This is a genomic window from Flagellimonas algarum, from assembly GCF_040513375.1.
Classification (GTDB): domain Bacteria; phylum Bacteroidota; class Bacteroidia; order Flavobacteriales; family Flavobacteriaceae; genus Flagellimonas_B; species Flagellimonas_B algarum.
The window spans coordinates 115,343-229,639 of record NZ_JBEVTG010000002.1 but is presented as its reverse complement, the minus strand read 5'-3'; the positions used below and the strand labels follow the sequence as shown (position 1 = coordinate 229,639).

Here is a 114,297-nt window from a genome sequence, read left to right as displayed (position 1 = left end):
ATTGGCGGTAAAAACGAATTGGACATCAAGGGGCAAGCGCAATTTAAAACCACGGATCTGGATATCCCCTTCTTGAAGGATATTGAACAAAGCCACCTGGATCCTAGCTTGTAAATCCGGAAGTTCATTGATAACGAAAATACATCGGTTTGCCCGGGGGATCATCCCGAAATGGATGACCCGGTCATCGGCATAGCTCAATTTCAGGTTCGCCGCTTTGATCGGATCCACATCGCCGATCAAATCGGCAACGGTTACATCCGGTGTGGCCAACTTTTCGTAGAAACGTTCATCGCGATGTAGCCAGGAAATCGGGGTTTTATCGCCCATTTCGGCCAGACGTTCTTTGGCAAAGCGACTCATAGGCGCGAAGGGATCATCGTGGATTTCGGAACCTTCAACATATGGAATGTACTCGTCCAACAAATTGACCATCAGGCGGGCCAAACGGGTTTTCGCCTGTCCGCGCAACCCGAGTAGATTGATGTTATGGCGTGAGAGTATCGCGCGTTCCAATTCAGGGATTACGGAATCTTCATAGCCCCATATTCCTGTGAATACCGTTTCCTTTGCCTTGATTTTTTCAATCAGGTTGTCGCGCAATTCATCTTTGATGCTTTTCGAACGATAGCCCGTTTCCTTGAGTGCTCCTAGGGTCGTTATTTTTTTTATTTCCAAAGTCATAGTGGTTTTATCGACCGGATTCATTGGAAGGGAATCATGCCTTCGCTTTCCGGGTTATTTGATGCGTTTTTTTCTATTGTTCTCGTAATCTTCGAATATCATTTCACCCAACCCCTTCAAGCCGGTATAAAAGGCTTTACCGCGGTTCGCCTGGGTAAACTCCCTAACGAACTGCATCAAATACGGATCTTGGGCGATCATGAAGGTAGTGATGGGTATATGCAACTTACGGGCCTGGGCCGCCATGTTGTAGCACTTTTCCACAATGTAATCGTCAAGACCGACACTGTTCTTGTAATAATCACCATTCGGTAAGCGTAAACAACTCGGTTTGCCATCGGTGATCATGAAAATCTGTTTGTTCGTATTCCTTTTTCTCCGTAGCATATCCATAGCCAATTGCAGTCCGGCGACCGTATTGGTATGGTAAGGCCCTACTTTAAGATAGGGCAGTTCCTTTATGGCAATGGGCCAGGCATCGTTGCCGAATACCAGAATATCAAGGGTGTCTTTCGGATAGCGGGTCGTGATCAATTCGGCCAAGGCCATGGCCACTTTTTTAGCGGGTGTGATCCGGTCTTCACCGTAGAGGATCATACTATGACTGATGTCGATCATCAATACGGTACTCATCTGGGCCTTGAATTCGGTGTCTTCTACGACCAAATCCGATTCATTGAGTGAAAACTCCCCTACTCCATGGTTGATTTGGGCGTTTTTCAAACTCTCGGTCATCGAAATACGGTCTAGCGTATCACCGAATCGGTATTCCCGGAATTCGCCGGAATGTTCATCACCTTGGCCTAATTTACCCGTCTTGTGGTTTCCTGAACCACTGCGCTTTATTTTTCCAAAAATCTGATCCAGGGCCCGCTTGCGCAATAGTTGCTCTAACTTGGCGGTGATGCTTATCTTGCCTCCATTTCCATCGCCCTCTTCCCCTTCGTCTTCCGCTTCGCCCGGTTCACCTCCCCCATCTTCGAATTCTTCACGAACGTATCCTTTGCGTTTGAGGTCTTCGATAAAATCATCGATGGTGTACGCGTCATCGGTCAGTTCATATTCCACGTCCAATTGTCGCAACCAATCAATCGCTTCGTCGAAATCCCCCGAAGTATGGGTAATCAGTTCTTGAAAGATCTCAAAAAGTTTCTCAAACGGGGATTGATCGGGAGCTTCGTAAGGGGTAAAACGAAATCCTTTTTTCAGTTCCATAGCCATTTGTTAAAATTACGGCATTCCTGACAGTGAAAAAATCTTTTAAGAAAAGTTAACGTTGGCTACTTTTGAACCATGCATCCGCTCCTACAAGGCTTTTATGAAACCCCGCCACTTTGGACGAACTCCCAATTCGGACTGGAGCAATTCGATTTCCCGGAAATCCAGTTAGAACAAGAAGACGGGTTCGAGCCAAAAGAAGGGCTCCGATTGGGGCACCAAATGGAAGGGGTCTTCGAGTGGTTGCTTGAAAAAAGCGGTCGATATGGGCTCTTGGCATCGAACCTATTGGTCGAAGAAGGGAAAATCAGGGTCGGGGAACTCGATTTTATCGTTAAGGAACAGGCTACGGAAGCCGTTTTCCATGTTGAACTGGCTTTTAAGTTCTATCTGATCGATTCCAGCATTTCGGAACCGATTTACCGATTGGTCGGGCCGAACAAAAAAGACATGTTCTTTACGAAATTGGAAAAACTGAAGTCCAAACAGTTTCCACTGCGTTCCCATCCTAGTCTGACCGACCTTTGGCCGCGTCTTGATGTGGCTTTGGAGGATGTCGTCTCGCGTTGTTGTTTTAAGGCCCAGCTTTTTGAGCCCTATTCGGGGCCGGTTTCCATACGACCGCTCAACACTTCATGCATCCTTGGGCAATGGATTACTTTTGAGGATTTTGAGACCAATTCATTTCGATCTGCCAAGTACTACATCCCGTATAAGAGCGAATGGCCACTTCGACCCCATTCAGCAGTAGTTTGGATGACCCATTTCGAAGCTTTGATGGAGGTCAATATCCGGATGGTCAAAAAGCAATCGCCGCTACTTTGGGTCAAGGATTCCGATGGCGGATTGTCCAAACTCTTCGTGGTTTGGTGGTAGGGCCCACAACGTATTCCATATAGCGACCTGTCGCATGCGACAAAAAAAGCCTCCCTTTCGGAAGGCTTTAGCAATCAATCTACAATCAACCTAACGCTTAAAAATGTAGCGTGTTATGAAAATTCCGTTAGCGTCTCCCTTTCCAGCGGCACTTTCGACCGCACTGGTAACGAAGACCAATTCCCAACCATCAGCGACCATGGCATTGATCTTTGATGTAATCAAAGCGTCGTTCGCCGCAATGTTCTGAAAGCGGATTCCGCCCAGATTAAAAAAGTTCAGCAGTTTGGTTTCTTCAAAATTCTTGACCCGTATCTCACTTCTACTTGATTTGTTCCGGGTGTTGTCTTCTTCGGTCTGCACACTGGTATAGGCTTGGTAATCCTTTTCCTCGTTTGCCGAAATGATCCGTGAACGTCCCAATCCACTGGGAATTATCGATTCGACACTAGTGATCACCTTGAATTCTTGAGCCATGCTGGGTACCGTGGCGGTTATGGCCAAAACCGCTGTTAAGAAGATTCGTTTCATTTGCATTTTCGTTTTGTTTTTATCAAAGACAGTAGTACTTGCTGTCGGGTTGCACCATGATTTATAATGGTTGCGATTTTGAGAATATTTTAACATCAATGTGGTAAAATGTCGGGCGCTAGCAACCCGACACCTTCACACATCGATCCTAATACCAATGAAGTTCAATCAGCAACAAAGGTGTAACTGGCCTTGTCGACTTCGGTTACCCGAAAATACCCGAACGCATACCGATCAGGGTCGGTTTCATTGACGCAGTTTCCTCGCACGGCTACTGGGGTGGTCTCGAATATTCCCACGCCACCCAATTGCTCAGCGATGATCTTAATATAATCATAGTAGTCCCTTGAAATCCCGATCATTTCGATATCCACGATATCACCGGCTTCGAATGGAGGAACGTCGTCTTCGTCTTCGATCTCATACCACCAGTCGATTTCATTGCCGTTCACGAATTCGTCTTCAGCAACTTCGATATCAGGGAGCAAATCGCCACGCCTTTGAAAGCGGAACAGATAGTTGTCGCCTTCGGTAATCGGATCGGTAAACAACACATGCACTTCGAGGATCTCTTCATCGAAACCATCGGCCCGGTCTTGAAAAACATCGGTAATCTCGGTAACCGGCGTCATGGTTTCCGTTGCCGAGTACACCTCGCCGGCATAGGTGACACGTAAGGTATAGGAGTCACCGATGACCGGGTTGAAACTGTTGGTCCTATAGGTGCCGTTTTGCATATCGGCAAAGAGGAACAATTCCCCACTATCGTTGTTCGTGACTTGGACGGTCGCCCCGACCACATCTGTAAAACCATCCTCATCGAAAAAGGGAGAGGAGGTCCGTAATGCAATGGTCTGAACAGTACCACTGGTGCCCTTTTCCCAATCCAGCGAGGCTTCGATAACCAGTCGTTCCGGTCCGGTTTGGACTTCGACATCGACTACGTCGGTACAGGAATAGATGGTCAACAAGAGTATCGGGAGTATGCGAATTATCTTTTTCATCGGATTAAAATTTGAAGTTATACGTCAATGAGGGTACAATACCGAAAATGGCGGTGCGTGTGGCTTCGTTCGCCCCTGTTTCAGTGTTTTGACCGAATGAGATCGAAGCGGCGTTCTTTCTGTGGTACAGATTATAGATGCTGAGTACCCATTCGCCTTTAAAGCGTTTGTTCTGGTATTTCTTGGGTTTGTAGGTGGCCGATACATCGACCCTATGATAAGCGGGCAAGCGATCCGAATTACGCGGGGCATAGCTTGCAATGGAGAGTCCTTCATATTGGTATTGCCCGTTTGGATAGGTCACGGGACGGCCGGTCTGAAAGACCATATTGGCACCGAACGACCATTGTTCGTTGTACCGATAGGCCGTAGTCAAAGAAATATCATGGGTGCGGTCAAAAAAGGTGTTGTACCAGTCCCCATTGTTGATTCCCGGGCCACCGGCGGCACCACCCAAGGTACGTTGTTCGGATTTTGAAAGGGTGTAGGCCAACCAACCTGTTAGATCACCTTCGTTTTTCCGCAACAAAAATTCCAGTCCATAGGCCCGCATTTCCCCATTCAATATTTCGGTCTCAATGGTGTTTTGCCCAATCAACTCGGAACCATCGATGTAGTCGATACGATTGTCGACGGTTTTGTAATAGGCTTCAAGTTCCAACGAATACTCCTTGTCCTTAAAGTTTCGAAAATAGCCGATGGCATATTGGTTCGAGAGTTGGGGTTCGATAAATGGGCCACTTGGGGTCCACACATCCAAGGGGGTTACCGAAGAAGTATTGGACAACAAATGGATGTATTGGGCCGCCCTTGAAAATCCGGCTTTGATCGAGGCATTTTCGTTCAATAGGTAGGCCAGCGAAATCCGGGGTTCGAAATTTCCAAAATCGGTTATGGTGGCGCTTCTGGCAAATTCGGTTTCACCGATGGCCTCCCCCCTTTGGTAAATGCCGAGTTCCTCATTGTAGACTACAGGCAATCCATTGGCGTAATCGGTAATGGGTTGGCCTCCCAAACGGGTAAACGTACTGTATCGCAAGCCGTATTGGGCCGTTAAACGATCGGTCAATTTATGTTCCGCATTGAGGTAGGCCCCGCTCTCGAAGGCCCGCTTTTGGTCTAAGGACAAAGGATTGATCGGCGAGGAATCCGAAGTGGGACGTATCTGCCCGGGATCGAAATCGTAATAAATACCATTCAAGCCGAAATCAAGACTAAACCGATCGTTCACATAATATTTCAAATCGTATTTCAAGTTGTAATTGGTGATCGAAGAGATCCATTCAAAATCGTCTTGATCGAAATTCAGGTCATAGTCGTAGCGACTTACGATGGCCGATAGGTTTGAAAACAATCGATCGTTGAAAATGTGGTTCCATCGTAGGTTGCCCGACCCGTTGCCATAGCTGTTCTCGAAGATACCGGCGAAGTCAAAAGCATCGCGACCGAAATATCCACTTAGATACAGTTTGTTATTCCGGTTGATGCTGTAATTGGTCTTTAAATTCAAATCGTAAAAGGAAACCCGATTGTCTTCACCCGCGGCAGCCAATATCAGGTCGACATAAGAGCGACGGCCCGCAATCAAAAACGACCCCTTATCACCAAAAAGTGGCCCTTCGGCCGTCAGTCGGCTAGATATCAATCCAATGCCACCGGTCATTGCGAATCGCTTCCGATTCCCATCTTTTTGACGAATATCAAGCACCGAGGAAACCCGTCCTCCAAAACGTGCAGGAATCCCGCCTTTATATAACTTGACGTCTTTGATGGCATCCGCATTGAAAACCGAGAAGAAACCGAACATGTGGGAGGTATTGTAGATAATGGCCTCGTCGAGTAACACCAAGTTCTGGTCTTGGGCCCCACCTCGTACATGGAAACCACCGGTACCTTCCCCATTGTTGGTGACCCCTGGTAAGAGCTGTAGCGATTTCAACACATCGACCTCACCCAACACCACCGGGGTTTGCTTGATGGTACCGACATTCAATTTGACCACGCTCATCTCGGGTTTTCGCAGAATGGCCCTTTCCGGTTCTTCGGCGGTGACGACCACTTCTTCCAAGGCGGTTGAAAATTCGATGACTTCAATGTCTTTTTTTAAATCTTGATCAAGGGTAATGGTAAGGTTCACATCGTTATACCCCATGTACGAAATGTTCAGCACATACTCCCCTTCAGGTGCGGTAATGGAATAAAACCCGTATTCGTTGGTCACCCCGCCGATCGTGGTACCTGTTAAGAACACCGTGGCCCCAAAAAGACTTTCCCCATTGCTTTTGTCGGTAATCGTGCCACTAATGGTGTGGTTTTGCTGCGCATAGGCTTGGGAAGCCATGATACATAGCAGCAATCCGGTCATCCACTTGCTGAACCACAAGGGAATTTTCGTTCGTTTGTTGTCCATTTTTTGATTTTAGATGGTTGTAAAAAAGTTTCACCACCATAGACAGCTTCGAAATTCGAAGGTTGCATCTTCAGCATTTTTTTGTCATTTCCGATGAAAAATCAAATTTCCATGCAACCCCTTACTTTTGTGGCTGTCTTTAGCAATAGCAACGCAAACCATTTCCGTTGGAAACCGACATTCGCTTCACACATCAACATCTGGTCGAGCAGTGCAAGACCGGCAATAGTAGCGCACAGTATGAACTGTATTCGCGTTATGTCGATGCTATGTACAATGTCGGAATGCGGTTTTTGGGAAATAAGGAAGATGCAGAGGATATCGTTCAAGAAAGTTTTATCGATGCCTTTAAAAAACTGCACAGTTTCAAGTATGAAAGCAGTTTCGGGGCCTGGTTGAAACGAATCGTTATCAATAAGAGCATCAACCACTTGCGTTTGAAAAAAGTACCGTTAGTCCCAATGGAAAAGCATGAGTTCCATTTGGAGGAGGAAACCCCGGTCGAAGCCGAGGCGGTTACCATCGAGAAGGTACGGCAGGGCATTGCCAAATTGCCGGAGGGGTACCAACAGATCATCAACCTCTATTTGATTGAGGGTTACGACCATGTGGAAATTAGCGAGGTTTTAGGAATTACGACCAGTACTTCCAAATCGCAATACCACAGGGCGAAGAAAAAATTATTGGAAATCTTACAACGCTTGTAATGGACAATTTTGAAAAACACATTCGGGAGCAAGCAGGGCAATTTGACACCCATAAGGCCGACAAGGAGAAAATGTGGGCTGCGATTTCACAAGCCATAGAACGACCTGAACCCAGAGTCATCCCGCTTTGGAAACGCCCCATGGCCCAGATTGCAGCCGGTATCGCCATTCTCTTTGGAATCGGGGCCTTTACGGCTTTATCGATATATAACGAAAGTCCTGCCCAAACGCAATTCGTTTCAAAGGAACTTTTGGAAATCGACATGCATTATCAGGGTTTGGTGTCGTACCAGGTACGATTGGTACAAAACAGTCCGCATTTATCAGCGTCGGACAAAACGGAATTCTTGGCATTTATGGATGAGCTGGATGCCGAGTACGCCTTGTTGCGTGAAGAGATGCGTAACAATTTGGATAATGAGCGCGTATTGGAAGCCATCGTGGCCAACTACAAACAGCGCATAGCACTAATTGAGAATTTATTGCAACAGATCAACGCAACAAAAAATAACGAAGGGAATTATGGATACACTTTATAAACCAATCCTGTGGACGGCCTTTGTACTCTTTTCGGTACAACTTGGTTGGGCACAGGAGCGCGTGTCTAAGACGATCGAAAAGGAATACCCCTTGGATATGGACGGTGAATTGATGGTCGAGAACAAATACGGTTCGCTGACTTTGACCGGATGGGAACAAAACCGAGTTGCCATTAAGATCGATGTTAAGGTCAACCATAGAAAATATGATACGGCCAAATCATTACTTTCTCGAATCGAAGCCGAAATCAAGACCAGCAGTGGCTATGTTTCGGTGGTCTCCAAGATCGAAAACAAAAATACGGGCTGGTTGGCTGATTTTTTCAATCGCAACAACCCCATCGATGTGGACCGGAGCCGTGTACAGATCGACTACGAGATTTTCTTGCCGAAAAAGGCCAAGTTGCGGGTCACCAATCGTTTCGGCGATGTGTTCCTTGAAGATTGGAGTGGCGAATTACGTGCCTTGGTCGAACATGGGGATCTTTGGATCAACGATGACCTGGGCAAGGCGGATGTGATTTTGAAATTTGGCAAAGTAAAGGCGAGGAACCTGGATTATGCCAGCCTGAACCTTAAGAATGGTGAGTTGGATATGGCCGATTCAAAAAGTCTTCGATTGAACAGTAGCGGTACCGAGATCAGCTTGGGTGAAATCGGTGCCCTTGAAATCTATTCGAACAAGGATGGTATCGGTGTGGACGCGGTAGGAAGCATTTATGGAAATTTAAAATTCACCACCTTGGCGATAGAACGACTTGATAAGGAGGTAGATCTCGAACTGAAAATCGCGGATTTGATGGTGCGCAACATTTCAGGACCGGATACCGAGATCGCCATCAATCAAGAATCTTCGGATATTGATTTGAACGTAACCGGTTTTTCGCATCGATTCGACGCTACCCTAGAACAAGGGGTCGTGCGGTTACCGCGAAGTTTCGAGAATGTTGAATCACAACTCTTGGATAAAAGCAAGAAGCTTCGCGAAATCAAAGCGACCTTCGGCGCCATGAAAACAGGACGCGTTTCGATCAAAGGGGTCAAGGGCATCGTAACCTTGAACGATTAAAATCGGCGGCTATGCAACCTTTACCCTCCTGTGTTGTCTTTAAAAGTAATCAATCAAAACAGAGCTTAAACATGTACCATTTCAAAACGCAATTCCTTTTTCTAACCTTGTTGACCAGTTTGATAATGCAAGCCCAAGATGATGATGACTACATCACCTTCAATGACCGTAGTAACGTCGTACATGGGGTATATGTGGGCATCGGATTAGGCTATGGTGAAATCGAAGGGGAAGACACCTACATCGGAACGTTCAAAGTGGCCTATGTGGCCAACCAACAATTCGAAGTCGGTTTTTTAGCTAGAGGACTCTATTCGCGACAGGATGTCTTCAACCCACAATCAGGACAGAATGACGATCTGTTCGCAGGGTATGCAGGGTTTCATCTCGAACCCATTCTTTTCGGAAAATCATTGGTCAGTCTCTCTTTTCCGCTCTTCATCGGTGGTGGTGCCGTTGGGTATGCCGATCGCGAAACGATCGAAAGTGACGAATTCGATCCGGATGAGGATGACCTCGATGCCATCTTCGTCGTCGAACCTGGTGTCAGTGCCTTGTTCAACATATCGCGATATGCCCAACTTGAAGCAGGGGTCAGGTATCGGTTTTCCAGTAAGATCGAATTGACCGATAGCCCTATCGATCGCATTAATGGGTTTTCGGCCGGGATTGGTATCAAACTCGGAATTTTCAATATGGGACGAAACCGATACAAAAAACAGCTGGATTGATGGATAAGCAACCCTTCGAAGAACGACAACCGATTTTGACCCGCCGTGTGTACTGTGATTCAAATCTTGTTTTCGCTAAAGACGATGATGAAAACTGGATGCCAATAGCCATTAATTGGGTCACCGTCGGCGACATCCAACACCTTTGAAGTACCCATGCTTATACATCCCATACCAATGAAGCCATAGGGCACTTGAATCACGGAAACGGGTTCATTGGGGTATTGGGCTGCTATTGTATATCACCTTCTTGATTTTCAAATGCCCCCCTACCCTTTCAAACACAAAGAGGTTCTTGGTTTTGAACCGCATTGCCGCACCCCCATCATTGGGATAAAAATGCCCTGAGACGCCCCCGCGCATGAGCACCAGTCCCCCCAAATTTTCCACTTCATCGATGTGATGTTCCATAACTACCTTTCCGTAGGATCTTTGCGTCTGCAAATACGTACCAAGTGCCTTTTTGCCTAAGATTACTTCAGCATCAGGGGCCATATGAACGACCTGTTCATGGTATACTTCCAATTGCTGGGCAATCGGAACGGTATGATCGTCAAGAACTGCCAAAACCCTTTCGATCTCTGTGCGTGTGCTGCTATCGCTTTGTGATATGCGAATGAAGTTTCCTTCATAAAATAGTCCGGTGGGGCTATCGTTTTGATCATACTGTACGGACTTCATATGATACTCATCGGCAGACAGCCATCTGTAGTGGTAAACCCTATAGGTGCCTTTTGGTTCCCCTTCGAAGGTGATTCTTAAGGTGACATCCCCATCTTTGGAAATACTTCCATGACCTACACCTGCCCGAACGGTTCCGAAACTTGACAAATGATCGACCGCCCCGGTGATGGGATTGTAGGACCAATAAATCTGCCCGTTGGGGGCCGGACCATCGATGATCGACAGCAAGCTGTTAGCCGTATTCAAGGCGGTTGTTACCGTATGATGCCCTTTAATTTGGATCGTATCGGTCGTACCGCCCCAATTATGGATCCAACGATTTTTTTTGAGGGTCCACTCGCCTACGAATTTCCGGAACGGGTTTTCGGAAAGGAGGGTGTCCGTACGATGTTGTTCGTATTGAATGTGCTTCATTTGTCCTTGACTTAAATAGCAACACAAACAGCAAAGTGTTATCAAGAAATTTTTCATGGATTTTTAGATTTTGGTGGCATGCTGTGATTGATCATTTGTCGGTATATTTCGACTTGTCCGTCTGCCCTTTTACGGAATACGGATAGCCCTTTTCCACGGATATAGTAAGCCTCGTTTTCATAGGTCCATTCTACATAATATTCCCCGAATTTTAGGGCGTGACTATCCAGTTCGATGATGCGCACGGCCTTGGTCATTAACGAATCCCTTGTCACCGAAGGATCGTAGTGGTCTCGGTAGTAGTCTAAAATACGGGTCTTACCGATATATGGTGGGTCATAATAGGTCATATAGACGGCATCGTCGGCATAGGGCTCGGTTTGCTTATTGGCATTCCCTTTGAGTACGGCATCATAGGCTTTGAGACGGATGTATTCTATGGCCCTAGACCATTCCGTTGGTTTGATTTCAAAACTTGGCGATTCCGAAACGGGTTTTTCAAATACCAATTGCGTGGCCTCCATATACTTGGAAGCGCCCCAAATGTGTGCGATGATAATCGGTGTGTCGCCTTCCATCCTCCAAAAAGTCAAGTACTTACCATCGTAATCAATAGGAGTTTCATTTACTGTTTTGTAACGATGCTTGTAGGTCCCCAATTCAACAACATAAGTATCATATTGCTGTATTTCAAAAGGATGCTTTTCAAAGTGGACGGTTTCAGTAGCTAAAAACAAATCTTCAAAATAACCACGAATCCTGGCTTGACCTTGCAGCATAGGCGCGTATTCAGGCAAAAGGATCGATTCTTCGATGAACATGGAGACCAAAGCCTGGGTATCTTTACCCTCCATGGCCAAAGCAAAGCATTCACTTTGGGCCTGAACGGCGGGGACATTTCCTCGTATTCCACTGAAAAAGAACAGACATATGCTAAGAATCGTTACATGTTTCATAGCCATTACTCTTGATAGGGTTGGATGATTTCATGCAGCGTGGCCCAACCGGTCGGGCTGGCTTCAAAACGTTTTAGTACGAGTAAGGTCCGGCCTCGGAAAACGAAGGGCGGATCCCCGTTTTTGGGTATCAGGCGTAGGGCAAACTTCATTTGTTTGATGACCAGATCACCTTCATAAACAAATGCTTCCTCCAATTTTTCATCAAGGAACTCTAGGTTGAAGGAGGCTAAGGTTTCTTCGAGGCCTTGCATGACCGCTTCACGCCCTACCCTAACATTGTCATAGCCCAATGCCTTGATCACCTCAGGATGGTGGTATTTCGCAATGGTCTGCACATCCCCTTTTTTGAAGGCTTCGCGAACGGCTTCACCCGTTGCCGTTATTTGGGCCCTAGCTTCTGCTTCGTCTGACTGCTCTTGTGCCCTTAACCCGAATAAGGGAACAAGGCAGATGATAAAAAAAGCGCATACGTTCTTCTTGATTCTTTTCATGATCGACTCGTTTATTGAGTAAAGGAAATTAAGGTTGCCTACGCCACAAAAAGAGAATGTCGACCGGGCTTGGAAATTTGACAAGGTGTAACTTGAACTTGATTAACGGTATGCCATGCCGCAAGGGAACCAAAATGCAATTTCGTCAATGATTCACTGTCGTTCATCAATAGCCAATACAAGACTTGATCTCGGACGATTCTTTTTGATTACATTTAATTTATAGGGAAGTTCAGCGCATGCAGAAAAGGATTTTATCGTTTATCATTACGTACAAATTGTACCACTTGTTGTTTTGGTTTTTCTACCACTATTTTTGGTGGTCATTGACCAGTGGCAGTGTCGTTGAAGCCACCCAGAACATCTTATATTCCGATTATACCACCAAATTCCTTTTTTATGTCGGCATGCAAGCCTTAGGGGTCTATTTCAATCTGTATTATTTAATACCGAAATTTTTACAACAAGGTAAGGTGTGGGCATATATTCCTTTGCTTCTTGCTACGGTGATTTTCACTTCAGCCGGTATTATCGGTGGGTATTTCGTCAATGCTTGGATCGTCGAACAGCCATTCGAGACCCTGTTTTACCTTCCTCCTTCCGATTTTTTCGAACTGTTCAAGAACAATGCCTTACCATCGACTTTGGCCAGTATGACCTTGGCGATGAGTATCAAATTGACGAAGAATTGGATCGCCTCCGAAAAACATCGCAATACGATGGAAAAGGAAAAATTACAAACCGAACTCAAGTTCTTGCGTTCACAGTTCAACCCCCATTTCCTTTTCAATACCATCAATTCCATTTTTGTGCTCATCCATAAAGACCAGGATAAGGCATCGGAGTCCCTAGCGAAGTTTTCGGAGCTCCTTCGCTATCAGCTGTACGAGTGCAATGCCCCTTTTATCAATTTAGGGCATGAGTTGGATTATTTGGAAAACTTCATAGAATTGCAGCACCTGCGTCAAGAGCGGGCGAATTCCGAACTACAGGTAGAAATCGACAAAAACGCTACTGCTGACCTCGTCATTGCCCCCTTTCTTTTAATGCCGTTTATTGAGAATGCCTTTAAACATATTTCCCATCATGCTGATCGGAAAAATTGGATATCCATCCTTTTACGGGTCATTGATGGTAAGGTTCTATTCGAGGTGGCCAACAGCAAAGATAGCCTTGCGGTGAGCCGCGAAGTGGAATACAGTGGCATTGGCTTGGAAAATGTCAAACGCCGATTGGAATTGATCTATCCGAACGCCCACGACTTGACGATTATCAAGGATCATGAAAAACACGAAGTCCGACTAAACATCAATGTAAAAACAGCCGATACACCTAGCACCTTAACCGCCTGATGCGACCGATGAATTGTGTACTTATCGATGATGAACCTTTAGCCCGAGAGGGCTTGGCACACTATATTTCCAAAATTGATTTTTTGAATTTGATAGGAGAAGGAGGAAATCCCACCGATCTTTCGAAATTGGGGCAATCCCAGCCCATTGACCTGATTTTTTTGGACATCCAAATGCCCATTTTGACCGGTATCGAATACCTGAAGTCAACCAAGAACAGGCCAATGATAATCATCACTACGGCCTACCCCAGTTATGCGTTGGAAGGATTTGAACTGGATGTTTTGGACTATATGGTCAAACCAGTTACGTTCGAACGTTTTTTTAAAGGGGTCACCAAAGCTCGGGAGTATTTTGAATTGGGGCAGCAAACGATCCCAACATTCAACAAAGCCGATGCAGCCTATTTTTTTGTCAAATGCGATTCGATTTACGAAAAAATCAGTTTTGACGCGATCGAATACGTGCAAGCCATGCAAAATTATGTGGTCATCCACACCAAGGATCGAAAATATATGCCCTTATTGACCATGAAACGCATCGAGGCCTTGCTTGCCCCTAAGGGCTTTCTACGGGTTCATAAATCGTATTTGGTGGCGATCGACAAAATTACATCCGTCGAAAAAGCGAAACTGAAATTGGGTTCGGTTGAAATCCCCATCAGTCGTAACTATAGGGACAAGCTGCATCAAACCGTTCTCAATCGATCGCTCTTTAAGAAATGAGTTCCGTTATTCGTGTCTGGATTTCAATACATCGACCACGGTGTCAAGACGGTAGCCTTTGGCCTGTAATAAAATCAGATAATGGAACAATAAATCGGCACTTTCGTTCAAGAAAAGCTCCTCATTATCGTCTTTGGCTTCGATAACGGTCTCTACCGCTTCTTCGCCGACCTTTTGGGCGATTTTATTGATCCCTTTTCGGAACAGGGAAGCCACATAGCTTTTTTCATCTTCCGAATTGGCTTTGCGTGAGGCGATAACCGACTCCAATTCAGTTAAGAATCCATAAGAAGCTTCGTTGGGTTCTCCCCAACAGGTTCCTGTGCCCAAATGGCATGTCGGTCCTTTCGGGTGGGCCAAAACCAATACGGCATCTTGGTCACAATCGACTTTGATGTCGACCAACTCCAAGAAATTACCACTGGTCTCCCCTTTGGTCCATAAGCGTTGCTTGCTTCTGCTAAAAAAGGTAACCTGCTTGGTTTCCATCGTTTTGGCGTAGGCGGCTTCATCCATATAGCCGAGCATAAGCACCTTCATGGTCGTTGCATCCTGAACGATGGTGGCCACCAATCCATTGCCGTTTTTGTCAAAATCTATTGTCATATGCGCATAGGAATCCCTTCCGAGTTTAATTGTTGTTTCAATACGTTTATTTCGATCTCTTTAAAGTGGAAAACACTGGCCGCCAAGGCAGCATCGGCCCCTCCTGCTTTAAAGGTATCACTGAAGTGGCTTATTTTTCCTGCTCCACCGGATGCAATCACCGGAATCCGGAGTGTTTTCGAAAGTTGAGCCAAAGCCGTATTGGCAAAACCGTTTTTGGTGCCGTCATGATCCATGCTGGTGAACAAGATCTCCCCTGCCCCGCGATCTTGCACCTCTTTCGCCCAATCGAACAAATCGATGTCGGTAGCTACCTTTCCGCCCACCAAATGCACCTTCCAGTTCCCGTTGACTTGTTTGGCATCGATAGCCACGACGATACATTGTGAACCGAATTTGGCGACCAGTTCATCAATCAGTTGCGGTCGTTTTACCGCAGCGGAATTGATAGAAACCTTATCCGCTCCATTCTTGAGAAGGATATCCACATCGGCGACCGAAGCGATACCACCCCCGACGGTAAACGGAATATTCAATTTTTCGGCAACCCGGTAGACCAGATCCGCCAAGGTTTTCCTGCGTTGTTCCGTAGCCGAAATGTCTAGGAATACCAGTTCGTCGGCCCCCTCATCGGCATAGCGTTGCGCTAATTCGACCGGGTCACCTGCGTCTCTAAGGGCAACGAAATTGACCCCTTTCACGGTTCGGCCGTCTTTGATATCGAGACAGGGTATGATTCTCTTTGTCAGCATGATTATAGTGTCCTTAAAAGCTGTTCAGGACCGTATTTTAGTTATTCGTTTTTCGTATTCAAATCATGGCCGTCGTAAAAGCCAAGTGGGGTGTCTTTCAACTGTTTGATCCAAAACGCAATTTGACCGGTATGGTAGGAAAAATGTTCTACCACATGGATTATATTCCCGATTCCTGAAAAGTCGAATCCTTGCACTTTGCGATGGGCCAACAAGCGTTCCGTATCGGTGTTCGAAAACGTGGCTTTGACTTCAGCGACCGTTTCCCGCAACTGTTGCAACAGTTCGGCTTTGGTCATACCATCTTCTTGATGAAACTCCGCGTCACGGTCCCGTCTATCGGCTTGATCCTTTAACGAATCGATCCCATATTGGGTCATATTTCCGCAAAGGTGCAAAATCAAATTCCCCAAACTATTCAGCGAACTATTGGGGCGCTGCCAAACCTGGGTCTCATCGATTTTTTCCATGGCAATTTCGATCATTCGTACACTTTCATCCATTCTGTAACAACAGTTGGTGATGAATTCCTTTTGAAATTCGGTCAGCTTATCCATGGTTTATGATATAGGTTTCCAGTGCTTTCAGACTGATGCGTTCTTCGTATATGGCTTTACCGATAATCACCCCTTCGCATCCGGTTTGGGCTAGTTTTGGCAGCTCGTCAATGGAAGAAATGCCCCCGCTTGCAATCAGGTTGATCCCATTTTCAACGTGATCGACAACACCGCTACCCCCAATTTCGGTTCGGGTCACTTGGGTTTCCCTTAAAATCTCACCGTAAAGCTCGAATGCAGGTCCGGCCAGCATCCCATCCTTTGAAATATCGGTACAAATGACATTCTTAATGCCCTTTTTTTGGAACTTTTTGATGAACGGAATCAATTTCATTTCGGAAGCTTCCTGCCATCCCGAAACTGCGATGAAGCCATTGTCGGCATCGGCACCAAGAATGATCTTTTCGGGACCGAAACGTTCGAGCCATCCCAAAAAGGTAGCCTCGTCCTTTACGGCTATGCTTCCACCGGTCACTTGTTGGGCCCCGCTTTCAAAAGCTATGCGCAGGTCTTCATCGCTTTTCAAGCCCCCTCCAAAATCAATTTTTAAATTGGTTTTGCCCACCAAGGTTTCCAAAATACGGTGATTGACGATATGCTTGGATTTTGCCCCATCCAAATCGACAAGATGTAAATGGGAGATTCCGTGACCTTCAAATCGTTTGGCCATCTCCAACGGATCGTCACTGTACACTTTTTTAGAATCGTAATCGCCTTTTGTTAAACGAACACACTTCCCATCGATGATATCAATTGCGGGTATGATTCTCATTTCATATTGTCTTTAAACATCCATGTATCAGGGTCTTCAATCGTTTCAAAGCCAAATTTGCGATAGAGTGCTTGGGCATCCTTGGTTCGAAGACCAAAACCGTTGACTTGCTGTAGATCGGGGTGCTCCATCACATGACGGATTAGGGTCTTGCCAAGGCCCTGATCGGTATACCCTGGTGAAATGAAGACGTCCATCAACCAGGCGAACACCACAAAGTCCGTAGCTACCCTTGCGAATCCTATTTGGGATCCATCGGGTGTATACATTCCAAAACATAGGGAATGGGCCATGGCCGTTTCTACTTGAGTCTTCGTTCTCCCCTTTGACCAATAGGCAGTTTGACTCAGATACCGATATACGAAATCGATATCCAATTTATCGGGGTCGGTCGATATTTGGTAGCCGGCTTCCTTCATAACTTCAAGAAATTCGTTAAGATCTCGGCACCATAGGTGCTGGACTTCTCCGGGTGGAATTGTACCCCGTAAAAATTGTCTTTTTGCAAAGCGGCACTATAGGCGAACCCATAGGTGCTTTGGGCTATGGTGTTCTCGGTCAATGGGGCATAATAGCTGTGTACCAAATAAATGTAATCATCCTCTAGCCCTGAGAACAAGGGGGAGCGAAGTTGCTGTATTTTGTTCCATCCGATTTGTGGCACCTTTAAACCGTTGGTAAAACGGACCACATCCGTATCGAAAATACCAAGTCCTTGTGTGGCGCCTTCTTCCGAAGAACGGCACATCAGTTGCATGCCAAGGCAAATGCCCAATACGGGTTGTCGCAGGGTCGGGATGAGGGTATGCAAACCACTTTCATTAAGCTTGCCCATCGCGCTACTGGCTTCGCCAACCCCAGGAAAAATCACCTTGTCGGCTGCTTCGATAGTATGGCGATCGTTGCTCAGTATGGCATGCACGCCCAAACGTTGAAAGGCAAACTTGATGCTTTGAATGTTGCCTGCACCATAGTCGATGATCACTACCTTCATAACATCCCTTTTGTTGACGGTAATACCATTTTTTCAATATCTTGTTTGACCGCCATTTTAATGGCTTTGGCGAAGGCCTTGAAGATGCTCTCTATTTTGTGGTGTTCGTTGTTTCCTTCCACTTTGATGTTCAGATTCGCTTTCGCCCCATCGGTAAAGGATTTAAAGAAGTGGTGAAACATCTCGGTGGGCATGTCGCCGATTTTCTCCCTTTTGAAGTCCGCTTCCCATACCAACCAATTGCGCCCCCCGAAATCTATGGCAACCTGCGCCAGGCAATCGTCCATGGGAAGGCAAAACCCATAGCGTTCAATGCCCAATTTGGTGCCCAGGGCTTCATGGAATACCTCCCCAAGCGCAATTCCGGTATCTTCAATGGTATGGTGTTCATCCACCTCAAGATCCCCCTTGACCGTGATTTCCAAATCCATTTGGCCATGTCGCGCCAATTGATCCAGCATATGATCGAAGAATTTTAAGCCCGTATCGATCTTCGACACCCCCGTGCCGTCGAGATCTAGGGTAATGTCAATATCGGTCTCATGGGTCGTTCTTTTTATTTTTCCTTCACGCTTTGTGCGTTTTAAAAAACTATAAATAGCTTTCCAATCATTGGTTTCCAGCGCGATGTAGGCAGAAAGGTCAGTCTTTGAAGTTGTTATTTCATCGACACCAAAGTGCGTTTCGTCGTTAATAAAGATGCCTTTCGCCCCTAAGTTCTTGGCTAGCTCCATATCGGTCAAGCGATCCCCAATGACGAAGGAGCTTTCCATGTCATATTCCGCTGTCAGAAAATGTGTAAGCAAGCCTGTATTCGGTTTCCGGGTTGGGGCATTGTCTTTGGCAAAGGTTCGATCGATACATATTTCAGAAAACACAACACCTTCACTTTCAAAGCTCTGTACCAAGAAATTTTGTACTGGCCAAAAATCCGCTTCCGGAAAAGAAGGTGTTCCCAAACCATCTTGGTTGGTCACCATGACCAATTCGAAATCCAATTCCTTGGCAATTTTACCCAAGTATGTAAACACTTTAGGATAAAAGACCAACTTTTCGAAGGCATCCAGCTGTTCGTCTTGTGGTTCTTGGGCAAGGGTGCCGTCCCTATCGATGAATAATACCTTTTTAGCCATTGTCCAATTGTTTTAATGCTTCCAATAACAACTTGTTCTCTTCTTTTGTTCCGATGGTAAACCGTAAGGTGTTCTCACATCGGGCATGTGATGACCGATTTCTAACTACAATGCCCAACTTCAACAGTTCATCATAGCGGCGATCGGCATCGTCGACCCGGGCTAGTATGAAATTGGCTTCGGTCGGGAAGGTCTTTTTAACGAACCGCACGGTCTCCAAAGCTTTTGCAAGTTGCTCACGTTCTTCCAAAATGTGTAGCACTTCAGAAGACCTTCGCTGGCTTCGCAACCCTTGCAAGGCCTTGCTTTGTGTTAAAGCGTTGACATTATATGGCGGTTTGATCTTGTTAAGTACTTCGATGATGGCTTTCGATGCAATACAGATACCCAAACGTATGCCTGCCATACCATAGGCTTTCGATAAGGTTTGGGTAACGATCAGATTCGGGTAGTTGTCCAGCTCCATGGTCCATGACGGTTGCTGTGTAAAATCGATGTAAGCCTCATCGATGACCACCAAACCTTGAAATTTTTGAAGCAATTCGGCAACCGTATCCCTATTGAAAACATTACCTGTCGGATTGTTCGGGGAACATAGGAAGAGGATTTTCGTATTGGGGTCTACCCTATTCAATATCGCCTTGACATCGGGTTCAAAGCGTTCATTCAATAAAACTTCCCTGTTCGCTATCGCATTGATGCCCGAAAGCACTTTGTACATGCCATAGGTGGGTGGTAAAGTGATGATATTATCTACATTCGGTTCACAAAACGCCCGAAAAATCAAGTCCAAGACTTCGTCACTTCCATTGCCCAATAACAATTGCCCACTACGGAGGCCACGTTGTTCGGCCAAATACCTTTTCAAATCACGCTGTTGTGGATCTGGGTATCGATTCACACCATTTTCAAAGGGATTTTCGTTAGCATCCAAAAACACCATTTCGGTATCCGCCCCTTTGAATTCATCCCTGGCGGAAGAATACGGTTGCAATCCTTGAACGGAGGGTCTTACCCAAGTATTGATGTCAAATGCCTTCATCCAACTGTTTTAATCGTATACTGACCGCATTCTTATGGGCCTGAAGCCCTTCGGCCGCAGCCATCAATTCAACGCTGTTCCCTATAGCCTTTAGGCCTTCACCGCTGATTTTCTGAAAAGTCATATTCTTCATGAAACTATCCAAATTGACCCCGCTGTATTGTTTGGCGTATCCGTTGGTCGGCAGGGTGTGGTTGGTGCCGGAGGCATAGTCCCCAGCACTTTCAGGGGTATAGTCACCAACAAAGACGGAACCGGCATGCTTGATCCCGTCGAGATAGGTCGATTCGTTTTCAACACAGACGATCAGGTGTTCAGGTCCATAGGCGTTCATCATCGCAATAGCTTCCGAATCGGTCTCCACATAAATAAGCCGGCTATTGCCAATAGCCTGCTTTGCAATTTCCTTGCGTGGTAAGGCTTCGATTTGAACGGCCAATTCTTGGGTAACGGCATCTAGGATCGCTACATCCGTGGTCACTAAAATCACTTGGCTATCGGTGCCGTGTTCGGCCTGACTCAACAGATCGGAAGCAACGAAAGCCGGATTGGCAGTGCGATCCGCCACTACCATCAATTCACTGGGTCCGGCAGGCATATCGATGGCCACCCCGAATCGTGTCGCCCATTGTTTCGCTACGGTCACATATTGGTTGCCCGGGCCAAAGATCTTATCGACCTTCGGTACCGATTCCGTTCCAAGGGTCATGGCGGCAATTGCCTGAATTCCGCCAATCTTGAAAATTCGGGTCACCCCACATTGGATGGCCGTGTATAGTATGGTTGGGTCCAATTCCCCATTCACATTGGGGGGACTACATAACACGATCTCTTCACAACCGGCCAAATTCGCCGGTACGGCCAACATCAGTATGGTTGAGAACAAAGGGGCGGTACCCCCTGGTATGTATAGCCCTACACGTTGTATCGGTCGTTTTTCCTGCCAACACTGAACGCCCGGCATGGTTTCCACTTTCACGGCTTCGGTACGTTGGGCCGCATGGAATTTTTTGATATTCGCTTGCGCCAAGGCGATCGCTTCCTTTAATTCTTGGGATACCTGCTTTTGAGCTGCCTGAACCTCTTCATCACTGACTTCAAACCGTTCCAACGCCACCTTGTCGAATCGCTCCGTATATTTTTTAAGGGTAGCGTCCCCGTTTAAGGCAACCTCATTGAAAATAGTACTGACTACCGGTTCGATATCCGTAAAGGTCTGGGTCGGCCGTTCCAACAAACCAGGCCAATCCGTTCTATTCGGCTTAAGGATCTTTTTCATTACAGTACCATTTTTTCGATAGGACAAACCAAAATCCCTTCCGCTCCTGCCAATTTTAAGGCATCGATGACCTCCCAAAAGGTATCCTTGTTGATCACGGTATGAACCGAACTCCACCCGTCCTGCGCCAAAGGCAAAACGGTCGGGCTGCGCATGCCCGGCAACAATTCAATGACCTTATCGAGACTGGCATCCGGCACGTTCATCAAAACATAGCGGTTTTGGCGTGCTTGCAAAACGGACTGTATGCGAAAGCGGAGTTTGTCAAGGATCGCTTTTCGATCGTCGTCGATTTTGGGTGACACGGCAAGTACGGCTTCGCTTTTCAGCAGTACCGCTACTTCTTTCAAATTGTTCTTGAACAGGGTACTACCACTGGATACGATATCACAAATGGCATCAGAAAGGCCGATGTTCGGAGCGATTTCAACCGATCCATTGATCAAATGGATGTCGGCGTTTACACCCCAGGATTTCAAAAACTTTCGCACCGTATTCGGGTAGGAAGTCGCGATACGTCTGCCTTCGAAATCTTGATGCCCCTCATAAGAGGTCCCTTTCGGAACAGCCATGGAAACCCGGCACTTGGAGAAGCCCAAACGTTCGACGGTCTCGATGTCTTCACCCTTTTCAACCAAAACGTTCTCTCCGATAACCGCGATATCCACTACCCCATCACGGAGGTATTGTGGGATATCACCGTTTCGGAGGTACAACACTTCCATTGGAAAATTTCGGGCTTCAGCCTTCAATTGGTCTTTTCCATTGTCTATGGAAATACCGCAATCCTTGAGGATCCTCAATGAATCTTCGTTAAGTCTTCCACTTTTTTGGACAGCAATCCTAATCTTGCTCATAACACTTGGTACAATCAAAAAACCCGTTTGATTGCTCAAACGGGTTCGGTTATTTTGACATACAAAATATCGTTACCTCGCCTGAGCGATAGTTACGATATGGTGATGTGTCGATACGTTTTTCATTTCGTTGACGAAGTTAAAACATATTTTTTATACAAAAAAGGTTCCTTTAGTTATTTCCTAAAATCAAGGGCAATCCACTATCGCCCGATCCTACCACGACGATTTTGGAGTTTGGTGACTGAGAGAGCTGTAAAGTAGCTTCAATACCTTTGTCTTGAAGGATCTTGTCTGTCAAGGAGGCACTTAAAATACGGTTCGCATCGGCCTTACCTTGGGCTTCGATCCGTTGCCTTTCCGCTTCCTTTTCAGCTTTGGCCAGCCTGAATTCGTACTCTAGACTTTCCTGTTCTTGTTTTAGCTTACGTTCAATGGCCTCCTTGATGGTCGGGGGCAACTTCACATCCTCGACCAAAATCCGTTTTACGTTCAAATATTGGCCTTGGAGTTCCTTGCGGACTTCTTCCAATATCTCTTGCTCGATCACATCCCTTTTGCTCGAATAAAGCTGCTCGGGTGTGTATCGACCTACTACGCTCCTTGCGGCGGAGTTGATGGCGGGATCCAATAATTCATCGATAAAATCCTCCCCCTTGGTTTTGATCAGATTCCCGAGGTTTTCGTATTCGGGTTCGAACCATATGGTTCCGTTAACCGAAACCTGCAGGCCGTCGACCGATAGCACGTTCATCTCATCGGTTATCGATTGCTGGCGCACCTTATGGATCAACATGTCGTTCCAGGGTGCGACGATTTGCCATCCTTCACCATAGGTCTTGTCGGTTACGACACCCCCTCCGGCCGGTTTGAACAATACACCGCCTTCACCAGGACCGATGCGAACGATCGTTTTGGAAACAAAAACGATAAGTAAGATCGCAATGAAAACGATCGGTAGGGCTATTCTTGGTAATCTATCCATTTTCGTGTGTTTTATAATAATCCGTTATACTTTCTTATTAACCATTCCGCACCCAAAAAAAGAACGATGAGGAACATCATGATGCGAAAATCTATTAAAGATACTACATTCTTAGTGCTTTTTTGAACCGGAAGGTATTTGTCGTCCGAATGGAGGGTGTCGACCAAGTCCCCAACCGCATCGCTATAATAGAGCTGTCCATTGTTGCGACCTGCAAAACGGGCCAATTTTCCGTCATCCGCCGAAAGGAATTGTTGCTCCAAATCAAAATCGAGTATGCTGAACTTGCCTGACCGCTTTCGGTTGTCATTGGTTTCCGTAACGGTAAAACCATACTCCCCCGCCGGTAAATCGGCCAAATCGATTTCATATTGATAGCCTTTCAAAAGCATTGGACGCTGGGTGTTAAACCCATTTGGCCCTGAAATTTCAATTTCCAGACTGGCATTTCTTTTAAACGTAAAGGTTTCATCGAAATAGGACGCATTGATCCTCGCAAGGCCATCACCTTGAAAGACATTCTCATAATCCAATTCCAGTCTATTTCGTGTACCGGCATCGCCTAGATAGCGCATTAACTGGTCCATGAAACCATCGAACATTTCGAAACTCCGATTGGAACGATAGTCCTGCAACCGCCATTTCCATAAGTTCTCACCTAACAAAAGCACTTCTTTCGTTCGATCTTCCCCCAGGGTCAACAAAAGGGGATCGGTCAATCGCACTCCTTGTATGATCTGGGTGGCCACGGCCTCGTAGGGTACGGTAATCAACAATTCTCCCAATGTGGTCTCCAAAGGTGGAAAATCGATCATTTCGAAACCGCTGATATCAAAACTCGAAAAGGCCTCGTTTTTATCGGCCAAGACATTCTCGGATTGGGTGTAACTTTCCTTCGTATACGCGGACTGTATCCGATTTAGAAATTGCCAATCCGTTCTTGGTCCGGTAATGGTGAACTTCCCGACACCTTTGTTACTTATCGCCTCATATAAGGGGCCGAAGGAGTTGTCAGGTTGGTACAAAATGACCAGATCAGCGCCATCCATCCTTTCGAGGGCGCTCTTTGGCGAAAGTAAACTGACCGTGCGCTGTTCATTGGATTCAATGGACTTTGTAAGCGCACCTAGATCGGGATGCATAAAGGAGGTGACCAAGAGGATATCGGTTTTTTCATCGATGACCTCAATGAATTCAGACCGGGTGTTATTGGCCAAATACTGTTCATCAGGTATCCCGGTGGCCAACAGTCGTACTTCTTGTAGTCCAACACGATCGGCACGCAAAGTGGTCGAAACCGTACGAGCTCGATTTGATGGTGAGAACGTAACCGTTTCCTTGAAAGCGGTCCGCCCGTTCCAAACTATGGAAAGTTGTGTTTCTACCGCCTTGGCACCGGAATAAACCAAACCGATCTCAACAGGAAAAGAATTCCCTAAAAAGGAATACTTGTTCATCGTGACTTGATCGATCCGAAGGTCTTGGTATCGGGTAGTATCGCCTATGACAACCGGAAGGGTCGTGACAGATGCCGGCATATTCACATACTCATAATCGTTACCCAAGTTTTGGTTGCCATCGGTCAAGACCACCATTGCCGTTGTTTTGGAGTCGTATAAGTCGGACAAGTTTTCAAGGGCAGCTGCCAGGTCGGTCGTTCGTCCGGAAAAATCGGAACTGTCGTTTTCCTCGATCCGCTCGTCGAATCGATAAAAGTGTTGGTTGAATCGATCTTCAAGTGTGGGATCTGATTTGATCCGATCCAAAACATCGACCAAAACCGAATCACCCCCAAGTGCGGAAATGGATGAAGAATTATCAACCAAAACCACTAGTTCCGGTTTTTCTAGATAATACTCCGATTTTTCGAGTTTTGGATCAATGAACAATACTAGTGCCGCAAAAACGGCCAAGCCCCTGAGCAAGGCAAGCACAAAGCTGTACGGACGTTTTGGTACTTTATGGTAATATTGGAAATATGCAAGGGTACATGCAACCAGAACGGCGAGTACGATCAATAAAACGGTACCATATTGCATGCTTGTATATCGCTAATTTAGGTCAACATCCCCCCGTCGACGTTCAATACCTGCCCGGTAACATAGGCAGATAAGTCACTGGCCAAATAAAGACAGGCATTAGCCACATCTTCCGGGGTTCCGCCACGTTTCAACGGAATCGCATCACGCCAACCCTGTACGGTCTTTTCGTCCAACTTATCGGTCATTTCGGTTTCGATAAAGCCAGGGGCAATGGCATTGCATCGTATGTTTCGAGAACCCAGTTCGAGGGCGACCGATTTGGTAAATCCGATCATACCCGCCTTTGAAGCGGCGTAGTTCGTTTGACCGGCATTGCCTTTGACCCCAACGACACTGCTCATGTTGATGATCGACCCCTTACGCTGCTTTAGAAAAGTACGTTGGATGGCCTTGGTCATGTTGAATACCGATTTCAAGTTGATTTCAATGACTTGGTCAAAGTCCTCCTCACCCATACGCATGAGAAGGTTGTCTTTGGTGATTCCGGCGTTGTTGATCAATACATCAACCGTTCCGAAATCGGACAAAACATCGGCTACCAGTTGTTCCGATTCTTCGAAACTACCTGCATTGCTCTTATATGCCTTGGCCTGTACCCCCAATGCCTTCAATTCATTTTCTAAGGCAATGGCCGGACCTTCGCTAGAACTGTAAGTGAACGCCACATTCGCCCCGTTTGCCGCGAATACCTCTGCGATTCCTTTTCCGATTCCCCTACTGGCTCCGGTAATGATGGCCGTCTTTCCTTCTAAAAGTTTCATATGTCTTATTGTTTGGTCGGTATGCTATCAAATATACGTGATGTGGGCGATGTTTGCCCATAAAAAAATCCCGATAAAATCGGGATTTATCAAAGTTTTAACGAAACTACGCCATCACCGACTTCACCTTTACACCGATTTCGGCAGGTGAGTCGACTACGTGTATGCCGCATTCTTTCATGATTCTTTTCTTGGCCTGTGCGGTATCATCGCTACCACCGACGATTGCCCCAGCGTGACCCATGGTCCTTCCTGCCGGAGCTGTTTCCCCTGCGATGAATCCGACAATCGGCTTGTTGCTGCCACTTGCTTTATACCATTTGGCAGCATCGGCTTCTAGCTGTCCACCGATTTCACCGATCATGACCACGCATTCCGTTTCCGGATCATTGATCAATAGCTCAACGGCTTCTTTGGTCGTGGTTCCGATAATCGGGTCACCACCGATACCAATAGCGGTCGTAATTCCCAATCCTTGACGAACGACCTGATCGGCCGCTTCGTAAGTCAACGTCCCTGATTTCGAAACGATACCAACATTCCCTTTCTTAAACACGAAACCGGGCATAATACCCACCTTTGCTTCTCCAGGGGTAATGACACCCGGACAATTAGGTCCGACTAAGGTGCAATCCAGGTTTTTAATGTAATCGTTGGCCTTAACCATGTCCGCCACTGGAATACCTTCCGTGATGGTGATGATTACCTTGATTCCGGCGTTAGCCGATTCCATGATCGCATCGGCAGCAAAGGCCGGTGGCACGAAAATAATCGCCGTATCGGCTCCGACTTTTTCGACAGCCTCGGCCACGGTATTGAATACCGGTCTGCCCAAGTGTTCTTGCCCTCCTTTGCCAGGCGTTACACCGCCTACGATATTGGTACCGTATTCGATCATTTGCTCAGCATGGAAGGTGCCTTCGCTTCCGGTGAACCCTTGTACGATTATTTTGGAATCTTTATTTACTAATACGCTCATTGTGTCATTTGTTTTGCCGGCACAAAAATACAGTTTTGTGCAGTTCAAAAAAGCTATTTGTCTTGTAATTTTTTAAGGATCTCGGGCATGCTCTTTAACGTGGCGAGTTCTTTCATTTTCTTTCGTGCTTCTTCAGCCGGACTGCCGAAATAGGTCTTGCCCCCTTCCAAAGTACGTCCTACACCCGATTGGGCATAGACCACTGCACCTTTACCGATTGTGATACCACTGATAACCCCTACTTGGCCCCATAAGGTAACTTCGTCTTCAACCACAACGCATCCCGCTATGCCGGTATGGGAGGCGATCAAACACCTTTCACCTACAACGGTATCGTGACCGATTTGGATCTGATTGTCCAATTTCGTGCCTTTTTTTATCGTAGTATCCCCGCTTACTCCCCTATCAATGGTGCAGTTCGCACCGATATCGACATGGTCTTCAATGATGACCCGGCCACCGGATTTCAGTTTATCGAATCCTTCCGGTCGTTTTTTGTAATAGAAGGCATCCGCCCCTAGAATGGTGCCGGAATGGATGGTTACATGATCACCGATTATGGCATGGTCATAAATCGCTACATTGGCATGGATGACACAGTGCTTACCAATTTGGACATGATTACCGATGAATGCATTGGGTTGGATGATCGTGCCTTCACCGATTCGAGCCGTTGCTGAAATATTCGAAGCACAAGGTTCGAAAGGTTTGAAATGCTGCGTCAAGGTATTGAAATCGCGAAATGGATCGTCTGAAAGCAAAAGGGCCTTTCCTTGCGGGCAATCGACCTTTTTATTGATCAAAACAATGGTCGCTTTCGATGCCAATGCCTTGTCATAGTACTTGGGATGGTCTACAAATACGATGTCACCTGGTTCGACGACGTGGATTTCGTTCATTCCCTGCACAGCAAAATCAGCTGGGCCCACATAGTCACAGTCGATAAGGGCAGCGATTTCCTGAAGCTCATATGTGCGTGGAAATTTCATGGTCGGGATTATTCCTTCGCGCGTTCCATGTACGCCCCTTTTTCAGTATCGATCTTTATCTTATCACCTTCGTTGATAAAAAGAGGAACATTGATCCGCGCCCCGGTCTCGACCGTTGCGGGTTTGGTGGCGTTGGTCGCGGTATTGCCTTTGACCCCCGGTTCGGTATGGGTGACCTCTAAAACGACACTTGCCGGCATATCGACCGATAAGGGCATGCTGTCTTCCGTATTGAATAATATCGTTACCACCTCTCCTTCTTTGAGAAGGTCGGGGGCGTCCAAACTTGATTTTTGGAGTGAAATCTGATTGTAATCATCGGTATTCATAAAATGAAAGGTGTCCCCTTCATTGTAGAGGTATTGGTAAGAGCGGGTCTCCACGCGTACATCCTCGATCTTGTGTCCCGCCGAGAAGGTATTGTCGATGACCTTACCAGTCGTTACACTTTTAAGTTTGGTTCGTACGAAAGCTGGTCCTTTACCCGGCTTTACATGTAAAAACTCCACGATTTTGTAGATATCGTGATTGTATTTGATGCATAATCCTTTGCGGATGTCGGAAGTGTTTGCCATAATCAGTTGCTGCTAAAATATCCTTTCATGATACCACGTTGCGAATCCCTGATGAACTGTAAGATCTCATCACGTTCGGGGGTGGCTTCCATTTCGGCCTCGATGATCGAAGCGGCCTGGGAGTTGTTATAATTTTTTTGGTATAGAATACGGTAAATGTTCTGTATTTCACGGATTTTTTCCGAGGCGAACCCCCTACGGCGAAGTCCGACCGAATTGATCCCCACATACGAAAGGGGCTCCCTCGCCGCCTTGACGAACGGGGGCACATCCTTACGTACCAAGGAACCTCCGGTTACAAAGGCATGCTTGCCGATCGAGACGAATTGGTGTACGGCGACCATGCCTGCCAAAACCACATTGCTTCCGATGGTCACATGACCTGCCAAAGTCGAATTATTACTGAATATACAGCCGTCATTGACCAAACAATCGTGGGCGATATGGCAATATGCCATGATCAGGCAATTGTTACCGATAACCGTTTTCATACGATCTGAAGTACCCTTATTGATCGTTGCGCATTCTCGTATCGTGGTATTGTTTCCGATGTGGACCGTGGTTTCCTCACCTTGGTATTTAAGGTCCTGTGGGGTCGCCGAAATGACGGCACCGGGAAAAATATTGCAATTTTTTCCGATCCGAGCTCCTTCCATAATGGTCACGTTCGAACCGATCCATGTGCCCTCACCGATTGTGACATTATTATGGATGGTGGTAAAGGGTTCGATCACGACGTTTTTGGCGATTTTGGCCCCTGGGTGGACGTATGCTAAGGGTTGATTCATCTCAATTTCCTTTTACTTTGGTTATTTGGGCCATGATTTCAGCTTCTGAAACCACTCTTCCATTCGCATAGGCCCTAGCTTGCATTTGACAAATCCCCCTTCGTATCGGGGTCATCAAATCCAACTTGAATATCAAGGTATCGCCTGGAACGACTTGGTGCTTGTAACGTACATTATCGATTTTAAGCAAATAGGTCAGATAGTTTTCCGGATCCGGAACGGTACTGAGTACCAAAATGCCTCCTGTCTGGGCCATCGCTTCAATCTGCAATACTCCCGGCATGACCGGTGCTCCCGGAAAATGCCCAACGAAGAACGGTTCGTTCATGGTCACGTTCTTCACACCGATGACATGTTCTTCGGAAAGTTCCATAATCTTATCGACCAATAAAAAAGGCGGTCTATGGGGTAACATTTCCATGATCTGGTTGATGTCCTTCACAGGAGTGGCATGCAAATCAACCTCAGGCACGTAATTGCGACGTTCTTGCTTGATGATCTTTTGCAGTTTCTTGGCAAATTGGGTATTGACATAATGACCCGGTTTGTTGGCGATCACCTTACCCCGAATCCTAGTGCCTGCCAAGGCCAAATCGCCAATGACATCCAATAATTTATGCCTTGCTGCCTCATTGGGCTGGTGCAAGGTCAAATTGTCTAAGATGCCGTTGGGTTTTACCGATAGTTTCTTTTTGTTGAAGGCCTTTTCGAGCTTTTTCATAGTCGGCTCCGAAATTTCCTTATCCACATACACTATGGCATTGTTCAAATCCCCGCCTTTAATGAGCCCATGCTCTAAGAGCATTTCGAGTTCGTGCAAAAAACTGAAGGTTCGTGCGTAGGCGATCTCATCCTTAAAATCACTGATATGATCCAAGGTCGCGTTTTGGGTACCCAATACTTTGGTGCCGAAATCGACCATGGTGGTAATTTGATATTCGTCTGCAGGAATAATGGTGATTTCACTACCAGAGGCCTCATCTTTATAACTGATGACATCCTTGACCACATATTCTTCGCGGGCTTCATCCTGTTCGACGAAACCGACCTTTTCTATGGCCTCGACGAAGTATTTGGAGGAGCCGTCCATGATGGGTGGTTCAGGGGCATCCAATTCGATCAGTACATTGTCGATCTGCATGCCGACCAGGGCGGCCAAAACATGTTCGGAGGTCTGGATCTTCACTCCGTTCTTCTCGAGATTGGTTCCTCGTTGGGTATTGACCACATAAGCGGCATCGGCTTCAATGATGGGCTCGCCTTCCAAATCAACGCGTTTGAACGCGAAACCATGGTTCGCTGGAGCCGGGAGAAACTTCATGTTGACGTTTTCACCGGTATGTAATCCAACTCCTTTAAGGGTAATCTCTTGAGCAATCGTGCGTTGCATCGTGTTTGTCTTCATTGTCACTTTTCCTTTTCTAGATCAGAAATCCTGCTAACAATTTTGGGTAGGTTTTTAAAATGCACGTATGATTTATTGTAATCTCCGTAATTCAATGCAGGTGAGCCTTGCAACACTTCGTCATCCTTCACGTTACGACCAATACCGGATTGGGCCTGAATCCTTACACGGTCACCTATGGTTATATGGCCGACGATCCCCACTTGCCCCCCTATCAAGCAATGCTTGCCGATCTTGGTCGATCCGGCGACACCGGTTTGGGCTGCAATGGCCGTATGCTCTCCTATTTCAACGTTATGGGCGATCTGTATCTGGTTGTCCAATTTGACGCCCCTGCGCAACACCGTAGATCCCAAAGTCGCGCGATCGATGGTCGTGCCTGCCCCCACGTCGACATGGTCTTCAATAATCACGTTTCCGGTCTGTGGTACTTTGCTATATTCTCCCTTTTCATTCGGGGTGAAACCAAAACCGTCTGCACCGATGATCGCACCACTATGAATGACACAATCCTTTCCGATAATGGATTCCGAATAGATCTTCGCTCCGGCAAAGATGACGCAATTGTCACCAATGGTCACGTTATCGCCTATATATACGTTAGGGTATACCTTCACATTGTCGCCTATGGCCACATTATCACCCAAATAAGAAAACGCCCCTAAATAAAAGGCTTCTCCGTATTGGGCACTTTCAGATACGAAAGAGGGGTTTTCGACACCCACTTTGTTGTTCTTGACCTGGTTGTAGTATTCCAAAAGTTTCGAAAACGACTTATAGGCGTCATCCACCTTGATCAGGGTCGTTTTTACCTGTTGTTCGGGAATAAAGTCGCGATTGACAATAGTTATCGAAGCTTTTGTGGAATAAATATAGGGGGTGTATTTCGGGTTGGCCAGAAAGGTCAACGAGCCTTTCTCCCCTTCCTCGATCTTCGAAAGTTTGTTTACCGAAGTTTCAGGGTTTCCTTCGACTTCGCCCTCTAATATTCCGGCGATTTGGGTGGCGGTAAATTCCATTTCGGCAAAAGTAAGAAAATTTACTAAACGCCATTCTTGGGATAGCAGGCATAATACTTCACCACTTCTTTTGAAAGCGCCTTCAAGTTGAAATGGTCTGAAGCTTTTGCAACATCGACCAATTTTCCTTTCTTGGTCAGGATATTGATGTTCTCTTCGGCATCGTTGTAGGCACGGTTGCGGAGTTCCCCATCAAAGACAAAGAAGGCTACTTCTTGGTCATCCAATTGATGCGTCTGCTTCAAAAACGCCTTTCGTTCTTCAAGTTTGGCCGTATCGATCGGGCGGTCTTTGATCTTTATCTTCAATAGCCTTCGATCCAATAACATTTCGGAAAGCCTTGAAATCACGAAATCAGGTTCCTTCTTCCATGCTTTCAAAGCTGCGAGTACATCGATATCATCAAGTTCGGCAAAAGACTCGAGTGAAAATGGGTTTTCCGACTCTTGTAAGAACCCTTTGAGCACAACCGGGCAGTTTTGCAACCGGCCTGCTACGAGTAATTGGCGCGCCCTACGAATGACCTTTACCAGCAATTGCTCAGCCACCAAACCTGTTTTATGAAGGTATACTTGCCAGTACATGAACCGTCGGGCCATTAAGAACTTCTCGACGGAATAGATCCCCTTTTCCTCGACCACCAATTCATTGTCTTTGACGTTCAACATGGTCAGCAGGCGTTCGGAGTTGATGTTGCCTTCAGAGACCCCGGTATAAAAACTATCTCGCTTGAGATAATCCAATCGGTCCATGTCCAATTGGCTAGAGACCAGCTGGTTCATGAAATTCTTGGGATGCTCTTTTTTAAATATCCTTAGGGCCATATCCAGCGCCCCATCGAATTCCGTATTCAATCGCTGCATGAACAACAAGGAGATCTCCTCATGTCCTTTATCGGGCACTAAAACATGTTCAAGGGCGTGTGAAAAAGGGCCATGCCCGATATCATGGAGTAAAATGGCACAAAGCAAACCGGTTTCCTCCGCTTCCGAAATGGATACCCCTTTGTAACGTAAGACGCCGACGACCTTACGCATCAAATGCATGCAGCCCAGGGCGTGGTGAAACCGGGTATGATGCGCCCCAGGGTAGACCACGTAAGACATTCCCATCTGTGAGATCCTCCGCAATCGTTGAAAATACGGATGCGCGATCAGGTTGAAAATAAGTTCATTGGGTGTGCCAATAAAACCGTAGATTGGGTCGTTAAATATTTTAAGCTTATTGGTCTCGGCCAAGGCGTAAGGATTATTCCGCAAAGATAGCTACTATATGAAACAAATCTCAATTCTTTGGGTTGACGACGAAATCGAACTACTCAAACCCCATATCCTCTTTCTAGAAAACAAAGGTTATCAGGTGGCTACCTCACCCAGTGGTCAAGATGCCTTGGAAGAGTTGTCCGAACGCAATTTCGATATTGTCTTCTTGGATGAAAACATGCCGGGTATTTCCGGATTGGAAACCTTGAACGAATTGAAACAGATCGATGCTTCCTTGCCCGTGGTGATGATTACCAAGAGTGAGGAAGAATACATTATGGATGAAGCGATCGGCAACAAAATCGCCGATTACTTGATCAAACCGGTCAATCCGAACCAAATACTACTTTCCCTTAAAAAGAACTTGGATAATTCGCGTTTGGTTTCGGAGCGTACAACGGCGAATTACCAACAGGAATTCCGAAAAATCGCTATGGACTTGTCTATGGTGAACAGTCATGAGGAATGGGCGGAATTGTATAAGAAGTTGATCTTTTGGGAACTTCAGCTCGAAGCCATCGAGGATTCCGGCATGTTCGAGATCTTGGAATCCCAAAAGGTGGAAGCCAATACCCAGTTCAGCAAATTCGTGGACAAGAATTATCGCGATTGGTTTGATGGGGACGGACCTGTGCTTTCGCACCGGGTTTTCAAGGAGTTGGTCCAACCTGAGTTGAAAAACGCCCCTACCCTTTTGGTCGTCATCGACAATCTGAGGTACGATCAGTGGTTTGCTTTTGAGGATGTGGTTTCCAATTTTTACAAGAAAAGCTCGGAAACCCCCTATTACAGTATTTTGCCCACCGCTACACAATATGCGCGCAATGCTATTTTTTCAGGACTGACGCCCCTGCAAATGGAGAAACAGCATCCCGAATTCTGGAAAAACGATACCGAAGAAGGCGGTAAGAACCTCTACGAAGCGGAGTTTTTGGATGCCCAATTGAAGCGGCTTCGACTTGAATTGAAATGGGAATACCACAAAATCAGTAGCTTGCGGCAAGGAAAACAACTGGCACAGAATTTCAGGTCGCAAAAAGACAACGATTTGACGGTTATTGTGTACAACTTCGTCGACATGTTATCGCACGCAAAGACCGAAATGGAAGTCATTAAGGAGTTGGCCAGTAATGACAAAGCCTATCGTTCCTTGACACTGAGTTGGTTCAAGAATTCGCCTTTGTTGGAAATCATCCAACAAGCGCAACAACTTGGGTTTAAATTATTGATTACAACGGATCATGGTACGATTAACGTGAAACAGCCTTCCAAAGTCATCGGCGATCGTGAGACCAGTCTGAACCTGCGCTATAAAACAGGTAGAAGCTTGACCTTTAACGAAAAGGAAGTTTTGGCTGCCAAAGAACCGGCGAAAGTGCATTTACCCAATATCAACGTCAGCAGTTCCTATATTTTCGCAAAGAACGATTTGTTTTTCGCCTACCCGAATAATTACAACCATTACGTTAGTTACTATCGCAATACCTATCAACATGGAGGTATTTCCTTGGAGGAAATGATCATCCCATTTGTCGTCATGGAGCCTCGTTAAGGAGAAATTTTGACCGTAGTTCGAACGAACTAAAACCACCCCTTATTTCGAAAAGTACCCAAATTTAAATTCTATGGGTTCTGAATAGACATAACTTTGTATGCTCAGATCATAGGATACCGGGGCTTCTAGTTCCTTCATGGTCTCGATCATGCGGAATACGGTCGCTTCGGAAACCCCAAGTCGTTCGGCCAATTGCTTCGGGCGACCTGTGGCCCGCAAGCGTATCAAGCGATCGACCCGTTCCAATAGGGCGATTTGTTTTGAAAGTTGTTTCATAGCTACAGTTTATAGGGTTAGGTACATCTCCAAGGCATTATAAAACCAATGGCTATCGAATGCCTGTTGTACTACATATCCAAATATAGTATATTTTCTATATATGAAGTATATATCCGCTATTTTTTTATCTTAAATGGGACGAAGACCCTTATTTATAGAAAATAGTATATTTGATTCCACAATACCCTATTTGCCATGGTGAAGACCATTGATAGACTCTTACAGTACATACAGCATGCTGGATTAAGTGCGCGCCAATTCGACATTTCGATCGGGGCCAGTAATGGGTATACCTTACGGATGAAAAAAAACCATGCCTCTATCGGGAGTGACGTCATCGAGACCATTGTCAAAACCTATCCTGATTTGAATCTGGTTTGGTTGATTACCGGAGAAGGGCCTATGCTCAATCAAAACAAAGGGATATTACAATCCGGTGCGCTACCAGAGGCACAGCAAAAGGAAATCGAGGCCATTGTCGATAAAAAACTGGAGGCCCAACACCAACAGGAAGTCAGGGAGTTGTTGGCCAAAGTAGCTGCTGAAATAGCGCAGCTCAAAAAGCAATAGAAAACCGATTAAAGCTGTTTTCGCAAATCCCTTTCCAAGCGTTCAAGGGCCCCTAACTTCGCTTTTCCCCCTTCTTGGGCAGCATTGATTTCTTCCAATTCGGAACGTGCCCTTTCAAGACGGGCCGACGATTTCCGCCAGGTATTGGCACGGCTAATCCCTGAGGCGGAAAAACTTTTGCGATATAAGGCCAGCAGCCGCATACGATCATAGGCCCGCATGCCCAAAAAGATGATGCCTAGCGCAGTCCCTAATAAAATCAATAGCATTCCAAGACTGGGAAGTACCATGGAATCCCCTGTCTTGGTCATCGCATACAGTGTCAAGAGCATTGGAACCAAAAAAGCATAGGTCCACCATGCCCGGATCTTGACGAAAAACAGGGTCAGTACCACAAGCAAAAGCAAAGCGCTTACTAAGGGGTAGTACGTCAACAGCTCTAGGTCGGAATCATTCACCATAGCCATCACGAATGGGGAAACTGCCCAACCGGATACCAAAACCAATGTTGCCATGATCAACCCATTGCGTTTGTAATCAAGGTGCTTGATAAAACATAAGAGAAAAACAAGTGGTTGTAAAGCAGCGAGTCGATTAGGGCTTTGCAGGTCGTTTCCATCAAACCACAAAGTGCCCGTATCGTGGGTACTGTATCCCCATATCGGGATATAGCGTAAAGTGGTCAGCAACAGGATCACGGCGACCCAAAGCAATTCCTTTCGAAAGTAGGAAACCCCATAAAGCGAAGATCGAATCATATTAGTTAAGTCGTTCCTGTCATCCAAATATAGATTATATCCTATAATCAAGAAAATCTACGCTATGCATTGCTAGACGGTTACTATTCATAACTTAAAATATTCTACTCATTTTGGGATGCTTTTTCATGAATTGTAAATAGTTTCGCAAAGAAACGCTAAGCGATAGCCGATACCATGGCGAAAAAGAAATTTAAATTGGAAGACCTTACGAAGGTTGCCCAAAGCATACTGAAAGGGGATGGATCAAAGCTCATTGCATTCCAGGGAGAAATGGGTGTAGGCAAAACAACCCTCATCAAAGCCTTGATCCACGAGTTGGGTGCTATAGACCAGGGGAATAGCCCGACCTTTGGCCTAGTGAACGAATACCATGACACCCAAGGGAAATTAATCGCTTATCATTTCGATTTTTATCGAATCGAAAATGAAGGGGAAGCCTATGATATGGGAGTTGATGAATATTTTGATTCCGGCGCCTATGTTTTCATGGAATGGCCCGAGCGCATCGCCACTATTTTACCAGAGGATACCCGGACTGTTTCCTTACACTTAATCGATGAAATCACCCGTAGTATCGAATATTGAATCTTACAAAAGCCGTGCTTCGTTTCTTTTTCTATCTTCTAACAGATTTAAAGTTCCCTCGATGAAAAGGTTAAAATTCGGGATGAAATGCAACTTTTATCGATGAAGTGCATTTCGGATAGAATATTTTCCTACATTTGCAAGGAATGAATTCATTTTAATAACCAAAAAATTAGTACGATGAACACTAAGAAGTTATTTTTTGGGTTTTTCGCCTTATTGATGTTGGTAGCTGCTTCAACTGCAACTGTTGCGGTAGACGGTCAACAGTCAGGGGTGAAAAAGGGAAAGGTTGCGAAAACAAATAAGAATTAGTTTTCTTAACCTCAATTTTTAAAAAAGGGCAATACTATTATTGCCCTTTTTTCGTTGTTATAGGCGAATATCGCCCCCAAATGAAGTATACACGATATACAAATCAACTGGCCAAAAAAAGAATCATCATAGAATCTTTCGTTGTGCTGTTAATAATTGCCTCTCCATTTATATTCAAAATCCATGAATACTATCCGGAAGATCCTGAGGCAATGGGTAAATTTTTATGGTTCGATGTTTCATCCAATGGATTTGCCGATGTATCGACCCATGTGTGGTTCTTTTTGAACAAGTTCATACCCCTATACTTATTGTTCATGTGGTTTTTGACCTGCAAACATTGGTGGTATCATATCATCTTGATACCTATACTCATGTATGCTTTTCAATTGTTTGAGTTGTACTACACCCCTGCTAGCGCTGATTCCTCAGTTGACAGTGAGAATATTCTTTGGTTATTGCCGGTCTGTATGGTCATTATCCCCTTTGTCTACTTTATCAGGGTGAAATTGTATGACAAGCATGTGCATGGCATCGACCTGAAGGCCATGGATACCGAGCTTCAAATCTTGAAAGAGAAAGAAGAACTCCGAAAGGAACGTGAGAAGCTGGAACAACGACGGGAGACCCTTGCAAAAAAAATGTAACTTTGGTCTACAGCTGACTGATACATGGGCCAACCCGCTTCACCATTTAGTAAACAACAACTTTTACCCCAAGAAGAAACCCTTGAAGTCCTAAAACAAAAGGGGGAGCTCTTCATTGGCATTCCGAAAGAAAACCAATACCAAGAAAAACGCATCTGCCTTACCCCCGATGCGGTGAACGCCATTACGGCACATGGGCACCGGGTCATGATCGAATCGGGCGCCGGTGACGGGGCCAATTATTCCGATCTCGATTATACCAATGCCGGGGCCGAGATCAGCAATGATATCAAAAAGGTGTTTTCTTGTCCGATCCTACTTAAGGTCGAACCCCCTACCCTTGAGGAAATCGAATTGATGAATCCGCAGGCCATTGTGATTTCGGCCTTACAGATCAAGACCCAATCCAAGAAGTATTTCGAACAATTGGCGCAAAAGCGTATCACTGCGATCGCGTTCGAGTACATCCGGGATGATGACGGCAAATATCCTGCGGTACGTTCTTTAAGTGAAATTGCCGGTATCTCCTCCATTTTGATCGCTTCCGAACTCATGGCGGCGACCAATGAGGGCAATGGGCTTATGTTTGGCAACATCAGCGGCGTACCGCCGGTAGAGGTGGTGATCATCGGTGCCGGAACGGTTGGGGAGTTCGCGGCACGATCGGCCTTGGGGCTAGGGGCCAATATCAAAGTGTTCGATAATTCGATCACCAAATTGCGCAACATACAGACGAACCTTAATCGGACCATCTACACCTCGACCATACAGCCTAAGAATCTTTTGAAGGCCTTGAAACGTTGCGATGTGGCCATCGGAGCCGCACGTGGCAAAGACCGTTCCCCGATCGTAGTTTCCTCGGGCATGGTCGAGCATATGAAAAAAGGGGCCGTCATCATCGATGTGAGCATTGATATGGGCGGCTGTTTCGAAACCTCTGAAGTGACCAATCACGAAAAGCCGACTTATGAAAAGTTCGGGGTGATCCATTATGGGGTGCCGAACATCCCTTCTCGTTACCCAAGGACGTCATCGATTTCGATCAGCAACATCTTTACCCCCTATTTGTTGAAAATAGGAGAAGACGGTGGATTGGAAAACTCGTTGCGATTCGATAAGGGCCTACGTAATGGACTTTATATGTACCATGGGATCTTGACCAACAAATCGGTGGGTGATTGGTTCGGACTTCCTTACAATGATATCAACTTCCTAATTTTTTGATCCCTATGGGTTTTATTCGACGCTTGGGCTGGTATTTGGTCGGCCTTTCGATTGGCCTGGTTTTCTTGTTTTTCTTTTTGAACAAAAAGTCAAAAGAGACCGACACCGAGTTTTGTTATTTTCCGAATTGCCGGGTGCTTAAAGAGCTACGATCAAAACCACTTGCTTATGGTTCTGAATCCATGATTCCTTTGGACAGCGTTTCGCTATTGGACGTATTCAAGAACGGCAAAGTCGATTTCGGGCGGAGCGACACCCAGAAGGAACCTTGTAAGGAGTATGTGATCGTTAATGGGGAAAAGACCATGGAGCTGGTCGTTGACAATTGTTCCGACAAGGTTGTCATTCGAGAAATGACCCGGCTCGACGATTAAAGTTTTCGCCTTGCTTTTTCCTGTTTCAACAATTCCAATTCCCTAGAGGTCTGCCCTGCCACCGAGGTATTCTCTTCGGCCCGCCGAATCAAGTAGGGCATAACGTCACGAACCGGGCCGTAGGGTACGTACTTGGCAACGTTGTACCCATGATGGGCCAAATTAAAACTAATATGGTCACTCATTCCATAAAGCTGGCCGAACCAAATTCGCGGATCATCTTTGGCCCTACCTAAGGTTTCGAGCTGTTCGATGACTTGGTAACTACTCGCTTCATTATGGGATCCCACAAATACCGCGAATCGATCCAAATGCCCCAACATGAAATGGACCGCCGCATCAAAATTAGCATCCGTAGCTTCTTTTGAGTGACAGATCGGACTTTTTAGTCCCATGGCTTCCGCTCGATCGTTTTCTTTTTCCATGTAGGCTCCCCTGACCACTTTGATACCTATGTGGAAATCCCGGGCTTCGGCTTGGGCATTGAGTTCTTTGAGATAATCCATCCGGTCCCATCGATACATTTGGGCCGTATTGAAGACTATGGGCTTGTTCTTGTTGTAGGAAGCCATCATTTGCAACGCCAAATCATCAGCTGCATCCTGCATCCAGCTTTCCTCGGCATCAATGAGCAGTGCCACTTCCAAATCATGTGCCTTGCGGCACACCTTGTGGTATCGCTGTATAATGCGTTCCCATTCTTCTTGCTCTGCTTCCGTTAGGGTTTCATTGGCCCCGACCTTTTCATACAGTTCGATGCGCCCAAAACCGGTTGGCTTGAATACCGCAAAGGGAATGGCGTTTTTCTCTTTCACAAAATCAAGGACTTGCAAAGTTTTCTCTAGGGCATGGTCAAATTGCGCCTCCTCTTTCTTGCCTTCTACGGAATAATCCAAAATCGAGCAGACCCCCTGTTCGAACATCCGGTCAATGATCTTTAAGCAATCGGCTTCGTTCACGCCGCCACAAAAATGATCGAATACGGTAGCACGGATCAGGCCTTCAACGGGAAGGTGTGCATTGATCGCGAAGTTGGTCACAGCCGTTCCGATACGCACTAAAGGTTCGTTGGCGATAAGGCGAAACAAAAAATAGGCGCGTTCGAGTTCGGAATCACTCTTTAAATGAAAAGCTATTGAAGTATCCTCAAAAATCGGCTCCATAATTATCAAATTCTCAAGAAAGCAAAGATAAGCAGGCCCTCTATATTCCAATCCATAAAATATGTCTTTATTTTGTCAGGAAGTATTTGCCTATGAATTCGGTTGTTACAGACGCACATGAAGTCCATTTTGGAGCGGTCGCCAAAGCGGCTTTACAGCAATATTTGCGAAACAGCACCTACTCCAAAGTCTTCGTCTTGGTTGACGAGATGACCGAAGCATGTTGTTTAGGTATCTTACGTGAATTTGTGGGTTGCAATTTCGATGGGGTATTTTGTATCAAGCCCGGTGAGCAGTACAAAAACATCGAAACCTGTGTTAGTGTCTGGGAAGATCTCTCCGACTTCGGAGGCGACCGTAAGAGCGTGTTGATCAACCTTGGTGGAGGCGTGGTGACCGACCTTGGTGGCTTCGTTGCCTCAACCTTTAAAAGAGGAATCGATTTCATTAACATACCAACGACCCTACTGGCCATGGTCGATGCCTCCTTAGGCGGTAAGACCGGTGTGGATCTGGGCAGTTTGAAGAACCAGGTCGGTGTCATCAACCAGCCGAAAATGGTACTGATCGTTCCTGAGTTTCTCCGCACCTTGGAAGCGCGCCAACGTACCAGCGGAACCGCTGAAATGTTCAAACATGGTTTGATCGCCGATAAACCCTACTGGGAAGCATTGCGGCAAACAACGGATTTTTCCGACGAGGCCCATATTAGGCAAAGCGTGCATATCAAGAACCAGGTCGTCGCCCAAGATCCGACGGAACAGCACGTTCGCAAAAAGTTGAATTTCGGCCACACCCTTGGTCACGCCATAGAATCGTACTTTTTGGAACAACCTGAAAAAGAAACCTTGTTGCATGGCGAGGCCATTGCGATCGGGATGATCCTCGAAGCCTTCCTTTCACACAAACTGACCGGACTTTCGATGTTGGAAGTTCAAGAGATCAAATCATCACTATTGGTCCATTTCGAAAAAGTCGACTTTTCAAAGCAAGACATCGAGATTATCTTAGATCTGCTCAAGCACGATAAGAAGAATGCCCATGGCAACATCAACTTCGTCTTGTTGGAAAGTATCGGAATTGCCCAAATCGACGTCAAGGTTCCCAATGAACTTTTTGTCGATGCCTTCGCATACTACAAGGAATCTTAGCTACGCATACTTTTTTTTGGCGTTGACAACTCTTTACGGACCCTGCATGTAAAATTGACTAGCTTAGGTTTGTGTAACCATAAAAACCTACCATGAAACGAAGCATTGTCGATTACAAAAAACTTGACCGTGATGTTGCCGCGCTCTTGATCGATCTATACCCTCACGGCTATGGTGATGAAGACATCATTATCTTGAGAAAACCCAGTGGAGAGGTGATCGAGGCCGTAGAAGTGAAAACGGAAGACACCATTTATTTGGTGAAAATCAGTAAAAGCCTATCCAACTTCATTTCGAATTTTGAAGAGACTATCGAAAAGGAACTCGATTCGAAATCGGAAAAGCAAACCTTGCCTACCGAAGCCATTGCCCCGGAACTTGAAAATGCAGGTGACCTCGAGGTGGATGCGGAAGAACTCTAACTACTACTACTGATTACAGATAGCGCTCACGGAGGATTTTAAAATGATGCGCTTGATGACCGCTGATTACAAACCCTAATGCCCTAACACTCATAGGCGTGCTATTGGCTGTTCCGATACTAGCCAACTCCCCTGCCCCGAATGAGGCGAAAAGTGACAAGCTCGACTTCCTAACGTTGGTATATTCTTCCAACAAACTTTCCTTAGTTCGCGAAGCGGCATTGGAATTCGGAACATATTCATCTTGATCGAATCCAGGTAAATCGGTGCCATCCTTTCTTGCAAAGCGCAAAGCACGATATTGAAATACCCGCTCGGCATCGATCAAATGCAACAAGACTTCGGCAACCGTCCATTTTCCATCAGCATAAGCGTGACTTAAAATTTCGGGTGATAAATCGCCAATGAACGCCTTCAAATCTTGCAAGCTCTTCTCAAGTGCTTGATCCATTTCCAGCGTACCGAGTATCTCGATATACGATTTGTAATACGGATTATATTCGTCTTGTGGCAATTCGCTGGCCTGCATCACAACTCGTTGAAGATGGTGTGCATCAATCTTTTCTTATCATTGATGCTTTCTTCAAGTGAAATCATGGTTTCCGTCCTACTGATGCCATCGATATCATCGATTTTGAAAATGATGTTCTTGGCATGCGTCGTATCACGGGCGCGAATCTTGCAGAAAATATTGAATTTGCCTGTGGTAATATGGGCCACCGTCACATAGGGAATCTGTGTTAAACGTTCCAATACGAATTTGGTCTGATGGGTCTTCTCCAAGAAAATCCCGACATAGGCGATAAACGAATACCCCAATTTAACATAGTCTAATGTTAAGGAAGACCCTTTGATGATACCGGCTTCCTCCATTTTTTTGACCCTAACATGCACCGTTCCAGCGGAAATCAACAATTTTTTGGCAATATCCGTAAACGGGGTCCTGGTATTGTCAATCAACATATCCAGTATTTGGTGGTCTATTTCGTCAAGCTTTACCTTGTTCATATTCAAATTATTTGCAACAAAATTAGTGAAAGTTAAAAAAATATATAATAAAAAGTACTTTTTTTTAAAAATTGTGTAAGAAAACAGCCATATGAAGCGCTTAAACAGTTTTTGCGCCTTAATGGCTGGGAATTACATTTGTAAACGTATTAAAAACAAATGTTTACATTTGTAAAAACTGATTGTTCATTTGTGTTTACAATTAGAGCGTGCACTGCTTTTTTATATTATATAGCTATTTATCAGTTAATTATAAGGGTTTAAATAAACAATATATTCATTTTTAAAGTTGATTTTTCGGGGCAATCGCCCAAAATGCTTGCGGATTTACCCTAAAAAGTCAACGTTCAAAGACCATAAATGGAAGTACATTTTGTTCAACGTTTAAAGCTTTTGTTGTCGCAAAAAGAACTAAGCGCCGCCGCGTTTGCAGAAGCCATATCGGTCCCCCGCTCCAGTATTTCCCATCTTTTGTCAGGTAGGAACCGACCGAGTTTGGATTTCGTGATGAAAGTTGTACAGCGATTTCCGGAGGTCGACCTGTATTGGTTGTTATTCGGAAATGAAGCGAAAGCGATGAAGTCCCCCACTCCAACGTCAAATTCCGAAGCGCCTGCCAAAAAGGAAATCCCGACAAAGAACAAACCCCAGCCAGTCTTAGCGATGGACACCAAAGACATCGTCAAAATCGTTTGGTTTTACAAGGATGGTTCTTTCGATGCTTTCAGTCCAAATCAGTGACCCAATTGGATTGGATTTAGTATTTTTCTGTCATGAAAATCATCTACGGGATTTGCTGCTTATTGGTGTTGATCATCGGATGTTCCGAACCGCCTAAGCGCGATTGCCAAAACTTCAAGACCGGTACGTTCAGCTTTACCACAAGCCTAGAGGGCAAGACGGCAACTACCTTTTTCGAAAGGAATGATTCACTTGAAATCGAGACTTTTCAAGGTAAAAAGGACACCTCCTACATTCGATGGATCAATGATTGTGAATACGTGCTGCGCAGAAAAAACCCAAATAACCGCGCTGAGGAAAAGGCGATACATATCAAAATCCTTACGACAACGGATAGCACTTATACCTTTGAATTCAATACGGTCGGTGATTCTAAAAAATTGAGGGGAACCGCTATAAAAACACAATAAGCATGTTAGAAATATTTACTTCACCCGACGCTTGGATGGCGCTTTTGACCTTGACCTTTTTAGAAATCATCTTAGGGATCGATAACATCATCTTCATTTCGATCGCCGCGGGCAAGCTGGAAAAACAGAACCGCAAAAGAGCGACCAATATCGGGCTGGTGCTCGCCATGGCCATGCGTATCGTGTTGCTTTTTGGAATCACCTGGTTGACCTCCTTGAAAAAGCCCTTCATGGTGCTCAACGAATCCTGGATAACAGGCGGGATCAGTTGGCAGGCCCTTATCCTATTCTTAGGCGGCTTGTTTTTACTGTACAAAAGCACCAAGGAAATCCACGAAAAAGTAGAAGATCGGGGGCATGATGAGCGTGAGGTCAAAAACCAACGTTCTTCATCGATGACCAACGCCATCGTTCAGATTACCGTCATCAATATCGTATTCTCTTTCGATTCCATCTTAACGGCCATCGGTATGACGAATGGGATTTCACCCAATCCGAACGATGCCTTGATCTTGATGATAGTCGCCGTGGTCATTTCGGTATTGATCATGATGTTGTTCGCCAATCCTGTAGGGGATTTTGTCAACCGCCACCCTTCGATACAGGTTTTGGGACTTTCTTTTTTGATCCTGATCGGCTTTATGTTAATCGCAGAGGCCGCCCACATTTCGCACTTGGTGGTCTTTGACAATGAAATCGGAAGCATTCCTAAAGGATATCTCTACTTCGCGATCGCCTTTTCATTAATGGTGGAATTTTTGGATATGCGCATGAAGCGCAACAAACGGCCTATCCCAGAGACAAGCGAAGAGACCTCTTAATTCGGGCGTTGATAGACCAACTCCGGATTCGCTGCCTTCTGTGCTTCGAACAAGCGCTGTTGTTGTTTTACGGTCAAGGTGCTGCCGTCATGGCTCCAACCCGGAGGTCCGAAGATGTACATGAGCTTGTCACTGAGCTTCTTTGACTTTTTGGTGTCGTTCCATATATCCTTGAACTCGTGGGTCAAGATGACCATGGGGTTGTAGGAGTTGGGGCTATGGATGACCCCGTACTTTACGTCGATATCGTCATCGAGTTCTTTCCACGTACCGAAAAGTTTGTCGAAAATATTCAGGAAACCGCCATGGTTTTTATCCAAATACTCCACGTTTTGGGCGTGGTGCACCTGATGCATGGTGTGGGTGTTGAAGATTTTTTCAAGAAAGCCCAGTTTTGGAACATAAACCGAATGCAACTGAAACTGCCATAGGGCCTCGATGCCTAAACAGACCACGACCATTTCTGGTGGAAAACCGATGGCCGGCATCCACATGTAGAACAATGGCTTGTAGAGGATCGTGAACCAACCATTACGTACCGCGGTTCCCAAATTGAAGTTGTCCGAAGAATGGTGCACGATGTGTGCGGCCCATAAAATCCGGATTTCGTGGTTGGCCCTATGGAACCAATAGTAGGTGAAATCATCGGCCAATTGACACAACAGCCACACATACCATGCGTAGCCAAAAGACTCGTATCCCAAGAGGTTGGTGCGCACCCCATCGACGATGGGATTGCAGGTCGCATAAACGAACTTAAAAAGAACGATAGCGAAGATCACCTTAAACAAAGGACCCAAAATCGCAGAGCCGACACCCATGAATCCGCTGGCGGCCAAATCCTTCCAATCGTAAAGATCGTGGTCGCCATGGGTCTTGCTGTATGTTAACTCAAATAGGATAAAGGCAATAAAAACGGGTACTCCGTAAACCAGGGGGTTGGTAAAATCCATATAGTTGTATCAAGTCAGCGTTACGATTGAGACGCTGCACAGCGCGTAAAATAGCTAGAAAAAACCACTAAAACAAAGTTGTTTGATCTGTTCCCGCATCCTTATTTTTTATATCGGCATCAGTATTCGTTATAGGCTCTTCATCCACGACCTCGATCTCATTGGCTGCCTGTGATTTAGGTTCCTCATAGGGCAATCCCTCCAAGGCATTCACATTTTTGACTTTCAATGCCGTCAATTGGTTTCCGAGCGCTTTGATGCCCTTGACTGAAATGAAGGCCTCGATATCGACTTCTTGGTTCGGTTTTGCCTCTTTGCCCCTAGGCTTGGCATAGACGATCTCGACAACGGGCCGCCATTCGGTACTGACCAACTCCAATTGTGATTTGCTATGCTCCGAAATAACAAGTTCTTCACGATTAGGCTGTTCGATCAAGAAGCGCTTGATGTAATAACGCTCCTTCTCCCCCTCATAGTAAATGACCGAAATGGGTTTATTGGGTTTCCACTTCTCCAAAACGATCATATCGTCATCAAAACGAGCGTTCAGATCGGGTACAATGGTCTTTACGAATCCTTTTTGGTTGACTACCAGTAACTGGTCTTCTGCCCTGAATTCGCCCAACAACTCCCCTCTTTCATCAACGTTCAAGCGTTGCACCACATCATCGAACCAGATTTTCCTGGGCTTCAGTGTCGATAATCCCTTTTCTTTCAACTCGATCCTTTTGACCGGGTATTTCGTAACGATATTTCCTTTCGAGGCACGGCCTTTGATCAAGACATCGGCGAAATCGATATCCCATTTGAGCTTTTTGATGCTACCCGATTGTCGCAAGAGTACGGTGACCACTTCGGCCTCACCGTTTGGGTTGGCGGTGAAGTACAATACATCCGAACTCGCTTTGCCACTGGTCAAAGGGTACAATTTGTCGCGAGTGATCGAGGTCACGTTGAACCGTTTGATATAACTGGGCCCACCACGGCCATCTTTATAGATCATGTTGTAGGTCGTGCGTTTGTCCTTTTTCTTGAAAACGGCTACGTGTATAATGTTCTTGGCGATAAAGGTCTTGCTGTCGACCTTGGTGACCATCATCTCCCCTTTTTTGGTGAACACGATGATGTCATCGATATCGCTGCAGTCAGTAACGTATTCGTCTTTGCGCAATGCGGTACCGACAAACCCTTCTTCCCGATTGACATACAGTTTGGTATTGCGCACCACGACTTTGGCCGCTTCAATGGTATCAAAGATCTTGATTTCCGATTTACGGCCGCGATCTTTGCCGTATTTGGTTTTCAGGTTTTTAAAATAATCAATAGCGAAATCGACCAAGTTTGCCAAGTGGTGTTTGGTTTCCTCAATGCGCTCTTCGAGATTTTCGATCTGTTGCTTGGCCTTATCGAGATCGAATTTCGAGATCCGCTTGATCCGGATTTCGGTCAAACGGGTAATATCTTCTTCGGTCACCGCCCTGCGCAAGTGTTTCGTATGCGGTTTTAACCCCTTGTCGATAGCAGCGATGACGCCCTCCCAGGTTTCCTCTTCTTCGATATCACGATAGATCCTATTCTCAATAAAGATCCGCTCCAAAGAGGCGAAATGCCACTGCTCTTCCAGTTCATTCAACTGGATTTCCAATTCGGCCTTCAGCAATTCAACCGTATTGTCGGTCGAGCGTTTCAACATCTCCGACATGCCAATGAAAATGGGCTTGTTGTCTTCGATGATACAGCCTAGGGGTGAAATGGAGGATTCACAGGAGGTAAAGGCGTAGAGCGCATCGATGGTCTTGTCAGGCGATATGCCCGAAGGTAAATGCACTAAGATCTCGACCTCCGCCGCCGTATTGTCTTCGATTTTTTTGATCTTGATCTTTCCTTTGTCATTGGCTTTCAAAATCGAATCGATCAACGAAGAAGTGTTGGTGCCGAACGGGATTTCCTTGATCACCAAGGTGTTCTTGTTCAAAGGCTCGATACGGGCGCGTACCCGTACCTTACCACCCCGCATCCCATCGTTGTAATTGGTCACATCGATGATGCCCGAAGTCGGAAAATCGGGGAATAATGAAAAACGTTTGCCGCGAAGGTGTTTGATCGACGCATCGATGAGTTCGTTGAAATTATGGGGAAGGACCTTGGTCGAAAGCCCCACGGCGATCCCCTCGGCCCCTTGGGCCAATAGCAGCGGAAATTTGACCGGAAGGTTTACGGGTTCTTTCTTTCGCCCATCATAAGACAGTTGCCATTCGGTGATTTTCGGACTAAAAACGACATCCAAGGCGAACTTCGAAAGCCGTGCTTCGATATATCGAGAGGCCGCCGCACTATCACCGGTCAAAATGTTGCCCCAGTTTCCTTGGGTATCGATCAAAAGGTCTTTTTGACCGATCTGCACCATGGCATCGGCGATACTGGCATCACCGTGTGGGTGGTACTGCATGGTATGCCCTACGACATTGGCCACCTTGTTGTAACGCCCATCATCAAGTTCCTTGAGGGCATGCATGATACGTCGCTGTACCGGTTTGAACCCATCTTCGATGGCCGGTACCGCTCGCTCCAATATTACATAAGAAGCGTAATCTAGAAACCAATCCTTGTACATGCCCGTTACCCGGGTCAGTGCCTCTCCAGAATTTTCCCCTTCATTTGGAAACACGTTTTCCAATTCTCCGTTTTCACTCATGAACTATTGGTATGCTATTGGTTTATAGTTGGTTTTATTCAACTAAATCAAGTTCTACTTTAAGGTTTTTGATAATAAATTCTTGACGATCCGGCGTGTTCTTCCCCATGTAGAACTTCAGCAATTGATCAATGGACATCGCCTTGTCGAGCATCACTGGTTCGAGACGGATATCGTCACCGATGAAGTGACGGAACTCATCAGGGGAAATTTCCCCCAATCCTTTGAAGCGGGTAATCTCGGGTTTGCCGGTCAATTTTTGGATGGCGTTCCTTTTCTCCTCTTCGCTGTAACAGTAGATGGTTTCCTTCTTATTGCGCACGCGGAACAAAGGGGTCTGTAAAATATACAAATGGTTCTCCTTGATCAATTCTGGAAAGAACTGTAGGAAGAAGGTAATCAACAGCAACCTGATGTGCATGCCATCGACATCGGCATCCGTAGCGATCACGATGTTGTTATAGCGCAGATCTTCCAAGGAATCCTCGATATTCAAAGCGGCCTGCAACAAATTGAACTCTTCGTTTTCGTATACGATCTTTTTGCTCATGCCGTAGGAGTTCAACGGCTTTCCGCGTAGACTGAACACGGCTTGGGTGTTGACATCCCGTGATTTGGTGATGGATCCCGAAGCGGAGTCCCCCTCGGTAATAAACAAGGTGGTCTCTAACCGCCTATCGTTTTTCATATCGCCGAGATGTGCCCGGCAATCCCGCAATTTCTTGTTGTGTAAACTGGCCTTTTTCGCCCGTTCACGGGCCAGCTTGCGAATGCCCGAAAGTTCTTTCCGTTCTTTTTCGGCCTGCACGATCTTGCGCTGAATGGCCTGTGCGGTTTCCGGATTCTTATGGAGATAATTGTCGAGATACCGACCAACGAAATCATTGATATAGGTCCGCACGGTGGGCAATCCGCCCCCCATATCGGTGGATCCCAATTTCGTCTTGGTCTGACTTTCAAAGACCGGCTCCATCACTTTGATCGAAATGGCCGAAATGATCGATTTACGCACATCGGAGGCATCGTAGTTCTTGCCATAGAAATCGCGCACCGTTTTTACGATGGCTTCGCGAAAGGCCGCTTGGTGGGTACCGCCTTGGGTGGTATGCTGCCCATTGACGAAGGAATGGTATTCTTCACTGTATTGGGTGCGGCTGTGGGTCATGGCCACCTCAATGTCATTGCCCTTAAGGTGGATGATCGGGTATAAAAAATCCTCTTGGCTATTGGTATCTTCAAGCAGGTCTTTCAAACCGTTTTGGGAGTGGTATTTTTCCCCGTTGAAGACGATGGTCAAGCCCGGATTGAGGTAGACGTAGTTCTTCAGCATCCGCTCGACATACTCGCTGCGGTACTTGTATTTTTTGAAAATGCTCTCGTCTGGGATAAAGCTTACCAAGGTACCCCGGCGTTTCGAGGATTCGCTTTGGGCCTCGTTGACCAGGTTACCGGTACTGAATTCGGCCATTTTAGACTGACCGTCACGGGTCGATTCGACCTTGAAGTAGGTAGACAGCGCGTTCACCGCCTTGGTCCCTACCCCGTTCAGTCCGACCGACTTCTTAAAGGCCCGAGTATCGTACTTGCCCCCGGTATTCATTTTAGAAACCACATCGACGACCTTCCCGAGCGGAATACCGCGACCATAATCGCGCACTTTGACCTCGTTCTCCTTAATGGTGATCTCAATGGTCTTACCGGCCCCCATGACGAATTCATCGATACAGTTGTCGAGCACTTCTTTGAGCAAGATGTAGATCCCGTCATCGGCCGAAGAGCCATCCCCCAACTTTCCGATATACATTCCAGGACGCATTCGGATGTGTTCTTTCCAATCGAGCGAGCGGATATTGTCTTCGGTATATTGCGTTTGTGCCATTAAAAAAGGGATAATGCCGTCTAATATAAAGTTTCGGGCCAAAATTCAAAATGACGTCAGCGGAAAGTAATCAACAATATCGGGTCGGCATTGTTGATAGCCGCTATCCAGCTTTTGGCTTTTTGCGTATGGCCAGAAATGTGACCCCGCCGATAACGATCAGCATGCCCAACAATTGGGTAAGGGTCATCGTTTCGTCCAAAAAGAAATAGGCCAAGATGATCGTAGAGACCGGCCCTAAGCTTCCCAGAATCGAAAAATTGGAGGCGCCCATCCGTTTGATCGCCTCCGAAACCAAAAACGAGGGAATGATGGTGGCAATCAACGCCATGGCGATGCCATAGCCATAGACGATAGGTGGGAAATCAAAGAGCTTCCAATCTTCGACCAGGCTATAATGCACGATGACGCAAGCGGTCGAGACCAGCATGGCGTAACAGGTAAACCGGAGCACCCCGTATTTCGGGATGAGCCAACCGCTGCCTACGATATAGGACGCATAGGTCACCGCACTCAAGAATACCAAAAAGCCACCCCACAACGTTTGGGGCCCTGAAAGTCCGAGTTCGTTCCAGAAGGTAACGACCACGCCCACATAGGTGATAACAATGGCAAGGATCTGTTTCCGGCTCAGTTTTTCCCGAAAAAAGAGATAGGAAAGCAAGACCACAATGGTCGGATAGATAAAGAGGATGATCCGTTCCAAACCGGCCTTGATGTAGTTCAATCCCAAAAAATCAAAATAACTCGCGAGATAATACCCCAAAAAACCAAAGAGGAAGATCCAAAGAAAGTCCTTCCCGGGTTTCGGGCCGTTCTTTTTTCTCGATAGGATGACCAAGATGGTGACATATACCGGTAAGGCGAACAGCATGCGGAACAAAAGCAGTTCCAACGAATTGATTTCGTATTGATAAGCGAGTTTGACCAGTACCGCTTTGGTTGAGAACAATACCACGCCCCATATCCCTATGAATATGGCAAGGGGCGTAATGGTCGGTTTCCTCTGCATCCCCCTAAGGTAAGGTGATGCAACTGACTTTTTATCCCATGAAAAAAGGGGTTACAAGGTCCAGCCGCTATACGTTGAATCTAAAGTGCATGATATCACCATCTTGCACGATATATTCTTTTCCTTCCACACGCATTTTACCGGCTTCCTTGACTTTGGCTTCACTGCCTAGATCGACATAATCCTGAAAAGAAATGACCTCTGCCCTAATGAACCCTTTTTCAAAATCGGTGTGGATGACCCCGGCGGCCTGAGGGGCCGTAGATCCGATTCCGACCGTCCATGCCCTGACTTCTTTGGGGCCGGCGGTGAAATAGGTCTCCAAATCCAACAGGCGATACGCCCCTCGGATCAATTTTGAGGATCCGGGTTCAGAAAGCCCCATATCCTCCAAAAACAATTGACGTTCCTCAAAGGATTCCAATTCGGCGATATCGGCTTCGGTACCTACCGCTAAAAACAGCACTTCGGCCTTTTCATCGGCAACGGCTTTTTTGACCGCCTCGACATAGGCATTGCCCTCAACAGCAGCGGCTTCATCGACATTACAGACATACATGACGGGCTTATCGGTAATCAACTGCAGGGGTTTAACGAAGGCCAGGTAATCTTCGGCCTCAACGGTTATGGCACGTACCGAACGGCCTTGCTCCAAACCGTCTTTCAACCGTTCCAAAACTTCGGCTTCCTTCAAGGCATCCTTATTGCCGGTCTTGGCCGCTCGCTTGACCTTATCCAGTTTTTTCTCGACACTCTCCAAATCCTTCAACTGCAATTCGATATCGATGGTCTCTTTATCACGGATCGGATCCACCGAACCGTCGACGTGTACGACATTGTCGTTATCGAAACAGCGCAACACATGCAAAATGGCATCGGTCTCCCGAATGTTGCCCAAGAACTGGTTGCCGAGCCCCTCCCCTTTGCTGGCCCCCTTCACCAAACCGGCGATATCGACGATCTCAACCGTTGCAGGAATGACCTTTTCTGGATCGACCATGGATTCCAATTGCTCCAATCGCTTGTCTGGCACGTTCACCACCCCGATATTGGGTTCGATCGTACAAAACGGGAAATTCGCACTTTGGGCTTTGGCATTCGACAAACAATTGAACAAAGTAGACTTTCCTACATTGGGCAAACCGACAATTCCAGCTTTCATCTTTAGGTTTTGAGGCTGCAAATATAAGTTGAAGTTTTCACTAATCTGGATGGATGCGGCCTAAAGCCCACTAACGAAGAAATAGATGCCCAAACAGACGATGGTCAAGAGGCAAAGCATGACCAAGGCGGATAGGATACAGCCTAATTTCTTCCAAAAACCCTTGTATTCTTGTTCTGTTTCCGCCATGGGCGGCAAGATACCGCCTTCCCCTTGGTTACACAAATTGCGGTATCTTTAATCCATGTCGAAAATCACACTCCAAGGAATCGTTTACGATGAAAAATCATCCTTCCTTCAAGGCCCCGCATCGGCCCCACCCTTGATCCGCGAGGCCTACCGATCGCCATCGGCGAATTTTTATGCCGAAAACGGGGAGCTTGTGCCCCCTACCTATTTCGAAGATGCTGGGGATTTTGAGATCGATTCCTATTTTGATATCACCGAGATTACCGCCAAAAATTTGGAAGCCGATCGGCCCTTGCTGACCTTGGGTGGCGATCATTCGATCAGCTATCCAATTTTAAGGGCCTTCGCTGCGAAATATGGCCCTCCTTCGATCCTGCATATCGATGCCCATAGCGACCTCTATGCCGATTTTGAAGGGGATCCGTATTCCCATGCTTGTCCGTTTTACAATATTATGAAAGAAGGCTTGGCCAAAAACCTGACCCAGGTAGGCATTCGCACCCTAGGCGCCGAACAGCGGGATGCCGCGGCCACCTTTGGGGTAGCGATTGTTGAGATGAAGGACTTGACCGATTTCAAGATGCCTGACTACCAACAGCCCATTTACCTCTCTTTGGATATCGATGCTTTGGATCCGGCCTTTGCACCGGGCGTATCACATCATGAACCGGGTGGGTTGACCACACGTGAGGTGTTGCATATCATTCAACAAATACCGGTACCCATTTTGGGTGCCGACATCGTAGAATACAATCCGAAACGGGATGTTAATGGCGTTACCGCCATGGTTTGCGCGAAGTTTTTAAAAGAAATTGCCGTAAAAATGGGGCGGTCTTAGCCGTCGGGGTGCATAAAGCGCTGCTTGCCCAATAATTCGTCTTCCGTCTCTACGATATCCTCATCGGGAACACAACAATCGACCGGACAAACGGCTGCGCATTGCGGTTCTTCATGAAAGCCCATACATTCCGTGCACTTATCGGGGGCGATATAGTAAATCTCATCACTGATCGGTACTTGCACATCATCGGCATTGACCGCTTTGCCACTGGGCAATACGACATCGCCGCTCAAGGACGTACCGTCGCTGTATCGCCATTCATCCGCACCTTCGTAAATGGCCGTATTCGGACATTCCGGTTCACAAGCTCCACAATTGATGCACTCATCTGTAATGATTATGGCCATAATTTTCTGTTTTCAATGCGTACTTTTGCGCAAAAATAAACCCTACCTAATTGGTATACAAATATAATGGCAGCGGAAAGACCCTTCTATAAAGCTTTTGTTAAACTAGGTACCTACCTTAGGCAATCTTGTGATTTTGACAACAGCGAGGCAAAGACTCCCGAACAAGAGCGTTTGCTGGAAGTATTGGTCAAGGCCGAACAACTCAACGGCTGGTTTACCCAGGCCAACCTGCTTCATGCCTTAGGCCATTGGGGCAGCCTATTGACCGAGGCAGGTTTGAGAGAATGGCTCGAACCCTATGATTTGAAAACACCCCAACAACCCAAACGGGTCGCCCTGATCATGGCGGGAAACATACCGCTCGTTGGTTTCCATGATCTGTGTTGCGTCTTGTTATCAGGGCATAACGCCATGGTGAAAATGGCCTCGAACGATACGGCGCTTATACCCTTTCTGATGGAACAATTGGTCGCTTTTGATGACCGTCTGGCCGGTCGGGTGGTATTCGTTACCGAACGTATGGTCGATTTCGATGCCGCCATTGCCACCGGCAGTTCCAACACAGGCCGTTATTTCGAGCATTATTTCGGAAAATACCCCAACATCATCCGCAAGAACCGGAATTCGGTGGCCGTTCTTGACGGTACCGAAACCGAGGAAGAATTGAGCGGTTTGGGGGAAGATATCTTTCGGTATTTCGGCTTGGGGTGTCGTAGCGTTTCAAAATTGTACGTACCGAAGGATTATGGATTCGAACCCTTTTTCAAAGCGGTTTTCAACTATCAGGATATCATGGAGCATGCCAAGTATGCCAACAATTACGACTACAACAAAGCCGTATTCTTGATGTCGGAATACAAACTGCGCGACAATGGATTTTTATTGTTGAAAGCCGATGACGGTTTTGGATCGCCCATCGGTACGCTCTTTTATGAACACTACGTTTCGGTCGCTGATTTGGAAGAACGTCTCGAAGCTTCGGCCGACGCCCTACAATGCGTGGTGGGTCGAACGCTACCCGATAGCATCGCCTTTGGGCACACCCAGGTACCGGAACTAGACGCCTATGCCGATGGAATCGATACGTTGGATTTTCTTAAACGCTTATAAAGGGGATTCGCCAAAATTTTAGAACTTTGGCCTTTCAAATTTTATACCTATGACAAAGCACAATTTCAGTGCAGGACCCTGCATCCTTCCCAAAGAGGTCATGAAAAAAGCGGCCGAGGCCGTGATCGAACTTGATGATATCGGACTATCGTTAATCGAAATTTCGCATCGAAGCAAAGAGTTCGTTGCGATCATGGAAGAAGCAAGGCGTCTTGCTCTGGAACTTATGGGGCTCGAAGGAAAAGGCTATACCGCCCTATTCCTGCAAGGCGGTGCCAGCACCCAATTCTTGATGGTCGCCCAGAATTTCCTGAAAAAACGTGCGGGCTATGTCAACACGGGTACTTGGAGCCTAAAGGCCATCAAGGAGGCGAGGCTTTACGGTGAAATTCTTGAGGTCGCCACTTCCCAAGAACAGAACTATAATTTCATCCCCAAAGGCTATACCGTACCCGAAGGCTTGGACTATCTGCATTTAACCTCCAACAATACCATTTTCGGCACCCAGATCAAAGAGTTTCCACAGACCGATGCTCCGGTGATCTGCGATATGAGCTCGGATATCTTCTCGCGCCAATTGGATTTTTCGAAATTCGATTTGATCTATGCCGGCGCCCAAAAGAATATGGGCCCCGCCGGTACCGTATTGGTCGTGGTCAAAGAAAGCTTGTTGGAAGCGATGAACGACAATGTGCCATCCATGATGAGTTATAAAGTACATGCCGGAAAGGACAGCATGTTCAATACCCCGCCTGTTTTCGCGGTCTATACGTCTTTATTGACCATGCAATGGTTGAAGGATCTCGGGGGCATCGCCGCCATCGAGGAAATTAATGATAAGAAGGCCAGTCTGATCTATTCCGAAATCGATTTGAATCCGGTGTTCTCCGGTTTCGCTGCCAAAGAAGATCGATCAACAATGAACGCCACCTTCAACATTACCGATGATACCTTGAAAGACACCTTTGATGCCATGTGCAAAGAAGCAGGCATCAACGGCATCAACGGCCACCGTTCGGTCGGGGGCTATCGCGCCTCGATGTACAATGCCCTTTCCTTGGAAAGTGTAGGTGTTTTGGTCGATATCATGAGTGAATTGGAGAAAAAAGGATGAGCATGAAAATTTTGGCCAATGACGGAATCTCGAATTCCGGTAAGGAAAGTTTGGAACAATCGGGCTTTGAGGTCTTGACCACAACGGTCGCCCAAGAACAACTGGCAAACTTTATCAATGAGAATAACATTATCGCCCTCTTGGTCCGCAGTGCGACCGAGGTGCGCAAACCACTGATCGACGCTTGTCCTTCGTTGCGTCTGATCGGCCGCGGTGGAGTGGGCATGGACAATATCGATGTCGATTATGCCAAGTCGAAAGACGTGCATGTCATCAACACTCCGGCTGCCTCCTCTTCGTCAGTGGCCGAATTGGTCTTCGCCCATTTGTTCGGCGGGGTGCGCTACCTCTATGACGCCAACCGCAACATGCCTTTGGAAGGTGATCAACAATTCAAAAAATTAAAAAAATCCTACGGAAAAGGATTGGAGCTCCGGGGCAAGACCCTGGGCATCATCGGTTTTGGAAGGATCGGTCAAGCCACGGCACGTATCGCCTTGGGTATCGGAATGAAGGTGGTCTTCAGTGACCATCAGCAAGAGGAAGTCGCTTTGGACGTGCCTTTTTTCGACGGACAATCGGTCACCTTCAAACTGCAATCGGTTTCCATGAACGACCTTTTGGCCGAGGCCGATTTCATCACCTTGCACGTACCCGCCCAATCGGACTATGTGATCGGGAAAGCGGAGTTCGAAAAGATGAAAGATGGGGTCGGCATCATCAATGCGGCCCGTGGGGGCACCATGGACGAGGTGGCTTTGGTAGCGGCCCTGTCCAGTGGCAAGGTCGGCTTTGCCGGATTGGATGTCTTTGAATCGGAACCCTCGCCTGAAATCCAGATTTTGATGCATCCGAAAATCTCCTTGACCCCCCATATCGGTGCGGCCACGGTAGAAGCCCAAGATCGGATCGGATTGGAATTGGCCGAGCAGATCATCAGCCTTTTGAATTGATCCGAAAAACTAGGGGATTTTCGTTTTTCCCTCCTTCTTTTTCGTACATTGTGAATTCTATTCTAAACACTAAAACATGTCAGGATTACTGGAATTACTCGATAGCCCAATGGGCAAACAATTGATTAGTGGCGTTGCGGGCCAAACGGGTCAGTCGGCCAATAAAACCGCCGATATCCTAAGTATGGCCATGCCCGTACTCATGGGGGCCATGAAGCGGAATGCCGCTACACCCGATGGGGCGTCAGGTTTGTTGAATGCCTTGAATTCCAAACACGATGGAAGCATTTTGGATGATTTGGGCGGACTGTTCAATGGAGGTGTCGATCAATCCGTGATGGATGATGGTGCAGGTATCTTAGGGCATGTCCTTGGGGGCAAGCAATCGATGGTCGAGAACGCATTGAGCCAAAAATCAGGTGTCGATGCCAATACGATCGCACAAATCTTAAAAGTAGCCGCTCCGATCCTACTCGGGTTTTTAGGCAAGCAAAGCCGGCAACAGCAGGTGTCAAGCCCTGATGCCATGAGCGGATTGCTCGGTGGATTGCTCGGTGGTGGAAACCAAGCCAACAAACAGCAATCATTGATCGAAACTTTTTTGGATTCGGATGGTGATGGCAGTATCGTCGACGACCTCGCAGGAATGGTGTTGAGCGGTGGTGGCCAGAAAAAAGGCGGCCTAGGCGGACTTTTGGGCGGTTTGTTCGGTAAATAAGCCGTTTTTCAAACGATTTAACAAGCCATTTGCATCTAGCGAATGGCTTTTTTCGTATTTTAAAGTGATGAAAAAGAATTACTTACCCAATATTTTATTTGGTATTTGCCTGTTTATGGGCGTTTTGTCCGGCTTGGCCCAAGAATTGGAGATTTCCGCTGAAGAACAGGCTATTTTTGAAGGTGAGGCGGATGACACGACCGAGACCGCCGAGACTGAAAGCGAATACGACATCGTGATCATCGATATCGGTTTTAACCGTTGGCTCAACCAGATCGCCCAGCCCAAAGGTTATTATTCACAGCGTTTTTTGGAACAGCGTAACTATCTGTATGTGTTGGAATGGAACCGAAGGTTTCTGGAACCGCAACGTTTTGACCCCTTATTATACGAGGTAAATATCAATTACGACCCTGAAATCGATTATGGGTATGATGTGAACTACCAATTGTACAATTACTTCATCTATTTTCAAAGGCGGTACAATCAGCGCCTCGGACCGTTTTTACCCCGAATTTAATCCGTAGTTTTGCCATCGATTTTTAAAAGCGATGGAACGACTCAAAAAACGGTGGGAAATCCAAAAGAACTGGCAGTTGGTGTTTCCGATTCTTGGTGCCCTGTTACTTTTGGGTACGGCTTATATGATCGCCAGAAGACTGCTGCATCTTTTTGAATGGAACAATACCCCTTATGAATGGCCTTTTACCATAGCCATAACCCTTTTGGGGTATTGGATGGCCCAACGGTTCTTTTTGTGGTGCTTCAAGAAGTTAGAACATAAGTGGGTGGTATCCCATAAATGGGAAATGATCGTGATCTTCATTGTTTTTGCTATAACCGGGAGCATTTCGGCGCGATTGGCCCAGCCGTTGACGAACCTAATCGGACTGAACCCTGAAACTACCAATGGTTGGTTGTACTGGCCTATTCGGATTTTCATCATTCTACCGATTTATCAAATATTGCTAGTTTGTTTTGGCTGGTTATTCGGACAATTTTCTTTTTTTTGGGCCTTTGAAAAGAAAATGCTGAAACGCATGGGATTGGGCTTTCTGTTCCGTTAAACATTATGATTTCCTTAACACATCCGGTTCTGGCAAAAAAGTTAGTTTTGCAGCTTATGGAAGTTCGAAAACTTCTTACTGCACTAGTCCTACTTGCTTTGATGCTATTCAAAGTATCGGCCTTCCATGTCTACGACCATCAAGATGAAACAGAAAACATTGAGCATTGCGACGACTGTGAGCAAGCTTTAATGTTACAAAGTTCCGATCTTGAATCAGCAATCGGAATTGATTTGCCTGTTGCCAATAAATCTTGGCTATTTCAATCCCAAGATTTTGAAATGGAACCTTTGGCCATTGAATCTTCGGTTTTGGGGAGTTTTTGTACAAGACCCCCACCCTATTCTGTTTGACTGAGATTCAGAAACAGAGCATCCTCCCTTAAAACACTTTCAAGGGAATATTTTTTCTAAATGAGACATTTTATTTTAAGTATGCTGTTCTTCGGCATACCCATACATACCATGGCGCAGGATTGCACCAGTAACTTGTCCGGTAAGGTCATCGACTTTCATGATGGTACCATTTTGGAAGGCGCTGCCTTACTGCTCGTCGGCTCCGAAATCGAGGTAACATCGGATGTAAACGGAAACTATGTTTTTCCGAACATTTGTGATGGCTCCTATCAGCTTGAGGTCTCCCATCCTTCATGTACGACTATCTTGGTCCCAATCCGTGTAGCCGGGAATACGAATCTTAACATCTCCCTAGAGCATCATTTGGAAGAGTTGGAAGAAGTCCAGGTTGTTGGCGATGTGGTATTTGAAAAGACCAATTCGGCACAAGAAGTGGTCTTGGATAAAACGACTCTGGAAACATACAGCACAGCTAGCTTGGGAAATGCCCTAAAACAGCTTTCAGGAATCAACACTTTATCAACTGGAGCGAACATCGTCAAACCTGCTATACATGGACTGAACGGCAGTCGGGTATTGATTTTGAACGATGGGGTTCGCATGCAGGATATGGAATGGGGCGAGGAACACGCCCCGAACATCGACATTAATTCAGCAAGTTCCATTGCGGTGGTCAAAGGGGCCTCTGCCCTGCAATATGGTGGAGATGCAATTGGGGGAACCATCATTTTGGAACCGCAAAAATTCCCGGCAAGGGATACCCTATTCGGAAGGACGTTGATCAATGGCGTATCCAATGGTAGTGGAGCCAACCTAAGCTCAGAATTGACCAAAGTGTATAGCTCAGGTGTCTTTGTCAGGGCCCAAGGGTCGTTTAAGCGGTTGGGTGATCAAAAAGCACCGGATTATGTCTTATCAAATACGGGAATCGAAGAACTCGGGGCTTCCATCGAATTCGGGAAACGGATTTTTGAATGGGGCATTACCGGTAAATATTCATACTACGACGCTGAAATTGCAATTTTAAGGGCTTCCCATATAGGAAACGTGGATGATTTGATACGAGGGATCAATAGCGGCGAGCCATTGATTATTCGACCGTTCACTTATGACATTACCAATCCTAGACAGCAAGTAACCCACCACCTCGGCAAATTACTGGCTTATAAACGTTTTGAAGGTTTGGGCAAATGGACCGTACAATATGATTTCCAAAATAACAGGCGATTGGAATTCGATGTAAGGCGCGGCGACCGTGATGACCAGGCGTCTTTAGACCTTGAACTGAAAACCCACACCATCAATACGGATTTCAAATGGGACAGTGGTGAGAGGCATCAGTTACAAGTTGGGCTAATGGGCAGATACCAAGATAATTTCGCTAGTCCTGCCACGGGTGTCCGGAGGTTGATCCCCGATTATGAAAAATTCGACCTTGGGGCCTTCCTGATCGGTGAATACCGTTGGAACGATTCTTGGACATTCGATGCCGGTGTCCGATTCGATTTTACCCGTATAGATGCCTTGAAATTCTACCAAACGACACGTTGGGAAGAGCGGGGTTATGATGTGGAATTCCCTGAATTGGTCCTCGAGGATCGTGGTACCCAACTGCTTACGAACCCGAAATTCGATTACAACAACATTTCCGCAACCCTAGGTTTTCACTATGCTCCCAGCAATTCAGAAGGGCTCAAATTCAATTATGCCTTGGCGCAAAGGGCGCCCAATCCTTCCGAACTGTTCAGTGACGGGCTGCATCACTCAGCGGCAAGGATCGAATTGGGAGATCTTCGAATCGATAGTGAAACATCGCATAAGTTAAGCCTAACCTATCGCTATGATGGGTCTAGATGGGGCGTATCCTTCGAGCCCTATCTCAACTTGGTCAACGATTTTATCTTATTAGAGCCCACAGGTGTCGAGTTGAACATTCGTGGGGCATTTCCGGTTTGGAGCTATCGGCAAACCGATGTACGGATCCTAGGTGTGGATTTCAACGCCTATGCCAATTTTTCGGAAATGTGGCGTTCGGAACATCAGTTCTCCCTGGTCAAAGGAAAGGACATCGATTCGGATTTAGCGTTGATTAATATTCCAGCAGCAAACCTCTCGAATACCTTAATATTTCGAAAACCCGCTTGGAATGGCCTTGAAGTCGCACTTCAAAGCCAATATGTTTTCGAACAAAATGAGGTGCCGCCGAATTTTTCAGTGTTCTCCCCTTTGGATCAACAAGAAGTGCTCTTGGAAATCAACAACGCACCTGAAGCCTACCATTTGTTGAACTTGCGGTCAAAAATGGAATTTGACTTAGGGCGTACCACCCTTGCCACCAGCTTGATCGTCAATAATCTTTTGGATACGCGATACCGCGAATACCTCAATCGTCAACGCTATTTCGCTGATGATTTGGGTCGAAATATCATTTTACAATTAAAACTCAATTATTAATCTTTAAACCCTAATTTCTGTTATGAAAACAATCAAATTATTATCACTTTTCGCTCTAAGCGGATTGTTGTTTACCGCTTGTTCCGATGACGATGACACTCCGGAAGAAGTCAATGAAGAAGAAGTAATTACGACCATGACCGTTACTTTGGTTCCCCAAGGTGGTGGTGATACGATCACTTTACAGACCCAAGACCTTGATGGTGATGGACCGAACGCGCCAGAAGTGACCGTATCCGGTGCATTAGCGGGGAATACCACCTATGCAGGAGCGATCGTGCTGCTGAACGAGACTGAATCCCCTGCTGAAAACATTACCTTGGAAGTAGCAGAAGAAGATGATGAACACCAGTTCTTTTTCGAGACCACTGGGTCGATCAGCAATGTCCTTTACGGTGATGCGGATGGCGATGGTAACCCTTTGGGATTGGCGTTCACCATGGCAACAACCACCGCAGGTTCCGCTTCAATTACGATCACGCTACGTCACGAACCTAAAAAACCGAATGACGGTACCTTGGCCGACGCTGGTGGTGAGACGGATATTACGGAGACCTTTACATTGACCGTGCAATAAGCATAAGCCATACATACTTTACCAACAGGGGCGGTTTTACCGTCCCTTTTTTTTGGTGTTATTCTTCAAGAATCGTCGTCATGGCGTAGATTTCCTCAACCAGGGGTACGGTAATTCCTGGATAGCCCGCTCCGGCATTGACCGAGGTGATTACGGCTTTTCCGATGATATGGCGGCCATTCAGCTTACCATCTTCGGTAAGGTGTAAGCCTTCGATTGGATACTGGCCTAATTTGACACCCAATTCCTGGTCATCGTAGGAAGTCTTCAGGCCCCAAATCGCATGGAATATCAAGGGGTCTCCATTGGGCGCTTCGCCCACATAGAGCATGTTATGTCCCTTTTTCCTTAAAATAGTACGAAATGGGATGCCATGTGCTTTGATGATCTCGATTTTCTCGGAAATGGATCCCGTCAACTCATGTCGCTTGCCTACCTCGATCTGGTCTTTGGAATCGCGGGGCAACCAGACCATAAAAGTAGCCATAAGGTCGCGGATCATCGATGAACAATCCCTATTCTGAAGATTACCGCCCCAACCATAGGGTTTCCCTTCCAAATCCGATATCAAAACTTTCAAATGATCAGCATCAAATCCATAACCGTCAAATGCAAGATGTTTCTTTTCGACTTCGGCCTCTAGCTTAACGGCGGTTTGATCGGCATCGGTGTTGACATAAAAGGCTTTGACCGTATTCGGATTTTTAGAGGGGCGAAAGGGCAATACCATTCCCATTTTGGCTTCTAAGGCATAAAACGAATCCGTATCGAGAAGGTCGATCTGATCGCTTACCGGCATGGCATATGACCCTGTTTTCCATTCTTGTCGAAAATGTTGATCGACGATGCCGATAGCCTTCATAGGGACCCATCCCTTGTAGTACGGACTGATGACATAACACCATTGTCCGTCTTTGGTGCGGTGCAACAGTTGCAAGGGGGTATTTGCCCATAGGTTGGTTTCCTGAAAATAATCAAAAGGAAATCCTTCGCCGGCTTTTCCATAGGTATCGAAACCCGGGCGTTCTGATGGAATCCTGCGTAGATCGGTGTGGGAGTAAACGATGCCCTTGTGCAAAAAATTCGGAAATGTTGCGGTATCGCTATTTTCAACGAGTGCTTCCCGTTGCGACGGGTCATGGGTTTTTTTGTTTTCCCCATACCAACCCGAGTCGGTGCGATACTTTTCCAAATAACCCATGTCCTTTCCCGGAAAGGAATCAAGTGCTGACACCAGACGTTCCGCCTCCTGGTCCCAGGGGACGAAAAAGTTTTTGAGGAACTCCTCGCGCTCCCCATCCGGGATGGGAACGAGGTCTTCCGGATAGACCAACTCCCCGGGGGTGAAGGTTTCGATTTCAATGGATATTGCCTCCGATACCCCTTGGCCACAAGAGAAGAAGAGCACGCTGAGAAACAGACTGAAAAACCATGCTTTCAATTTCATTCGTTAAAGTGGGTTTGCGAATGAAATTAGGGTTAAAAGTCCACATTTCAAATTTCTTTGGGTGAATATCATCATAACGGGCAGCGTTCACGAACCCCTAACAAATTTCGTACCTTGGGTACCGTTAAAATGCAAACTATGAATACCCGTTTACGACTCCTAGCCTGCCTTATTTTACTAACCACCTCGACCTTGGCCCAAGATCGGATTACCGGTGAAGCTTTCGCCACCCGTTCCGTTGTCTTAGGGCAAAACGGTATGGTAGCCACCAGTCATCCCTTGGCCACCCAAATCGGATTGGAAATGCTGAAAAATGGGGGGAACGCCATAGATGCGGCCATTGCGGCGAATGCAGCACTTGGGTTGATGGAGCCAACCGGCTGTGGAATCGGTGGAGACCTGTTCGCTATTGTTTGGGATGCCAAATCGCAAAAATTATATGGGTTAAATGCCAGTGGTCGTTCACCGCAAGACTTGGAATTATCATATTTCGAGGATGCCGGAATGTCTAAGATCCCATCGCACGGACCGCTACCGGTCAGTGTTCCGGGTGCCGTTGACGGTTGGTTCGAGCTCCATGGCAAATTCGGGTCGAAACCCATGACCGATATCCTAGCCCCTGCCATAAACTACGCAGAAACAGGCTTTCCGTTGACTGAATTGATCGCTTGGTACATACAACGTACGGTTCCCTTTTTTGAATCAAAGGGCTTTCCGAATATAGAAGACACCTACAAGACCCAAAACGGAGGCAAACTTCCTAATGAGGGTGAAATCTATAAAAACCCCTACCTCGCCAATACCTACAAAAAAATCGCCCAGGGCGGTCGTGATGCCTTTTATAAGGGGGAAATCGCCAAAGTAATCGGTGACTTCATCAAGGAGCAAGGTGGGTTTTTATCGGCCGAGGATCTCGCCGATCACAAATCGGAATGGGTCGAACCCGTTTCGATCAACTACCGGGGTTATGATGTTTGGGAATTACCACCCAATGGTCAAGGTATAGCGGCCCTGCAAATGCTACAAATCCTAGAGGGATATGATTTTTCAAACATTGATTTCGGCAGCGCCGAACACTTGCATTTGTTCACGGAAGCCAAAAAGTTGGCCTTCGAGGATCGGGCCAAATACTACGCCGATATGGACTTTTTCGATGTGCCGGTCGAAGAACTGTTATCCGATGCGTATTCGGCAAAACGAAGGGAATTGATCGGTGAACGTGCCGGTACCTATTCGGCCGGAGCGATTTCTGCCGGGGAAACCATCTATATGACCGTGGCCGACAAAGAAGGAACCATGATATCCTTGATACAAAGCAATTATCGCGGCATGGGGTCCGGAATGGCACCACCGAAATTGGGCTTTATGTTGCAGGATCGCGGAGAGCTTTTCAGCCTGAAACGCGGTCAAGCGAACACCTATGAACCCAAGAAGAGACCGTTTCATACCATCATTCCTGCCTTTGTTACCAAAGACGGAAAGCCCTTTGTCAGTTTTGGGGTAATGGGAGGTGATTTCCAACCGATGGGACACACGCAAATCGTCATGAACCTGGTCGACTTCGGCATGAACATCCAAGAAGCGGGTGATGCCCCGCGATGGGACCATACTGGTGGAGCTAGTCCGATGGGACGTACGACGGAAAATACAGGGCTCATCCGAACCGAATCAGGCATTCCATACTCCACCCTACGTGGCTTGATGGACAAAGGCCATCGCATCGGCACGGCTAGGGGAATTTATGGGGGATACCAAGCCATTCTTTGGGACGATGAAAACAAAGTATACCACGGTGCTTCTGAAAGTCGCAAAGACGGTCAGGCGGCTGGATATTGATTGAATTGAAACAATTCATCCCTAAAATAAAATAGTAACTTCCGATCAAAATTCCACATAGCGAGTTGAAGTCCAAACACACCTCACTTTTTGAACGAATCCCCCATGCCATTACCATGCTCTTTGGTATCATCGTTTTGGTATCCGTTTTGACGTATATCCTTCCCGCAGGTATCTATGAACGGGTTTTGGTAGACGGAAGGAATGTAGTGGTGCCTAATTCCTATGAAACCATACCCGCTACCCCTATCGGTCTTTTGGATATGTTCAAGGCCATTCCCCTTGGTTTCAAGGCCGCCGCTGAAATCATCTTTATCGTTCTGGCCGGGGGCATCATGTTCGGGTTTATGGAAAAATCAAAGGCCGTTGAAAATGCGGTGGGTACCTTGGTTAAAAAATTAGGGCAAGAACGAAAGTATTTGATCATTGTCATTATGACTTTTATCTATGGCTTGCTCGGGGTAGCCGTTGGTTATGAGAACAATATCGCCATGGTACCGATCGCCGCGGTTTTGAGTTTGGCACTGGGTGGAGACCTGGTACTTGCCGCCGGCATTTCAGTGGGCGCCATGACTATTGGCTTCGGCCTATCGCCGATTAACGCCTACACGGTCGGTACTGGTCATAAATTAGCCGAGCTACCCATGTTTTCAGGGGCGGCCCTACGATCAACACTCTGTTTTTTGGCTTTATGCATTATGGCCTTTTACAATGTGCGCTATTTTAAAAAAATCACGACAGATCCCGAAAAGAGTTTGGGCAAAGGGTTGAATACCGACAATTTGGCCCTTTCCAAATCCATAAGCGACTATGGGTTAAGTCGAAATAACTGGATGGTTATCGGTATTTTTTTGATTGGGCTCCTAGTCATCCTATACGGGGTATTCAATCTACACTGGTATATCAACGAACTCTCGGCCCTCTTTTTAATGGTGGCCTTGCTTTGCGGTCTGGTTTCCAGGATGAGCGCCACGACCATGAGTGAAACCTTATTGAAAGCCGTAGGCTTGGCTGCTCCTGGGGCGTTTATGGTAGGCTTTGCCACCTCGATCAAAGTGCTGATGGAAATGGGGAATATCGGGGATACGATTTCGTACCAACTCGCTTCGGTCTTGGAGGGGCTTCCTTTGTACGCTTCCGCCATCAGCATGTCGATTTCGCAATCCATCATCAACTTTTTCATTCCATCGGGCAGCGGACAGGCCTTGGCGACACTACCCGTAATGCTGCCATTGGGTGAAACCCTTGGATTGACACGGCAGATTACCATCTTGGCCTTTCAGATCGGGGATGGCCTGTCGAATCTGGTCAATCCCACCCTTGGGGGACTCATTGCCATGTTGGGCATGTGTCGTGTCCCTATTGATCGTTGGATCCGTTTTATATTTCCGGTATTGATCGGTTTGCTCGCCTTGGCCTTTTTGGCCTTGATCGTAGCAGTAACCATAAATTACAGCTAATCATGATGCATGTAGAAGCTATTCTCGCAAAATTGGTGTCTTTTCCCGTCTTGGGTGGGCAAAGCAATCTAAGTATCCTGAATTGGATCAAATCCGAAATCGAAGCCCTAGGGATCGAAGTCCATTTGGTACCCAATGAAGAAGGGACCAAAGCCTCCTTGCATTGCCGTATCGGACCTGCCGTGGATGGCGGGGTAATCCTTTCCGGACATATGGATGTAGTACCTGTCGAAGGCCAGGAATGGAGCACGGACCCCTTTGTTCTGACCGATAAGGGGGATGGTAAATTGTATGGCCGGGGTTCCTGTGATATGAAAGGGTTCTTGGCCTGCTGTTTAGCGGTTTTACCTGATATGGTCAAAGCCGACCTTCAAAAACCGATTTACTTCGCCTTTTCGTACGATGAGGAAATCGGCTGTTTGGCCGCACCTGAACTTGCACGGGACATTAATGCGTACTATACGGAAACACCGAAATACGCCATAATCGGTGAGCCGTCGATGATGGAGCCTATCGTGGGCCAAAAGGGGATTTACATCCTGGAGACCTATGTGAATGGTTCCGCTGGCCACAGCAGTCGCATCAAGCAAGAGGTCAGTGCCATCCATGAGGCCATGCGATTGATTCTCTGGCTGGAAGAAAAAATGAACAGCCTTATCGCCGAAGGGCGTATCGATGAACGCTTCCATCCCCCCCACTCTTCCATCCATATCGGTTTGGTGAATGGAGGGATAGCCCCAAATGTCATTGCCGATAAAGCCCACTTTTACTGGGACCTTCGAACCATTCCCATGGACGACATCCATGGCATCGTTTCGGAATTCGAAACCTTCTGTAGGGAACGCGAGCAGGAGTTGCGTAAGGTATTTCCCGGTTTTGAAATCAAAACCGTTGAAAACCACCCACCGGTTCCCCATTTGGATACCAAGGAAGATGATGACGTGGTCGAACTCATACAACGTATTACAGGGAATTCGAACTGGGATACGGTATCCTATGCCGCAGAGGCAGGGCAATTTGCAAACGAAGGCTTTCAATCGGCTATTTGCGGACCCGGTTCCATTGCCCAAGCCCACCGTGCTGACGAATTTATCGACAAGGAACAATTGACCAAAGGGACCCAAATGTTACAAGTGCTGGTCTCCGAACTTTCATCAACATCCTTTTCTTGATCTTCGGCGGTCTTTTATCGTATCTTTAACTACAACAATAATAAATCAAAACCAATGCGAAAGTCCATCCTAACCACCATACTCCCGATCCTTGCCATCGTGGCGATCAGTTCTTGTAAAGACAACAAAGCCGCTGCCGAAGCCGAAACGGAAACGGAAGAGCAACTGGTACAACGCGCACTGGAAATCCACAAACGCGTGCTCACCCTCGATACCCATGCCGATACGCCACTTCGAATGATCGAACCCGGTTTCGATATGGCAGAACGGCACGACCCCAAGGAAACCGGATCCAAGGTGGATTATCCCAGAATGAAGGAAGGGGATTTGGACGCTATTTTCTTCGCGGCCTTCGTGGCACAGGATATCCGTGATGATGATGGCCATGGTCGGGCAAAGGCCCTTTGCCTACAGATGATCGATTCGGTCATCGCCTCAACGGAACGAAATTCCGATGTGGTCGGTTTGGCACTCAATCCCGAAGACGCTTATACCCTAGAAAAAGAAGGAAAACGTGCGATCTACATCGGCATCGAAAATGGATATCCGATCGGAAACGACTTAAGCAATATCGAAACCTATTTCAACAAAGGGGTACGTTACATCACCTTGGTACACTCCTCGAATAACGATATCGCAGATTCCGCTACCGACCCGAATGGTCCCGAGCACGGGGGTATCAGTACTTTCGGTGCTGAAGTCGTGGCTGAAATGAACCGTTTGGGCATCATGGTGGATGTCTCGCACGGAAACGACAGTGTCTTCTATGATGCCGTAGCCTTATCGAAAGCCCCGATCATCGCCAGTCATTCCAATGCTAGGGCCGTCACTGATCACCAGCGGAATATGACCGATGAAATGCTGAAATTAATGGCCGACAATGGCGGAGTCGTACAGCTGACCATGTTGGCCGACTATCTGAGGACGGCGCCACCTAACGCGGCAAGGGATTCCGCAATTGCCGAATTGCGGGCCTCCATGAAACCGATTTCTGAAATGACCGATGAGGAACGCCAAGCCTTGCGTAAGTCATTTAATGAAATCAATGAGAAGTTTCCAGAACCACCGGCTACGGTCACACACGTCGTTGACCATATCGACCATATCGTATCGGTTGCGGGCATCGATCATGTGGGCATAGGCTGCGATTTTGATGGCGGCGGCGGTATTGAAGGGATCTTCGATGCCAGTGAAGTTATGAACATCACCATCGAATTGGTACGTCGCGGGTATACCGAAGCTGAAATCGAAAAAATATGGGGCGGTAACCTGATCCGGGTATTCAAGGAAGTACAGGCTATCGCCAAGGAATCCGCTTCCTAATCCCAATAAATCAAAAAAGAGCTTGCGGATCCTTCTCACATATTTAGCGCTGTTGTGCAGCATCTACGCAACGGCACACCCCTTGCGTTTGTCTTTATGTGAGATTGAATATGTCCCTACAAAACAGCTAGTTACCATTAATCTCAAGTTGTTTTTAACTGACGTTAACGAAGCCTTGGTATTCGATCCGGAAAGCAAGGAACTGGCGTTTTGCCAACCCAACGAAGCAGCGCATGCCGAACGCTTGCTACTGAGGTACCTCGATCGCTTTTTTTACGTCAAGGTGAACGGACAAAAGCTTCCGCTCAAAATCAAAAGGAAAAAATTGGGTGGTGAGGGTGAAAATACGGCCCTATGGGTGTATTTCGAATACCGACAGGCCACACCCCCGAAATCAATGGAAATCAAAAATGCCGTTTTCACTGATTTGTTTTTCGATCAAAACAATATCGTTTACGTACATGCCCATGGTGATTCCAAAAGTATGATGCTGAACAAGAAAACCGCGGTCCACTATTTGAAATTTTGATATGCATCCGTTTGAGTTCTATTTAAAACTGGGTTTTGAACATATTTCGAATTTGGCCGGCTATGACCATATCCTGTTCCTGGTCGCCTTATGTGCGGTTTATGAACTAAGGGCCTGGCGCAAAATATTGGTTTTGGTCACCGCCTTTACCATAGGGCATAGTGTGACCCTTGCGCTAGTGGCCTTGGATGTCGTTAGCATTCCTTCCAAAATCATCAAAGTCTTGATCCCCGCTACGATTCTGATCACGGCCCTACATAATGTTATTTCCCCGACAACTGGAACCAGCAGCAAGAGGATGGCACCTAAATATGCCATGGCCCTGTTCTTCGGTTTTATCCATGGAATGGACTTTTCAAACTATTTCAAAGCTTTGATCATGGGCACCTCTGATATCATAGTGCCCCTTTTGGGCTTTAATCTCGGCATCGAAATCGGGCAACTACTCATCGTACTGGGCATCATCGCCCTGTCTTTTGTGTTTTTGTTCGCTTTGAAGGTCAAACTCCGTGTTTGGACGGCTATCGTTTCGGGTATTGCGGCGGGAATTTCCTTCGTATCCATTTTGGACAACCTATAAAACCCAAGGGCAATAATGCTTTTCTTAGGATGGTTAGGGTTCGTATGCTGTTGGATGGAAAGGCTCAATTGGAAACTATGCTACAACTTCCAAGCCGTGTCATTTTCCGAAAGCACTGGCCTTTTCAATAAGGTAATAGGTACGAGACGGGTCGTTTCGATTCAATCGTAGTATTCCGGTGACCATGATCAGGTCGTCCATTTTAAAGGAATTTTTCTCGTCGAAAAACACTTCCGATACGGTTTCCGGTCCCCCATTTCCACAAAAAAAACAGCTTGCCATCGGGTTTTTGGAAAGCATGTAAATGGATTGTATACCGTCAAGAACGATCAGATATCCGATCAAGGAGATTTCCTTTCCTTCCAAACTCGAAAGCTTCTCAGAATATTCGGCCTGTAAAAAGCCTGGGAAAGTGGCGTCCACACTTCCTTCTTCCCATGAAATACCGCGTTCGAGGTCATTCCAGTCCAAAACGGCCTGGGCAGAAACCCTAATCGTAACTAATAGAAAAAGAACGGGAATTAGGTATCTCATTTATTGGATCAATTGGGCACTCGCCTTTCGGAGCACATAGGTCATTTGGTCAACATCATCGCGATTCAATTCCAAGATTCCCGTGGCCCGAATGACCTGATCGGTCTTAAACGAAGGAAAGTCCTTGAAATCGACTTCAATGATACTTTCTGGCCCCGCGGCCCCACAGAAAAAACAAGTGGCCATCGGGTTGGCTGAAATCAGCAATACCTCCCCAGAACCTGTAATATCCAAAAAATATCCGGTAATACGTACCTCTTTGCCCTGATAGGCTTTGATCTTCTCGCCGAAATTAGGTTTCAAAAAATGCACGTCATACTTCTCATTGTATTCCGGTTCAAAGGTAATGTCGGCGAAATCAGACCAGGTCAGGTCTACCTGTCCATGGGCTTGTAAAAAGCCTACGAGCACCAATACCAGTACCACCATTTTATTCATTTGCCAATACTTTTGAAATGTCCAATTTAAAAATCGAGGTCGATGCCAACAAAACGGCCAGACCTGAAATCAGTAAGGTCGCAACGAAGAACCAAAGTTCCGTAAGGTCAGGGCCACTGATATCAAGGGCGTACCCATAGGTCGCTATCATATAGTTCGACACCAATTTTAATGCCAATCTCCCCAAAAGCCACCCTGCGACAAAGCCTAGAACCGCCAAAAACAGTCCCTCGAAGAGTACAAGATACAGCAATTTACGGGTTCCAAGTCCATAAGTCCGTAACAATGCGAGTTCTTGCCGTCGTTCACGGATCGTTTTTAACAAACTGATAAAAATACTAAAGCCCGAAACGAACAAGATGGCCAAAGCGATACCGTTGATCGTCTTGACACCGGAACCCAAGAGGCCTGTCAAGCGTTGGATTTCAAAACCTGGTAAGGCCGCTTGCATGTTGGTGTTCTCATTGATGGAACGCGGCAATTGTACCAAAGCCATAGGGTTCTTGAATTTGACCAATAGCGAAGTGATTTCCAAATCCTCTTCCTTATGTTCATGGGCCGCTTCACTGTCATCGCTATGATCATGCCCTTCACCAGGGTGTTCTTCATGATCATGCCCTTCGTCTTCGTGATCGTGGTCGTCATGGTCATGTCCTTCGTGATCGTGGTCGTCATGATCATGTTCGGCCTCATCGCCATGATCGTGTCCTTCGTGATCATGGGCTTCCCAAATACTGGCCAAATTCGATATGAGCAACTGATCTAAGACCGTAGAAGTTGGATTCAAAATACCCACAACGGTATAGGGTTTGTCATCATGCACATCAATAGCTTCAGCGGCCAAACCATGGGCGCCAACGAATGTATCCCCTACCTGCAAGCCCAATTTGGTGGCGACTTGGTGCCCCGCGACCACTTCAAAGGATTCTTTAAACAAACGCCCATTGGCTAGGGTCCCGCCATAAGCATCTATATAGGAGGGTTCGGTACCCAAAAGTCGGTACCCTTTGTAGTTATCCCCATAGGAAACTGGTATGGCCATCTTGACAAAGGGATGCGTCATCAAGGGTTCGGCTTCTTTTAAGGGAATGTTGCCTGTAGGGGCGTCGATATGTAAAACGGAAGAAAGCACCAATTGCAAGGGACTCCCCTTGGCCCCAACGACCATGTCGACCGGAGCGATGTTTTTATCCATTTGACCGTTCAGTTGTTGGCTCAATTGGAGGATGAACGTGACCAAGGATACGCTCAATACCAACAAGAGCAGGCTCAAAACCATATTCAACGGTTTCGAGATCATGTTTCGGTAAGCTAAATACGCTAAATTCACAAGACGATCTGATTTGGAAAATGTTGGGTGACCCGCTGGTCATGGGTTATAATGACCAGACTGCTGCCACAGAGGTCTGCCTCGTCCTTTAAGAGGGTAATGACCTTTTCACAGTTCGCATCATCAAGATTCGAAGTCGGCTCGTCGGCAAAAACCACTTTGGGTTTATGGATCAACCCGAGTCCGATGGCAAGTCGTTGTTGCTGACCTTGGCTTAAGTGGTTGACACTTTTGTTCAAATGGTCGGTCAGACCTAAGCGCTCAGCGATGCCCTTCAAATACGCCTTATCCCCTTGTTGTTTAGGAAACTGTTGGCGCAGGCGTAAATTCTCGGCCACGGTCAAAGATCTTACAAAATGATATTGCTGGAAAATCAACCCGATTTCCTCACCTCGAAAGGCATCAAGGCGTTTTCTTCCCAGCTCGGTAATTTCGATTCCATTAATGGCTATTTGACCGCTACTGGCGGGTAAAATACCCGAAAGTAAATGGAGAAAAGTAGTTTTTCCCACCCCTGAAGGTCCTAAAATCAAGAGATGCTCACCGGATGCCAAGGATACATCCGGAAATTCAAAGGCTTGCGTCGCTCCATAATCGAATTGAAGGTCTGAACACTGTACTGCGAATCCCATATGAACAAAATTAAGAAGAATTTTAAATGCGACTAAGTTGCGTTAAAATTTTTGGATTATTTTTGCATTCCAATTCTAAAAACACATCGTATATGTTGAGTTCCCTGCGTTTAACGGCCAAACCGAACATTTTGGGTGCTGCGGCAAGTACCTTGTGTCTGATCCATTGTTTGGCCACCCCTTTTCTTTTTGTCGCACAGGCGGAGATCGCGGGCCATGCTGAAGCCCACCCGGAATGGTGGGGCACTTTGGATATCCTGTTTTTAATCATATCCTTGGCAGCGGTTTGGCGTTCGGCACAGACCAGTTCCAAAACCTGGATGCAAGTGGCCTTATGGGGAAGTTGGATCGTTTTGGCCTTTATCCTACTTAATGAGAAAATGGGTTGGTACCATCTGATGGAGGAAGTGATTTACCTGCCGACACTTGCCCTGATCTTTTTTCACCTTTACAATCGGAAATATTGTCAATGCGGTGAAGCCGATTGCTGTGCTACCGAACAAATCGAATCGTAATGCGAACGTCCAAAATGAATATCGAACAAATCGAAGCGCTTGGCGACCAGCATGTATCGACTTCGGTCGATACCCCGATGCGGGCCGATGCCTTTATGCTAAGCGAGCAAGAAAAAATAGAAAAGATCCAACACCACTTTGGAAAAATCATGGAAACCTTGGGTCTTGATATGGACGACGACAGCCTATCAGGTACTCCTTATCGCTTCGCCAAGATGTACGTGAAAGAACTGTTCTACGGGTTGGACCCCAGCAACAGGCCGAAGGTATCGACCTTTGAAAACAAATACGGATACCGCAAACTATTGGTCGAACAGGACATCAATATCGATTCTTCCTGTGAACATCACTTTTTACCCATCGTCGGGAAGGCGCATATCGGCTACATTCCGAAAGATAAAGTGGTCGGCCTTTCGAAAATCAATCGATTGGTCGATTATTATGCCCACCGCCCACAAGTTCAGGAACGGCTGTGCCTTCAAATCCGAAACGATCTCAAAGAAACCTTGAAGACCGACGATGTGATCGTAGTGGTCCACGCCAAACATTTGTGTGTTTCTTCACGGGGTATCAAAGACAAGGAAAGTTTTACCACCACGGTGGAATACGGTGGCGCATTTGAAGACGAACAACTACGCAATGAATTTTATGGGTTGATCCAAGACGGTCGCAACGCCTAACGACAAGATCAATTCCGAAAGAACCATCCGTATGAACTCGGTAACGCAGTGGAAACGAGCTGCGCTATTCTTCCTTATAGGTGCTAACGCAAGCTACCGTCTCCCCTTTGTTGATCGGCGGGGTGGCCAAATGGTATAGGATGATCCCATAATTCGGGGCACGGTATTCTTCCAAACGGTTACCGAATTCGTCGGTAGCATAACCTAGCAATTCGTCTTTTTTTACGGCATCACCGGCCTTCATCGTGGTATGGAAGATGCCCGTTACCTTCGAACGCACATAGGTCTGTGAATTCAATTGGATAGGCACTGTTGCTGCTAAGGTTTCAAGCTCCCACATCCCCATCCCGACGAGCATGCGATATACCCCGTTTTTAATGAGTGCAACCACCTCTTCCTGCACATTCCCTAATTTTCCACCTTCGATGCTCAATGCGATCTTCCCATCCTGGACGGCTTGTTTAAAAGCATACTTGGCCGGATCGGTCGCTTTGATGGTATACGGATAGGAAACCACATAAGGGAAGCCGGCAGTATCGGAAAGGCGTTTGGCAACCGCCGTATTTTCGGCTTGTTCCCTATTGTTGTAATAGCATACGAACGGAATCAGGTCTTCACAAGCATCCCCGCCATGGATATCCAAAAAAACGGTACTATGCGGAATGATCTTGCGGGTGATGATGTCAGCCAAACGCTGGGTAATGGTACCTTCAGCATCGCCGGGGAATGCATTGTTCAAATTCACACCGTCTTGTGGATTCCGAAAAGGTTCACGTCCAAGAAAGGAGGCCCGGTTGGCGATTGGTACGACGATCAAGGTGCCCTTCAATCGCGTGGCGTCGATTTCCGCTAAAAGTTCCTGGGTGGCGATTATCGGAGGATATTCGTAACCATGGACACCGGCCACGATACTGAAAACGGGGCCAGGGGTACTGCCCTTGACGACCACTACTGGCAGGTATCCTGAATTGCCTTGGTTATCGGAAGCTTCCAGCTTAAAGGTTGTTTTACCGGCAGGTGAAGTATTTAAGATCAGGTCTTCCATGGGTGTTTGTGCGCCCAGCGTGTACGCTAAAAAGCCGACAAAACCCGATACTAGGTTACGTTTTATAATCGTCATTTTTTATCTTTTGTAGCGTAAATCCCGTGCACGGATGTCCTTGGTCCAAACCACCGCTCCATCCTTGTCATGGATGGCCATGGTCAAGACCCGATCGGTCCTGGGCCCTTTTACCGTTAAGATTCCGAAATTGTGCTTCCCATACAGGGTTTCTTCCAAGCGGTATTGGTTGCGTTCTTCCATATTGTCATGGGCACCCGCGGTTAAGGAAGAACAGGTCAAATCGTAAATGGGATACACCCTATCACTTTCCTGCATGCGGCTCAACCCGGTATGATGTCGGTCGCCATCAAGAAAAATGACCCCCTCGATTCGCGCTTCCCTGATCTTTTCGAGCAGATACCGCTGTTCGGTCGGAAAGGTCGCGTAGTTCTCGTGCATGGCCTCGGTGCTAATGACCTGGCCGCCAATAGCGATGAATTTGAACGGGGCGTTGCTTGAAGCCAACGCATTGATCAGCCAATCGATCTGTGCTTTGCCCAAAAGTTCACGTTCGGCGGCGAAATTTTCATTCGATGTTCGGTAATACCTATTGTCAAGTAAGAAAAAGTCAAGGTCTCCCCATTGAAAGACCCCGGTGATGCCTCCCTTGCCGATCACATCGAAATTCGGGTTGGCCCAAAACAACTTGAATATTTCCGATGCCGTATCCTTCAGCCAAAAACTACCATCGGCATTATTGGGTCCAAAATCGTGATCGTCCCAAATCGCGTAGTGATGGGTCGAAGCCAACAATGGCTGCATTTCAGGCAACGAACGGGTATGCGTGTACCGATGAAGGAAACCGGTACGCGAATTCCAGTCCGCTTCCCTGAGGTAGGTGTTATCGCCCAACCACAACATAAAATCAGGATTTTTTTCGTGTATCGCCCCGAAGATCTCATGTTCACTGCCATAAGGCGTGCCCGGTCGGTCGAACCGTTCTTCGTTAACGTAGTTACAACTGCCAACGGCAAACCGGATTTCCGGGGGGTCGGTACGCCACTGCCATAACGTCTGGGATTGGAATTCCATTGGATAATCACGTTCGATTCGTTCACCGTTTATGAACAATTCATAACCGTATGTTTTTCCGGGTAGGATCTTATCCGCAATCGAGCGGGCCACAAAGGCATTGCCCGATTCGGTGGTTACCGGTTCGGTTTTGAATCGCTGTTCTGGATCTTGTTTATCGAAATATTCGAAATGCACCACGGCCTGTTCGGTCGTTTGGGCCCATAGGAGCACTTCCCGCATGGTCGAATACCCGACCATCGGCCCTGATTGCAATACATCTTGCCCGACCAGGCTAGACCAACTAAGACAAATTACTGCAGCGAGCAGTAGGTAATTTTTCATGGTATGGTGTTTTAGGAAAAAACTTGTTTGCAAGCTAAGGTAACCAATAATTGAGCCAAAGAAATAAAGAAACCGTTTCGAAAAAGTTGCCTTTACGTACCCTTCGGAGCATCATTCTTTGGAAGCCTTCGCATCCTTTCCGGATAACAGGTAGGTATAGACCCACATGATGGTAAAGGTGGGGATGATATCGAGGCCGGGCACCAATTCCTCAATAAAGGTAACGACCCCTGCGGCTTGACCGATCCTTCCCTTATACATCCGGGTCATCAACCACCCGGCAATGGGTGCCCAGATCACATCCAGGAAATCGCCTAATCCCGGAATGAGCAAGGAAGACATCCCGATCAAATCGAGTAACAATCCCAGTAGTAAGTATTTGACGCGTTTATCTTTCTTCGCTGACATGATTGAAAAATAATCAAAAACCGCTAACTAAACCGGATGGCCGATCAATTTCCAACAAAAAAAAGGGGAACCCTTCAGCTCCCCTTTCACATTCCTTTCGTTACCAACACCTTGTCAGGTGGTGACCGTGTTCAACTTATTTGCATAATATTTACTCAACTTATTGATCTTTGGATCGATAATGATCTGACAATACGGTTGCGAACGATTCTCATTGTAATAGTTGTGATGTGCGTCTTCAGCCTCATAAAAAGGCGCTTCGGCCGATACCGCGGTAACGATAGGCGAGGCGAAAACCCTTTTCTCCTCCAATAAGGCAATAAATTCTTCCGCTTCTACCCGTTGCTGTTCCGAAGTATAGAAAATCTCACTGCGGTACTGGGTTCCAACATCGTTCCCCTGACGGTTTAAAGTCGTCGGGTCATGGGTGGCAAAGAAGACTTCAAGCAATTCAGAGAAGGTTACTTCCTCTGGGTCGAATTCGATTCGAATGGCTTCCGCATGGCCGGTTCGGCCGCTACACACCTCACGATAGGCCGGATTTTTTATATGACCTCCGGTATATCCAGAAGTCACATCGCGCACGCCTTTAATCCGCTGGAAAACGGCTTCGGTGCACCAAAAACATCCATTGGCGAAAATGGCAGTTTTAAAATCGTCCATATTTTGTTTATTCATTTAATGTAAAAGTTCAACATTTTTTTTGAAATTCCAAAAGGAACACTTCTTTTTAACGTATGCTTAATAGTCGTAAAAGTTTTGGATTCCTTTTTAAAGCGTGTTTTTTGTGGGGTGGATACGAATGCGTACTTTCAACTTGAATTATAGCCCATGATCCAAGCGAAACAACTTGAAAAAAATTATGGCGACCTCAAGGTCTTGAAAGGGGTCAGTCTAAACATCGATAAAGGTGAAGTCGTAGCCATAGTCGGTCCGTCAGGGGCTGGCAAAACGACCCTTTTGCAATTGTTGGGTACGTTGGACACGCCCAGTAATGTCGGTGCAGCGGAATTGGACATCAATGGCATACGAGTCACCGGCTTGAACGACAGACAACTTGCCCGTTTCCGAAATGAGCAAATCGGCTTTATTTTCCAATTCCACCAACTCCTACCCGAGTTTACGGCACTTGAAAACGTGTGCATCCCTGCCTTTATCAAGGGAACAACAAAAAACGAGGCGGAAACCGAGGCCAAAAGATTGCTCGATTTTCTAGGTCTTTCAGACCGTTATGATCACAAGCCTTCAGCGCTTTCGGGCGGTGAACAACAACGGGTGGCCGTTGCTAGGGCTTTGATCAACAAGCCTTCGGTGATTTTTGCCGACGAACCCAGTGGCAACCTCGATTCGGAAAGTGCGGAAAACCTGCATCGTCTGTTTTTCCAATTGCGCGATGAGTTCGGTCAAACCTTCATCATCGTGACCCATAATCCTACCCTGGCCGATATGGCCGATCGAAAGTTGACCATCATCGACGGAAACATCGCCCCATGATCCTACCGCTGCGTGTTTGGCGCTTTTTTCGCAATCCGGAGTATGTCCGATTACGTGCTACCAAAAAACTCCAGCTTCGTTTGTTTTTCGGGCTCTTGGTCTGGATGCTAGTGCTTTCGGTCTGCGCCGGGATGTTCTTGAACATTTTGCAAACAGCCATTGGGATCGATTTCGGTGATCATGCCGTCAGCCAGATGTTCGAACAATACTCCCCCTTGATGATCTTTGGTTTGGCCATCATTTTGGCACCACTGATGGAGGAACTGATTTTCAGGGCCCCAATGGGTCTTTTTAAGAATTCAAGTCTGTTTCCCTTGGTATTCTATTTCTTGACCTTGGGTTTTGCAGCCATCCATTTCTTCAACTTCACGAGTTATGACGTTTCGATCTGGTGGGCGCCGTTGTTGGTCCTGCCCCAGTTGATCAGCGGGATTTTCTTGGGGTACATCCGCGTAAAACTAGGCCTCTTTCATGCGATGCTCTTGCATGCCGCTTTTAACGGCATCATACTGGGGCCTTTTATTTTAGCCATGGTATTCAAAAACCTTTTTGCATGAAAAAAGCGGAACTAAAAGCTTTTTTGGATGAAAAGGCTACCGCTTACGAACACCCTTCCTTTTTGGAAAACGACCCTATACAGATCCCACATCGGTTCAAACGAAAGGAAGATATCGAAATCAGTGCGTTTCTCACGGCCACCATTGCTTGGGGCAATCGCAAAAGCATCATCAACAATGCAGAGCGATTGATGGCGTTGATGCAGCAATCCCCTTTTGATTTCGTCATGGAACACGACTCACAAGAGCTGGAGGCATTGGATGGATTCGTACATCGCACTTTCAATGGGACCGATCTCCGGTATTTTGTGACTGCATTGCAGCATCTGTATGCCAACCATGACGGATTGGAAGGAGTATTTACCCGCCATCAAGATGCATCGGGGCTCCAAACGGCAATTGCGGAGTTCCATAACCTCTTTTTCTCCTTGCCCCATGAAAAACGTACGGTGAAGCACGTTTCGAATCCTGAAAAGGGATCCGCCGCCAAACGGATCAATATGTTTTTGCGGTGGATGGTGCGGTCGGATGCCAAAGGGGTTGACTTCGGGATTTGGAAAGACATTCCCCCTTCGAAATTATCCTGCCCCCTTGATGTGCATTCGGGTCGGGTAGCCAGACAACTTAAGCTGCTCCGTCGCAAACAGAACGACGCCAAAGCCCTTCTGGAACTAGATCGGCAGTTGCGAAAATTGGATGCAATTGACCCCGTCAAATACGACTTTGCGTTATTTGGTTTAGGGGTTTTTGAAAAGTTTTGAAGGACTACAAGATAATTCCCGTTAACCTCCCATTCCATAGCCCGAGGCAAAATCAAAAAACTGCTTGGACCCCTTAGTGGCGATCGAACGGTAAATGGCGGCCACGATCTCCATATCGCGTTTGCCCATCTCGCCAGGGGCCCGATTGGGGGCATCGAAAAGAATGTGTTTGGCGAAATCGTCCATTTGCAATTGTTGTTGGCTAACTTGTTCGAATCGTAGTGGGCCTTTTGAAGTACGACCGGCAAGGGGGATGTAGGTGCTTGCGGGGTCCAATTCATACCATCCGTTCTTACAGTTTACCCGTAGCTTGTTGGCGTTTTGGTTGTGCGAGGTCAACATCGTTCCAGTGGCCCCACTGGCGAATTCAAATTGGGCCGTAATCGTCTCGTCCGTGTCTTTGAAGTATTCGGGTCGGGTACTGAACTCTTGGGCGGTCACCGAAATCGGATTCTCTCCGCACCCATAGATCAAACCCTGGATCGCATAACATCCCATATTCATCAAGGCTCCACCTCCGGAAAGCTTTTTATCAAGTCGCCATTGGTCAGGATTGCCTCGGGAAGTATAGGCCGCTTCAGAATCCATATTAACCACCGCACCAAAGGTTTTCTCTCGAACGAACCGTTTGACGGCCTGGGTGTAAGGCTCCGAATGTAGCCGATACCCCATCCCCAATTTGACACTGGCTTGGTTGCAGGCATCGATAATGGCATCGCATTCCTGCACATCCATCCCCATCGGTTTCTCGCAAATGACATGTTTTTCGGCTTGGGCCGCCCTGATGCTGAATTCGGCATGCATGGCATTGGGTAAGACGACGTAAACAATATCCACCGTAGCATCGTCTTTGATGGTGTCGAAATTGGAATAGTTGTAGATATGGTCCTTGGTAATGCCGAAACGTTTGGCCCATAGGGCCTCCTTGGCAGGAGTTCCGGTCACGATGGCGGCCAAATGGCAGAATTCGGTGTCTTGAAGGGCGGGTGCCAATTGATAGGTGCTATACCCACCCAGTCCAACTAAGGCAACGCCAAGGCGCTTTCGCTTTTGGGCCATTGATAGGGTCAGGGGCAACTGGGCGGTCAAGGCTGCAGCTCCAATGCCCTTGGTCAGGGTCTTGTTAAATCGTCTCCGGTCGATCTTTGCCATAAGAGGTGGTTTCTCCCTAAGGTACGGCACCTATTTCCCAAATCACAAATGTTTCACATTTCTTAACCAAAATCGCTACTTTTAAAAAGACTAATCCATCTAAAATGAAAAACTCCTTGCTCCTACTGGCTTTCCTTTCGGCTTGCCTCTTTTTGAACGGCCAAAATCGGAAATTACCGATCGATACCACGGTCACTACCCAACATAGCGTGACCATCAATGGCACGGCCATGAATTATACCGCAACAACCGGAACCCAGCCCGTTTGGGACGAAATGGGCAAACCCGTAGCTTCTTTGCATTACACGTATTACACCCGCAACAATATCAAAGATCGGGCATCGCGACCGATCTTATTTTCCTTCAACGGTGGTCCGGGATCAGGATCGGTCTGGATGCATTTGGCGTATACCGGACCCCGGGTGCTGAAAATCGACGACGAAGGCTATCCGGTACAACCGTATGGGGTAAAGTCCAATCCCTTTTCCGTTTTGGACGTGACCGATATCGTGTACATCAACCCAGCGAATACCGGTTATTCAAGGACCATCCCTGAAAAGGGCAAGGAAGTCGACCGTGATAAATTCTTCGGGATCAATGCCGATGTCAAATACCTGGCCGAATGGATGAATACCTTCGTGACCCGCAACAACCGTTGGCGTTCCCCAAAATACATTATTGGGGAAAGTTATGGCGGCACCCGTGTAATGGGCCTTTCTTTGGCCTTGCAAAACCAGCAATGGATGTACCTCAACGGGGTCATTATGGTGTCACCAGCCGATTACAAAGTCATTCGAGTCGGCGGTCCGGTTTCAAGCGCGCTGAACCTCCCCTATTATACCGCTGCGGCTTGGCACCACAAAGCCTTACCACCGGCTTTGCAGTCCAAAGACCTTTTGGAGGTGCTTCCGGAGGCCGAGGAATATACCATCAATACCTTGATACCGGCCATTGCAAAAGGGGGTTTTATAGCAGAAGCGGAGCGCCAGGAAGTCGCACAAAAAATGGCTTATTATTCCGGACTGGATGCAAAGGACATCCTAGACCATAATTTGGATGTGCCCACCCGTTTCTTTTGGAAAAATCTCCTAAAGGATAATGGCGGCTACAATGTCGGGCGTTTGGATAGCCGCTATTTGGGTATCGATCGCCAATTATTCGGTGCTCGACCTGACTACTCGGCAGAACTCACTTCCTGGTTACACAGCTTTACCCCTGCCATCAACTATTACTTGCAAGAGGAGTTGAAATTCAAGACCGATATCAAATACAACATGTTCGGTCCTGTCCATCCGTGGAACAATGATGACGACAATACCCGCGATAACCTGCGGCAGGCCATGGCCCAAAACCCGTATTTGAACGTTTTGGTACAATCGGGCTATTACGATGGGGCCACCACCTATTTCAATGCGAAATATACAATGTGGCAGGTCGATCCCAGTGGGCGCATGAAAGATCGATTTGAGTTTAAAGGATACCGTTCGGGGCATATGATGTACCTGCGACGCGAAGACCTAAAAAAGGCCAATGACGACCTTCGGGCCTTTATCGTACGAACGGCGACCAACGGCAAAGCTGCAAAATATTAAGCTATGAAATGGGATGCACTTGGATTTTTAGCCCTGTTTTGGGCATTTGGGGCCCTTGCCCAAGACGTACCACCTGCTGCCTGGCAAATCGAAACCGCTTTGATGGCCGTGCCCCAAGATTACAAAGATGGGGCCATGGTCTATGGCTATGATAGCTCGGGCGCGTTCATCACACTTCGAGAAGGTACGAACGCCTACATTGCGATAGCCGACGATCCCAAAGCAGCATCTTTTTCGACCGCTGCCTATCACAAGGACCTGGAACCTTTCATGGCCAGGGGCCGTGAACTTAAAGCCGCCGGAAAAGGTTTTCAGGAAATTTTTGACATTCGTGAAGCGGAAGTAAAAGCCGGCACCTTGCCCATGCCGGATAAAGCGACCCTATGTGTTTTTTCAGGGGATTATAACGAAGTGACCCAAGAAATAGATAATCCATATGTACGCTATGTGTTCTACATGCCGTTCGCAACCGGGGAAAGTACGGGCCTACCCACCACTCCCACACCTCCAGGGCATGCTTGGTTGATGGATCCCGGTACCCATAGGGCCCATATCATGATAACCCCACCGAAGCCCGAATGAAAAAAATCGTTTTTGACCAACCTCATAGAAGAAAGCATTTCGAATTTTTCAATGGGATGAACCATCCCCATTTCAATATTTGTGCGAATATCGATGTCTCTTCTTTCCTCGATCACATCAAGGGAAACGAATTGCCCCTAACCTATTGTTTGGTGCATGCCATAGCTTCGGTCGCAAATAACATCAAGGAATTCCGATGGCGTATTCGCGAAGGGGAAGTCATCGAGCACCAAGCTGTGCACCCCTCCTTTACCGTTCCGAACGAACAAACCGACGTGTTCAGTTTCTGTACGGTGCCCTACGATGCTGATAGGACGGCTTTCTTGCAATCGGCCGAAGTGGTTCGCGAACGTATGAAGACCGATCCCTCCATAGAGGATGAACCTGGACGTGACGACTACTTGTTCCTATCGGCGATTCCATGGGTCAGTTTTACCAGCATGCAACATGCCATGAGTTACCACCCACACGATTCGGTACCTCGCTTCAGCTGGGGTAAATTCTTTGAACAACAAGGAAAAACCCTTATGCCGTTATCCGTGCAAGCGCACCACGCCTTAGTAGACGGTCGGTATATGGGGAGGTATTTTGAAGATATTCAGGAATATGTCAATAATTTAAATATATAATTATTAAAATTGTTAAATTATTAAATATAATGTAACAATTATTGCTTTTTTGATACATATAGTGCAGTATCAACAATCAAAAAAGCAACACCATGTCCCATGCAATTGTCAGTTATAAATACAATAGGAGTTTATTAAAGGAAAGAAAACGTAAAACCAAAGAGGACGTATTCGGAACCCCTTCCATTACGCAACTTCACGTAAAACCATCGACCACAACCGATGTGTTGCGCGTTCGTGAACAAATGCGGGCCTATAACCGCCAACTTTGGCTAAAAGGGCTATTGGCGTTCATCATCCTGCTGACCGGGCTTTCAATGTTGGTCTTCTGGCTAATACAATAATCCGTATTTTTAGAAAAATGATTTGATGCGCCTAACCAATCGAATGATCCTGTTTTTCATGCTGCTCAATTTTTTCAAGCCGGCCATGACCACCGCCCAAGATTGGGCCAACCTCAACAAATACCAAGCCGCGAACCAGGCCCTTGCCCATCAGGACGGTGCTGGAGACCGTGTAGTCTTTATGGGGAATAGTATTACGGAGGGATGGTCAAACGCCAACCCTTCGTTTTTTAGTAACGGAAACTACATCAATAGGGGTATCAGTGGGCAAACCACACCCCAAATGCTCTTGCGTTTTCGCCAAGATGTGCTGGATTTACAACCCAAGGTCGTACTTATATTGGCCGGTACGAACGACATCGCGGGCAATACAGGCCCGATGACCCTTGAGCAAATCCATGACAATATCAAATCGATGGTGGAGTTGGCAAAGGCAAACGGCGTAACCCCGGTGGTGTGCTCGGTCTTACCGGCTTATGATTATCCTTGGCGGCCCGGAAAGGCGCCTAATATTAATATCCCGAAACTCAATACCCTGTTGCGCAACATGGCTCAAGAAAAAGGCGTGCCCTATCTTGATTATTTTTCGGCCATGGCCGATGACCGCAACGGCTTACCTGAAGCATTGACCACCGACGAAGTCCACTTGACCAAAGCCGGGTATGCGGTTATGGAACGCCTGGTCGGGGAAACGCTTAGCGAACTTTTGGAATAGCCGGGCCTTGGTCAGCATCATTATTCCCTTTAAGAATACGGAGGCCTTTATTTCCGAATGTTTCGATTCCATCCAGGATCAAACCCATGCCGATTGGGAAGTCTTGGCAGTCAATGACGGGTCATCCGATAGGAGCTACGAGCTTGCCATCGAATATGCCCGCACCGACCCCAGGATCAAGGTCTACCAGAATTCCGGCAATGGAATCATCGCTGCCCTACAGACGGGATATGCATATGCCCAAGGGGAATGGATCACCCGAATGGACTCCGATGACATCATGAAGCCCGAGCGGCTCGAACATATGCTCACTGTTTTGAAAGCGCATGGAAAAGGCCATGTTGCCGTTGGCCAGGTCTCCTATTTCTCTGACCGAGGCATCAGTGACGGTTACCAGCGCTATGAAAAATGGTTGAACGGCTTGACGGAAAAGGGTACGAACTACGATGAAATCTACAAGGAATGTGTCATCCCGTCACCCTGCTGGATGGTTTACCGTAGCGATTTCGCAGCTTGTGGTGGTTTCAATAGGGAACGCTATCCTGAAGATTACGATTTGGTTTTTCGATTTTACCAGCACCGAATCAAGGTGATCCCCTGTCAAAAAGTGCTTCACCTATGGCGTGATTACGACACCCGTACCTCACGCACCCATGAACACTATGCGGAAAATTACTTCTTGGACATCAAACTTGACTATTTTCTACAACTCGATCATGACGCAAGTAGACCTTTGGTCATATGGGGTGCAGGGTATAAAGGCAAGTATACGGCCAAACGATTGGTTAGCGAAAAAGTCCCTTTTACTTGGTTATGTGATAACCCAAAAAAAATCGGTAAAAAAATCTATGGGGTTCCGCTTTTCCATTACGGGCTTTTGGAATCCTTGGAGCGTCCACAAAGTATCGTTACCGTAGCCAATGCCGAAGCCCAAGCCCATATTAAGGGCTTTATGAAGGACAAAGGGCTGTCTTCGCCAACAGACCACTACTTTTTTTGCTAACCGGCAGTTCCCGAAAAGTACATGAAGCGGGTGCAAACCTTAACACCACCATAAGAATCGGCTTTTGGGGAATACGCTATCTTTATCGAATCGAATCAGAACATGCAGTTTAAACATCCAGAAGTTTTATGGGCGCTTTTGTTGCTGCTTTTGCCGCTTATCGTCCATCTTTTCCAATTGCGTCGTTTTAAAAAAACCGCCTTTACGAACGTTGCGATGTTGCGCAAGGTGGTTTCCGAGTCGAGGAAAAGCAACACCTTGAAACGTTGGCTGTTGCTGTTGACACGGTGTTTGATTTTAATCGCCCTGGTCTTGGCCTTCGCCCAACCCCACTTTTCGGAACAAGCCCAAAACCCGGACCGAGAATGGGTCGTCTATCTCGATGATTCCTTCAGTATGCAAGCCAAATCGAATGGTCAGGAACTTTTTGAGATTGCGGTACAGGATTTAATCAAAAAACTACCCAAAGAGACCCCGATTACCCTTTTCACCAACAATGAGACTTTTACGAAGGTCAAGGCATCCCATCTGACGAACAAACTCTTGGAACTCGCGCCCAGAACGAAACAGTTGTCCCTTGAACAAGTAGTTCAAAAAGCCGCTTCCCTGATGGATCCCGAATCGACCTCCCTATCCGATTTAGTGGTCATTTCCGATTTCCAAACCAATTTTATCCAAGATAGCTTCCCAACTACAGGAGCGGATATCCATGCTGTGCGACTAAGCCCCGACGCCACCCGGAACATTGCCTTGGACTCGGTATACTTCGGCAAGACCTTGAATCGCCAAAGGGAGTTGGTCATAGAGGTTTCGGGCCTCGATGATGAAGAAAAGGTGCCGGTTTCCATGTTCGATAGAGAACGGCTTATCGCAAAAAGTGCCATCGAACCTTCGTCAACCGGAAAGAACCAAGTGGTTTTCTCCATTCCGATCGATGAACCCATATTGGGTACGGTTTCCGTTCAAGACAATGGCTTATCTTACGACAACACTTTTTATTTCTCCATCGGGCAGCGTCCAAAAATCAAGGTGCTCGCGATCAATGGGGCCGGCGGCGATTATTTGGAACGTATTTATACCGAAGATGAATTCGAGCTGACTTCGACCGCTATAGAACGATTGAACTACAGCAGTATAGCCGGTCAAAACCTAGTCGTCTTAAACGGTCTCGAATCGATTCCGTTAACCCTTCAAGATCAATTAGGTAATTTTCATGCCGAAGGCGGGGCGATGGTCATCGTTCCCGGGGCAGCCATCGATGAAACCACCTACTCGGCCTTTTTGGGTCGGTTCTTCCCGATGAAGTTCAATCAAGGGGCCCCGGTAAGCAAAAAAATCTCGAAAATCGATTTTTCCCATCCCCTATTTGAGAATGTTTTCGAAAAGCAGATCAGCAATTTCGAATTTCCACAGGTAGATCTTGCTTATGATCTTGACACCGGTGCTTCCAAAATACTTTCGTTCGCTGATGATAGTGGCTTTTTATATGAGACCGATAACATCTATGTCTTTTCGGCTCCCTTAGATCGTGAACATTCGAATTTTAGAAGTGCGCCACTGATCGTTCCGACCTTTTACCGTATGGGCTTGGAGAGCTTAAAGGGCAATGCCCTGTATTTCAATGTAGAGCATCGCAATGAGATCGATCTCGAATTACGTCTTGACAAAGATGATATCGTTTCGCTGTATCAAGGCCAACAGCAACGTATTCCGCAGCAACGGGCACTGGGCAGCAAGGTGCGCTTGATCACCGATACCAACAGCGTGCCATCAGCGGGCATCTACACTGCGGTAAGTGACTCCGACTCCATCCAACGTTTCGCCTTCAACCATCTACGTGATGAAAGCAAAGCGGGCTATGTTGATCTTGAGGTTCGGCCCAATTTTCAGGTATATGATTCGGTACCTTCCCTTTTCGAAACCTTAGAAGAAAGAGACGCGGTATACGCGTATTGGAAATGGTTTGTTATTTTTGCCTTGGTTTTCGCTCTGGTGGAATTACTGCTACAAAAATTTCTTGCATGAACGTACTTCTGAAGTCAGCCACAATACTAGCTCCCACCACACCTTCCCTTCATTTAAAAAAACGAGACTTTCTGATCAAAAACGGACGCATTGAAAAAATCAGTGCCAAGATCCCAGCGCAAAAGGGAATTCGGGAAGTGCAACTTCCGAACCTCCACCTGAGTCTGGGTTGGTTCGATTCGGGGGTATGTTTCGGGGAACCGGGTTTCGAAGAACGCGAGACCATCGCACATGGATTGACCGTTGCCGCCAAAAGCGGTTTTACCGATATCGTTTTGAACCCGAATACGGAACCCTTACCGGACTCGAGTCCCGGAGTAATCTTTTTGAAGGACCGCGGGCAACAAAAAGCATGTCGATTGCATCCCATGGGTACCTTGACCAAGCAGGCCAAGGGAGCTGAATTGGCTGAACTATACGACATGGCCAAGGCCGGGGCGGTGGCCTTTTACGATCATAAAAAGAGTTTGGGTGATGCGAACCTTTTGAAGTTGGCCTTGCAATATTGTCAAAATTTCGGAGGCCTGGTCTGTTCGTTTCCACAAGACAACCATATCAAAGGACAGGGTATGGTGAACGAAGGGGTCATAGCTACCAAACTTGGACTTAAAGGGATTCCGCATTTGGCCGAAGAGCTGCAGGTAGCTCGTGATTTACAGTTATTGGAATATACCGGTGGCAAACTCCACCTGCCCACCATATCGACCGAAAACGCCGTTAAAATGATTGGCGATGCCAAGAAAAGGGGGTTGGACGTCAGCTGCAGTGTGGCCATACATAACCTTTTCGTTTCCGATGGGGTTTTAGAGCTTTTCGATAGCAACACCAAGGTGAATCCGCCACTGCGTACTACAAAAGATCAAAAAGCCTTACGTAAAGGATTGGCTTCCGGCACCATTGATTTCGTGACTTCGGATCATATACCGATCGCTATCGAAGGCAAACGCTTGGAGTTCGACAATGCCACCTACGGAACCATCGGCCTCGAAAGTGCCTTTGGTATCCTAAATGCGCATTTATCTTTAGACGAAACGATCGGACTGTTGACCAAAGGCCGTGAACGTTTCGGTCTCGAAACCCCAAAAATCGCCGAAGGGGAACTTGCTTGTCTTACCCTTTTCGATCCATCGGTCGATGGGACTTTCGATTCGGCATCGATCCTTTCCACTTCGAAGAACAGTCTCTTCATCGGTCAACCCACTAAAGGGAAGGTTTATGGGGTAGTCAACAATAACCAGCTGTATATATAAATGTCGGATCAAGAGGTACAACAAGGAAAAACCACCGCGATCATCGCCTACTTGACCCTAGTGGGGAGTTTGATCGCCATTACCATGAACCTCGAACCGAAGAACGGGTTTGCGCGAATGCATACGAGGCAAGCCTTCGGCACCCATATTAGTTTTCATGCCTTGGCCATTGTGTTCAATTACTCAGACTTTCTTTTTGCATGGATGGGGCTCTACTTGTTCTACCTGGTCCTCTGGGGCTATGGTTTTATCGGGGCTATTTCAGGAAAACGATCGGTGCTACCCGTCATCGGGCCCTATTTCCAAAAATGGTTTACTTTCATCCAGTAAAACGAAAGATCTATGACCCCCGCCCCACTCTCCTTGGTCCATTTGATACGTCCAGCTTCCGGAATCGAAAACCCACCTGCGATTATTATGCTCCACGGATACGGGAGTAATGAAGAAGACCTGTTTTCTTTTGCCAGTGAGTTGGATGAGCGTTTTTTCGTTATTTCGGTGCAAGCCCCTTATCGGCTAGAACCTTTCGGACATGCCTGGTATGCCATCAATTTCGAGGCCGAACAAGGGAAATGGAGCGATGACGAACAGGCCATTGCGTCACGGGAGCGCATTGTCAGGTTCATTAATGAGGCCATATCGGCCTATGGGCTTGACGCGACCAACATCAATTTGATAGGATTCAGCCAAGGTACCATTTTGAGCTATGCGGTGGCCCTTTCCTATCCTGAAAAAATCAATAAGGTAGTGGCGTTGAGTGGGTATATCAACAACGGTATCCTAACTTCCGACTATGATCAAAAACCACACGATAGCCTAAGAATCTATGCCTCTCACGGTCAAGTAGACCAAGTCATTCCTTTGGAATGGGCGCAACGTACGCCTGCCTTCCTCAACGATTTGGGCGTCGCCCATGTCTATGAAGAATTTCCCGTAGGGCATGGGGTATCCCCCCAGAATTTTTACTCCTTCAAAGCCTGGCTGGAAGAAGACCTTTAGTTGCTCCGGGTATACAAGAGGTGGTCGATCACTTGAAATGAGACCGAAAGGTCATCGTTGACCTCATAGTTGATGATGAGATCCCCCCAATATTTGCCATCGGAAAAGTCTGCCAATAACCAACGATGGTTCAATACCTTGATCTTATTGACCTTAAAATCGCTCTCCATCCCTGCGTAAAAAGGTGCTATCAAAGGATTGTCACCACGCCGTTCGTTGGTTTCCAACAATTTATCTTCGATGTACCGGGTTGGGTTTTCCATCCTCAGATGGTCGAAGTACACCAAGGCATCATCATTGTTCTCCAAGGAGAAGTACTGCATATCCAACAATCGCAGCTGTAAGTTTTGGATAGAGTCTTCCAATTGCGCGATCTCGGCTTCGTTTTTTTTCAAGGCGTTGTCTTGGGTACTTATGGTCTTATTTCCCCTCATAAACAAAAAAAGGGCAATCAAAGCGGTAAAAACAAAAAGGTATAGAAAGATATTCCGTTTCATATCAAAGGGTGATTTTTAAATTGTCATAGGCCAAATGGACGTTGTCGGGCAGTTGGGCCTCGACTTCTTGATGGAAGCCCAATAAATGACTGATGTGGGTAAAATACGTTCGTTCGGCCCCAATGTCCTTGGCGAAGGCAAGGGCTTCGTCGAGATTGAAATGCGAATAGTGGGGTTCGATACGTAGCGCATTCACTACCAATACCTTAAGGCCTTTTAGTTTTTTACGCTCCTCATCCGCAATGGTCTTTACATCAGTGAGGTAGGCGAATTCCTTGATTCGGAACCCTAATACCGGCAACCGATTATGCAAGGCTTCAATAGGCTGTATACGCACACCGGACACGGTAAAAGGAACATCCTTATCGATCAGATTGACTTGAACCGCCGGCGCTCCCGGATAGCGATCTTCATCGGCGAAAATGTAATCGAACCGTCGTTGGAGGGATTCCAATACCCTGGCGTGAACATAAATGGGGATATCCCCTTGCCGAAAGAAGAAAGGCCTGATATCATCGATACCCGCTGTGTGATCCGCATGTTCATGGGTGAATACAATGGCATCAAGTCGATCGATCGGGTGGGTCAGCATCTGCTGCCGAAAATCCGGGCCGCAATCAATGACCAGATTCACTTCCCCGTATTGGATCAAGATCGAGACCCGCAACCGTTTGTCTTTCGGGTCGTTACTCAAGCATACCGGGTGCTTGCTACCTATGATCGGGATGCCTTGGGAAGTACCGGTACCCAAAAAGGTAATTTGCAAACCATCGTCCATTGATTCAAAATTATGACATATTTGTTTAAAAGATTTTCCTAACTTATTAACTTTGTTAACACCGACAACTCCTAAATAAGACTGGGCATGGCCGATACGAACTCGAACAACAACGGTTTCGAAAATATACCCTCCATCAAGGCGAAAACCTTGCGGATCAATCTCAATCCGGACATCTATGGAACCTTTGCCGAAATCGGGGCCGGACAAGAAACCGCCCGGCACTTTTTCCGTGCTGGTGGTGCCTCAGGAACCATCGCCAAGGCGATGAGTGCGTATGACAAAGCCTTTAGTGATGCGATTTACGGCGTTGAGGAAGACGGTCGCTATGTGACCCAGGCCAGATTGCGTACCATGCTCAAGCATGAAATGCGGTTGGTCGAAGAGCGTATCGATCGCGAAAGCAATCCAAACTATTTGTTCTTTTCCTATGCCAATACGGTGGCTACCATCGATTTTTCGAAACGATATAAAGGTCATGGCTGGGTCGGACTGCGGTTTCAACTCGATCCGAAACAAAAGGAATACGACGAAATCATCCTACATATCCGATTCAAACAGAACGAGGCACGGTTACAACAAGAGACCTTGGGGATCCTCGGGGTCAATCTGATTTACGGGGCGTTTTTCAAACACGATAAACCCAAGAAGCTGTTGAAATACCTCTACGACCATATCGATAAGGATACGGTCGAAATCGACATGGTCAGCTTTTTAGGGCCAAGCTTCAAGGATGTCGATAACCGTTTGATGAGTTTGCAGCTGATACGAAACGACATGACCGATGCGGTAATGTTCGGGCCAGATGGCAACAACCTGCTTCCGGCTTCGGTGCTCTACAAAAAGAACATCATGGCTTTGCGGGGCAGCTTTCGTCCTGTGACCAAGGTGAATATGGATATGTTCCAGAAATCCTACGATATTTTCATACGGGAGCAAACCGTCGATTACGACAACACCATCGTCATTTTCGAAATCACCTTATCGAACTTACGCGCTTCAGGTGAAATCGATGAGCAAGACTTTATGGATCGTGCCGAACTCCTTAGTAGTTTGGGGCATATGGTGCTCATATCCAAGTTTCAGGAATACTATAAATTGGTGGAGTATTTCAACAATTACACCAAAGCGAAAATCGGTTTGACCATGGGGGTCAACAACATGATCGACGTGTTCGATGAGAAATACTACCGACACCTTAGTGGAGGTATTTTGGAAGCCTTCGGAAAATTGTTCTTCAAAGATCTAAAGGTTTACCTCTACCCGATGAAAGACCCGGCGACCGGCCAGATCATGACCAGTAATAACGTCAAGGTGCATCCACGGATGAAGGAACTCTACAAGTTCTTCAAATACAACGGAAAGGTGATGGATATCATCGATTACGATCCTGATATCATGCACATTTTCTCAAGGGAAGTATTGAAGCGCATTACCAATGGTGAAGGGGGCTGGGAAGATATGCTCCCGGAAGGTATCGCGGATATCATCAAAAAGAAAAACCTCTTCATACGTAAAGAAACCGCTGAGGAAGAGGCGATTGAAGAAGAAGTCGAAGATTAAAAAAAGCCCGCTGCAAGCGGGCTTTTCCATTGTTATGATTCCAGTATCTGTGCGGCGTGATCTTTGGTCTTTACCTTGGCAATAACGCGTTCTACGATTCCGCTGCCATCGATAATGAAAGTGGTCCGGTGCAAACCGTCATACTCCTTCCCCATGAATTTTTTTGGTCCCCATACCCCAAAGGCATCAATGACCTTATGGTCTTCATCGGCCAATAGCGGATAAGGGAATTCGTATTTGTTCCGGAAGTTCGCCTGTTTTTTCTCCGAATCCTCACTGACCCCCAAAAGGGAATACCCCGCATCTTGCAGTGCGGCATAGTTATCGCGTAGATTGCAGGCCTCCGCCGTACATCCCGGGGTGTTCGCCCGCGGGTAAAAGAAAACGATCAATTTCTTACCTGCATAATCACTCAAGTTAATTGTATTGCCATCTTGGTCATTTGCAGAAAATTCAGGTACTTTATCCCCTACTTTCAAGGTGTTCATATCAGTATTTATTTTGTTTAAATATTTTGATATAAAATTAAACAAAAATGACGAAACAAGAGAAGATAGCCTTCACAATTGAAACACTTGATCGCCTTTATCCCACGATACCGATCCCTTTAGACCACAAAGATCCCTATACCTTGCTCATTGCCGTCCTGCTATCGGCCCAAAGTACCGATGTGCGGGTCAACCAAATCACCCCGCTGCTCTTCGCAAAGGCTGATAATCCTTTTGATATGGTCAAAATGACCGTTGAAGAAATCCGTGAGATCATCAAGCCTGTCGGACTCTCACCGATGAAATCCAAAGGCATCCATGGGTTATCACGGATTCTGATCGATAAATACGAGGGAGAGGTCCCAAAAGAAATGGCCCTATTGGAAGAACTTCCGGCAGTGGGCCATAAAACGGCAAGTGTGGTGGTTTCGCAGGCATTCGGCATCCCCGCGTTTCCGGTCGACACCCACATCCATCGCTTGATGTATCGTTGGGGTTTTTCAAATGGAAAGAATGTGGTTCAAACCGAGAAAGACGCCAAAAGACTGTTTCCTAAGGAGTTATGGAATAGATTACACCTACAGATTATCTGGTATGGTCGCGAATATTCCCCTGCTCGGGGATGGAAACTCGAAAACGATGTCATCACGCGTACCGTCGGAAGGAAATCGGTGATCCAGCACTATCATAAAAACAAAAAAACCGCTTAAAGCGGTTTTTTTTGTTGTGCTGACGACTTTCTTAATTCAAAATCGTTTCAAATTTCATGTTTTTGTAGTCACTCACTTCGAGTGCTTTCGAAAATCCCATTAAAAATCGAATCGTTTCAGGACTCGCCTTGGTGATTTTACAGATTTTTTGTTCTTCAGAGTAAATTTCTTCCATATTCTAGCATTAATGTTTCAGATAAATAACGCCAGTAAAATGGAAATATTGCGCCGTTCGACCAGATGCAGATTAATTCGTTAAAACGATATTATTGCGTTCTACGATCTTTCTGAGATTGATCAATGCATAGCGCATCCTACCTAAAGCGGTATTGATGCTAACCCCGGTGTTTTCGGAAATTTCCTTAAAACTCATGTCGCGATAGATACGCATCATCAGCACTTCTTTCTGATCATCGGGCAATTCATCGATCAACAAGGTCAAATCACTATCGATCTGGTCTTTGATCAGTTGCTTTTCCGCGTTCAGTTTATCGTCTTTGATTACCGAAAAGATGTTGAAATCGTCGCTACCTTCGAATTTCGGCATTCTCTTGTTCTTCCTGAAATGGTCGATAATGAGGTTGTGCGCGATTCGCATGACCCAAGGCAAGAACTTGCCTTCTTCACTGTAGGAACCTCTTTTTAGTGTTTTTATAACCTTGATAAAGGTGTCTTGAAAGATATCTTCAGTGATATCCTTATCCAATACTTTGGAATAAATAAAGCTTGAGATGCGTTGGTTGTGTCGGTTGATGAGAACCTCGAGGGCTTTTTCTTCTCCGCCAAGGTAGTTCTTGACTAATACAGAGTCGTCGATTTGCAGTTCCATACAAATTACTTTTTTGGTTATTACCAGCTACCTTTCGCATGCGAAAGGCATCAGAGTTATTAGTTTAACTGTAAAAAGTAATTATTGCTGTATAGGCCTATCAGGTTTTAATTACGACTCAAATATAGAGAATCGGGTTGCCGACGAAAAAACATTGTTGTGATCTACGGCATTTTAGATGTCAACCCCCGCAATTTAGACATTAACGTGCTTGAATCGTATCTTTGCCCAAATTTTTTCGACGAATGACATTAATAAAAGATGTAGATCCCAAGGCCAATATCATCATAAAGGGTGCCAAACTGCACAATTTGAAGAATATTGACGTGGTCATTCCGAGAAACAAACTGGTCGTAATCACCGGTTTATCGGGTTCGGGAAAGTCAAGTCTCGCCTTTGACACCTTATATGCCGAAGGCCAACGGCGCTATGTTGAAAGCCTTTCTTCTTACGCCCGACAGTTTTTGGGAAAGCTCGACAAACCCAAAGTAGATTATATTAAAGGTATCGCCCCGGCCATTGCCATTGAGCAAAAAGTAAATTCGACCAATCCGCGATCCACCGTAGGCACTACGACCGAAGTATATGACTACCTTAAGTTATTGTATGCGCGGATAGGTAAGACTTTTTCACCTATTTCGGGCCAACAGGTCAAAAAACATACGGTTTCGGATGTGGTTGCCCATGTCAAGGACTTTGCCTTGCAGACCAAGCTCTTACTTTTGGCACCTGTAACGGTCGCGGAAGATCGCGATACCTTGAAGACTTTAGGGCTTTTTTCAAAACAAGGCTACGCTAGGGTCAAATATGACGGTCAGGTGATGCGTATCGACCAAGTACCGGAAACCATTGGCAAGACCTTTGAATTGGTCGTTGACCGTATCGTTGTGAAATCGGATGAGGATTTCTACAACCGACTGGGCAATGCCGTCGATAATGCCTTTTTCGAAGGAAAAGGGAGCTGTATCATTGAGGAGCTTAACAGCGGCGAACAGCGCCGCTTCAGTAATCGTTTTGAGTTGGACGGAATGAAATTCCTGGAACCGAACGTCCATCTATTCAGTTTTAACAATCCGTACGGGGCTTGCCCGAAATGCGAGGGATATGGTGACGTTATCGGTATCGATGAGGACCTTGTGGTTCCGAACACCGCCTTATCGGTATACGAGAACGCCATCTTTCCGTGGCGGGGCGAAAGCATGTCATGGTATCGTGACCAGTTGGTCAATGCGGCCTATACCTTCGACTTTCCGATCCATAAGCCTTGGTATCAATTGACCGAAGCCCAGCGGCAATTGGTTTGGGATGGAAACGAACATTTTACGGGGCTCCATGATTTTTTCACCCAACTTGAAGAGAAAAGTTATAAAATCCAAAACCGGGTCATGTTATCGCGTTATCGCGGCAAGACCAAATGTTCGGCCTGCAAAGGGAAACGCCTTAGGGAAGAAGCGACCTATGTTAAGGTAGCGGGCAAGGCCATTACCGATTTGATCGAATTGCCCATTAACGAATTGATCGGCTTTTTCGACCAACTGCAACTGTCGGATCATGATGCCAAGATCGCGGGTCGGCTTTTGAAAGAAATCACGACGCGACTTGATTTCTTGAGCAAGGTCGGTTTAAATTACTTGACGCTCAACCGAAAGTCGAATTCACTATCTGGTGGTGAGAGCCAACGGATCAATCTGGCAACCTCACTCGGCAGTAGTTTGGTGGGTTCGATGTACATTTTGGATGAACCGAGTATCGGTCTGCATCCCAAAGACACCGAAAATTTAATCGAAGTACTCCAATCGTTGCGCAACCTAGGCAATACCGTGATCGTTGTAGAACATGACGAAGACATCATGAAAGCGGCAGACGAGGTGATCGATATCGGCCCAGAAGCCGGTACCCTCGGAGGCGAAGTGGTCGCTACGGGTAATTTAGATCAAATCTTGGAATCGGACTCACTAACCGCCAATTACCTGAACGGTTCCTTAGAAATCACAGTGCCTAAAAAACGAAGGGAATCAAAGAACTATATCCAAATCAAAGGGGCACGCGAAAACAACCTTAAGGATATCGATGTTACTTTCCCCCTCAATATGCTGACCGTGGTCACCGGGGTATCGGGCAGTGGAAAAAGTACCTTGGTCAAAAAGATCCTCTACCCCGCCCTCCTGAAACAAATCGGGGGCTACGGGGAGAAAGCAGGTCAATTCACCGAAATCGATGGAAAATTCGCTTCGATAAAAAGTGTCGAATTCGTCGATCAAAATCCCATTGGGCGTTCTTCAAGATCTAATCCGGTTACCTATATCAAGGCCTATGACGATATTAGGGCTTTATTCGCAGCCCAGAAACTAAGCAAACTTCGTGGATATCAAGCCAAACACTTTTCATTCAATGTAGACGGCGGCCGATGCGAGAAATGCAAGGGTGAGGGAATGATCACCGTTGAAATGCAATTCATGGCCGACGTACATTTGATTTGCGATGTTTGCAACGGCAAGCGCTTTAAAAAGGAAGTTCTCGAGGTTCGGTTCGAAGGCAAGAACATCAACGACATCTTGAACTTGACCGTTGATGAGGCCATCGCACACTTTTCATCGCATGGTCAACAGAAAATCGTAGCCAAATTGCAGCCCTTACAAGATGTAGGCTTGGGCTATGTCACTTTAGGACAAAGTTCGTCAACACTTTCAGGAGGTGAGGCTCAGCGCATCAAACTGGCTTCTTTCTTGGTCAAAGGACAAACCAAGGAAAAAGCCTTGTTTATTTTTGACGAACCCACCACCGGCCTCCATTTCCATGATATCAAGAAATTGTTGAAATCCTTCGATGCCCTTCTTGAAAAAAGACATTCGATCGTCGTCATCGAGCACAATATCGAACTGATCAAATGTGCCGACCATGTCATCGATCTCGGTCCTGAAGGAGGTAAAAACGGAGGCATGGTCTTGGCTGAGGGTACCCCTGAAGAAGTCGTGCAAAGTAAGGCGTCATTTACGGCGCAGTACCTCAAAGAAAAACTTTGACACTGATAGTGCACCGACCGCTTTTTAATCGTTGGCGATTCCCAAAACAGCTTGATACCCCCCGCTTTTGTGTAGCCTCTTTTTCCACATCAAGACATGACCCGATCTTCCATATCACGATGTATTGTTAGGGATGGCCGTATCGATTGCTGTTGGAAGGATATCATTGAAATACGACAAAAATGAAGTGTAAATAGCTAACTTACAACACTTTAAATAGTGTGTGCGATTTTTGGCACGCTGTTTGTTTTGTATTGGTCGGGATGTAAATAGTTGCTCCTTGAACTTAAAAATGAACAGTATGAAAAAGTTAGTACTCTTAGTAGCAGCGTTGGTGTTCGGAGTTTCGGGTACGAAAGCTGCAACGGCAGAAAGTGTTGCCGTTAGCATGTATCGCTATGGCAACTCATTTATCTTCAATGAAAACGGAATCACGTTTTCAGTATACCCCGATGGCGAGTTTGATTTTTACATCGACAATCGTGTCAATGTAGGTGTCGGAGGAAGGATCGGAAATGTTGGGATTACCTTCAATTCCGGTTTCGATTACAACCCATTCGTCCAATATGACGATTACGGTGCGGTGATCCAAGTCGAGAACGTTCCTATTTTCTATGATTACTATGGACGTGTCTCCCAGATCGGAGGAATCGATATTTGGTATCGCAACGGACGGGTCAGACGTCTTGGGGGGTTGAACGTGTATTGGAACGGTGGTGTATTCAGTCATTATACCGGATTCATCAACATCTATAACCGAGGTTATGTATACCGTCCTTTCCACAGATGGTTCGCAAGACCGGCCGTAGGATTCTGTACGGTATGGAACACCCCTTACCGTAGGTTTTACAACCCGGTACGCTATACCTATTACAGACCGTACCGATTGAATACGAGAAGGGCCTATGCCCAAGTCGGAAGGGCGTATCGCTATAACAGGAGTCCTAGAAGGGCCAACATCTATAGAAACGACCGTCGGGTCGCGGTTCGCGAAAACCGAGGAAGAAGGAACGATTTCAGCAGAACGGATCGTGCCGTTACCGAGCGAAGGGCCACCCGCAGTTCGAATAATGTACGAAGGAACGCTGAGCGTACGGCGAACAGGAATAGCAATGTACGTCGAAGTGATGTACGTCGAAGTGCAGAAGTCAATACGCGAAATAACCGTTCGAATTCAGTAAGCCAGCGTACCGTAACGCGTACGCCGCGAAGCACGACGGTGACGAAACGGGAAGTAAAGCGAACGCCAGAAAGGCGGACCGTGACCCGGACGAGTACGACATATAAAAAGCCACAAAAAAGAAGTGTGGTCTCGAACAGGAGTTCCAATAAAAGAACGCCTCAAGCGCAAAAGCGATCGAATACCCAGCGAAGGGCCGTTAGTAGAAGTTCTTCGACCAAGCGAAGTGGTTCAGCCACCAGCAGATCGCGAAGCACGAGAAACAAAAGTTAGTTTTTAGGTTGGTTAGTTGTTTGACCCCGTAGTAGGATTCCATCCTATTGCGGGGTTCTTCTTTTAAGGAAGCGCGCCAAAAACCCAGACACGTCTTCAGAGATTTCGAAGCGGTACAAAATCCCAACATACATCACACACAGCACCGCTGATTTCAAAACGATATTAAGCATCGGATGGAAAGGAAAATGAAAGGCGCTGAACAGGAATCCCAATAGTGCCAAAGTTGCCAAAATCTTGGTCGTCCCCCTACTGAAAGGTAAGAAGCCGAACTTCAGTTTGATAAAGGTCATCTTGACCAAATTGAAAAGCCCAATCGCGATAAAACTGGCCAATGCCGCCCCATCGATCCCCAATCGCGGAATCAACAAGAGATTGAGCATTATGGTCAGTAGGGCCAACCCCACCCCAAAACCCAATATGGTCTTATAATACTTCGAATTGTATAAGATCGCATTGGCATTGCCCATAAGCGAATCAAATACTTTGGCCAGGCCGATCAAAAAAACGATACCATATCCATTCCGGTAATTCTCTGGCAAAAGCAAGAACAAATCCTCGATATTGAGTATGATCAGCAAAAACAAAAGCCCTGAGGCTATGAACAAGGTCAATGATGTTTTCTTATACAAGCTGTCCAATTCAAAAAAGTCACTTTTGGCCAACAATTCGGAAGTCAACGGGTAAGTAATCTGGTGCATGGCCCGGGCCGGCACGATAATGACCGTTGCAATGTAAACGGCAACCCCATAATAGGCGACGTTTTCGATACTGACGAACTGGTTGATCATGACCTTATCGATTTCTAAGAGTACCAGGGCTGCCGATCCCCCCAAAATGATGAGGACACTATAGGCGATGATCGCTTTGGTATTCGCCGGGAAACGAAAATCCAATTTTCGTGGGCGGATCCGATAGGCATAAACCTGCATGGCAACGGTACGCAGTAGGTACACCCCCACCAGGCTTTTAAGGAAAATCGGAATACCGATCAGCTCGAAATAAACGGAAACCAGCAATAGCATGACACAGAGTCGGGCGAAGACTTCTTTCATGAAATTCCCGAAAACGGATTTCAAATGGACCTTACTCCATGCATAGAACACTTCAAAATAAGCCATGGCCATTCCGACAAGGAACACATACCATACATACTCCTTAACCAAGGTATTCTTTTGTGATAACCAAGCACCCAAAGGGTCTTGGAACAAGAGTACCGATAAGGCTATGGGAAGGATGCCGCCCAAGGGCAGCAACAACATCAAGGTGAGGAAACCGTTTTTATCGGAATCGGCCTGGACGGCGTAAAATTTGACCAGGGTATTGTGCACTCCAAAGGCCATTAAGGGCATCAGGATCGCACCGGTCGCCAAGATGAAGGTGACCAAACCGAAATAGGCATCTGGTAGGATCTTTGTATATAGAAACAGGATATTAATAGCCCCGATCCCGAACCCAATATAGGTTATTGCGGTATTTCGAAGTGATTGTTTTAAGACGATTCCCATGTCAAATAGTTGGCTAGGGCCTTGGTCAATCGCGACCTACTGTAGGCATCAACGTTCGAACTTGCAACGAACAGCCTATTTTCCTGATAGCGTTCGAACCAATCTAAAAGTAAGACTTTTAGCTCCTTCTTCTCCCCGTGGGTGAAGAATTTCCCACTTTGGGTGGATTCGATAAGTTCAGCAGCTTCCCAAGCTGTGGGTCCTATGGCCAAAATCGGCCTTTTGGCGTTGAAATATTCAAAGAGCTTTCCGGGAAGGATGCCCACGGTGTCCATGGAATCGATTTCCAACAACAACAAAACCTGTGAAGCGGCTTGGACTTGCAAAACCGCTTCATGGGTAATATAACCCTTATGCGTGGTGAAGGCTTCCAAACCATGCGAGGCAAGGGATTCCGAAACACGTGGACTAACAACGCCGACAAGCTGTATGCTTAGGTGTTCTTTGAATTCCGGGACTTCGGACATCAATTCCTTCAAGGCGATCCATAAGGCTTCCGGATTTCGGCCGGTCAACAACGAACCGATGTGCGAAAGGGTGAATTTTCGGTCCAAGGCGACTGTAGGCCTTTCCCCTTCATAGCCATTGGTAATGACCTCGATGGGCCTGTCCGTTAATTTTTCGAACTGTCGTTTGGTATGGTTGCTGGTCACGATCAGTTTATCGGCCTGCCCTAAAACGGACGATTCCAACTGCAGGTGACGTTTTTGGGCCCGCTTTCCCAATTTCAAGCGCTTATGGTAACCAATGGTGGTCCATGGATCTCTAAAATCAGCGGTCCATTCCACTTGATGTTGTTGTTTTAACCCCAATCCGATCAAATGCACGCTATGCGGTGGCCCTGTAGTGATGATCTTTTCGATGGCTTCCTTTTCGATGAGGTCGCCGAGAAAGGCTATGGAAGGTTTCACCCAAAACTTGCGGGCATCGGGTATGAAGAAATTGCCCCGGACCCATAGCAGTAGGCGTTCGATCAGGCTTTGTTTGCCGGACTCGAAAATGAGACCGGAACTGATTCGTTTGGTCTTTTTTTTTGACAACCATCCAGCGATGCGATAAGGTTCGAATATGGGGTGGCTAAGGACACGCACCTTGGGTATCTCGGTCTTCAAGCTTTCATCAACGATAGGATAGTCTGCCTTTTCAGGCACATAAACCAAGGGTTCGTAACCGTTCTCAGGAAGGTATTTGATGAAATTCAGCCAGCGCTGGACACCAGGACCACCGGCAGGAGGCCAATAGTAGGTGATTACCAACACCTTTTGCATCAGTCCTTCTTTTTTTTGGGTTTGGTGCCCCGAAATCCAACAAACAAGCCGCCCAGAACTACCAAGCCAAGTAAGAGATTACTAGCCAGTGCAATGGTGCTTCCGGTTCGCACTACTTCGGGTTCGAAACGGAATTCGACCTCATGTTGGCCCGCAGCAAGGGGCATACCCCTCAAGGCATAGTTCACCACATAATGTTTGACAGGTGCACCATCAACAAAAGCCTGCCATCCTTTGGGATAATGCATTTCCGAAAACACTACAAAGCCTTCGTTCGTATTCTCGGTACGATAGCGGATCGTATTCGGTCGATGGTCCAAAACTTGGATGCTGGCCGTTGAATCGACCTCGTAATACCGTTTTGTCAAGGTAGGATACTTGCGTACATCGACAATGGCTTCCGATTTGCTATCGATACTGTCCAAGGCCTTGATCGCCGCATCGGAACTTTCGACTGCCTTGATCCTAGAGACGAACCAGGCATTGCCATTCGCGCCGTCGTTCAGTCCGGGAAAACTCCTTCCCTCCTCATCCTGTTGAATGACGTATTTGACATTCAACATATTCAAGACCTCGAGATTGTTCCTATACAGATGGAATTCTACCAAATCTTGCAATTTTGCGGGTTTGGCGGCGTGATACCCGCCTATGGATTTATGGAAATAACTGGTGCGGGATCCGTTCAATCCTTCCGAAGGATCGAATACCCTGAACACCGCTTTATCTTGGAGGATCTGTTGGTCCATGGCGCTAGCTTGAAAAGGCTGTTCGACCGCTCTTCTACGAACGAAATCCTCGGCATTGACATACCTGCGGTCTACCCCGACCAAATCAAAAAGCAAGACGATGGCCAAGGCCCCGATGGCAAAGTTCTTTTTCAGACCGCCCTTAAGATAGATAAACAGTACCGCTGCACCGAGGGTTACGAATAGCAAACTGCGTAGGGTATCGTTGACATATACCGCTTCACGGTCACTGCGCAGGATCTCGACCAAAGACTCCCCAAAATACTGTTGGAAACGCGCATCATTGGATCCCTCAAAATCAAAGAAGGCCTTACCGATGAAAATAGCCACCCCAAGACCTAAAGTAATCAAGGTACTCCACTTCAAAGCGTTGAGGATTGCGGAGGGTCGGTCCGATTTCTTGAACACTTCCTTTAATCCCAAGATGGCCAAGATGGGGATACACAGTTCAAGGATGACTTGAATGGACGAAACGGCCCTGAATTTATTATATAAGGGGAAATAATCGATCATAAAATCGGTCAGTGCCGGAAAATACTTTCCCCAAGAAAGCATCAGTGATAACAACACCCCTCCCAAGAGCCACCATTTCTTTTTTCCTTTGACCACGAACAACGACAATATGAATAAGAAGATGATCAACGCCCCCACATAGGCCGGCGCTGCCGGGCCCGACATCGGATGTGGCCCCCAATAAAGGTATAGGCCTGAAATCTCAAGGGCTTGGGTGGGCGAGACCCCCTGATCGGTCAAGTATTCGTATACTTTGGAGTCACGGCCAAGTTCTTCCTTCCCCGATCCACCGAACAGACGCGGTACGAAGAGGTTCAATGATTCGGTGACTCCATAACTATAATAGGTAATGTAGTCACGATCCAATCCACTTTTCGCTTCTTTCGGACTGCCATCACTGTTTATGGTCAATTCGGAAGTACCACGCGTACTCCAATCGGCATATTCCTTGGTGGCCATGAGCCCAGTGGCATTTGTCGCGATACCCAAGAGTACGGCCAACACCAAAATGCCCACGGTGGTGAAAAAATGTTTGAGCGCTTTGTCCTTGATGGCATAAATCAACTGTACCAGCCCCAATAGCAGCACCAAAAGCATGAAGTAATAGGTCATCTGATAGTGGTTGGCACTGATTTCCAACGCCATAGCCACAGCAGTCAAGATAAAACCCCAGAGGTACTTTTTTCGAAACGTCAAAACGATACCACCAAGCACCATAGGCAGGTATCCCAAAGCATGGGCCTTGGCGTTATGCCCCACCCCTAAGATGATGATGAGATAGGTAGAAAACCCGAAAGCCAATGCCCCCAAAGCGGCCAGACGAAAATCGACTTTCATACAAAGCATCAAAATATAAAAGCCGATAAAGTATAAAAACAAGTAGTCGGCAGGTCTCGGCAAGAAACGTATGAGACGGTCGAGTTTCTTGACATAGTCATGAGGGTAGTTCGCTCCTAATTGGTAGGTGGGCATGCCCGCGAAAGCACTGTTCGTCCAATACGATTCGATACCCGTATTCGCCTTGTAATCATTGCGTTCTTTGGCCATGCCTTTGTAAAGGGCAATATCGGATTGGTACAGGGCACGCCCCTGTAACACAGGATAGAAATACACCAAAGAGATGATCGCGAAAACAAGAAGTACCGGAATATGGGTGAAGAATGCTTTGGCAGAAAACTTCATGAACTAGGTTTTGAATGCCTAAAGATCAGTCAATTTCTTCAAAATCTATGTATTCTCCCACATTTTTTGAACTGGGTCGTTTCTTATCGGGCCTTGTATGCAGCGTGGTTTCCCCTTCTTGGTAGGTCGTATCTTGATGAGCTTGTCGCGTATCGAATTGCCTGCCGAAACGGTCATTGGTCTTCTTCACGGCATACACCAGCAAGCGGGGAGCCAACCACTTCAAAAGGAATTTCAAGCCGTAGTATACGATTATGAGTACTAAAATCGTTTGTAATAAAACCATACACTTTTACTATTGATCTAAAATTACATCGTAAGTCCTGCAAACCGATAAAATGTATCATAAAATAGTATTAAAATCAGTGATGGCTCCCAAAAAACTATCGTTTCTCTTGTTTTTAGCCCTGACCGGTATGGGTCAAGCCCAATATACCGATGTGATCAATTCGAACCGTCCTGGGCAGTCTGTCAGTGCCTACGCCGTGGGACGCAATGTGGTGCAGGCCGAATTCGGGGTACTGTATGAGCAACGTGACCATACCGATTTCAATAACGAATCGAACATATTGGGAGCGGATCTATCACTGCGCTACGGTTTGTTGCTGGAAAACCTTGAGATCAATTACGAGGGTACCTTTATCAATCAAAACCTGACCTTCAACAATTTCGGTCGCGAAGAGACACGAACCGATTTTTCAAGAAACCGATTGGGTCTGAAATACCTAGTGTACGACCCCTTCAAAAATCCGGAAGCGAACAAACCCAATTTATACAGCTGGCGGGCCAACCATAAATTTAGGTTCAAGAACCTATTACCAGCCGTTTCCCTATACGGTGGGGCCACGTTCAACTTAGGAGATAATCCATTTTACCCTGAAGATGCCACCATTTCGTATCGGGCCATGATCGCTACCCAAAGCCGTTTGACCCCAAGATGGGTGTTGATCACGAATATCGCTTACGACCGGATTAGCACCGATTTTCCTGAACTTAGCTATATCATTTCCGTTTCGCATGCTTTTCGCAATCCGAAATGGAGTGTTTTCGGAGAGCACCAGGGAATCGACAGTGATCGTTATTCCGATGCGCTCATACGTGGTGGGATCGCCCATCTGTTCAGTCCTAATTTCCAAGCTGATATCAGTTTGGGCGGAAGCTTTAAAAACACCCCGTCGCGCATGTTCGTCACTACGGGCTTGTCGTATCGATTGGATTTTCACAAAGACCAGCTGATTCCCATCAACGAGGAAAAACCACAGACCAAGATTTCCCGTAAAAGCATGAAAAAGAAAAAAAGGAAGAAAAAGAAAAAGGATTCCACCATCGATTTTTAGCGGGAACAAACACCCGATTCGCCCTAGAAATTCTTAATATTGAGGCTCTAATTACAGGGCATGGTCACCATCAAAGAAGTTTCCTCAAAGGCTGATTTCAAAGCATTCGTCAAATTTCCCTTTTCAATCTATAAGGATTCGCCCTATTGGGTACCCCCTATTATCAAAGAAGAACTGGAAACCTTCGATCGAAAGAGGAACCCAGCATTCGAAACCGCTGAAGCGGGGTTTTTCTTGGCCTATAAAAACGGTGTCGTTGTCGGCAGGGTGGCCGCGATAGTCAATTGGGCCGAAGTAAAGGATCAAGGATTAAAGAAAATGCGCTTCGGTTGGTTCGACTTCATCGACGATCTCGAAGTATCCAAAGCCCTGCTAGAACAGGTCGCCGAAGTCGGAAAGCGCCATCAATTGGAGTATATGGAAGGGCCGGTAGGCTTTTCCAATCTAGATAAGGTCGGGGTGATGACCGAGGGTTTCGACCATCTGGGAACTATGATCACCTGGTACAACCATCCGTATTATATCAAGCATTACGAATCTTTCGGAATGGTAAAGGAAAAAGGCTATTTGGAGAACAAGTTCCTTTTTTCCAATGCCAAAAAAGAGAGTTTCGAAAAGGCGAATTTCTTGATCAAGAAACGCTACGGTCTTCGCGAGCTCAATTTCACCAACAGCAAGGACATCATGCCTTGGGTCGATCGAATGTTCGATCTTTTCAATGAGAGTTATGCCAAACTTTCGTCTTTCGTCAAGATCAATGAGACGCAAAAGGCCTATTTCAAAAAGAAGTATATCGGCTTCATCAATCCGGAATATATCAAATTCGTAATCGACAGCAACGACAAATTGGTCGCTTTTGCCATAGTCATGCCCTCATTCGCGAAAGCACTCCAGAAGGCGAAAGGGAGGTTGTTCCCATTCGGCTTTTATCACTTGCTACAAGCGCGAAAACATAGTAAGGACGTTACCTTTTATTTGATCGGCATCCACCCGGAGTATCAGAACAAAGGGGTTACCGCCATAATTTTCAATGAATACCACAATACCTTTACGGCCAAAGGGATAGTGAATTGCATACGCACACCGGAATTGGAAGAGAATACGGCGATTTTCCAAATGTGGAAACACTTCAAACCCTGGACCCATAAAAAGCGCCGCACCTACCGCAAAAACTTGGTTTAACATGTCATTCTATCAACGATTCACCGAAATCGGATCAAAATTCATCGGAAAGGCCACCTTGTTCAAACACGGTTTCAATTGGTCGCCCATGTACCGCCGAAGTACGGCCAAAATTCGCGCTGTTTCCAAAGATCTCAAGCAAATCGACATCAAGCTTCCCATTTCTTATAAGAACCGGAACTATGTGAATTCAATTTTCGGTGGAAGCATGTTTTCAGCCGTAGACCCCATACCCATGGTACAACTGATGAATTTATTGGGAAAAGACTATGTCGTTTGGGACAAATCGGCCCAGATTTTCTTCAAACGTCCTGCAAAGACCGACTTGTATGCCCGATTTACGGTTACCGAAGAAGAACTTGATGTGATCAAGCAACGGGTCGCGAAGGAAAAGGAAATCGATATTGTCAAGATCACCCGGCTTCAAGACCGATCGTTCGAAACGGTATTTTGCGAAGTGCACAAAACGATTTATATCGCCGATAAAGCGTTTTTCAAAGCAAAACGAAAGAAAAAGCGGGAGAACGCCAATAAGGCAACGCAATAAGTGAGCTACACTAAGACGTTCCTTATTCGCCCATAGCAGCGGCAACCGCAGCCGATAGCCTTTTATAGGTTCCGTTTTGTAGACGATCGCGAATCGCCGAGAAAGCATCCAAGGTTTCCGCAACATCCTCCAAGGTATGTGTTGCCGTCGGAATCAATCGCAGTAAAATCAATCCTTTAGGAATCACCGGATACACGACAATCGAACAGAAGATACCGTAGTTTTCGCGTAGGTCTTTTACCAAGGCCATGGCTTCAGGGATACTACCGTTCAAATACACCGGGGTCACACAACTTTGTGTGGTTCCGATATCAAAGCCACGTTCCTTCAATCCATTCTGCAAGGCATCTACATTTTCCCAAAGCTTGGCTTTAAGTTGGGGCATGGTGCGCAACATGTCCAAACGCTTCAAAGCCCCTTTTACAAAGATCATGGGCAAGGATTTGGCGAACATCTGTGAACGCAGGTTGTATTTAAGATAATCGATGATTTCTTGATCTGCGGCAACGAAGGCTCCGATCCCGGCCATAGACTTGGCGAAAGTGGCCAAATAGACATCGATATCGTTTTGAACCCCTTGCTCCTCGCCTGCTCCAGCCCCAGTCTTCCCTAAGGTTCCGAAACCGTGGGCATCATCGACCAAAAGACGGAAATTATAACGCTCCTTCAAGGCGACGATTTCCTTCAACTTTCCTTGTTCGCCGCGCATCCCGAAGACCCCTTCCGAAATGACCAAGATACCGCCTCCGGTCTCTTGGGCCATTTTGGTGGCGCGCTCGAGGTTTTTCTCCAAGCTTTCGACATCATTGTGCTTGAACGTGAACCGTTTGCCCACATGCAAGCGTACCCCATCGATGATACAAGCATGGCAATCGACATCATACACGATGATATCGTCTTTGGACACCAAGGCATCGATGACCGACATGAACCCCTGATACCCGAAATTCAACAGGTAAGAGGCTTCCTTATTGACAAAAGCGGCCAATTCGTTCTCCAACTGCTCATGGTATTCGGTATGACCACTCATCATCCGGGCTCCCATAGGATAGGCCGAACCATGCTCCAATGCAGCTTCGGAATCGACTTTTTTGATTTCTGGAAGGTTTGCCAATCCTAAATAATCATTGATACTCCACGTAATGACTTCCTTTCCGCGAAACTTCATACGATTGGATATCGGTCCTTCCAACTTCGGAAATACGAAATAACCTTCAGCTTGGGATGCCCATTTGCCCAAAGGCCCTTTATTCTCAATAATCCGATCAAATAAATCTCTCATCTACCCTTAAATTGTTTGAACTGCAAAAATATGGAATTTTGCGAACCGTGCAATGCTACCTTACCCAACAAAAAACGATGCCCAACGGACATCGTTCTTAACCTATCTTAGCGCCAATGCTTATTTGACGTATTCGATCTTCTTGAGTTCAGCGGCATTGGATTCGTTGAAAAAACCTTGGTTTTCCATCCATTCGTTGCTATAGACTTTGCTCATGTACCGAGACCCATGATCTGGGAAGATCACCACGACCTCACTGTGCTTATCGAATTCCCCTTCGGTCTGGTATTGCATCACCGCCTGCATGGCCGCCCCACTGGTATACCCCACGAACATTCCTTCAGAATGTGCCAATTTACGGGCCATATGGGCACTCTCGGCATCGGTCACCTTAATATAGCGATCGATGGTATTGAAATCGGTGGCTTTAGGAATCAGGTTTTTACCCAAACCTTCAATACGGTAGGGGTAGATTTCCTCTTGATCGAACTCGCCGGTTTCGTGGTATTTCTTCAACACCGAACCATAGGCATCAACTCCCAATACCTTGATATCGGGGTTCTGCTCCTTCAAAAATCGGGCGGTCCCTGAAATGGTACCTCCGGTGCCGCTGCATGCCACTAAATGGGTAATGCGACCGTTGGTCTGTTTCCAAATTTCCGGCCCGGTGGTCCTGTAATGGGCCTCTATATTCAATTCATTGAAATACTGGTTGATATAAATCGAACCCGGTGTTTCGGAATGTAGTCTTTTGGCAACCTCGTAATACGATCGGGGGTCTTCGGCACTGACATGGGCCGGACAAACGTAAACTTCAGCCCCCATGGCCCGGAGCATATCGATCTTATCGGGTGAAGATTTTGAACTTACCGCCAAAATACAACGGTAGCCCTTCACCATACTGGCCATGGCCAAACTAAAACCCGTATTGCCCGAGGTGGTTTCAATGATGGTACTGTCGGCATTCAAAAGCCCCTTACGTTCGGCTTCTTCGATGATGTGTACGGCAATCCGATCCTTGGCCGAATGCCCTGGATTGAAGGCCTCCAATTTCGCATAGAAATTTCCGGAAAGCGTGGCAGCGATTTTGTTCAGTTTGACAAGCGGGGTGTTGCCAACGAGTTCCAAAATACTGTCATGCGCATTGACATTGTTTTCCATAGTTAAGTCAGGTCTTGGTATCAAAGGAATCCTCTGATTCACAGCTGCAAAAATAGCATTTTTAATTTTACTGCCCTTTTCCGGCCAAATCCAGTAAAAAGGCGTATTCCTTGGCGGTTTCCTTCAATGCTTCGAATCGTCCCGAGGCCCCTCCATGGCCTGCCTCCATATTGGTATCAAGATAGAGGGCATTGGTGTCGGTCTTGAACCGGCGTAGCTTGGCAACCCATTTGGCCGGCTCCCAATATTGGACTTGCGAGTCATGCAAACCTGTAGATACATACATATTCGGGTAGTCTTGCGCTTTCACATTGTCGTAGGGCGAATACGATTTCATGTATTCATAATAGGTTTTTTCGTTCGGATTGCCCCATTCATCATATTCTCCCGTCGTCAAGGGAATGCTATCGTCGAGCATGGTCGTGACCACATCAACGAAAGGCACCGCCGCAATGGCACCATGATATAATTCGGGGCGCATATTGACTACCGCGCCGATCAATAGTCCACCGGCAGATCCCCCCATGGCATACAAACGCTTCGCATCGGCAACCCCCTCCGCGACCAAGTATTCCGAACAGGCAATGAAATCGGTAAAGGTGTTCCTTTTCGTCAACAGCTTACCATCGTCATACCATGACCTACCAAGATACTCCCCTCCCCGCACATGGGCGATAGCGAAAGAAAAGCCGCGATCTAAAAGACTTAATCGAACGGAAGAAAAATAGGGGTCTATGGTCGATCCATACGAACCATAGGCATACAGTAGTAAAGGGCTGTTCCCATGGTGTTCCGTATCCTTATGATAGACGATGGATATGGGTACTTTTACCCCATCGTCGGCAGTAGCCCAAAGTCGCTTTGAACGGTAATTATCCTTGTCGAATTGGCCGCCAAGCACCTCTTGTTCCTTCAAGATTTCATGGGTTCTTGAATCCAGATCATATTCGATGATCGCGAATGGGGCGGTCATGGCGTTATAGTAATAGCGGAACTTGGTGGTGTCGAATTCCAAATTGGTCGTTGGCCCTGCCACGTAGGTCTCACTATCAAATGGCATATAATAATCCTGTGATCCGTCCCATCGGACTATCCGTAAGGTATTGAGTCCTTGATGACGTTCGGTCAAGACATAGTAATCTTTGAAAATATCGATATCCTCCAGCAATACGGTCTCCCGATGTGGAATGAACTCTTTCCAACCACGAGCAGCGGTATCCCCTTCTTCTACCTGCATCAACTTAAAATTCGTCGCCCCGTCTTTGTTGGTCAAGACGTAGAAATGGGTGCCATAATGGTAAATCGAATATTCCACGCCACGTTGTCGTGGTGCAAACACCTTAAAGTCACCATCCGGGGTGTCGGCGGGTAAAAATCGATATTCTGAAGTCAATGTACTCACCGAACCTATAACGATGTACTTTCTTGATTTACATCGATATACAAAGACGCTGTAGGCGGTGTCCGTTTCATGATATACCAATTCATCTTCGCTTTCAGGGGTTCCCAACCGATGCTTGTATACTTTATCGGCCCTCAAGGTAACCGGGTCTTTTTTAACATAAAATAGACTGCGATTGTCATCGGCCCAAGTGGAACTCCCGGTCGTATCGGTGATCTTGTCCTCGAAAATCGTTCCATTGTCCAAGTTCTTGATCTGTATGGTATACTGACGGCGCGACACGGTATCGACGCCAAAGGCCGCCATGCGATTATCAGGACTGATCGCAATGCCCGATAGGCGAAAGTAATCGTGCCCTTTGGCCAGGGTATTGCAATCGAACAAGATTTCTTCACTGGCCTCCAAGTGTCCGGGTTTTCGGGAATGGATCGGATACTCCTTACCCTGTTCGTAGCGTGTGATATAATAGAATCCATTCTTTAAATAGGGTACCGAACTGTCATCTTCCTTGATCCTGGATTTCATTTCATCAAAAAGATCTTGCTGAAAAGGCATGGTGTGCGCGGTTCTCGCCCGATAGTATGCATTTTCTTCGTTCAAGTAGTCGATGACCTCAGGATTCTCCCGTTCGTTCAACCAATAGTAATCGTCCATCCGGTCATCCCCATGGAATGACAGCCGCTCGGGTTTTCTATTGGCAATCGGTTCCTTATCGGCTTTGGTTTTCTTGTCCATATCGTATAAAACGATGGCAAAAATAGTCAGAAATCAATTAGTGGGGATTGTAGAATGCTATTCGGCCAATTCGTAATTTTGTTCCTTCAAAACTTCAAATCATGTTCGGAGATCTAATGGGAATGATGGGTAAACTCAAGGAAACCCAAAAAAAGGTGGAGGCCACCAAAGCGCGATTGCATACTATTTTGTTGGATGAAGTTGGGGCCGATGGCCTGGTCAAGGTGACCCTGACAGCAAGTCGGGAGGTGAAATCACTGACCATTGACCCTTCGCTCTTTGAGGATCCGGAAGCGCTTGAGGACCTTTTGGTGGTGACGCTCAACAAGGCGATTACCAAGGCAAGTGCGGTCAGTGAAGCCGAATTGGCGGCGGTGGCAAAAGAAGGGATGCCCAACATACCAGGCATGGATTCTTTATTCAAATAAGCCACCGGTTTTCAATACTGCGGTATTCTTCGTAGCTTTAATAAGCTATGAACACATTGGAAATTTTTCAGACCCAAGACAAAGCCTTTGGTTTTCGTATTAAATTGGACTCGGGGGCCGTGCTATTAAACGGTGCCCACTTCCCAACCCAAGAAGCGATACAGGCTACGGTAGCGGACATCCGCGCGAATATGAAGGAAAAAAACTTCTTCGAACGAAAAACGGATTACCAAGGCAAGTTCCAGTTTGCGTTAAAGAACAACACAGGTAAAGTTATCGGGTACAGTGCCACCTACGATTCGGAAGCGGGTATGGAAAACGGCATCAAAAACCTGACCCGGCATTTGACGCACACTTCTTAAGCCATTTCGCGTAAAGTATCCAGAACGATACCGTGCATGGCGTCGGTGTAATCCAAATGCGTGACGATACGCAGTTTGCCTTGGCCCATACCTATGATCGAAATCCCTTTTGTCGCCAATGATTCCAAAAAAACCTCGGTGGGCACTTTGGATTCATCCAACTCAAAGATGATAATGTTGGTTTCAATAGGTTCGACTTTTTTGATGCACT

General features: G+C 46.6%; 121 protein-coding genes (2 of these 121 only partly in view). 59 read left to right on the top strand and 62 right to left on the bottom strand.

Annotation, left to right across the window (positions count from 1 at the left end; translation table 11 throughout):
- Together ABV409_RS08255 and ABV409_RS08250 are read right to left on the bottom strand one after the other, a co-directional pair.
- Positions 1–684 carry the beginning of a magnesium chelatase gene (locus ABV409_RS08255; RefSeq protein WP_353877106.1) on the bottom strand. The gene continues 786 nt to the left of window position 1, outside the view, so 684 of the gene's 1,470 nt are visible here — the first part of the coding sequence; it begins with the start codon at positions 682–684; its stop codon lies beyond the left edge, outside the window.
- A gap of 54 nt (positions 685–738) precedes the next feature.
- Complete coding sequence (locus ABV409_RS08250) at positions 739–1,905, bottom strand: vWA domain-containing protein (RefSeq protein ID WP_353877105.1); 1,167 nt, start codon at positions 1,903–1,905, stop codon at positions 739–741.
- 72 nt (positions 1,906–1,977) lie between these two features.
- Here ABV409_RS08250 and ABV409_RS08245 point away from each other — a divergent pair, with 72 nt between their 5' ends.
- The gene (locus ABV409_RS08245; RefSeq protein WP_353877104.1) at positions 1,978–2,778 is read left to right on the top strand and encodes a DUF1853 family protein; all 801 of its coding nucleotides are present in this window, start codon (positions 1,978–1,980) and stop codon (positions 2,776–2,778) included.
- A gap of 90 nt (positions 2,779–2,868) precedes the next feature.
- On the opposite strand, the gene ABV409_RS08240 is transcribed toward ABV409_RS08245, so the two are convergent.
- The 3 genes from ABV409_RS08240 to ABV409_RS08230 form a co-directional block, all read right to left on the bottom strand.
- Positions 2,869–3,309 (bottom strand): hypothetical protein, encoded by a 441-nt coding sequence (locus tag ABV409_RS08240; protein ID WP_425589999.1) that lies wholly within the window; start codon positions 3,307–3,309, stop codon positions 2,869–2,871.
- A 164-nt stretch (positions 3,310–3,473) separates the two neighbouring features.
- Entirely contained in the window at positions 3,474–4,313 is an 840-nt protein-coding gene (locus ABV409_RS08235; protein WP_353877103.1) for a DUF4249 family protein, read from the bottom strand.
- 4 nt (positions 4,314–4,317) lie between these two features.
- Positions 4,318–6,723, bottom strand: a complete 2,406-nt coding sequence (locus ABV409_RS08230; RefSeq protein WP_425589998.1) for a TonB-dependent receptor — start codon at positions 6,721–6,723, stop codon at positions 4,318–4,320.
- 167 nt (positions 6,724–6,890) lie between these two features.
- Here ABV409_RS08230 and ABV409_RS08225 point away from each other — a divergent pair, with 167 nt between their 5' ends.
- The 5 genes from ABV409_RS08225 to ABV409_RS08205 all read left to right on the top strand — a co-directional run bounded on the left by ABV409_RS08225 (position 6,891) and on the right by ABV409_RS08205 (position 9,918).
- A complete protein-coding gene (locus tag ABV409_RS08225; RefSeq protein ID WP_353877102.1) occupies positions 6,891–7,430 on the top strand; it encodes an RNA polymerase sigma factor in 540 nt (179 codons plus the stop codon).
- On the top strand, positions 7,430–7,969 hold the full coding sequence (locus tag ABV409_RS08220; protein ID WP_353877101.1) for a hypothetical protein: 540 nt from the start codon (positions 7,430–7,432) through the stop codon (positions 7,967–7,969). The genes ABV409_RS08225 and ABV409_RS08220 overlap by 1 nt, the downstream gene beginning before the upstream one ends.
- Positions 7,953–9,038, top strand: coding sequence for a hypothetical protein (locus tag ABV409_RS08215; protein WP_353877100.1), 1,086 nt, complete (start codon positions 7,953–7,955; stop codon positions 9,036–9,038). Before ABV409_RS08220 ends, ABV409_RS08215 begins: the two co-directional genes overlap by 17 nt.
- A 71-nt stretch (positions 9,039–9,109) precedes the next feature.
- On the top strand, positions 9,110–9,769 hold the full coding sequence (locus ABV409_RS08210) for a hypothetical protein (protein ID WP_353877099.1): 660 nt from the start codon (positions 9,110–9,112) through the stop codon (positions 9,767–9,769).
- On the top strand, positions 9,769–9,918 hold the full coding sequence (locus ABV409_RS08205; RefSeq protein WP_353877098.1) for a hypothetical protein: 150 nt from the start codon (positions 9,769–9,771) through the stop codon (positions 9,916–9,918). The genes ABV409_RS08210 and ABV409_RS08205 overlap by 1 nt, the downstream gene beginning before the upstream one ends.
- Positions 9,919–9,982: 64 nt before the next feature.
- On the opposite strand, the gene ABV409_RS08200 is transcribed toward ABV409_RS08205, so the two are convergent.
- The 3 genes from ABV409_RS08200 to ABV409_RS08190 are packed head-to-tail and all read right to left on the bottom strand — an operon-like array spanning position 9,983 to position 12,317.
- Positions 9,983–10,867: a hypothetical protein gene (locus tag ABV409_RS08200; protein WP_353877097.1), complete on the bottom strand. Its 885-nt coding sequence runs from the start codon at positions 10,865–10,867 to the stop codon at positions 9,983–9,985.
- Between the two features lie 53 nt (positions 10,868–10,920).
- The gene (locus ABV409_RS08195; protein ID WP_353877096.1) at positions 10,921–11,823 is read right to left on the bottom strand and encodes a hypothetical protein; all 903 of its coding nucleotides are present in this window, start codon (positions 11,821–11,823) and stop codon (positions 10,921–10,923) included.
- Positions 11,824–11,828: 5 nt separating this feature from the next.
- Entirely contained in the window at positions 11,829–12,317 is a 489-nt protein-coding gene (locus ABV409_RS08190; RefSeq protein WP_353877095.1) for a YybH family protein, read from the bottom strand.
- A 239-nt stretch (positions 12,318–12,556) separates the two neighbouring features.
- On the opposite strand from ABV409_RS08190, the gene ABV409_RS08185 reads away from it, so the two are divergent.
- A complete protein-coding gene (locus ABV409_RS08185) occupies positions 12,557–13,669 on the top strand; it encodes a sensor histidine kinase (protein WP_353877094.1) in 1,113 nt (370 codons plus the stop codon).
- A complete protein-coding gene (locus ABV409_RS08180; RefSeq protein ID WP_353877093.1) occupies positions 13,669–14,394 on the top strand; it encodes a LytR/AlgR family response regulator transcription factor in 726 nt (241 codons plus the stop codon). Before ABV409_RS08185 ends, ABV409_RS08180 begins: the two co-directional genes overlap by 1 nt.
- Before the next feature lie 6 nt (positions 14,395–14,400).
- On the opposite strand, the gene hisIE is transcribed toward ABV409_RS08180, so the two are convergent.
- From hisIE to ABV409_RS08080, 20 genes are all read right to left on the bottom strand, one after another.
- The gene (hisIE, locus tag ABV409_RS08175; protein WP_353877092.1) at positions 14,401–15,000 is read right to left on the bottom strand and encodes a bifunctional phosphoribosyl-AMP cyclohydrolase/phosphoribosyl-ATP diphosphatase HisIE; all 600 of its coding nucleotides are present in this window, start codon (positions 14,998–15,000) and stop codon (positions 14,401–14,403) included.
- Positions 14,997–15,752, bottom strand: coding sequence for an imidazole glycerol phosphate synthase subunit HisF (gene hisF, locus ABV409_RS08170; RefSeq protein WP_353877091.1), 756 nt, complete (start codon positions 15,750–15,752; stop codon positions 14,997–14,999). The genes hisIE and hisF overlap by 4 nt, the downstream gene beginning before the upstream one ends.
- Positions 15,753–15,793: 41 nt before the next feature.
- Entirely contained in the window at positions 15,794–16,309 is a 516-nt protein-coding gene (locus ABV409_RS08165; RefSeq protein ID WP_353877090.1) for a DinB family protein, read from the bottom strand.
- Complete coding sequence (locus ABV409_RS08160) at positions 16,302–17,081, bottom strand: 1-(5-phosphoribosyl)-5-[(5-phosphoribosylamino)methylideneamino]imidazole-4-carboxamide isomerase (RefSeq protein WP_353877089.1); 780 nt, start codon at positions 17,079–17,081, stop codon at positions 16,302–16,304. Before ABV409_RS08160 ends, ABV409_RS08165 begins: the two co-directional genes overlap by 8 nt.
- Positions 17,078–17,500 carry a GNAT family N-acetyltransferase gene (locus ABV409_RS08155; protein ID WP_353877088.1) on the bottom strand — a complete coding sequence of 141 codons (423 nt, stop codon included), beginning with the start codon at positions 17,498–17,500 and terminating at the stop codon, positions 17,078–17,080. Before ABV409_RS08155 ends, ABV409_RS08160 begins: the two co-directional genes overlap by 4 nt.
- Positions 17,497–18,075, bottom strand: a complete 579-nt coding sequence (gene hisH / locus ABV409_RS08150) for an imidazole glycerol phosphate synthase subunit HisH (protein WP_353877087.1) — start codon at positions 18,073–18,075, stop codon at positions 17,497–17,499. The genes ABV409_RS08155 and hisH overlap by 4 nt, the downstream gene beginning before the upstream one ends.
- Positions 18,072–19,208 (bottom strand): bifunctional histidinol-phosphatase/imidazoleglycerol-phosphate dehydratase HisB, encoded by a 1,137-nt coding sequence (gene hisB, locus ABV409_RS08145; RefSeq protein WP_353877086.1) that lies wholly within the window; start codon positions 19,206–19,208, stop codon positions 18,072–18,074. The genes hisH and hisB overlap by 4 nt, the downstream gene beginning before the upstream one ends.
- On the bottom strand, positions 19,201–20,250 hold the full coding sequence (gene hisC / locus ABV409_RS08140; RefSeq protein ID WP_353877085.1) for a histidinol-phosphate transaminase: 1,050 nt from the start codon (positions 20,248–20,250) through the stop codon (positions 19,201–19,203). The genes hisB and hisC overlap by 8 nt, the downstream gene beginning before the upstream one ends.
- Positions 20,237–21,529, bottom strand: a complete 1,293-nt coding sequence (hisD, locus tag ABV409_RS08135) for a histidinol dehydrogenase (protein WP_353877084.1) — start codon at positions 21,527–21,529, stop codon at positions 20,237–20,239. Before hisD ends, hisC begins: the two co-directional genes overlap by 14 nt.
- Positions 21,529–22,386 carry an ATP phosphoribosyltransferase gene (gene hisG / locus ABV409_RS08130; RefSeq protein WP_353877083.1) on the bottom strand — a complete coding sequence of 286 codons (858 nt, stop codon included), beginning with the start codon at positions 22,384–22,386 and terminating at the stop codon, positions 21,529–21,531. Before hisG ends, hisD begins: the two co-directional genes overlap by 1 nt.
- Before the next feature lie 172 nt (positions 22,387–22,558).
- Positions 22,559–23,371: a prohibitin family protein gene (locus ABV409_RS08125; protein WP_353877082.1), complete on the bottom strand. Its 813-nt coding sequence runs from the start codon at positions 23,369–23,371 to the stop codon at positions 22,559–22,561.
- Between the two features lie 11 nt (positions 23,372–23,382).
- Positions 23,383–25,410, bottom strand: coding sequence for a VWA domain-containing protein (locus ABV409_RS08120; protein WP_353877081.1), 2,028 nt, complete (start codon positions 25,408–25,410; stop codon positions 23,383–23,385).
- Positions 25,411–25,427: 17 nt separating this feature from the next.
- On the bottom strand, positions 25,428–26,174 hold the full coding sequence (gene fabG / locus ABV409_RS08115) for a 3-oxoacyl-[acyl-carrier-protein] reductase (RefSeq protein WP_353877080.1): 747 nt from the start codon (positions 26,172–26,174) through the stop codon (positions 25,428–25,430).
- A 106-nt stretch (positions 26,175–26,280) separates the two neighbouring features.
- Positions 26,281–27,153, bottom strand: a complete 873-nt coding sequence (gene sucD, locus ABV409_RS08110) for a succinate--CoA ligase subunit alpha (protein ID WP_353877079.1) — start codon at positions 27,151–27,153, stop codon at positions 26,281–26,283.
- A 53-nt stretch (positions 27,154–27,206) separates the two neighbouring features.
- Complete coding sequence (locus tag ABV409_RS08105; protein ID WP_353877078.1) at positions 27,207–28,142, bottom strand: UDP-3-O-(3-hydroxymyristoyl)glucosamine N-acyltransferase; 936 nt, start codon at positions 28,140–28,142, stop codon at positions 27,207–27,209.
- A gap of 8 nt (positions 28,143–28,150) precedes the next feature.
- Positions 28,151–28,717, bottom strand: a complete 567-nt coding sequence (gene efp, locus ABV409_RS08100; RefSeq protein WP_353877077.1) for an elongation factor P — start codon at positions 28,715–28,717, stop codon at positions 28,151–28,153.
- Between the two features lie 2 nt (positions 28,718–28,719).
- A complete protein-coding gene (lpxA, locus tag ABV409_RS08095; RefSeq protein ID WP_353877076.1) occupies positions 28,720–29,505 on the bottom strand; it encodes an acyl-ACP--UDP-N-acetylglucosamine O-acyltransferase in 786 nt (261 codons plus the stop codon).
- Position 29,506: 1 nt separating this feature from the next.
- Positions 29,507–30,910 carry a bifunctional UDP-3-O-[3-hydroxymyristoyl] N-acetylglucosamine deacetylase/3-hydroxyacyl-ACP dehydratase gene (locus tag ABV409_RS08090; protein WP_353877075.1) on the bottom strand — a complete coding sequence of 468 codons (1,404 nt, stop codon included), beginning with the start codon at positions 30,908–30,910 and terminating at the stop codon, positions 29,507–29,509.
- Between the two features lie 2 nt (positions 30,911–30,912).
- Entirely contained in the window at positions 30,913–31,929 is a 1,017-nt protein-coding gene (gene lpxD / locus ABV409_RS08085) for a UDP-3-O-(3-hydroxymyristoyl)glucosamine N-acyltransferase (protein ID WP_353877074.1), read from the bottom strand.
- Between the two features lie 23 nt (positions 31,930–31,952).
- Complete coding sequence (locus ABV409_RS08080) at positions 31,953–33,167, bottom strand: HD domain-containing protein (RefSeq protein WP_353878154.1); 1,215 nt, start codon at positions 33,165–33,167, stop codon at positions 31,953–31,955.
- Positions 33,168–33,201: 34 nt separating this feature from the next.
- On the opposite strand from ABV409_RS08080, the gene porX reads away from it, so the two are divergent.
- A complete protein-coding gene (gene porX / locus ABV409_RS08075; protein ID WP_353877073.1) occupies positions 33,202–34,743 on the top strand; it encodes a T9SS response regulator signal transducer PorX in 1,542 nt (513 codons plus the stop codon).
- Positions 34,744–34,785: 42 nt separating this feature from the next.
- On the opposite strand, the gene ABV409_RS08070 is transcribed toward porX, so the two are convergent.
- Positions 34,786–35,022 carry a helix-turn-helix domain-containing protein gene (locus ABV409_RS08070; protein WP_353877072.1) on the bottom strand — a complete coding sequence of 79 codons (237 nt, stop codon included), beginning with the start codon at positions 35,020–35,022 and terminating at the stop codon, positions 34,786–34,788.
- A gap of 198 nt (positions 35,023–35,220) precedes the next feature.
- On the opposite strand from ABV409_RS08070, the gene ABV409_RS08065 reads away from it, so the two are divergent.
- Positions 35,221–35,595, top strand: coding sequence for a hypothetical protein (locus ABV409_RS08065; protein WP_353877071.1), 375 nt, complete (start codon positions 35,221–35,223; stop codon positions 35,593–35,595).
- Positions 35,596–35,603: 8 nt separating this feature from the next.
- On the opposite strand, the gene ABV409_RS08060 is transcribed toward ABV409_RS08065, so the two are convergent.
- Positions 35,604–36,353 carry a hypothetical protein gene (locus ABV409_RS08060; protein WP_353877070.1) on the bottom strand — a complete coding sequence of 250 codons (750 nt, stop codon included), beginning with the start codon at positions 36,351–36,353 and terminating at the stop codon, positions 35,604–35,606.
- Positions 36,354–36,530: 177 nt separating this feature from the next.
- Here ABV409_RS08060 and tsaE point away from each other — a divergent pair, with 177 nt between their 5' ends.
- The 4 genes from tsaE to ABV409_RS08040 all read left to right on the top strand — a co-directional run bounded on the left by tsaE (position 36,531) and on the right by ABV409_RS08040 (position 39,501).
- On the top strand, positions 36,531–36,941 hold the full coding sequence (gene tsaE / locus ABV409_RS08055) for a tRNA (adenosine(37)-N6)-threonylcarbamoyltransferase complex ATPase subunit type 1 TsaE (RefSeq protein ID WP_353877069.1): 411 nt from the start codon (positions 36,531–36,533) through the stop codon (positions 36,939–36,941).
- 527 nt (positions 36,942–37,468) lie between these two features.
- Complete coding sequence (locus tag ABV409_RS08050) at positions 37,469–37,903, top strand: hypothetical protein (RefSeq protein ID WP_353877068.1); 435 nt, start codon at positions 37,469–37,471, stop codon at positions 37,901–37,903.
- A 24-nt stretch (positions 37,904–37,927) separates the two neighbouring features.
- Complete coding sequence (locus ABV409_RS08045; protein WP_353877067.1) at positions 37,928–39,127, top strand: alanine dehydrogenase; 1,200 nt, start codon at positions 37,928–37,930, stop codon at positions 39,125–39,127.
- 5 nt (positions 39,128–39,132) lie between these two features.
- Positions 39,133–39,501, top strand: a complete 369-nt coding sequence (locus ABV409_RS08040) for a DUF4258 domain-containing protein (protein ID WP_353877066.1) — start codon at positions 39,133–39,135, stop codon at positions 39,499–39,501.
- On the opposite strand, the gene ABV409_RS08035 is transcribed toward ABV409_RS08040, so the two are convergent.
- Positions 39,498–40,664: a proline dehydrogenase family protein gene (locus tag ABV409_RS08035; RefSeq protein ID WP_353877065.1), complete on the bottom strand. Its 1,167-nt coding sequence runs from the start codon at positions 40,662–40,664 to the stop codon at positions 39,498–39,500. The two genes, ABV409_RS08040 and ABV409_RS08035, sit on opposite strands and share 4 nt — an antisense overlap.
- A 92-nt stretch (positions 40,665–40,756) precedes the next feature.
- Between ABV409_RS08035 and aroB the strand changes: the two genes are divergently transcribed.
- Together aroB and ABV409_RS08025 are read left to right on the top strand one after the other, a co-directional pair.
- On the top strand, positions 40,757–41,815 hold the full coding sequence (gene aroB, locus ABV409_RS08030; protein WP_353877064.1) for a 3-dehydroquinate synthase: 1,059 nt from the start codon (positions 40,757–40,759) through the stop codon (positions 41,813–41,815).
- 92 nt (positions 41,816–41,907) lie between these two features.
- Entirely contained in the window at positions 41,908–42,237 is a 330-nt protein-coding gene (locus tag ABV409_RS08025; RefSeq protein WP_353877063.1) for a hypothetical protein, read from the top strand.
- Between the two features lie 13 nt (positions 42,238–42,250).
- On the opposite strand, the gene ABV409_RS08020 is transcribed toward ABV409_RS08025, so the two are convergent.
- Positions 42,251–42,766, bottom strand: a complete 516-nt coding sequence (locus ABV409_RS08020) for a DinB family protein (protein WP_353877062.1) — start codon at positions 42,764–42,766, stop codon at positions 42,251–42,253.
- On the bottom strand, positions 42,766–43,245 hold the full coding sequence (locus tag ABV409_RS08015) for an Lrp/AsnC family transcriptional regulator (protein ID WP_353877061.1): 480 nt from the start codon (positions 43,243–43,245) through the stop codon (positions 42,766–42,768). Before ABV409_RS08015 ends, ABV409_RS08020 begins: the two co-directional genes overlap by 1 nt.
- Positions 43,246–43,605: 360 nt before the next feature.
- Here ABV409_RS08015 and ABV409_RS08010 point away from each other — a divergent pair, with 360 nt between their 5' ends.
- From ABV409_RS08010 to ABV409_RS08000, 3 genes are read left to right on the top strand one after another with little or no spacing between them, the layout of a single operon-like run.
- The gene (locus ABV409_RS08010) at positions 43,606–43,986 is read left to right on the top strand and encodes a helix-turn-helix transcriptional regulator (RefSeq protein WP_353877060.1); all 381 of its coding nucleotides are present in this window, start codon (positions 43,606–43,608) and stop codon (positions 43,984–43,986) included.
- A gap of 32 nt (positions 43,987–44,018) precedes the next feature.
- Positions 44,019–44,396 carry a DNA topoisomerase IV gene (locus ABV409_RS08005; RefSeq protein WP_353877059.1) on the top strand — a complete coding sequence of 126 codons (378 nt, stop codon included), beginning with the start codon at positions 44,019–44,021 and terminating at the stop codon, positions 44,394–44,396.
- A gap of 2 nt (positions 44,397–44,398) precedes the next feature.
- Positions 44,399–45,217: a TerC family protein gene (locus ABV409_RS08000; RefSeq protein ID WP_353877058.1), complete on the top strand. Its 819-nt coding sequence runs from the start codon at positions 44,399–44,401 to the stop codon at positions 45,215–45,217.
- Here the strand turns inward: ABV409_RS08000 and ABV409_RS07995 are convergent.
- The 6 genes from ABV409_RS07995 to ABV409_RS07970 form a co-directional block, all read right to left on the bottom strand.
- Positions 45,214–46,170, bottom strand: coding sequence for a sterol desaturase family protein (locus ABV409_RS07995; protein WP_353877057.1), 957 nt, complete (start codon positions 46,168–46,170; stop codon positions 45,214–45,216). The two genes, ABV409_RS08000 and ABV409_RS07995, sit on opposite strands and share 4 nt — an antisense overlap.
- A gap of 67 nt (positions 46,171–46,237) precedes the next feature.
- Entirely contained in the window at positions 46,238–48,865 is a 2,628-nt protein-coding gene (locus tag ABV409_RS07990) for a DNA gyrase/topoisomerase IV subunit A (RefSeq protein WP_353877056.1), read from the bottom strand.
- A 34-nt stretch (positions 48,866–48,899) separates the two neighbouring features.
- A complete protein-coding gene (locus ABV409_RS07985) occupies positions 48,900–50,744 on the bottom strand; it encodes a DNA topoisomerase IV subunit B (protein WP_353877055.1) in 1,845 nt (614 codons plus the stop codon).
- Between the two features lie 103 nt (positions 50,745–50,847).
- On the bottom strand, positions 50,848–51,756 hold the full coding sequence (locus ABV409_RS07980; protein WP_353877054.1) for a DMT family transporter: 909 nt from the start codon (positions 51,754–51,756) through the stop codon (positions 50,848–50,850).
- Between the two features lie 67 nt (positions 51,757–51,823).
- Positions 51,824–52,918 (bottom strand): redox-regulated ATPase YchF, encoded by a 1,095-nt coding sequence (ychF, locus tag ABV409_RS07975; protein WP_353877053.1) that lies wholly within the window; start codon positions 52,916–52,918, stop codon positions 51,824–51,826.
- Between the two features lie 60 nt (positions 52,919–52,978).
- Positions 52,979–53,107, bottom strand: a complete 129-nt coding sequence (locus tag ABV409_RS07970) for a hypothetical protein (RefSeq protein ID WP_353877052.1) — start codon at positions 53,105–53,107, stop codon at positions 52,979–52,981.
- Between the two features lie 55 nt (positions 53,108–53,162).
- On the opposite strand from ABV409_RS07970, the gene ABV409_RS07965 reads away from it, so the two are divergent.
- Positions 53,163–53,945, top strand: a complete 783-nt coding sequence (locus tag ABV409_RS07965) for an agmatinase family protein (RefSeq protein WP_353877051.1) — start codon at positions 53,163–53,165, stop codon at positions 53,943–53,945.
- On the opposite strand, the gene ABV409_RS07960 is transcribed toward ABV409_RS07965, so the two are convergent.
- Complete coding sequence (locus ABV409_RS07960; protein ID WP_353877050.1) at positions 53,942–54,295, bottom strand: 4Fe-4S dicluster domain-containing protein; 354 nt, start codon at positions 54,293–54,295, stop codon at positions 53,942–53,944. The genes ABV409_RS07965 and ABV409_RS07960 overlap by 4 nt on opposite strands.
- A gap of 66 nt (positions 54,296–54,361) precedes the next feature.
- Here ABV409_RS07960 and ABV409_RS07955 point away from each other — a divergent pair, with 66 nt between their 5' ends.
- The 9 genes from ABV409_RS07955 to ABV409_RS07915 all read left to right on the top strand — a co-directional run bounded on the left by ABV409_RS07955 (position 54,362) and on the right by ABV409_RS07915 (position 62,647).
- Entirely contained in the window at positions 54,362–55,408 is a 1,047-nt protein-coding gene (locus ABV409_RS07955; protein ID WP_353877049.1) for an acyl-CoA reductase, read from the top strand.
- A gap of 49 nt (positions 55,409–55,457) precedes the next feature.
- Positions 55,458–56,522, top strand: coding sequence for a 3-phosphoserine/phosphohydroxythreonine transaminase (serC, locus tag ABV409_RS07950; protein WP_353877048.1), 1,065 nt, complete (start codon positions 55,458–55,460; stop codon positions 56,520–56,522).
- Between the two features lie 2 nt (positions 56,523–56,524).
- Positions 56,525–57,475: a D-2-hydroxyacid dehydrogenase gene (locus tag ABV409_RS07945; protein WP_353877047.1), complete on the top strand. Its 951-nt coding sequence runs from the start codon at positions 56,525–56,527 to the stop codon at positions 57,473–57,475.
- A gap of 76 nt (positions 57,476–57,551) precedes the next feature.
- Positions 57,552–58,193, top strand: a complete 642-nt coding sequence (locus ABV409_RS07940) for a DUF937 domain-containing protein (RefSeq protein ID WP_353877046.1) — start codon at positions 57,552–57,554, stop codon at positions 58,191–58,193.
- Positions 58,194–58,308: 115 nt separating this feature from the next.
- Positions 58,309–58,713 (top strand): DUF6146 family protein, encoded by a 405-nt coding sequence (locus tag ABV409_RS07935; protein ID WP_353877045.1) that lies wholly within the window; start codon positions 58,309–58,311, stop codon positions 58,711–58,713.
- A 31-nt stretch (positions 58,714–58,744) separates the two neighbouring features.
- Positions 58,745–59,260, top strand: a complete 516-nt coding sequence (locus ABV409_RS07930) for a DUF6787 family protein (RefSeq protein ID WP_353877044.1) — start codon at positions 58,745–58,747, stop codon at positions 59,258–59,260.
- Between the two features lie 5 nt (positions 59,261–59,265).
- On the top strand, positions 59,266–59,613 hold the full coding sequence (locus ABV409_RS07925; protein WP_353877043.1) for a hypothetical protein: 348 nt from the start codon (positions 59,266–59,268) through the stop codon (positions 59,611–59,613).
- Positions 59,614–59,673: 60 nt separating this feature from the next.
- Entirely contained in the window at positions 59,674–62,070 is a 2,397-nt protein-coding gene (locus ABV409_RS07920) for a TonB-dependent receptor (RefSeq protein WP_353877042.1), read from the top strand.
- 22 nt (positions 62,071–62,092) lie between these two features.
- Positions 62,093–62,647, top strand: a complete 555-nt coding sequence (locus ABV409_RS07915; RefSeq protein WP_353877041.1) for a type 1 periplasmic binding fold superfamily protein — start codon at positions 62,093–62,095, stop codon at positions 62,645–62,647.
- A gap of 58 nt (positions 62,648–62,705) precedes the next feature.
- On the opposite strand, the gene ABV409_RS07910 is transcribed toward ABV409_RS07915, so the two are convergent.
- Positions 62,706–64,094, bottom strand: a complete 1,389-nt coding sequence (locus ABV409_RS07910) for an SH3 domain-containing C40 family peptidase (protein WP_353877040.1) — start codon at positions 64,092–64,094, stop codon at positions 62,706–62,708.
- A gap of 138 nt (positions 64,095–64,232) precedes the next feature.
- On the opposite strand from ABV409_RS07910, the gene ggt reads away from it, so the two are divergent.
- From ggt to ABV409_RS07880, 6 genes are all read left to right on the top strand, one after another.
- On the top strand, positions 64,233–65,930 hold the full coding sequence (gene ggt / locus ABV409_RS07905; protein ID WP_353877039.1) for a gamma-glutamyltransferase: 1,698 nt from the start codon (positions 64,233–64,235) through the stop codon (positions 65,928–65,930).
- A gap of 65 nt (positions 65,931–65,995) precedes the next feature.
- Complete coding sequence (locus tag ABV409_RS07900) at positions 65,996–67,390, top strand: YfcC family protein (RefSeq protein ID WP_353877038.1); 1,395 nt, start codon at positions 65,996–65,998, stop codon at positions 67,388–67,390.
- 2 nt (positions 67,391–67,392) lie between these two features.
- Positions 67,393–68,562 (top strand): acetylornithine deacetylase, encoded by a 1,170-nt coding sequence (gene argE / locus ABV409_RS07895; RefSeq protein ID WP_353877037.1) that lies wholly within the window; start codon positions 67,393–67,395, stop codon positions 68,560–68,562.
- Positions 68,563–68,616: 54 nt separating this feature from the next.
- Positions 68,617–69,885 carry a dipeptidase gene (locus ABV409_RS07890; RefSeq protein ID WP_353877036.1) on the top strand — a complete coding sequence of 423 codons (1,269 nt, stop codon included), beginning with the start codon at positions 68,617–68,619 and terminating at the stop codon, positions 69,883–69,885.
- A gap of 22 nt (positions 69,886–69,907) precedes the next feature.
- Complete coding sequence (locus ABV409_RS07885; protein WP_353877035.1) at positions 69,908–70,414, top strand: DUF6702 family protein; 507 nt, start codon at positions 69,908–69,910, stop codon at positions 70,412–70,414.
- Position 70,415: 1 nt separating this feature from the next.
- A complete protein-coding gene (locus tag ABV409_RS07880) occupies positions 70,416–70,994 on the top strand; it encodes a HupE/UreJ family protein (protein WP_353877034.1) in 579 nt (192 codons plus the stop codon).
- Between the two features lie 99 nt (positions 70,995–71,093).
- Here ABV409_RS07880 and ABV409_RS07875 read toward each other — a convergent pair whose 3' ends face one another.
- Genes ABV409_RS07875 through ABV409_RS07860 form a run of 4 tightly spaced genes read right to left on the bottom strand, consistent with a single transcriptional unit; the run spans position 71,094 to position 73,928 of the window.
- Positions 71,094–71,528: a hypothetical protein gene (locus ABV409_RS07875; protein WP_353877033.1), complete on the bottom strand. Its 435-nt coding sequence runs from the start codon at positions 71,526–71,528 to the stop codon at positions 71,094–71,096.
- On the bottom strand, positions 71,529–71,966 hold the full coding sequence (locus tag ABV409_RS07870) for a hypothetical protein (protein WP_353877032.1): 438 nt from the start codon (positions 71,964–71,966) through the stop codon (positions 71,529–71,531).
- On the bottom strand, positions 71,959–73,266 hold the full coding sequence (locus ABV409_RS07865; protein WP_353877031.1) for an ABC transporter permease: 1,308 nt from the start codon (positions 73,264–73,266) through the stop codon (positions 71,959–71,961). Before ABV409_RS07865 ends, ABV409_RS07870 begins: the two co-directional genes overlap by 8 nt.
- 26 nt (positions 73,267–73,292) lie before the next feature.
- A complete protein-coding gene (locus ABV409_RS07860) occupies positions 73,293–73,928 on the bottom strand; it encodes an ABC transporter ATP-binding protein (RefSeq protein ID WP_353877030.1) in 636 nt (211 codons plus the stop codon).
- A gap of 92 nt (positions 73,929–74,020) precedes the next feature.
- Between ABV409_RS07860 and ABV409_RS07855 the strand changes: the two genes are divergently transcribed.
- Both ABV409_RS07855 and folE read left to right on the top strand, forming a co-directional pair.
- On the top strand, positions 74,021–74,443 hold the full coding sequence (locus ABV409_RS07855; RefSeq protein WP_353877029.1) for a MerC domain-containing protein: 423 nt from the start codon (positions 74,021–74,023) through the stop codon (positions 74,441–74,443).
- Positions 74,444–74,457: 14 nt separating this feature from the next.
- The gene (gene folE, locus ABV409_RS07850; RefSeq protein ID WP_353878153.1) at positions 74,458–75,123 is read left to right on the top strand and encodes a GTP cyclohydrolase I FolE; all 666 of its coding nucleotides are present in this window, start codon (positions 74,458–74,460) and stop codon (positions 75,121–75,123) included.
- A 64-nt stretch (positions 75,124–75,187) separates the two neighbouring features.
- On the opposite strand, the gene ABV409_RS07845 is transcribed toward folE, so the two are convergent.
- The 4 genes from ABV409_RS07845 to msrA all read right to left on the bottom strand — a co-directional run bounded on the left by ABV409_RS07845 (position 75,188) and on the right by msrA (position 78,652).
- Complete coding sequence (locus tag ABV409_RS07845) at positions 75,188–76,243, bottom strand: succinylglutamate desuccinylase/aspartoacylase family protein (protein ID WP_353877028.1); 1,056 nt, start codon at positions 76,241–76,243, stop codon at positions 75,188–75,190.
- 3 nt (positions 76,244–76,246) lie between these two features.
- Positions 76,247–77,581 carry an alkaline phosphatase D family protein gene (locus ABV409_RS07840; protein ID WP_353877027.1) on the bottom strand — a complete coding sequence of 445 codons (1,335 nt, stop codon included), beginning with the start codon at positions 77,579–77,581 and terminating at the stop codon, positions 76,247–76,249.
- A gap of 111 nt (positions 77,582–77,692) precedes the next feature.
- Entirely contained in the window at positions 77,693–77,989 is a 297-nt protein-coding gene (locus ABV409_RS07835) for a hypothetical protein (RefSeq protein ID WP_353877026.1), read from the bottom strand.
- Between the two features lie 114 nt (positions 77,990–78,103).
- Positions 78,104–78,652, bottom strand: a complete 549-nt coding sequence (gene msrA / locus ABV409_RS07830) for a peptide-methionine (S)-S-oxide reductase MsrA (RefSeq protein ID WP_353877025.1) — start codon at positions 78,650–78,652, stop codon at positions 78,104–78,106.
- A 168-nt stretch (positions 78,653–78,820) separates the two neighbouring features.
- Here msrA and ABV409_RS07825 point away from each other — a divergent pair, with 168 nt between their 5' ends.
- The 3 genes from ABV409_RS07825 to ABV409_RS07815 are packed head-to-tail and all read left to right on the top strand — an operon-like array spanning position 78,821 to position 80,801.
- A complete protein-coding gene (locus ABV409_RS07825) occupies positions 78,821–79,483 on the top strand; it encodes an ABC transporter ATP-binding protein (protein ID WP_353877024.1) in 663 nt (220 codons plus the stop codon).
- A complete protein-coding gene (locus tag ABV409_RS07820; protein WP_353877023.1) occupies positions 79,480–80,040 on the top strand; it encodes a CPBP family intramembrane glutamic endopeptidase in 561 nt (186 codons plus the stop codon). The genes ABV409_RS07825 and ABV409_RS07820 overlap by 4 nt, the downstream gene beginning before the upstream one ends.
- Positions 80,037–80,801 carry a TIGR02757 family protein gene (locus tag ABV409_RS07815; protein ID WP_353877022.1) on the top strand — a complete coding sequence of 255 codons (765 nt, stop codon included), beginning with the start codon at positions 80,037–80,039 and terminating at the stop codon, positions 80,799–80,801. The genes ABV409_RS07820 and ABV409_RS07815 overlap by 4 nt, the downstream gene beginning before the upstream one ends.
- A gap of 21 nt (positions 80,802–80,822) precedes the next feature.
- Here the strand turns inward: ABV409_RS07815 and ABV409_RS07810 are convergent, their stop codons facing one another.
- Positions 80,823–81,953 (bottom strand): Gfo/Idh/MocA family protein, encoded by a 1,131-nt coding sequence (locus ABV409_RS07810; RefSeq protein WP_353877021.1) that lies wholly within the window; start codon positions 81,951–81,953, stop codon positions 80,823–80,825.
- Positions 81,954–82,057: 104 nt separating this feature from the next.
- Here ABV409_RS07810 and ABV409_RS07805 point away from each other — a divergent pair, with 104 nt between their 5' ends.
- The 10 genes from ABV409_RS07805 (at position 82,058) to ABV409_RS07760 (ending at position 91,092) form a co-directional block, all read left to right on the top strand.
- Entirely contained in the window at positions 82,058–83,545 is a 1,488-nt protein-coding gene (locus ABV409_RS07805; protein WP_353877020.1) for a S10 family peptidase, read from the top strand.
- A 3-nt stretch (positions 83,546–83,548) separates the two neighbouring features.
- Positions 83,549–84,127, top strand: a complete 579-nt coding sequence (locus tag ABV409_RS07800; protein ID WP_353877019.1) for a hypothetical protein — start codon at positions 83,549–83,551, stop codon at positions 84,125–84,127.
- Positions 84,124–84,756: a CatA-like O-acetyltransferase gene (locus tag ABV409_RS07795; protein ID WP_353877018.1), complete on the top strand. Its 633-nt coding sequence runs from the start codon at positions 84,124–84,126 to the stop codon at positions 84,754–84,756. The genes ABV409_RS07800 and ABV409_RS07795 overlap by 4 nt, the downstream gene beginning before the upstream one ends.
- Positions 84,757–84,848: 92 nt before the next feature.
- Positions 84,849–85,100 (top strand): hypothetical protein, encoded by a 252-nt coding sequence (locus tag ABV409_RS07790; RefSeq protein WP_353877017.1) that lies wholly within the window; start codon positions 84,849–84,851, stop codon positions 85,098–85,100.
- Positions 85,101–85,125: 25 nt separating this feature from the next.
- Positions 85,126–85,815, top strand: coding sequence for an SGNH/GDSL hydrolase family protein (locus ABV409_RS07785; RefSeq protein WP_353877016.1), 690 nt, complete (start codon positions 85,126–85,128; stop codon positions 85,813–85,815).
- A complete protein-coding gene (locus tag ABV409_RS07780) occupies positions 85,763–86,818 on the top strand; it encodes a glycosyltransferase family 2 protein (RefSeq protein ID WP_353877015.1) in 1,056 nt (351 codons plus the stop codon). The genes ABV409_RS07785 and ABV409_RS07780 overlap by 53 nt, the downstream gene beginning before the upstream one ends.
- A 102-nt stretch (positions 86,819–86,920) precedes the next feature.
- Positions 86,921–88,843: a BatA domain-containing protein gene (locus ABV409_RS07775; protein WP_353877014.1), complete on the top strand. Its 1,923-nt coding sequence runs from the start codon at positions 86,921–86,923 to the stop codon at positions 88,841–88,843.
- Positions 88,840–90,093: a dihydroorotase gene (locus tag ABV409_RS07770; protein ID WP_353877013.1), complete on the top strand. Its 1,254-nt coding sequence runs from the start codon at positions 88,840–88,842 to the stop codon at positions 90,091–90,093. Before ABV409_RS07775 ends, ABV409_RS07770 begins: the two co-directional genes overlap by 4 nt.
- A complete protein-coding gene (locus tag ABV409_RS07765) occupies positions 90,094–90,423 on the top strand; it encodes a hypothetical protein (protein ID WP_353877012.1) in 330 nt (109 codons plus the stop codon).
- Positions 90,424–90,435: 12 nt separating this feature from the next.
- Positions 90,436–91,092 carry an alpha/beta hydrolase gene (locus ABV409_RS07760; protein ID WP_353877011.1) on the top strand — a complete coding sequence of 219 codons (657 nt, stop codon included), beginning with the start codon at positions 90,436–90,438 and terminating at the stop codon, positions 91,090–91,092.
- Here ABV409_RS07760 and ABV409_RS07755 read toward each other — a convergent pair.
- Positions 91,089–91,589, bottom strand: a complete 501-nt coding sequence (locus ABV409_RS07755; protein ID WP_353877010.1) for a hydrolase — start codon at positions 91,587–91,589, stop codon at positions 91,089–91,091. The two genes, ABV409_RS07760 and ABV409_RS07755, sit on opposite strands and share 4 nt — an antisense overlap.
- 1 nt (position 91,590) lies before the next feature.
- The gene (locus tag ABV409_RS07750) at positions 91,591–92,367 is read right to left on the bottom strand and encodes an MBL fold metallo-hydrolase (protein WP_353877009.1); all 777 of its coding nucleotides are present in this window, start codon (positions 92,365–92,367) and stop codon (positions 91,591–91,593) included.
- A gap of 87 nt (positions 92,368–92,454) precedes the next feature.
- Here ABV409_RS07750 and ABV409_RS07745 point away from each other — a divergent pair, with 87 nt between their 5' ends.
- Positions 92,455–93,930 carry a TonB-dependent receptor gene (locus ABV409_RS07745; RefSeq protein ID WP_353877008.1) on the top strand — a complete coding sequence of 492 codons (1,476 nt, stop codon included), beginning with the start codon at positions 92,455–92,457 and terminating at the stop codon, positions 93,928–93,930.
- Positions 93,931–93,962: 32 nt separating this feature from the next.
- Here ABV409_RS07745 and bcp read toward each other — a convergent pair whose 3' ends face one another.
- The gene (gene bcp, locus ABV409_RS07740) at positions 93,963–94,418 is read right to left on the bottom strand and encodes a thioredoxin-dependent thiol peroxidase (protein WP_353877007.1); all 456 of its coding nucleotides are present in this window, start codon (positions 94,416–94,418) and stop codon (positions 93,963–93,965) included.
- A 47-nt stretch (positions 94,419–94,465) separates the two neighbouring features.
- Here bcp and ABV409_RS07735 point away from each other — a divergent pair, with 47 nt between their 5' ends.
- Positions 94,466–95,128, top strand: coding sequence for an endonuclease III domain-containing protein (locus ABV409_RS07735; RefSeq protein WP_353877006.1), 663 nt, complete (start codon positions 94,466–94,468; stop codon positions 95,126–95,128).
- 247 nt (positions 95,129–95,375) lie between these two features.
- Here the strand turns inward: ABV409_RS07735 and ABV409_RS07730 are convergent, their stop codons facing one another.
- Positions 95,376–95,957: an RNA polymerase sigma factor gene (locus ABV409_RS07730; protein WP_353877005.1), complete on the bottom strand. Its 582-nt coding sequence runs from the start codon at positions 95,955–95,957 to the stop codon at positions 95,376–95,378.
- Positions 95,958–96,202: 245 nt separating this feature from the next.
- Here ABV409_RS07730 and uvrA point away from each other — a divergent pair, with 245 nt between their 5' ends.
- Together uvrA and ABV409_RS07720 are read left to right on the top strand one after the other, a co-directional pair.
- On the top strand, positions 96,203–98,980 hold the full coding sequence (gene uvrA / locus ABV409_RS07725; protein WP_353877004.1) for an excinuclease ABC subunit UvrA: 2,778 nt from the start codon (positions 96,203–96,205) through the stop codon (positions 98,978–98,980).
- A gap of 301 nt (positions 98,981–99,281) precedes the next feature.
- Positions 99,282–100,433: a hypothetical protein gene (locus ABV409_RS07720; protein ID WP_353877003.1), complete on the top strand. Its 1,152-nt coding sequence runs from the start codon at positions 99,282–99,284 to the stop codon at positions 100,431–100,433.
- A gap of 44 nt (positions 100,434–100,477) precedes the next feature.
- Here ABV409_RS07720 and ABV409_RS07715 read toward each other — a convergent pair whose 3' ends face one another.
- The 4 genes from ABV409_RS07715 to ABV409_RS07700 are packed head-to-tail and all read right to left on the bottom strand — an operon-like array spanning position 100,478 to position 105,936.
- Positions 100,478–101,941: a lipopolysaccharide biosynthesis protein gene (locus tag ABV409_RS07715; protein ID WP_353877002.1), complete on the bottom strand. Its 1,464-nt coding sequence runs from the start codon at positions 101,939–101,941 to the stop codon at positions 100,478–100,480.
- Positions 101,926–103,209 carry a glycosyltransferase family protein gene (locus ABV409_RS07710; protein ID WP_353877001.1) on the bottom strand — a complete coding sequence of 428 codons (1,284 nt, stop codon included), beginning with the start codon at positions 103,207–103,209 and terminating at the stop codon, positions 101,926–101,928. The genes ABV409_RS07715 and ABV409_RS07710 overlap by 16 nt, the downstream gene beginning before the upstream one ends.
- A complete protein-coding gene (locus ABV409_RS07705; protein WP_353877000.1) occupies positions 103,209–105,650 on the bottom strand; it encodes a YfhO family protein in 2,442 nt (813 codons plus the stop codon). Before ABV409_RS07705 ends, ABV409_RS07710 begins: the two co-directional genes overlap by 1 nt.
- Positions 105,651–105,675: 25 nt before the next feature.
- Positions 105,676–105,936, bottom strand: a complete 261-nt coding sequence (locus ABV409_RS07700; protein ID WP_353876999.1) for a DUF4834 family protein — start codon at positions 105,934–105,936, stop codon at positions 105,676–105,678.
- A 52-nt stretch (positions 105,937–105,988) separates the two neighbouring features.
- Between ABV409_RS07700 and ABV409_RS07695 the strand changes: the two genes are divergently transcribed.
- From ABV409_RS07695 to ABV409_RS07685, 3 genes are read left to right on the top strand one after another with little or no spacing between them, the layout of a single operon-like run.
- Positions 105,989–106,987 (top strand): transporter, encoded by a 999-nt coding sequence (locus ABV409_RS07695; RefSeq protein WP_353876998.1) that lies wholly within the window; start codon positions 105,989–105,991, stop codon positions 106,985–106,987.
- Between the two features lie 60 nt (positions 106,988–107,047).
- Positions 107,048–108,169, top strand: coding sequence for a GTP cyclohydrolase (locus ABV409_RS07690; protein ID WP_353876997.1), 1,122 nt, complete (start codon positions 107,048–107,050; stop codon positions 108,167–108,169).
- A gap of 1 nt (position 108,170) precedes the next feature.
- Complete coding sequence (locus ABV409_RS07685; protein WP_353876996.1) at positions 108,171–108,716, top strand: DUF4442 domain-containing protein; 546 nt, start codon at positions 108,171–108,173, stop codon at positions 108,714–108,716.
- A 22-nt stretch (positions 108,717–108,738) separates the two neighbouring features.
- Here the strand turns inward: ABV409_RS07685 and capB are convergent, their stop codons facing one another.
- From capB to ABV409_RS07670, 3 genes are all read right to left on the bottom strand, one after another.
- Positions 108,739–109,998 carry a cysteate-C-fatty acyltransferase gene (gene capB, locus ABV409_RS07680; RefSeq protein ID WP_353876995.1) on the bottom strand — a complete coding sequence of 420 codons (1,260 nt, stop codon included), beginning with the start codon at positions 109,996–109,998 and terminating at the stop codon, positions 108,739–108,741.
- Between the two features lie 120 nt (positions 109,999–110,118).
- On the bottom strand, positions 110,119–111,159 hold the full coding sequence (gene capA, locus ABV409_RS07675) for a cysteate synthase (protein WP_353876994.1): 1,041 nt from the start codon (positions 111,157–111,159) through the stop codon (positions 110,119–110,121).
- A gap of 67 nt (positions 111,160–111,226) precedes the next feature.
- Positions 111,227–113,296: a S9 family peptidase gene (locus tag ABV409_RS07670; protein WP_353876993.1), complete on the bottom strand. Its 2,070-nt coding sequence runs from the start codon at positions 113,294–113,296 to the stop codon at positions 111,227–111,229.
- Positions 113,297–113,397: 101 nt separating this feature from the next.
- Here ABV409_RS07670 and ABV409_RS07665 point away from each other — a divergent pair, with 101 nt between their 5' ends.
- The gene (locus ABV409_RS07665) at positions 113,398–113,724 is read left to right on the top strand and encodes a YbaB/EbfC family nucleoid-associated protein (RefSeq protein ID WP_353876992.1); all 327 of its coding nucleotides are present in this window, start codon (positions 113,398–113,400) and stop codon (positions 113,722–113,724) included.
- A 47-nt stretch (positions 113,725–113,771) separates the two neighbouring features.
- Positions 113,772–114,086, top strand: coding sequence for a YegP family protein (locus ABV409_RS07660; protein WP_353876991.1), 315 nt, complete (start codon positions 113,772–113,774; stop codon positions 114,084–114,086).
- On the opposite strand, the gene ABV409_RS07655 is transcribed toward ABV409_RS07660, so the two are convergent.
- A protein-coding gene (locus ABV409_RS07655) for a threonine aldolase family protein (RefSeq protein WP_353876990.1) crosses the window boundary here: on the bottom strand, positions 114,083–114,297 show its final stretch. 811 nt of this gene lie beyond the right edge of the window; only the last 215 of its 1,026 coding nucleotides appear in the window; its start codon lies beyond the right edge, outside the window; the stop codon is at positions 114,083–114,085. The genes ABV409_RS07660 and ABV409_RS07655 overlap by 4 nt on opposite strands.

Bases quoted from the DNA above. Each gene is read 5' to 3' on its own strand.
- ABV409_RS08250 (WP_353877105.1), bottom strand. From the start codon at position 1,905: ATGGCTATGGAACTGAAAAAAGGATTTCGTTTTACCCCTTACGAAGCT.
- ABV409_RS08245 (WP_353877104.1), top strand. From the start codon at position 1,978: ATGCATCCGCTCCTACAAGGCTTTTATGAAACCCCGCCACTTTGGACG.
- ABV409_RS08240 (WP_425589999.1), bottom strand. From the start codon at position 3,309: ATGAAACGAATCTTCTTAACAGCGGTTTTGGCCATAACCGCCACGGTA.
- ABV409_RS08235 (WP_353877103.1), bottom strand. From the start codon at position 4,313: ATGAAAAAGATAATTCGCATACTCCCGATACTCTTGTTGACCATCTAT.
- ABV409_RS08230 (WP_425589998.1), bottom strand. From the start codon at position 6,723: ATGGACAACAAACGAACGAAAATTCCCTTGTGGTTCAGCAAGTGGATG.
- ABV409_RS08220 (WP_353877101.1), top strand. From the start codon at position 7,430: ATGGACAATTTTGAAAAACACATTCGGGAGCAAGCAGGGCAATTTGAC.
- ABV409_RS08215 (WP_353877100.1), top strand. From the start codon at position 7,953: ATGGATACACTTTATAAACCAATCCTGTGGACGGCCTTTGTACTCTTT.
- ABV409_RS08210 (WP_353877099.1), top strand. From the start codon at position 9,110: ATGTACCATTTCAAAACGCAATTCCTTTTTCTAACCTTGTTGACCAGT.
- ABV409_RS08205 (WP_353877098.1), top strand. From the start codon at position 9,769: ATGGATAAGCAACCCTTCGAAGAACGACAACCGATTTTGACCCGCCGT.
- ABV409_RS08200 (WP_353877097.1), bottom strand. From the start codon at position 10,867: ATGAAGCACATTCAATACGAACAACATCGTACGGACACCCTCCTTTCC.
- ABV409_RS08195 (WP_353877096.1), bottom strand. From the start codon at position 11,823: ATGAAACATGTAACGATTCTTAGCATATGTCTGTTCTTTTTCAGTGGA.
- ABV409_RS08190 (WP_353877095.1), bottom strand. From the start codon at position 12,317: ATGAAAAGAATCAAGAAGAACGTATGCGCTTTTTTTATCATCTGCCTT.
- ABV409_RS08185 (WP_353877094.1), top strand. From the start codon at position 12,557: ATGCAGAAAAGGATTTTATCGTTTATCATTACGTACAAATTGTACCAC.
- ABV409_RS08180 (WP_353877093.1), top strand. From the start codon at position 13,669: ATGCGACCGATGAATTGTGTACTTATCGATGATGAACCTTTAGCCCGA.
- hisIE (WP_353877092.1), bottom strand. From the start codon at position 15,000: ATGACAATAGATTTTGACAAAAACGGCAATGGATTGGTGGCCACCATC.
- hisF (WP_353877091.1), bottom strand. From the start codon at position 15,752: ATGCTGACAAAGAGAATCATACCCTGTCTCGATATCAAAGACGGCCGA.
- ABV409_RS08165 (WP_353877090.1), bottom strand. From the start codon at position 16,309: ATGGATAAGCTGACCGAATTTCAAAAGGAATTCATCACCAACTGTTGT.
- ABV409_RS08160 (WP_353877089.1), bottom strand. From the start codon at position 17,081: ATGAGAATCATACCCGCAATTGATATCATCGATGGGAAGTGTGTTCGT.
- ABV409_RS08155 (WP_353877088.1), bottom strand. From the start codon at position 17,500: ATGAAGGAAGCCGGCTACCAAATATCGACCGACCCCGATAAATTGGAT.
- hisH (WP_353877087.1), bottom strand. From the start codon at position 18,075: ATGAAGGTAGTGATCATCGACTATGGTGCAGGCAACATTCAAAGCATC.
- hisB (WP_353877086.1), bottom strand. From the start codon at position 19,208: ATGGCTAAAAAGGTATTATTCATCGATAGGGACGGCACCCTTGCCCAA.
- hisC (WP_353877085.1), bottom strand. From the start codon at position 20,250: ATGAAGGCATTTGACATCAATACTTGGGTAAGACCCTCCGTTCAAGGA.
- hisD (WP_353877084.1), bottom strand. From the start codon at position 21,529: ATGAAAAAGATCCTTAAGCCGAATAGAACGGATTGGCCTGGTTTGTTG.
- hisG (WP_353877083.1), bottom strand. From the start codon at position 22,386: ATGAGCAAGATTAGGATTGCTGTCCAAAAAAGTGGAAGACTTAACGAA.
- ABV409_RS08125 (WP_353877082.1), bottom strand. From the start codon at position 23,371: ATGGATAGATTACCAAGAATAGCCCTACCGATCGTTTTCATTGCGATC.
- ABV409_RS08120 (WP_353877081.1), bottom strand. From the start codon at position 25,410: ATGCAATATGGTACCGTTTTATTGATCGTACTCGCCGTTCTGGTTGCA.
- fabG (WP_353877080.1), bottom strand. From the start codon at position 26,174: ATGAAACTTTTAGAAGGAAAGACGGCCATCATTACCGGAGCCAGTAGG.
- sucD (WP_353877079.1), bottom strand. From the start codon at position 27,153: ATGAGCGTATTAGTAAATAAAGATTCCAAAATAATCGTACAAGGGTTC.
- ABV409_RS08105 (WP_353877078.1), bottom strand. From the start codon at position 28,142: ATGAAATTTCCACGCACATATGAGCTTCAGGAAATCGCTGCCCTTATC.
- efp (WP_353877077.1), bottom strand. From the start codon at position 28,717: ATGGCAAACACTTCCGACATCCGCAAAGGATTATGCATCAAATACAAT.
- lpxA (WP_353877076.1), bottom strand. From the start codon at position 29,505: ATGAATCAACCCTTAGCATACGTCCACCCAGGGGCCAAAATCGCCAAA.
- ABV409_RS08090 (WP_353877075.1), bottom strand. From the start codon at position 30,910: ATGAAGACAAACACGATGCAACGCACGATTGCTCAAGAGATTACCCTT.
- lpxD (WP_353877074.1), bottom strand. From the start codon at position 31,929: ATGGAATTTACCGCCACCCAAATCGCCGGAATATTAGAGGGCGAAGTC.
- porX (WP_353877073.1), top strand. From the start codon at position 33,202: ATGAAACAAATCTCAATTCTTTGGGTTGACGACGAAATCGAACTACTC.
- ABV409_RS08070 (WP_353877072.1), bottom strand. From the start codon at position 35,022: ATGAAACAACTTTCAAAACAAATCGCCCTATTGGAACGGGTCGATCGC.
- ABV409_RS08065 (WP_353877071.1), top strand. From the start codon at position 35,221: ATGGTGAAGACCATTGATAGACTCTTACAGTACATACAGCATGCTGGA.
- ABV409_RS08060 (WP_353877070.1), bottom strand. From the start codon at position 36,353: ATGATTCGATCTTCGCTTTATGGGGTTTCCTACTTTCGAAAGGAATTG.
- tsaE (WP_353877069.1), top strand. From the start codon at position 36,531: ATGGCGAAAAAGAAATTTAAATTGGAAGACCTTACGAAGGTTGCCCAA.
- ABV409_RS08050 (WP_353877068.1), top strand. From the start codon at position 37,469: ATGGGTAAATTTTTATGGTTCGATGTTTCATCCAATGGATTTGCCGAT.
- ABV409_RS08045 (WP_353877067.1), top strand. From the start codon at position 37,928: ATGGGCCAACCCGCTTCACCATTTAGTAAACAACAACTTTTACCCCAA.
- ABV409_RS08040 (WP_353877066.1), top strand. From the start codon at position 39,133: ATGGGTTTTATTCGACGCTTGGGCTGGTATTTGGTCGGCCTTTCGATT.
- ABV409_RS08035 (WP_353877065.1), bottom strand. From the start codon at position 40,664: ATGGAGCCGATTTTTGAGGATACTTCAATAGCTTTTCATTTAAAGAGT.
- aroB (WP_353877064.1), top strand. From the start codon at position 40,757: ATGAATTCGGTTGTTACAGACGCACATGAAGTCCATTTTGGAGCGGTC.
- ABV409_RS08025 (WP_353877063.1), top strand. From the start codon at position 41,908: ATGAAACGAAGCATTGTCGATTACAAAAAACTTGACCGTGATGTTGCC.
- ABV409_RS08020 (WP_353877062.1), bottom strand. From the start codon at position 42,766: ATGCAGGCCAGCGAATTGCCACAAGACGAATATAATCCGTATTACAAA.
- ABV409_RS08015 (WP_353877061.1), bottom strand. From the start codon at position 43,245: ATGAACAAGGTAAAGCTTGACGAAATAGACCACCAAATACTGGATATG.
- ABV409_RS08010 (WP_353877060.1), top strand. From the start codon at position 43,606: ATGGAAGTACATTTTGTTCAACGTTTAAAGCTTTTGTTGTCGCAAAAA.
- ABV409_RS08005 (WP_353877059.1), top strand. From the start codon at position 44,019: ATGAAAATCATCTACGGGATTTGCTGCTTATTGGTGTTGATCATCGGA.
- ABV409_RS08000 (WP_353877058.1), top strand. From the start codon at position 44,399: ATGTTAGAAATATTTACTTCACCCGACGCTTGGATGGCGCTTTTGACC.
- ABV409_RS07995 (WP_353877057.1), bottom strand. From the start codon at position 46,170: ATGGATTTTACCAACCCCCTGGTTTACGGAGTACCCGTTTTTATTGCC.
- ABV409_RS07990 (WP_353877056.1), bottom strand. From the start codon at position 48,865: ATGAGTGAAAACGGAGAATTGGAAAACGTGTTTCCAAATGAAGGGGAA.
- ABV409_RS07985 (WP_353877055.1), bottom strand. From the start codon at position 50,744: ATGGCACAAACGCAATATACCGAAGACAATATCCGCTCGCTCGATTGG.
- ABV409_RS07980 (WP_353877054.1), bottom strand. From the start codon at position 51,756: ATGCAGAGGAAACCGACCATTACGCCCCTTGCCATATTCATAGGGATA.
- ychF (WP_353877053.1), bottom strand. From the start codon at position 52,918: ATGAAAGCTGGAATTGTCGGTTTGCCCAATGTAGGAAAGTCTACTTTG.
- ABV409_RS07970 (WP_353877052.1), bottom strand. From the start codon at position 53,107: ATGGCGGAAACAGAACAAGAATACAAGGGTTTTTGGAAGAAATTAGGC.
- ABV409_RS07965 (WP_353877051.1), top strand. From the start codon at position 53,163: ATGTCGAAAATCACACTCCAAGGAATCGTTTACGATGAAAAATCATCC.
- ABV409_RS07960 (WP_353877050.1), bottom strand. From the start codon at position 54,295: ATGGCCATAATCATTACAGATGAGTGCATCAATTGTGGAGCTTGTGAA.
- ABV409_RS07955 (WP_353877049.1), top strand. From the start codon at position 54,362: ATGGCAGCGGAAAGACCCTTCTATAAAGCTTTTGTTAAACTAGGTACC.
- serC (WP_353877048.1), top strand. From the start codon at position 55,458: ATGACAAAGCACAATTTCAGTGCAGGACCCTGCATCCTTCCCAAAGAG.
- ABV409_RS07945 (WP_353877047.1), top strand. From the start codon at position 56,525: ATGAAAATTTTGGCCAATGACGGAATCTCGAATTCCGGTAAGGAAAGT.
- ABV409_RS07940 (WP_353877046.1), top strand. From the start codon at position 57,552: ATGTCAGGATTACTGGAATTACTCGATAGCCCAATGGGCAAACAATTG.
- ABV409_RS07935 (WP_353877045.1), top strand. From the start codon at position 58,309: ATGGGCGTTTTGTCCGGCTTGGCCCAAGAATTGGAGATTTCCGCTGAA.
- ABV409_RS07930 (WP_353877044.1), top strand. From the start codon at position 58,745: ATGGAACGACTCAAAAAACGGTGGGAAATCCAAAAGAACTGGCAGTTG.
- ABV409_RS07925 (WP_353877043.1), top strand. From the start codon at position 59,266: ATGATTTCCTTAACACATCCGGTTCTGGCAAAAAAGTTAGTTTTGCAG.
- ABV409_RS07920 (WP_353877042.1), top strand. From the start codon at position 59,674: ATGAGACATTTTATTTTAAGTATGCTGTTCTTCGGCATACCCATACAT.
- ABV409_RS07915 (WP_353877041.1), top strand. From the start codon at position 62,093: ATGAAAACAATCAAATTATTATCACTTTTCGCTCTAAGCGGATTGTTG.
- ABV409_RS07910 (WP_353877040.1), bottom strand. From the start codon at position 64,094: ATGAAATTGAAAGCATGGTTTTTCAGTCTGTTTCTCAGCGTGCTCTTC.
- ggt (WP_353877039.1), top strand. From the start codon at position 64,233: ATGAATACCCGTTTACGACTCCTAGCCTGCCTTATTTTACTAACCACC.
- argE (WP_353877037.1), top strand. From the start codon at position 67,393: ATGATGCATGTAGAAGCTATTCTCGCAAAATTGGTGTCTTTTCCCGTC.
- ABV409_RS07890 (WP_353877036.1), top strand. From the start codon at position 68,617: ATGCGAAAGTCCATCCTAACCACCATACTCCCGATCCTTGCCATCGTG.
- ABV409_RS07880 (WP_353877034.1), top strand. From the start codon at position 70,416: ATGCATCCGTTTGAGTTCTATTTAAAACTGGGTTTTGAACATATTTCG.
- ABV409_RS07875 (WP_353877033.1), bottom strand. From the start codon at position 71,528: ATGAGATACCTAATTCCCGTTCTTTTTCTATTAGTTACGATTAGGGTT.
- ABV409_RS07870 (WP_353877032.1), bottom strand. From the start codon at position 71,966: ATGAATAAAATGGTGGTACTGGTATTGGTGCTCGTAGGCTTTTTACAA.
- ABV409_RS07865 (WP_353877031.1), bottom strand. From the start codon at position 73,266: ATGATCTCGAAACCGTTGAATATGGTTTTGAGCCTGCTCTTGTTGGTA.
- ABV409_RS07860 (WP_353877030.1), bottom strand. From the start codon at position 73,928: ATGGGATTCGCAGTACAGTGTTCAGACCTTCAATTCGATTATGGAGCG.
- ABV409_RS07855 (WP_353877029.1), top strand. From the start codon at position 74,021: ATGTTGAGTTCCCTGCGTTTAACGGCCAAACCGAACATTTTGGGTGCT.
- folE (WP_353878153.1), top strand. From the start codon at position 74,458: ATGAATATCGAACAAATCGAAGCGCTTGGCGACCAGCATGTATCGACT.
- ABV409_RS07845 (WP_353877028.1), bottom strand. From the start codon at position 76,243: ATGACGATTATAAAACGTAACCTAGTATCGGGTTTTGTCGGCTTTTTA.
- ABV409_RS07840 (WP_353877027.1), bottom strand. From the start codon at position 77,581: ATGAAAAATTACCTACTGCTCGCTGCAGTAATTTGTCTTAGTTGGTCT.
- ABV409_RS07835 (WP_353877026.1), bottom strand. From the start codon at position 77,989: ATGTCAGCGAAGAAAGATAAACGCGTCAAATACTTACTACTGGGATTG.
- msrA (WP_353877025.1), bottom strand. From the start codon at position 78,652: ATGGACGATTTTAAAACTGCCATTTTCGCCAATGGATGTTTTTGGTGC.
- ABV409_RS07825 (WP_353877024.1), top strand. From the start codon at position 78,821: ATGATCCAAGCGAAACAACTTGAAAAAAATTATGGCGACCTCAAGGTC.
- ABV409_RS07820 (WP_353877023.1), top strand. From the start codon at position 79,480: ATGATCCTACCGCTGCGTGTTTGGCGCTTTTTTCGCAATCCGGAGTAT.
- ABV409_RS07815 (WP_353877022.1), top strand. From the start codon at position 80,037: ATGAAAAAAGCGGAACTAAAAGCTTTTTTGGATGAAAAGGCTACCGCT.
- ABV409_RS07810 (WP_353877021.1), bottom strand. From the start codon at position 81,953: ATGGCAAAGATCGACCGGAGACGATTTAACAAGACCCTGACCAAGGGC.
- ABV409_RS07805 (WP_353877020.1), top strand. From the start codon at position 82,058: ATGAAAAACTCCTTGCTCCTACTGGCTTTCCTTTCGGCTTGCCTCTTT.
- ABV409_RS07800 (WP_353877019.1), top strand. From the start codon at position 83,549: ATGAAATGGGATGCACTTGGATTTTTAGCCCTGTTTTGGGCATTTGGG.
- ABV409_RS07795 (WP_353877018.1), top strand. From the start codon at position 84,124: ATGAAAAAAATCGTTTTTGACCAACCTCATAGAAGAAAGCATTTCGAA.
- ABV409_RS07790 (WP_353877017.1), top strand. From the start codon at position 84,849: ATGTCCCATGCAATTGTCAGTTATAAATACAATAGGAGTTTATTAAAG.
- ABV409_RS07785 (WP_353877016.1), top strand. From the start codon at position 85,126: ATGCGCCTAACCAATCGAATGATCCTGTTTTTCATGCTGCTCAATTTT.
- ABV409_RS07780 (WP_353877015.1), top strand. From the start codon at position 85,763: ATGCGGTTATGGAACGCCTGGTCGGGGAAACGCTTAGCGAACTTTTGG.
- ABV409_RS07775 (WP_353877014.1), top strand. From the start codon at position 86,921: ATGCAGTTTAAACATCCAGAAGTTTTATGGGCGCTTTTGTTGCTGCTT.
- ABV409_RS07770 (WP_353877013.1), top strand. From the start codon at position 88,840: ATGAACGTACTTCTGAAGTCAGCCACAATACTAGCTCCCACCACACCT.
- ABV409_RS07765 (WP_353877012.1), top strand. From the start codon at position 90,094: ATGTCGGATCAAGAGGTACAACAAGGAAAAACCACCGCGATCATCGCC.
- ABV409_RS07760 (WP_353877011.1), top strand. From the start codon at position 90,436: ATGACCCCCGCCCCACTCTCCTTGGTCCATTTGATACGTCCAGCTTCC.
- ABV409_RS07755 (WP_353877010.1), bottom strand. From the start codon at position 91,589: ATGAAACGGAATATCTTTCTATACCTTTTTGTTTTTACCGCTTTGATT.
- ABV409_RS07750 (WP_353877009.1), bottom strand. From the start codon at position 92,367: ATGGACGATGGTTTGCAAATTACCTTTTTGGGTACCGGTACTTCCCAA.
- ABV409_RS07745 (WP_353877008.1), top strand. From the start codon at position 92,455: ATGGCCGATACGAACTCGAACAACAACGGTTTCGAAAATATACCCTCC.
- bcp (WP_353877007.1), bottom strand. From the start codon at position 94,418: ATGAACACCTTGAAAGTAGGGGATAAAGTACCTGAATTTTCTGCAAAT.
- ABV409_RS07735 (WP_353877006.1), top strand. From the start codon at position 94,466: ATGACGAAACAAGAGAAGATAGCCTTCACAATTGAAACACTTGATCGC.
- ABV409_RS07730 (WP_353877005.1), bottom strand. From the start codon at position 95,957: ATGGAACTGCAAATCGACGACTCTGTATTAGTCAAGAACTACCTTGGC.
- uvrA (WP_353877004.1), top strand. From the start codon at position 96,203: ATGACATTAATAAAAGATGTAGATCCCAAGGCCAATATCATCATAAAG.
- ABV409_RS07720 (WP_353877003.1), top strand. From the start codon at position 99,282: ATGAAAAAGTTAGTACTCTTAGTAGCAGCGTTGGTGTTCGGAGTTTCG.
- ABV409_RS07715 (WP_353877002.1), bottom strand. From the start codon at position 101,941: ATGGGAATCGTCTTAAAACAATCACTTCGAAATACCGCAATAACCTAT.
- ABV409_RS07710 (WP_353877001.1), bottom strand. From the start codon at position 103,209: ATGCAAAAGGTGTTGGTAATCACCTACTATTGGCCTCCTGCCGGTGGT.
- ABV409_RS07705 (WP_353877000.1), bottom strand. From the start codon at position 105,650: ATGAAGTTTTCTGCCAAAGCATTCTTCACCCATATTCCGGTACTTCTT.
- ABV409_RS07700 (WP_353876999.1), bottom strand. From the start codon at position 105,936: ATGGTTTTATTACAAACGATTTTAGTACTCATAATCGTATACTACGGC.
- ABV409_RS07695 (WP_353876998.1), top strand. From the start codon at position 105,989: ATGTATCATAAAATAGTATTAAAATCAGTGATGGCTCCCAAAAAACTA.
- ABV409_RS07690 (WP_353876997.1), top strand. From the start codon at position 107,048: ATGGTCACCATCAAAGAAGTTTCCTCAAAGGCTGATTTCAAAGCATTC.
- ABV409_RS07685 (WP_353876996.1), top strand. From the start codon at position 108,171: ATGTCATTCTATCAACGATTCACCGAAATCGGATCAAAATTCATCGGA.
- capB (WP_353876995.1), bottom strand. From the start codon at position 109,998: ATGAGAGATTTATTTGATCGGATTATTGAGAATAAAGGGCCTTTGGGC.
- capA (WP_353876994.1), bottom strand. From the start codon at position 111,159: ATGGAAAACAATGTCAATGCGCATGACAGTATTTTGGAACTCGTTGGC.
- ABV409_RS07670 (WP_353876993.1), bottom strand. From the start codon at position 113,296: ATGGACAAGAAAACCAAAGCCGATAAGGAACCGATTGCCAATAGAAAA.
- ABV409_RS07665 (WP_353876992.1), top strand. From the start codon at position 113,398: ATGTTCGGAGATCTAATGGGAATGATGGGTAAACTCAAGGAAACCCAA.
- ABV409_RS07660 (WP_353876991.1), top strand. From the start codon at position 113,772: ATGAACACATTGGAAATTTTTCAGACCCAAGACAAAGCCTTTGGTTTT.